General features: G+C 42.1%; 56 protein-coding genes, 5 tRNA genes and 1 pseudogene. 36 read left to right on the forward strand and 26 right to left on the reverse strand.

Annotation, left to right across the window (positions count from 1 at the left end; genetic code table 11):
- Positions 1-278: 278 nt before the first annotated feature.
- From ABKW31_RS16800 to gltX, 4 genes are all read right to left on the reverse strand, one after another.
- Positions 279-354, reverse strand: a tRNA-Glu gene (locus ABKW31_RS16800).
- A 160-nt stretch (positions 355-514) separates the two neighbouring features.
- Positions 515-590 (reverse strand) — tRNA-Glu (locus tag ABKW31_RS16805).
- Positions 591-786: 196 nt separating this feature from the next.
- A tRNA-Ala gene (locus ABKW31_RS16810) sits at positions 787-862 on the reverse strand.
- A gap of 99 nt (positions 863-961) precedes the next feature.
- Positions 962-2,371, reverse strand: a complete 1,410-nt coding sequence (gene gltX, locus ABKW31_RS16815; RefSeq protein WP_348617735.1) for a glutamate--tRNA ligase — start codon at positions 2,369-2,371, stop codon at positions 962-964.
- Positions 2,372-2,689: 318 nt separating this feature from the next.
- Between gltX and ABKW31_RS16820 the strand changes: the two genes are divergently transcribed.
- Positions 2,690-2,765: transfer RNA gene (locus tag ABKW31_RS16820), tRNA-Val, on the forward strand.
- A gap of 27 nt (positions 2,766-2,792) precedes the next feature.
- A tRNA-Val gene (locus tag ABKW31_RS16825) sits at positions 2,793-2,868 on the forward strand.
- A gap of 380 nt (positions 2,869-3,248) precedes the next feature.
- Here the strand turns inward: ABKW31_RS16825 and ABKW31_RS16830 are convergent.
- Positions 3,249-3,728, reverse strand: a complete 480-nt coding sequence (locus tag ABKW31_RS16830; RefSeq protein WP_348617736.1) for a DDE-type integrase/transposase/recombinase — start codon at positions 3,726-3,728, stop codon at positions 3,249-3,251.
- Positions 3,729-4,027: 299 nt separating this feature from the next.
- Here ABKW31_RS16830 and ABKW31_RS16835 point away from each other — a divergent pair, with 299 nt between their 5' ends.
- Genes ABKW31_RS16835 through ABKW31_RS16850 form a run of 4 tightly spaced genes read left to right on the forward strand, consistent with a single transcriptional unit; the run spans position 4,028 to position 9,464 of the window.
- The gene (locus ABKW31_RS16835) at positions 4,028-4,915 is read left to right on the forward strand and encodes an alpha/beta fold hydrolase (protein WP_348617737.1); all 888 of its coding nucleotides are present in this window, start codon (positions 4,028-4,030) and stop codon (positions 4,913-4,915) included.
- Between the two features lie 27 nt (positions 4,916-4,942).
- Positions 4,943-7,285, forward strand: coding sequence for an MMPL family transporter (locus tag ABKW31_RS16840; protein WP_348617738.1), 2,343 nt, complete (start codon positions 4,943-4,945; stop codon positions 7,283-7,285).
- Entirely contained in the window at positions 7,285-8,118 is an 834-nt protein-coding gene (locus tag ABKW31_RS16845) for an outer membrane lipoprotein-sorting protein (RefSeq protein ID WP_348617739.1), read from the forward strand. The genes ABKW31_RS16840 and ABKW31_RS16845 overlap by 1 nt, the downstream gene beginning before the upstream one ends.
- A gap of 5 nt (positions 8,119-8,123) precedes the next feature.
- Positions 8,124-9,464 carry a DUF1302 family protein gene (locus ABKW31_RS16850; RefSeq protein ID WP_348617740.1) on the forward strand — a complete coding sequence of 447 codons (1,341 nt, stop codon included), beginning with the start codon at positions 8,124-8,126 and terminating at the stop codon, positions 9,462-9,464.
- A 97-nt stretch (positions 9,465-9,561) separates the two neighbouring features.
- Here the strand turns inward: ABKW31_RS16850 and ABKW31_RS16855 are convergent.
- Positions 9,562-9,997 (reverse strand): annotated as a pseudogene (locus ABKW31_RS16855) (DDE-type integrase/transposase/recombinase).
- A gap of 117 nt (positions 9,998-10,114) precedes the next feature.
- Here ABKW31_RS16855 and ABKW31_RS16860 point away from each other — a divergent pair.
- The 4 genes from ABKW31_RS16860 (at position 10,115) to ABKW31_RS16875 (ending at position 17,904) form a co-directional block, all read left to right on the forward strand.
- Positions 10,115-10,435, forward strand: a complete 321-nt coding sequence (locus ABKW31_RS16860; RefSeq protein WP_348617741.1) for a hypothetical protein — start codon at positions 10,115-10,117, stop codon at positions 10,433-10,435.
- Positions 10,436-10,908: 473 nt separating this feature from the next.
- Positions 10,909-13,188, forward strand: a complete 2,280-nt coding sequence (locus ABKW31_RS16865; RefSeq protein ID WP_348617742.1) for a DUF1800 family protein — start codon at positions 10,909-10,911, stop codon at positions 13,186-13,188.
- 10 nt (positions 13,189-13,198) lie between these two features.
- Positions 13,199-14,587 carry a DUF1501 domain-containing protein gene (locus tag ABKW31_RS16870; protein ID WP_348617743.1) on the forward strand — a complete coding sequence of 463 codons (1,389 nt, stop codon included), beginning with the start codon at positions 13,199-13,201 and terminating at the stop codon, positions 14,585-14,587.
- A 965-nt stretch (positions 14,588-15,552) separates the two neighbouring features.
- Positions 15,553-17,904 carry a protein kinase gene (locus ABKW31_RS16875; RefSeq protein WP_348617744.1) on the forward strand — a complete coding sequence of 784 codons (2,352 nt, stop codon included), beginning with the start codon at positions 15,553-15,555 and terminating at the stop codon, positions 17,902-17,904.
- A 7-nt stretch (positions 17,905-17,911) separates the two neighbouring features.
- Here the strand turns inward: ABKW31_RS16875 and ABKW31_RS16880 are convergent, their stop codons facing one another.
- A complete protein-coding gene (locus ABKW31_RS16880; protein WP_348617745.1) occupies positions 17,912-18,481 on the reverse strand; it encodes an ECF-type sigma factor in 570 nt (189 codons plus the stop codon).
- Positions 18,482-18,640: 159 nt separating this feature from the next.
- On the opposite strand from ABKW31_RS16880, the gene ABKW31_RS16885 reads away from it, so the two are divergent.
- On the forward strand, positions 18,641-19,660 hold the full coding sequence (locus ABKW31_RS16885) for a hypothetical protein (protein ID WP_348617746.1): 1,020 nt from the start codon (positions 18,641-18,643) through the stop codon (positions 19,658-19,660).
- An 846-nt stretch (positions 19,661-20,506) separates the two neighbouring features.
- Complete coding sequence (locus ABKW31_RS16890; RefSeq protein WP_348617747.1) at positions 20,507-22,129, forward strand: response regulator; 1,623 nt, start codon at positions 20,507-20,509, stop codon at positions 22,127-22,129.
- 7 nt (positions 22,130-22,136) lie between these two features.
- Here ABKW31_RS16890 and ABKW31_RS16895 read toward each other — a convergent pair whose 3' ends face one another.
- Both ABKW31_RS16895 and ABKW31_RS16900 read right to left on the reverse strand, forming a co-directional pair.
- The gene (locus tag ABKW31_RS16895) at positions 22,137-22,709 is read right to left on the reverse strand and encodes a hypothetical protein (protein ID WP_348617748.1); all 573 of its coding nucleotides are present in this window, start codon (positions 22,707-22,709) and stop codon (positions 22,137-22,139) included.
- 23 nt (positions 22,710-22,732) lie between these two features.
- Positions 22,733-24,346, reverse strand: coding sequence for an LruC domain-containing protein (locus ABKW31_RS16900; protein ID WP_348617749.1), 1,614 nt, complete (start codon positions 24,344-24,346; stop codon positions 22,733-22,735).
- A 274-nt stretch (positions 24,347-24,620) separates the two neighbouring features.
- Between ABKW31_RS16900 and ABKW31_RS16905 the strand changes: the two genes are divergently transcribed.
- From ABKW31_RS16905 to ABKW31_RS16945, 9 genes are all read left to right on the forward strand, one after another.
- A complete protein-coding gene (locus ABKW31_RS16905) occupies positions 24,621-25,346 on the forward strand; it encodes a hypothetical protein (protein WP_348617750.1) in 726 nt (241 codons plus the stop codon).
- Between the two features lie 308 nt (positions 25,347-25,654).
- On the forward strand, positions 25,655-26,941 hold the full coding sequence (locus ABKW31_RS16910) for a WecB/TagA/CpsF family glycosyltransferase (RefSeq protein WP_348617751.1): 1,287 nt from the start codon (positions 25,655-25,657) through the stop codon (positions 26,939-26,941).
- Positions 26,941-27,606, forward strand: coding sequence for a sugar transferase (locus tag ABKW31_RS16915; RefSeq protein WP_348617752.1), 666 nt, complete (start codon positions 26,941-26,943; stop codon positions 27,604-27,606). The genes ABKW31_RS16910 and ABKW31_RS16915 overlap by 1 nt, the downstream gene beginning before the upstream one ends.
- Positions 27,607-27,927: 321 nt before the next feature.
- Positions 27,928-29,202 carry a polysaccharide biosynthesis/export family protein gene (locus tag ABKW31_RS16920; RefSeq protein ID WP_348617753.1) on the forward strand — a complete coding sequence of 425 codons (1,275 nt, stop codon included), beginning with the start codon at positions 27,928-27,930 and terminating at the stop codon, positions 29,200-29,202.
- A gap of 7 nt (positions 29,203-29,209) precedes the next feature.
- Entirely contained in the window at positions 29,210-30,601 is a 1,392-nt protein-coding gene (locus ABKW31_RS16925; protein WP_348617754.1) for a hypothetical protein, read from the forward strand.
- The gene (locus ABKW31_RS16930; RefSeq protein WP_348617755.1) at positions 30,556-31,833 is read left to right on the forward strand and encodes an O-antigen ligase family protein; all 1,278 of its coding nucleotides are present in this window, start codon (positions 30,556-30,558) and stop codon (positions 31,831-31,833) included. Before ABKW31_RS16925 ends, ABKW31_RS16930 begins: the two co-directional genes overlap by 46 nt.
- Positions 31,834-32,316: 483 nt before the next feature.
- Positions 32,317-33,438: a polysaccharide pyruvyl transferase family protein gene (locus tag ABKW31_RS16935; RefSeq protein ID WP_348617756.1), complete on the forward strand. Its 1,122-nt coding sequence runs from the start codon at positions 32,317-32,319 to the stop codon at positions 33,436-33,438.
- Entirely contained in the window at positions 33,416-34,402 is a 987-nt protein-coding gene (locus tag ABKW31_RS16940; protein WP_348617757.1) for a glycosyltransferase family 2 protein, read from the forward strand. Before ABKW31_RS16935 ends, ABKW31_RS16940 begins: the two co-directional genes overlap by 23 nt.
- A 12-nt stretch (positions 34,403-34,414) precedes the next feature.
- Positions 34,415-35,260 (forward strand): glycosyltransferase family 2 protein, encoded by an 846-nt coding sequence (locus ABKW31_RS16945; RefSeq protein WP_348617758.1) that lies wholly within the window; start codon positions 34,415-34,417, stop codon positions 35,258-35,260.
- 583 nt (positions 35,261-35,843) lie between these two features.
- Here the strand turns inward: ABKW31_RS16945 and ABKW31_RS16950 are convergent.
- From ABKW31_RS16950 to ABKW31_RS16960, 3 genes are all read right to left on the reverse strand, one after another.
- Positions 35,844-36,854: a glycosyltransferase gene (locus ABKW31_RS16950; protein ID WP_348617759.1), complete on the reverse strand. Its 1,011-nt coding sequence runs from the start codon at positions 36,852-36,854 to the stop codon at positions 35,844-35,846.
- Entirely contained in the window at positions 36,844-38,133 is a 1,290-nt protein-coding gene (locus ABKW31_RS16955) for an oligosaccharide flippase family protein (protein WP_348617760.1), read from the reverse strand. The genes ABKW31_RS16950 and ABKW31_RS16955 overlap by 11 nt, the downstream gene beginning before the upstream one ends.
- A gap of 182 nt (positions 38,134-38,315) precedes the next feature.
- Positions 38,316-39,776 (reverse strand): sigma-54 dependent transcriptional regulator, encoded by a 1,461-nt coding sequence (locus ABKW31_RS16960; RefSeq protein ID WP_348617761.1) that lies wholly within the window; start codon positions 39,774-39,776, stop codon positions 38,316-38,318.
- A 232-nt stretch (positions 39,777-40,008) separates the two neighbouring features.
- Between ABKW31_RS16960 and ABKW31_RS16965 the strand changes: the two genes are divergently transcribed.
- The 4 genes from ABKW31_RS16965 to ABKW31_RS16980 all read left to right on the forward strand — a co-directional run bounded on the left by ABKW31_RS16965 (position 40,009) and on the right by ABKW31_RS16980 (position 43,462).
- Positions 40,009-40,575, forward strand: a complete 567-nt coding sequence (locus ABKW31_RS16965) for a response regulator (RefSeq protein ID WP_348617762.1) — start codon at positions 40,009-40,011, stop codon at positions 40,573-40,575.
- 92 nt (positions 40,576-40,667) lie between these two features.
- Positions 40,668-41,969: a response regulator gene (locus ABKW31_RS16970; protein WP_348617763.1), complete on the forward strand. Its 1,302-nt coding sequence runs from the start codon at positions 40,668-40,670 to the stop codon at positions 41,967-41,969.
- Positions 41,970-41,987: 18 nt separating this feature from the next.
- On the forward strand, positions 41,988-42,533 hold the full coding sequence (locus tag ABKW31_RS16975; protein ID WP_348617764.1) for a heme NO-binding domain-containing protein: 546 nt from the start codon (positions 41,988-41,990) through the stop codon (positions 42,531-42,533).
- Between the two features lie 2 nt (positions 42,534-42,535).
- On the forward strand, positions 42,536-43,462 hold the full coding sequence (locus ABKW31_RS16980; protein WP_348617765.1) for an ATP-binding protein: 927 nt from the start codon (positions 42,536-42,538) through the stop codon (positions 43,460-43,462).
- Positions 43,463-43,541: 79 nt separating this feature from the next.
- Here ABKW31_RS16980 and rluB read toward each other — a convergent pair whose 3' ends face one another.
- The 5 genes from rluB to ABKW31_RS17005 are packed head-to-tail and all read right to left on the reverse strand — an operon-like array spanning position 43,542 to position 47,626.
- On the reverse strand, positions 43,542-44,579 hold the full coding sequence (gene rluB, locus ABKW31_RS16985) for a 23S rRNA pseudouridine(2605) synthase RluB (protein ID WP_348617766.1): 1,038 nt from the start codon (positions 44,577-44,579) through the stop codon (positions 43,542-43,544).
- Entirely contained in the window at positions 44,579-45,250 is a 672-nt protein-coding gene (gene scpB, locus ABKW31_RS16990; RefSeq protein WP_348617767.1) for an SMC-Scp complex subunit ScpB, read from the reverse strand. The genes rluB and scpB overlap by 1 nt, the downstream gene beginning before the upstream one ends.
- A complete protein-coding gene (locus ABKW31_RS16995) occupies positions 45,250-46,089 on the reverse strand; it encodes a ScpA family protein (protein ID WP_348617768.1) in 840 nt (279 codons plus the stop codon). The genes scpB and ABKW31_RS16995 overlap by 1 nt, the downstream gene beginning before the upstream one ends.
- 15 nt (positions 46,090-46,104) lie before the next feature.
- Positions 46,105-46,725 (reverse strand): L-threonylcarbamoyladenylate synthase, encoded by a 621-nt coding sequence (locus ABKW31_RS17000; protein WP_348617769.1) that lies wholly within the window; start codon positions 46,723-46,725, stop codon positions 46,105-46,107.
- A 55-nt stretch (positions 46,726-46,780) separates the two neighbouring features.
- A complete protein-coding gene (locus tag ABKW31_RS17005; protein ID WP_348617770.1) occupies positions 46,781-47,626 on the reverse strand; it encodes a PHP domain-containing protein in 846 nt (281 codons plus the stop codon).
- A 446-nt stretch (positions 47,627-48,072) separates the two neighbouring features.
- On the opposite strand from ABKW31_RS17005, the gene ABKW31_RS17010 reads away from it, so the two are divergent.
- Genes ABKW31_RS17010 through arfB form a run of 8 tightly spaced genes read left to right on the forward strand, consistent with a single transcriptional unit; the run spans position 48,073 to position 55,536 of the window.
- Positions 48,073-49,689 (forward strand): anthranilate synthase component 1, encoded by a 1,617-nt coding sequence (locus tag ABKW31_RS17010; RefSeq protein WP_348617771.1) that lies wholly within the window; start codon positions 48,073-48,075, stop codon positions 49,687-49,689.
- Positions 49,686-50,336, forward strand: a complete 651-nt coding sequence (locus ABKW31_RS17015; RefSeq protein ID WP_348617772.1) for an aminodeoxychorismate/anthranilate synthase component II — start codon at positions 49,686-49,688, stop codon at positions 50,334-50,336. Before ABKW31_RS17010 ends, ABKW31_RS17015 begins: the two co-directional genes overlap by 4 nt.
- A 5-nt stretch (positions 50,337-50,341) precedes the next feature.
- The gene (gene trpD, locus ABKW31_RS17020) at positions 50,342-51,352 is read left to right on the forward strand and encodes an anthranilate phosphoribosyltransferase (protein WP_348617790.1); all 1,011 of its coding nucleotides are present in this window, start codon (positions 50,342-50,344) and stop codon (positions 51,350-51,352) included.
- 24 nt (positions 51,353-51,376) lie between these two features.
- On the forward strand, positions 51,377-52,762 hold the full coding sequence (gene trpCF, locus ABKW31_RS17025; RefSeq protein ID WP_348617773.1) for a bifunctional indole-3-glycerol-phosphate synthase TrpC/phosphoribosylanthranilate isomerase TrpF: 1,386 nt from the start codon (positions 51,377-51,379) through the stop codon (positions 52,760-52,762).
- 36 nt (positions 52,763-52,798) lie between these two features.
- Positions 52,799-53,986: a tryptophan synthase subunit beta gene (gene trpB / locus ABKW31_RS17030; protein ID WP_348617774.1), complete on the forward strand. Its 1,188-nt coding sequence runs from the start codon at positions 52,799-52,801 to the stop codon at positions 53,984-53,986.
- Positions 53,979-54,794, forward strand: a complete 816-nt coding sequence (gene trpA, locus ABKW31_RS17035) for a tryptophan synthase subunit alpha (protein ID WP_348617775.1) — start codon at positions 53,979-53,981, stop codon at positions 54,792-54,794. The genes trpB and trpA overlap by 8 nt, the downstream gene beginning before the upstream one ends.
- A 12-nt stretch (positions 54,795-54,806) precedes the next feature.
- A complete protein-coding gene (locus tag ABKW31_RS17040; protein ID WP_348617776.1) occupies positions 54,807-55,106 on the forward strand; it encodes a YciI family protein in 300 nt (99 codons plus the stop codon).
- A 19-nt stretch (positions 55,107-55,125) separates the two neighbouring features.
- Positions 55,126-55,536 (forward strand): alternative ribosome rescue aminoacyl-tRNA hydrolase ArfB, encoded by a 411-nt coding sequence (arfB, locus tag ABKW31_RS17045; RefSeq protein WP_348617777.1) that lies wholly within the window; start codon positions 55,126-55,128, stop codon positions 55,534-55,536.
- 20 nt (positions 55,537-55,556) lie between these two features.
- Here arfB and ABKW31_RS17050 read toward each other — a convergent pair whose 3' ends face one another.
- On the reverse strand, positions 55,557-56,054 hold the full coding sequence (locus ABKW31_RS17050) for a hypothetical protein (RefSeq protein WP_348617778.1): 498 nt from the start codon (positions 56,052-56,054) through the stop codon (positions 55,557-55,559).
- A gap of 597 nt (positions 56,055-56,651) precedes the next feature.
- On the opposite strand from ABKW31_RS17050, the gene ABKW31_RS17055 reads away from it, so the two are divergent.
- Positions 56,652-57,620: a hypothetical protein gene (locus ABKW31_RS17055; protein ID WP_348617779.1), complete on the forward strand. Its 969-nt coding sequence runs from the start codon at positions 56,652-56,654 to the stop codon at positions 57,618-57,620.
- Between the two features lie 139 nt (positions 57,621-57,759).
- Here ABKW31_RS17055 and ABKW31_RS17060 read toward each other — a convergent pair whose 3' ends face one another.
- Both ABKW31_RS17060 and ABKW31_RS17065 read right to left on the reverse strand, forming a co-directional pair.
- The gene (locus ABKW31_RS17060) at positions 57,760-64,686 is read right to left on the reverse strand and encodes a Vps62-related protein (RefSeq protein ID WP_348617780.1); all 6,927 of its coding nucleotides are present in this window, start codon (positions 64,684-64,686) and stop codon (positions 57,760-57,762) included.
- Between the two features lie 203 nt (positions 64,687-64,889).
- The gene (locus ABKW31_RS17065) at positions 64,890-73,115 is read right to left on the reverse strand and encodes a choice-of-anchor Q domain-containing protein (RefSeq protein WP_348617781.1); all 8,226 of its coding nucleotides are present in this window, start codon (positions 73,113-73,115) and stop codon (positions 64,890-64,892) included.
- A gap of 428 nt (positions 73,116-73,543) precedes the next feature.
- On the opposite strand from ABKW31_RS17065, the gene ABKW31_RS17070 reads away from it, so the two are divergent.
- On the forward strand, positions 73,544-74,758 hold the full coding sequence (locus ABKW31_RS17070; protein WP_348617782.1) for a hypothetical protein: 1,215 nt from the start codon (positions 73,544-73,546) through the stop codon (positions 74,756-74,758).
- A 123-nt stretch (positions 74,759-74,881) separates the two neighbouring features.
- Here ABKW31_RS17070 and ABKW31_RS17075 read toward each other — a convergent pair whose 3' ends face one another.
- From ABKW31_RS17075 to ABKW31_RS17095, 5 genes are all read right to left on the reverse strand, one after another.
- Positions 74,882-78,109 (reverse strand): VCBS repeat-containing protein, encoded by a 3,228-nt coding sequence (locus ABKW31_RS17075; protein WP_348617783.1) that lies wholly within the window; start codon positions 78,107-78,109, stop codon positions 74,882-74,884.
- A gap of 10 nt (positions 78,110-78,119) precedes the next feature.
- A complete protein-coding gene (locus ABKW31_RS17080; protein WP_348617784.1) occupies positions 78,120-87,305 on the reverse strand; it encodes a hypothetical protein in 9,186 nt (3,061 codons plus the stop codon).
- Between the two features lie 10 nt (positions 87,306-87,315).
- On the reverse strand, positions 87,316-89,130 hold the full coding sequence (locus ABKW31_RS17085; protein WP_348617785.1) for a hypothetical protein: 1,815 nt from the start codon (positions 89,128-89,130) through the stop codon (positions 87,316-87,318).
- 44 nt (positions 89,131-89,174) lie between these two features.
- Entirely contained in the window at positions 89,175-90,149 is a 975-nt protein-coding gene (locus ABKW31_RS17090; RefSeq protein ID WP_348617786.1) for a peptidylprolyl isomerase, read from the reverse strand.
- 1,113 nt (positions 90,150-91,262) lie between these two features.
- The gene (locus ABKW31_RS17095; RefSeq protein ID WP_348617787.1) at positions 91,263-91,523 is read right to left on the reverse strand and encodes a hypothetical protein; all 261 of its coding nucleotides are present in this window, start codon (positions 91,521-91,523) and stop codon (positions 91,263-91,265) included.
- Between the two features lie 470 nt (positions 91,524-91,993).
- On the opposite strand from ABKW31_RS17095, the gene ABKW31_RS17100 reads away from it, so the two are divergent.
- Complete coding sequence (locus tag ABKW31_RS17100) at positions 91,994-95,959, forward strand: ATP-binding protein (protein WP_348617788.1); 3,966 nt, start codon at positions 91,994-91,996, stop codon at positions 95,957-95,959.
- 37 nt (positions 95,960-95,996) lie between these two features.
- On the opposite strand, the gene ABKW31_RS17105 is transcribed toward ABKW31_RS17100, so the two are convergent.
- The coding region (locus tag ABKW31_RS17105; RefSeq protein WP_348617789.1) for an FG-GAP-like repeat-containing protein at positions 95,997-96,383 on the reverse strand (387 nt) is incomplete at its 5' end.

The raw sequence follows: 96,383 nt of genomic DNA on the forward strand, positions 1-96,383 counted from the left end.
TCCTGTTGGTAAAAGTTTGCTTACTTATTACGCTATCCCCCTAGGGGGAGGGAGTCCATACATCTCTGTGGTGAGATCTCTTTAGCTTTCTTTTACCACAAGAGTTCTAGTTTTTTGACAGTTTGCACCGCAAGATTCACAAAGTGAGCACTCGTAGAATATCCTAACATCTATTCGCTTTTCTCTGTGGGCGCAGCCTCTGTGTTCTCTGTGGTAAGATCTCTTTAGTTTTTTTAGACATAAAAAAACCGCATAATTGCTTATGCGGTTTTGATATTTGGCGTCCCCAAGGGGATTCGAACCCCTGTTACCGCCGTGAAAGGGCGGTGTCCTAGGCCTCTAGACGATGGGGACAAAAAACCTTAATTCAAAAGCGTGCTTTTGAGATTCTTTGCGCGATTTAGTTTTACCCAAACCCCGTCTAAACTATTTATCTCACAATCTAGGCACCGTGAGACTTTCCTTGTTAACCTTTTACAAGGTTGTTGAAGTTAATCCGTAAACTCCAATAATGTGGCGTCCCCAAGGGGATTCGAACCCCTGTTACCGCCGTGAAAGGGCGGTGTCCTAGGCCTCTAGACGATGGGGACAGAAAACTTGTTTATCAAAGCGTAGCTTTGATAGTTTTCTGTAAGGAGAGGTGAGCCAGCGAGCCGAGCGACCTAATCCTACACTATCAAAACAATACCTAAATAATATTCCTGCAAAGCTCGATAATATATCAAACCCCGTCTAATTTTTTCTTATTCGCTTTAACTAGGTTTAAAACGAACATTCCCTGATATTTGGTGGAGCCAGGCGGGATCGAACCGCCGACCTCTTGCATGCCATGCAAGCGCTCTCCCAGCTGAGCTATGGCCCCAAACATTTTTCAAAACAATGTTTCAAAATTTGTTCGCGCGTCGTTCCTTGACAGCGGGGCGCATTCTAGGCATCTGCTCTTTTCCTGTCAACGATTTTTTCAGGAATTTTCTCTGATTGCTATATATTCGAGCGCTTTGCTTATACGTTGTTCAATTTGCTCAGGTTTTAACAAGTTTAAAGTCTGATCAAGTGCAGGTGAATTACCCCCGCCCGTTACCGCCACACGCAAGGGCATACCAACCTTCCCCATACCGACACCTAATTCATCAGCCGCTTGATTAATTGCATCATGAATGGTGTTGGTATTCCAATCAATAATAGCAGCAAGTTTGCTTTGTACTAACAGCAGAGCTTCTTTGGCCACAGGTCTTAAATGTTTTTTAGCCGCTGACTCGTCAAATGCTTCATAATCTTCATAAAAATAGCGACTAATCTGTGCCATTTCTTTAAGATTTTTAACCCGCTCTGCTTGCACAGCAATAACATCTTCGAGTTTAGGGCCTTGGCTTAAATCAATGCCCTGCTGTTCAAAATGCCAACGAGCATAGTCTGCGACTACTTCAGGCGGTAAAGCTCGCATGTAGTGCTGATTTAACCAAATCAGTTTATCGGTATTAAAAGCAGAAGCAGATTGCCCTATGGCATCCAAGCTAAATAGTTCAATCATTTCATCTAAAGAGAAAATCTCTTGGTCGCCATGTGACCAACCTAAACGCACTAGATAATTCAACAGGGCTTGTGGCAGATATCCATCATCACGATATTGCATGACACTGACCGCACCATGGCGTTTAGATAATTTCTTGCCATCATCGCCCAAAATCATTGAAACGTGAGCATATTCTGGAATAGGTGCACTTAAAGCCTGCAAAATATTAATTTGTCTTGGCGTATTATTAATATGGTCCTCACCTCGAACGACATGGGTAATGCCCATATCCCAATCATCAACTACCACACAAAAATTATAAGTCGGTACGCCATCGGTGCGTCTGATGATCAAGTCATCTAACTCTGCATTAGCAATCTCAATATTGCCCCTAATGTGGTCTTTAACGACCACCGAGCCGGTTTGCGGCGTTTTAAAACGTATCGCAAACGGTTGATCTTGTGGATGATCCGTTCTGTCTCGCCAAGTACCAGGATAGCGAGGTTTTTCACCTTTACTCATCTGCTCTTCACGAATGGCATCGAGCTCTGCCGCTGGTAAAAAGCATTTGTAGGCTTTTCCTTCAGCAAGTAATTGCTCAATCACTTCATTGTAGCGCTCAAAACGTTGAGTCTGATAATAAGGGCCATCGTCCCATACTAAACCCAACCACTCCATCCCTTCTAAAATGGCATCAATAGCTTCTTGGGTAGAACGTTCAATATCAGTATCTTCTATACGTAAGATAAACTTTCCACCTTGGCTTTTTGCATATAACCAAGAATAAAGTGCAGTACGCGCACCACCAACGTGAAGAAAGCCGGTAGGGCTTGGAGCAAATCGAGTCACCACTGTCATGGGATGTTAGTTTCCTTATAAAATAATTGGCGCTATTTTATCAGTCTATGGCCTTTAATAAAAAGCCTAAGTTAGCTTCTTATATAAATCTCCCTGTCAGTTGTTGATTAATTAAACTATACGGACATATACGTAGAGTTTTTGACCACTTAAACATTATTTTTAACTTTTTTGTTGACACTAAAAAGTGCCTCCCTATAATAGCGCTCCACTTACCCCAGAGCAGAATTATTCAAATAATTAGGTTTGGGGCAAGGTAGATTTGAACATTAAAGGTTCATTGGTTAAAGCCCAGTAAAAAGCTTTGAAAGAAAATTTGGACGCTTAGCTCAGTTGGGAGAGCATCGCCCTTACAAGGCGGGGGTCACTGGTTCAAGCCCAGTAGCGTCCACCAAATTTTCTTCTTAAAAATCAACATCCCGGACGCTTAGCTCAGTTGGGAGAGCATCGCCCTTACAAGGCGGGGGTCACTGGTTCAAGCCCAGTAGCGTCCACCATCTCTTATCTCTCTGATTATAAACAACTTTATCATATACAACCTGATAAGATTCGAGCGAATCCAGATTAGGTGTCATAATACGTGGCGAATCCGTGCCGAATCTGTGCCTAAAACGTGGCAAATCCGAACTGTAGCCGTCCTCTAGCTCATTGTTTGCGGTACCTTTAGGCATGTATGAATTGCACGGCACAAAACTCTCGAAATCGATTCGGTGAAGTAATTTCAATTAATCAACTTCATATTTTTCGAAGAATTTTGTTCAAAGCAAACTTCGTGTCTACGAAATCTGGGGAAGGCAAAAGTTAAAAAGTGTTTTGAATAAGAAATTAATACAACTAACAATTGAAGGTAATTAAGTAGCAACGGGGAATTTTCATCTTATACTTTTTGTTGTATTTCACTTCTATACTTTATAGGTGTCACCGCAAACTGTTTTTTAAATTGGGAGATAAAGTGTGAGGGGCTGGAGAAGTTAAGTTCATAACTTATCTCCGTCATGGATTTATCCCTTTGGCTAATCAATCTTGCTGCACTATACAATTTAGCAGTCAAGTTGACAGTACCCTGCTGGCCCTTCAATAATTTTCTAAAGAACTTCATGGCGGCCTTTTTGTTTCTGCGTTTTAAAACGAGAATGTCCAGTTCGTCGCCATCTTGATCGACTGCCCGCCAAAGGTAGTGCAGAACACAGTTGATCTTGATAAAGACTTCATCAAGATACCAAGTATCACCTAATCGTCCACGGTTCTTCCTGATTTTACTGCAGTACCTTTGCCCGAATTTATCACACAAAATGCTGACTGTTTCAACACTGACAGTAATGCCCCTTTCTGCCAGTAACTCTTCGATGTCACACAAGCTAAGTGTAAGTCTATGATAATGCCACACAGCGTGACTGATTATTTGGGAGGGCTAGCGATATCCGGCATAAATATTGGTCTTTTTCATGCTCTGATAATCGCACGTCTCTGAGTCCGTTCGTTGACTTGACAGTACCATTGATTTAAAAAAATTTTAAAAAAATGTCCGCATTTCTGTCTGCTTTTCGTTTCTTTCTAATAGCGATGAAAAAACAAGTGCGCAAGCAGACTAAGCAAAGAGGTGCGAAGGCCCTACCTAAGTGTGTTTAACACTCAATGTTATTAAAGGGAAAGACAATGGCAAGTGCTCAGGAATATGCAAGTACAAGGGAGGATAAAACATTTTCATTAAACGCAGCACAAAAAATTCAGCGTTTTGCACTGAAAATTTGTTGCACTGCACTCCCCTCCTTAGGGCTAAAAGTTGCACTTTATCACTTTACCAACACCCGTAAACGCCGCCCGTACACACTAATGGAGTTTCCTGATCAATCGCAGTCTAGGAGGTTGACTTACGGTAAAGGCTATATTGTCGCCCACAGTTGGGGAGACGGCGATAAGATCATCTATCTTGTGCATGGCTGGGAAAGTAGCTCAAGTATGATGAAAGGGTTTATTGCACCTCTTATTCAGCATGGCTACAAAGTAGTCGCCTTTGATATGCCAGCTCATGGTCACTCCAGCAAACAAGCGACTCATTTAAGGGACTTTTCGGTTGCTTTAGAATATGTCATATCAATTTACGGCGAAGCATTTGGTATTGTGGCGCACTCTTTTGGCGGCACCGCAACAATCTTGCTAATGGGTGAGAAGCAACATTTGCTGCCTAAAAAACTTTGTTTAATCTCGCCAATGCGGTCTCTGTATAGCCACCTAACGGTGTTCAATAAAATAACCGGCTTGTCTGAATCAATGATGACCAAACTTCTAGTGACCTTAAGGCAACATTACGCCCTCGAAGCACAACAAACAGACATTACGTCCTTCGTTCAGGATTTGTCCATACCAGGCTTGTTAATTCATGATGCCCATGATCGTCTGATACCTGTTGAGGTAGGTGACCATTTGGCAGATTCATGGAGTAGCGCTCGTTATATCAGAACTCAAGGACTCGGCCATCGAAAAATTCTAACAGACCCATTGGTTATTCAACATGTTACTGACTACATGTTGGAGCGTTTATGAACCGAAAAGACAATATTAGGGAAGAAAATGATGAATAAGATAATAACTACTCCCGCTTTTAGAACCCGCTACTTCACTTGGATTATAGCGCGGCCCAAACACGTTATTTTACTCTCGTTCATATTGATGTTAGGCATGGGCTTTGGCTTAACAAAGGTACACAAAGAGTCTTCGGTAGATGCATTTGTCCCGCAAGATCATCCCTCGGCAATTGCTAGAGATAGGGCTTCAGAAATTTTCGGTTTAGAGGATCCTATTGTCATTGGTTTAGTCGCAGCTAAAAACACCTCGGCATTTACGCCAACAAATATCGAGACCTTACGCCGTATTGAACAGAAAGTTAGCCTGCTACCCAATGTTAAGAAACAGAATTTAATTAGTATTTTGAGTGAAAGCGCTATTCGCGGCAATAATGGCGACTTAATAGTTGAGCGCATCGTTCCTGATGGCCCAGTTTCAATACAAGCAGCAAAGCAAGCATTTGTGCGCCTTAGCAGTATGAGCATGATGGCCGGTTTATTAGCCTCACAAAACGGTGATACCTTAACACTCATTGTTCCTGTTTATGATGCCAATCACGCTACCGAAACCTACCAAGAAGTGCTGGCCATCGCTGATGCGGAATCGACGCCATCTTTAACTACCCACGTAACAGGCGTCGCGTCAATGAACGGGCGATTAGCCCAAATGGTGAACGAAGATACACGTAAGTTCATTCCTATGGCTGTGCTTACTGCCCTTTTAATTGTGTGGGTGGCACTAAGAAATCTAAGAGGTCTTATTGGTCCGCTTTATGTTATTGCTGGTTCAGCTGCAATCACCATTGGCATGATGGGATGGTTGGGGGCCGAATACTATTTAATCACCACAGCATTACCGGTAATTATAATGGCTATTTCAATAGCAGATAGCCTGCATATCTCGACAATATTTTTGCACAAGTGTCGCACTCGCCCCACTAAAACTCGCCAACAAAATTTACTCGATGCGCTTAACCACACCTACCTACCCGTTACCTTGACCACTATCACCACCGTCGCAGGCTTCTCTGGGTTAGCGCTAGGCTCAACCATGCAACCTATTTCTGAATTTGGTTGGTTTGCCGCCGCTGGTGCGCTAGTGGCTTGGTTGCTCAGTGTAAGCGCTTTGCCTGCCATTATTGTGCTAACTAAGTTAGACGCAAAGCCGAATCAAGTTGCCGCGCAATTTAGCTTTATCGATAAACCCATTCAGGCTCTTACTAAACAAGCATTAAACAAACCCATCATCACCAGTAGCGTCGCGGCTCTATTAATGACAGTAATGGGTTATTTTGCACTGCAGGCTAATTTTGATTATCAGCGCCAGAGTTATTTTCAGACTGACGAACAAGTTCGCATTGCTGACATCACCTTAAATGATCGCTTGTCAGGCTTAAACTTTTTAGACGTAGTGGTCGCAGGCAAACAAAAAGACGAACTAATGCGCCCTGATATAATCGAAGCGATTGCACGTTTGCAGCAAGAACTTAGTGAACAAGCGTTTGTTGCTAAAACCACGTCAATTGCCGACTACATGACACTGATGCATAAGGTACTTACCGATTCCCCAATTGGTAGCTTTCCAACAGCAAAAAATGCGCCTGCCCAATATATGTTTTTATATGAATCTTCTGGAGACCCAGGTGACTTTAGCGAAGAAATTGATTTTAATTATCAGCATGCGCTCATTCGCACTCAACTCACAACCGATCGTTTTAGTAATGTTAAAGATACCGTAGGTTCTTTTTATGAAATCACTAACAAATGGTCACAAGAAACTGGCTTACAAGCCAGTGTGAGCGGCAGAGTCGCCGTTAACGTTGGATGGATGACACTTTTATCTGAATCACATTTTAGAGGTCTTGGGCTTGCCATATTTTTTGTGTTTACGGCCTCTTTATTGGTGTTTAGATCAATCTACAAAGCACTATTAAGCTTAGTGCCTATTGCCACTGGGGTTTTATTTACCTATGCAGCAATGGGAGCGCTGGATATTGATATTGCCCCTGCCACCTCAATGACTGCGGCTATTTCTACAGGCTTAGGCGTCGATTTTGCCATCCATCTTATTTGGGGAATTAGTCAAGCTAAAAAACGCGGAGCGAGCACACAACAGGCATTCTCTGGCAATTATTTAATCGTCGCTAGAGCATGTGTATTTTCTGCCTTAGCCCTTGCTATTGCGCTGTGCATAGTCTGCTTAAGTTCTGCGCCGCCACTTCAATGGTTTGGCGCCTTAGTGGCTGCCGCCGCTTTGGGCAGTTTAGCCGGCGCCGTCTTTATTATACCTGCACTTTATTCTTTATTTAACACGCCGCCACTATTGCAAGATGTCAAGGAGACCTACTAATGCGACACTTTTACTTGATCATACTTACTATGTTATTGAGCCTGCAGTTGTCGGTCATACCGAAAACACATGCCACAACGATGCTAAGCGCTGCACAAGTTGCCGAAAATATTGCAAACCGCTCAACCAACAAAGCTAGGGTCGGATTTATGCATTTTACCATGCGTAATAGTGCAGGCTCTGAGCGCAAACGTTCGGCGTTATTAATTCACTCTCAAACACCTAAACAAACAAAAATTGGGATTTACTTTACCGAACCCGCTGGACTGCGAGATACCAGTTTCTTGAGTCATGATAATAGTGACAGCACTGATCAAAACTGGCTCTATTTGCCCGCGACTGAGAGGGTGCGCAAATTACCCTCTTCTAGCCGAGGAGATTACTTTATGGGCACCGATTTGAGTTATGGAGATATTAAAGACAACTTTAAGTTTGCCCTAGAAGATTGGGATTTTAGCTTAGGTGAGCAGAAACTAGAAAATGGTAAGACCTTTTACATGCTAAAGGGAATACCTAAAAACAATATCATTAAAGAAGAGCTCGGTTATGCTAGTTTCATCGCAAAAATCGATCCCCAAACGTGGTTTCCGGTGAATATTCAATACACCGATACCGATAATACACCGCTCAAAGAAGTGTCAATTTTAGCACTCGAGATGATCGACGGAACGTGGACTGCCAGTCATTTCTTAGTGTTCAATTTACAACTGGCGCATCAAACCGAAATTGTTATCAGTGATATGCAGGCGGCACCAGACCTCCCACTCGATTTGCTAAAAGCAGATGAGTTGCCATACGGAGCGCCGCTTTCGCTTCTTAAGAAAAGGGGCTAGCAGTAATGATGGCAGTAAATGGGGTCAATTTAAGTCAATACACAAGCAAAGCTTTAATTGCCTTCCTTTTACTGTACTTGAGCGATATAAATTTTACCGATGCCACAACAACTTCTACTGTTTTTACAATAGACTATCGATTAGGCACTAATTTAGACGATGGTGACATCGAACTATCTCGTTTTAGCGTAAGCACACAAACACGCTTTCAACTAAATAGAGATTGGACCGCTCAACTAGATGCTAGAGCCGAATTCGCCGAAGATGATGTAGGTTTAGGGTCAATAAATGCATACTCATCAGCAAACCGCCCGTTAATAGACAACAACAGTACACGTGTAGAATTTGAAAGAGCATTTATTCAATGGCGAAAGCGCGCACACAGCGTTACGCTTGGCAAACAAGTGACACCATGGGGAGTGCTCGATGGCGTACAAATTACCGATCGTTTTGATCCGGTTCGTCGTCGAGACTTCGTGTTTACGGATGTTAGGCCAGACCGCATCGCAAGATGGGGCGGACGTTGGCGTAATCAAGTAGGCAAATTTAAACTAGATGCTTCGCTTGCTTTAGACGGCACAGTATCTCAGCAAGCTGAGTTAGGCGCTTTATTTTTTAATACATCAACTCGATTTACCGGTGGGGTAAATGTCGCAAATATACCTATTGAAATAAACACACAAAACCGCACTAGCGGGCTTGACCAATCGACCTTTGGTGTACGTGTAACTTATCCCCTAGGCCAAGGTGATTTGTCTCTGCTGAGCTTTAGAGGCCCCGACACCGATCCTATCCTTGCAATAGAAAATAAGCCATCGATTAACCAGCCCATTGTTGTTGAGCTTAGGTTTAAGCGCAGAACACTCTTGGGAGCAAGCTATGATGTCACTTTAGGCGAAACGGTGGTGCGCGGGGAAGTTGCTTACATTCCCGATCAACACGTTAATATTATTGGCAATACACTTTTGCAATCAGGCGATGTACGACGGCTATTAGTCGGTTTTGGTATTGACTGGAATGCTCCAGCGCAATGGTTTGTGAACGCGCAACTTGCGATCGACTACATAGATGACTTGGGATCAACGTTAGTTCGCCCCACTACCGACACCATAGTGACCTTGCGCGCTCAACGTTTATTCTCAAATGGTCGTCTATTGTTTAAAGGCGAACTATTAGGCACGCTTAACGAACAAGACGGTGTTTTGCGCCCAGAACTCGCCTATGAATATACCGACAGGCTAAAACTTCGAACAGGTATAGATTGGTTATTTGGTGATGAAAATGGTCAGTTTGGTCAGTTCAAAGATAACTCGCGGATTTGGTTTGCCGCGTCGTACACGTTTTAAATTAAAGAAATTGTGAAGTCATGATTGGCTTTTTGGACTTAACTTGCAGCGGAGGGTACTGTCAAGTTAACGAGCGGACTCAGAGACGTGCCATAACTCATTCCTTAATGGGGACACAACTAACCCATTCCTTAAATGCTCGAGCACGCAACGTCCTATAATTTGCGGCCTTCAACAAATGGCGCCCAAGCCTGAACAGGTTATTAACAGTGCCATGACACAAGAGAAATCGTTGAGCCTGACCTTGGGATTTAAATTTCCTCATCTGCCTTTCCTGTTGTCGACTAGGCTGATGAGACAATTCACAGAGGCTGTTTTCATATTGCTGGGTAAAATAATCAAAGCTGGCCGTCATTTTCCGTTTCGCAGCCGAATAACTTCGCAATTTATCGGTAACTATCTTTAATGGCGCTGTCTGCTGGCAATTCTTCGATGTCACACAAGCTAAGTGTAAATCTATGATAAAGCCACACAGCGTGACCGATTATTTGGGTGGGATAGCGATATCCGGCATAAATATTGGTATTTTTTATGCCCTGATTAACGGACGTCTCCGAGTTCGCTTGTTAACTTGACAGTACCCCTAGAAGTAGTGATATTAATCACGCTAAACTCAACTAGTTTCATTTGATTATATATTGGGGGTTGGAATGTCAGAGTTGCATTTTGGTATAAGTTTATTTCTAATAGTCATGTTTGGTTCATTGTTTTATGGCTTTTCTTTTTTTTGTAGAAAACAGTTTATATTGCTTAATAAAAAGCTTGATTTCATCATTAGTGAAAATGAGATGATTTATCCCAATGAATCATGCCTTTCTGCAAAAGCAAATATGTACATTATTGAAGGAAAGATAGACAAAGCGATACTAGTAGTTATTGATGAAACTGGCTGCTCTATTGATGCGGCTAAGGGGTATATTGAAAGACAAAAAATTTCACTTACGAAATTTGCTCTATCGGAGAAAGAATAGAATTAAAGGTTTCTTTCAATTGTGAAATTCTAACAGCCGAAAAACGCATATGTTTTAGCATTTATTATCTAAGCCAAATTATACGGACGTTATACTTCGCTGATGGGCAGTGCACCTCAAGCCGCTAGAACCATCTCTAATACGCTGATTGCGCTTTTTCTTCTTAAGTTAGCTATCGTTATTCAAGCCTACGTTGTATGTGTCTAGTGTTGAATTGCATGAGAAATTGAGCCAGCATTGCATTGAAAAAGTGATCCATTTTTCAGTTGGTTCTAGCCATAATTCACGCCAGGTCAAGTTGTTAATGATGGTTCAATATTTGACGCAAATACCATCTGAAAATGGATTAATTTCTGATGCATTTCAACACAATGCAGTAACACCAAGCTAATCAATCAACTTGTTAAAAATATATAGCAACCATGTTAATATCTAGATTTAATATCTAGATGATACTAATACCTGAGAGTCTTATGCGGATTGTTTTACTATTTTGGTGCTCGACTCTGCTCGTGGCCTGCGGCGGCGGTGGGAGCGATACTGGTTCGTCAAATACAGTTCCACCAATCATCGTTGATAGCATAGCGCCATCCGCTCCGGTGCAAAGGGTCATCGACAATGAAGATGGCACAATACAGGTATGGGGTACTGCGGAAGCTGGCAGTCGTGTTGACATCACCTTCCCTGACGGCAAATCTCAAGTACTTACTGCTTCACAAAGCGGTGACTATGGACCGATAAATAGTGATACACCACAGCCTAATGGCATGGTATCGGCGACAGCCACAGACAGTGCAGGAAATCGTTCTAGCATTACCAAAACTAATTATACAGATACTATAGCGCCATTAAGACCAATCCCCAATATCGCAGTTAATGACAATAAAACCATAAGTGTAAGTGGAAAATCCGAGGCCCAAAGCCTTATTACGGTAATCTATGAAGATGGCTCAACCGCTACAAACATCACCTTAGCCGATGGTACATTTAGTCCGATTACAAGTGCTGAAGCGCAATTTTCGGGAGACATTGTCGTTACGGCTACTGATGCCGCAGGGAATGTATCGAGTGAAGCTAAGCTTGCATACGAAATCCCAGCAGCGCATGCATTATGGGAGTTAGCTCAAGATGAGCAAGCCAAAGATATTGTAAGATTTTTAACTCAAGCGACTTTTGGTCCTACTGAACGTGATATTCAAAACTTAGTGGCTAGAGGCGCCAAATATGAAGCATGGATAAACGCACAAATTGCAATTCAACCAAGCTCATTATTAACTAAGTATGAACAACGGCTACAAGATGCTGGTTTTCCAGTAACAAGCCGCGAAAACTTGGACTTTTCTTATCCTAAGCAATTAGCGGCTAGTGATATGCTTTGGGACTTATTTGCTTATGGCGACGATCAACTTCGGCAAAGAGTTGCATTTGCCCTTAGTCAGATTTTTGTTGTCTCAGAAACATCAGATACTTTATTTAACAACGCAAGAGGTATCGTCGCTTATCATGACCTCCTAGCCAACAATGCGCTTGGCAACTATCGGGAGTTAATCGAAGCAGTCACCCTAAATCCGATTATGGGTGAATACTTAAGCATGATACGTAACGAAAAAGCGAATAGTGAAGAGAATATTCGCCCAGACGAAAACTACGCCCGAGAGTTGATGCAACTTTTTAGTATTGGACTGGTAATGTTGAACCAAGACGGTAGCATACAAATTGACGAAAATGGGCAGCCTATACCTACCTACAATCAAGATACCATTAAGGCTTTTGCGCGAGTTTTTACTGGCTGGACTTATAAGAATGCAACATCTTGGGATTTTGATGGTTGGCTGTTTGGCGATACTATCAACCCTATGATTGCTTTTGAAAATTTTCATGATACCGATGAAAAAATACTGCTTAATGGCGAGATAGTACCTGCTGGACAAAGTGCGTCCCAAAATTTAAAAAGTGCACTGGATAATCTATTTAATCATTCAAATGTTCCTCCTTTTATCGGTAAACAGTTGATTCAACGGCTAGTGACTAGCAATCCAAGCCCCGAATATGTGAGCCGAATAAGTGCGGTTTTTCGCGATAATGGCAGTGGCGTAAGAGGTGACTTAGGGGCGGTAGTCAAAGCGATTTTACTCGACACCGAAGCCCGCACAGGTCAACGCGATAGGCCAAGCACCTTTGGCAAGTTAAAAGAGCCAATACTTAAGTTTACCGCACTGATACGAGCCTTTGACGTGACCGGTTTGCATCCCATTAATGAAGAGGGATTACAGCGTCAAACCCTGCGTTTTTTCTACCCCGCTGCAGCCTCCGGACAACGCCCTTACGCAGCCCCGTCGGTATTTAACTTCTTTCGTCCTGATCACAGTCCTGCAGGCCCAATTCGCGATTCAGACCTAGTTGCACCTGAACTACAAATACTAAATGAAAGCTTTATTACTAATGCAACTAACTATGGCTCGGCACCTATTTTTAATTCGTATGACTTTCTCTTAAATGATTGTCAGCCACGCCTTAACTTTTTAGATGGCTTTGGATGCCCATATCCCGATTTTAGTGATGAATTGGCCCTCACAAATGACATCAGTCAATTATTATCAAGACTTAGCTTATTAATGCTAGCCGGCGATATGAGCGATATTACTAAAGATGCATTGAGCGTTTTAGCCCAGCAACAAACTGAACCGCGTTTTGTAGTCGCTGAAGTCGTTCATCTTATTTATCTGTCACCCGAATTTGCAGTGCAACGTTAGCGAGAAATGCATGAATCACTTCAACAAGAAAAATAACAGTCTATCTCGCCGAGATTTCCTAAAAAAAGCGGCATTGACAACCCTCGGGAGTTCAAGTCTTTTTTCGCTGATTAGTCAATTTAATCTAGCGCAAGCACAAACCAGCACTTTTAATGACTACAGAGCGTTAGTTTGTGTGTTTTTGTACGGCGGTAATGATGCTTACAGTATGCTGATCCCTCATTCGCTAAATGAATATAACAGCTACAAGAATACGCGTCGAAATTTAGCGATACTGCGCGGTAATATCATTCCTATTGCACCCAGTAATAGTCAACCTGCCGATTATGGACTGCATCCTGAATTAAGCGATGTGGCAAATTTGTTTGCTAACAACAAGCTCACTTTTGTGAACAATATTGGAACCTTAGTCGAACCTACCAGCAAAGCCGACTATCTAAACAATCGAGTTGCCTTACCACCACAGTTGTTTTCACATAATGACCAGCAAAACTATATGATGAGCTTGCAGGCAACAAAGCCGCAACAGGGATGGGCAAGCCGGATGGCAGAGCTTATGCTGGATGCCAATGGCAGCAACCAGTTGTCTATGAATATTTCACTGTCGGGGGCGAATACTTTTCAAATGGGTGGCGCACAAGCACCTTACACAGTCTCTGCCGCAGGCGTCAGCGATTACTGGAGTATTCGTCCACAAAGTAGTGAAATATGGGACATTAATCGTGTAGAGGCATATCGTAAAATTCTTGGACAAAGCCAATCTCACTTATTTGCTCAAGCCTTTGCTGATACGCAAAATCGTTCGCTATCGCTGGGTCAGCAAGTGTCTGCGGCACTCAGTACCATTTCACCAATAAGTACGGAGTTTGTGCAAGGTAGTCACTTGTCTGCAAGTTTGCGTATGGTGGCCAACTTAATTGCTGCTCGCTCTCAGCTCAACATGAAACGACAAATATTTTTTATTGGTATAGGTGACTACGATACCCATGGCGATCAAGCGAACCGTTATCCATTACTTATGCGTGAACTCAACCATTCTTTGAACTCCTTTTACAACGCTACAGTCGAGCTAGGTGTGTCCGATAAAGTCACTACATTTACGGCAAGTGATTTTGGTCGAACCCTCACTAGCAACGGTGACGGCACTGACCATGGCTGGGGAAGTCATCAAATGGTAATGGGCGACGCCATAGACGGTGGTAAGTTTATTGGCACAATGCCAGAGTTAGTCATTGGCAGCAATGACGACATCGGAGAGGGAAGAATCATCCCTACTACCTCGGTCGACCAATATGCAGCGAGTTTGGCAGGATGGTACGGTTTATCTGGCTCACAGCTAAGCGAAACATTTCCTAATTTAGCTAATTTTAACGAGCAATCACTCGCCCTTTTTTCCTAAACATCAACTCCTTTCTTATTTTCATAAGGAGCAGGTGACTGTCGATAAATCATTATACTGTTTGCGAAAACACACATCACAGATATGAGCTCTTTTATTGCCGATTTGTCTTAATGACATCGGCGGTTTAATACAATAAAGGTGGTTTTTAAGATTATTGGATGTAATAAACTGGTGCCTATTGCTATCATTTTAATGCCTTTGTTGGAGGGACGCGAAGCATTAGAGCGGCAACCACTATCCAAGTTAGCAGCTTTTTAATAGAAGTCCCCTTTTGAATCTAATGAAAGATATGGTGTGTACATCAAAAGTTTTTCAACAAATTCGGTTCAGTAGCATCAACGAAAGTTCTCTTGGGCGAAGCTTAAGTTCGCTTATAGAATTAGTCAGGTGCGAACCACTTTTTCCTGATAACTTAAGGCAACCCCAAGGCTTTAAGTGTCGTTAGGACAGTCGTTTATTTCGTTGCTTTTTGCCACACGGCACTTTCAAGTTACTCAAATTGGATGAATAAAGTGCCAATATCCTCATACTTACTTAGCTTTCTAAATCAAAAATGGCTTTATATTTAAGGGAAGATCATTATTTTCCCCATAGTAATCGGCACAGAATGAAAAGTACCCGTGTTGAAATTAATATTGCCAGAAAAAACTAAAGGATCCTGTCGGGGGTCCCCCTGACTTTAACGAGAATTTTGTCGCTTCATTTTAAAAATCACCTGCCTTATATTTTCTATAGTCAAATTAATAACCTATTGTTTTAATTCAACATTCCAACGACTCCATCCCTGTAAATCCTTTTATTTGACAGAGTCTAGTCTTACTCTTACTTCGTAATTTTTTAAACAAAAATACCATTAACATCCGTGATTGCTGAGTTCGTTTGCCGATAAGTTGCTTTTTAAACAAGGCTAGATTAAGTTTAAAAGCAATAATGTTTTAATGATTAGTCAAGGGAATTTGCTCGTGCTGGATTGGTCAAAAATAACCGCTGAGGTAGAGCATGCCCTGACATTAAATCACAACGCCCTAACATCGTTTGTCGAATCATTGCCGGTCACTCAAGAGGCAAGCGAAATATCACGCTTACTAAAACATTTACGACCAGACACAGGTTTTTTAGCAACATCTGCTAGCGATGAGTTACGCAAGGAAGGCATTCTGCCAGATGGAACATTAATAGGTGCATGGCAAATAGATCAACATATTGGCCATGGTGGTATGGGAGACGTCTACCGGGCTCATCGTGCTGACGGTTTGTATCAACAGACGGTAGCTTTAAAACTAATTCAAAGCCTCTCTATAAGCCACTCAGAATTATTCGAAATTGAACGACAGCGCTTGGCTCTAATGGATCACCATAGCATTGCGCGTATTATTGATGGCGGCAATTGCGCAGATGGTCGACCTTATATGGTAATGGAATATATCGACGGCGAGCCCATTGTTCAGCATGTGAACAGTTACAAACTCAACCTTAAGCAACGGCTGAAGCTCTTCATCGCGGTTTGTGAAGCAGTTGCTCATGCGCATAGCAAACTGATTCTGCATCGTGATATTAAATCACAAAACGTATTGATTGCTAGTGATGGTTCACCGCGGTTAATTGATTTTGGTATTGCGAGCAATATTAGCGTTGTGCAAGGAATTACTGTAGCGCTTACGCTCGCTTCGGCCGCACCAGAACAATTGAAAGGTGAATCAGTATCAGTGCAAACCGACATCTTTGCGATGGGGGCGTTATTGCATGAAATACTCACTGGCACACGCCCTCGCAGGTTGAGTAATGGTGGAATGCTAGCGGATGAATCCGCAATTTCTGAAATAGACTTACGCGCGATAATTACTTGCGCGCTAGCATTTGAGCCTGCGCAGCGATACTCATCTTGTATTTCAATGCTAGAAGATGTCAGTGCATTTCTAGAAAAACGACCGGTAACGGCAAGGAATGGTCGTTGGGCTTATAGGGCAAAACGATTTGTGCAACGATATCCCATTGCAAACACACTTGCCGTGATTGCTATCATTGCCTTACTTGGCGGAATGGCCACAAGTCTTAAGTTTGCGAATGACGCAAATCAACAAACAAGACTTGCAGAACTTGCACTTCAAAAGGCGAATTGGCAATTCGAAAGAACCGAAGCGACACTGGCTGCTCAACAAGCATACTCCGATGTATTACAACGGGCATTTGGTGGCGAAGAGGACGTTGAAAGATTGAGTCAACTGTTAAAAACGCGTTGGCAAGAGGCATTTTCGAGAAGGCAACAAGACCCTAAAACCGCGGCCGCGTTAAGCTATGCAATTGGGCGTAATTTTTATTTTCGTGGCGATACCGCCTCAGCGCTTGAAATTTTTGACCTGTGGATGGCACAAAAAATTGGCTCAAACTCACTCCTTGCGCTTGGAGAAGAGGTCTATGCCATGATGTTATCAGATGCAGGACGCTATGATGAGTCAACCAACATTTTAAGACGACTGGTTACATTTTTCGGTGACGGCAGTCAAACAAGTGAGGGAGACGCGTCAAATTATGCCAATCGATTAGCTAGAGCCACCCGCGCACCTGAAGATATTGAGCAATCGGTAAAATTATTAGAAAAACGCTTGCAGAGTTTAGACTCTCCGTTTGAACGTCTGTTTAGTTTTAGCCAACTCGCTGGCATGCGAACCTTGCAAGGCAGTTTCGACGATGCGTTAGTAGCTTACGAACAAACCTTACGTATATTTGAAGAAAATCCGGGATTTGCAGCCTACGGTCGCGATATTGCCCGCTTTAATCTTGCTAGCATCCTATTAGCGTGGGAAGGCGATACTCAGCGCGCTAATGAACTTGTCAATGCCATATTAAATGAAGACGTACCATTGAAAGGTGAAAGCCTTCAACAAGCCAAGGCGATCATGCTTAAAGCTATCATTGAGGTGCAGCAAGGTAATCAACAAAATGCACTAACTTTGATTGCCGAGTCGGTAGAGTTATTCAAACGCTTTTCCGGCGAAGGCAGTGCTTCGCACCTGTTGGCAGAAGGAATGCAGGCCTATGTGTTATTACACGCTGAACAGGCTGAACGCGCCGAGTTAAAAATGAATGAAACGCTCAGCCAAGCTATAAAATTTGAGGTTAATGATCGCACTCACAAGCAATTAAGATTAATTAAAATTTACTTGAATTCGTTAAGGCAAAATCTAGAACAGGACGATCTCAATTGGCTAAAAGAGTCGGCTGTTCATACCGAGGTAAGTAGTCAATTGACCATGCTCTATTTGTATAAGCAGCTAGTTGATAAACAATTGGCTCCAGCGTTCTGGCGCCTGTAACAATCGCTTAGCTGGCTTTTGTCATTTTGTTGGCAAGCCACGTTTTAGCTAACTGCCAATCTCTTCTTACGGTGCGTTCAGATAATCCAAGGGCTGAGGCAGTTTCGGTTTCTGACATTGCTGCGAAGTAACGTGCATTTACAACCATTGAAAGTCTCGGTTGTTTTTGTTCCAAGCGAGCAAGTAAATCATTTAGAACAAGTATTTGCTCAGGGGTTTCATTATATTCCGGCAACACCCCGTCACCTTCTTGATACACTTCATCGACTTGCGATCCCCCGCGTTTTTGAGCAATTTTATGCCTTGCGTGATCAACAATAACCTGACGTATGGCAAGACTCGCGGTTCTAAAGTATTGCTCCTGGGACTGCCAGACAGTTTTTCCACTAAGCTTTAAGTAGGCTTCATGCAGTATATCGTCTGTCATCATCGTATCGTGAAAACGAGAGCGACGACGACGATCACGCGCTACAGACAACAGCGCCTGATACGAATGTTTTGCCATCTCGCAGGCAATGGCCTTTTCATCTTCCGTATAGCCTTGGTCTTTTAAACAGTCGAGTTTGTAATGTTCCATAGCTTTATAAATTCATTTTTTAAAAATAAATGTCCGCATTTCTGCCTTTTTTCCGTTTATTCAGTATAGGGATCAAACGTAAAGACAACTATCAATTTTTTGTTTGCTAGTTTTTTGGTCCAGGATCTTAAAAATTCACGCTTTAAAAAGGATTTAAAAATGAAAAACATGATCAAAAAAACGACTTATCTAACTTTGTTATTCTGCAGTTTAGTATCGGAGTCGCACGCATCTTTGCTGATAACAGCAAATCAAAGTGTGAACGTAAGTGGTAAATATCTTCCAGCACAACCGGCAAACATACCAGACCCACGCATCGATATTTCAGCATCATCATACAATGGTAATAGCAGTGGCGGCATTAGCCAATTTGATTTTGAACTCGGTGCCCAAGGCATTGAAGAAGGATTAGTAAGTTGGGATATAGGTATTGAAAATGCGAGATTACGCAGCAACACAGATCTTAAAATTAAACATGACTTTAACAGTGGCCCGTCATTTACCGACTTAAAGGTCGATGTTAGCAACAAGATTTCCTATGGTGACACCATTACCGTGCGCGATTTAAGCCCAGGCCAAAATCCTGTGCCTACTAATCTGTATGTTCGTTTTCAAGTCGATTTAACTGGTGATCTTTTGAACAATGTTAATTATGACAACCCAAGCGATGGAGGCGCATCATTGGCTGATTATTATACTAATGCGACATTTTTTTCTCGAATTGCTAATTCAGGGGGGGATGCCAATGAAGATTGGCAGGTAGAGGAAACGTCTAGCACACATTCAAACGGACGTTTTGGCACTAATGTGAACGAAACGGCTACTATGAATTCAAGCGTTATTTTTGAAGATTTATTATGGCGCGGACAGGCGATATTTTTTGATTGGGCTTTCAGTGAAATGTTTAACATCGATATAGATAATATTGATGTGGGTTCAATTGACATACATCTGCAAAATGATCTAAGCCATACCATCATCACTCGAGCAAGTGTATTTGACGCTAACGGTAACTGGTTGCCCAACTATGTTATTGAGTCATCTGATGGTTTCGATTATGCGCAAATTTCTTCTGTCAATCCAACCAACCCTGTTAATGCACCCTCTTTAGCAGGATTATTATTGTGTTCTTTTATAGGGATGGTACTAAAAAACGGTCGACGAACTTATAAGAAGTGAGTTGTCTATTGATTAAGAGCGTTCATATAAAATAAGCAAAATAAACTGCTCATATACCATGAGCGAGATGTATGCCCGCTTCTGCTGTTCGCATCACCTTCCCTTTGTGATGAGTGGAAAGAGAAGCTGTTTGGCGCACCCACTCATCAGGGATATATTCAGAAAACGTCGTCAATTGAGCAACACAACATTAAAGGGGGCTTCTTCTAAGAAGTCCAAAAGTGCTTTTTCAATAGAAATTTATTGAATTTGAAGTATCCAAGTCTAAAAAGGGCATTAACAATCAATTTAAAATGCTCTAATAACAAAACCCGCGTTAAAAGCGGGTTTTATATTTGATAGCAACTTACAAAAAACTAAACGCCTCAGCAGTCCCAAACTTAATTACGATACGCTTGATATGACCGTAAACTACTTTTGGTAGGCTGTTGGAATAGATTGCTTCTGCAAAAATATTTACCAATTCTAAATAATGCCTACTTTTGTAGTGCCATTTGTCTTTAAAAAACTCAATTGGGTGTGACATATTTACCAATCAAACGTTTTCATTAGCTTCGGCAAATTTTACCTGAGCTTTCCAAACCGCTTCTATGAAAGGCAACACATGTTCAGCCTTTTTTGACCAGAATTTTTAATCCGCCCGAGTACAATTGGTAATTTCTCACTGATAGCTTTATTTTCTTGCTTTTACACAGCATATTTTTCAGACAGATTAGCTGCTAAACTTGGCGTGACCAGAGGAACAGACTGAATTTACATCATTATTTTCAATTATTTGCACTTAAGTCCTTATTTTTTCTGTTTGTAATACGATAACCTAATGGACTAAAGGAAAATCGGCTATTAATGAATTCACAACTCGCTAAAGATACTAAAGTACTGATTGTTGACGACCAAGTACTTGCTAAAGGCTATATGAAGTACTCCCTAGAAGAATTAGGTTTTGGGGATATTACTTATGTTGATAAAATTAGCTTGGCGCTGACAACTATCCGTAATCAGCGTTACGATCTTATTATTTGCTCTTACAATCTCAAACGAGAGCAAGACGGCTATTATTTCTATGATGAAATAAAAACCAATGGTGAGTTGCCTTCCAGTACCGCCTTTGTTTTTATTAGTGCCGATACCAACTCTGATTTAGTGCAGAGTATTATTGAGCTGCAACCAGACGATTTTTTAGCTAAGCCTTTTACGGTTAAAGAATTAGATCGGCGTTTAAGTCGTGTTTTGGCTCGAAAAAAAGCCTTGCACGCAGTGTATATCTGCATTGAAAAGAGCCTCTTTCAACGCGCTCTATCTGAAGTTGAATTATTTCTAGGCAATCCAAAAAACTCAGAGTTTTTCCCTCTTGCTTTAAAAATTAAAGGGGAAATGTTGTGTGCTTGCGGGCATTTTGCCCAAGCAAAAGACTTTTATTTAGCAATTTTAAAAGTACAAAATTTTACCTGGGCGCAGTTGGGACTCATTAACGCCTATCTTCGCTTAGATGAGGATGAGTCAGCAGAAAAGTTAGTTTTAAGACTGGCGTTTAAACCCGAGTCCCAACTGGCTGCTTATGATCTGCTCACTGCCCTGCAAATAAAACAAAATGATTTTGAGACTGCTCTAGAATGCGTATTGATGGCCAGCGAAATTTCGCCTCGTAACATTCGTAGGCACAAAACAGCCTTGGATTTATCCCGAATTACTCATGACTATGAAACACAATTCGAAGCGGCAAAAAAAATAGTACGCTTTGCTAAGAACTCCATTCACGATAAACCTGAAAACTACTTAAACGTTGCCAGAGCCGGTATTGACTATGCCATGACGGCCGATGAGGGCGACACTGATAAATTGATAAAACAAGCCAATGAGTACGTTCGTCAGCTTAAAGTCGCCTTTCCCAAAGCTGAATTACAAGAACAAATGAAGGTGATTAACGTTCGATTGTTGTACTTGGAAAATGAAAAGGAAAAAGCTCGGGCATTAGTTGAGCAATTAGACGAAGAAAATTGGGAAAATGAAGGGGTTGATGCCCTACTCGACAAAGCTAAAGCCTTCCATGAAGTAGGTCTAAATGAACGTGCTCAAGCCATTCTGGAGCAGTTAGAATTTCGCTGCAAAAGCCACTCTGATCAAGGTGAGATCTTTCTGCATTATATTCATCAAGAGATACAAGAAAAATCGACCATTAAGTGCAGCTCTCGCGAACTAAATAACACAGCCGTTAATTACTATCGTAAAGGCGATATTGAAAATGCTTTAACAAGCTTTACCCAAGCATTCACCATCATGCCAAAAAATGCGTCTATTGCCCTTAATCTATTGCAACTTATTGCCGCTAAATCCACCAGCCTCGGTGCGACTAAAATGAGTAATCAACTGGTTAAAAAGTGCATAAAAACAGTCGAAAACAGCGTACTGAGCGAAGAACAGCAAAAACGCTATCACAAAGTGCGTAGCGTTTTAGATGGCATGGCATAGTTAGCTATTACTCTTCTAGCTGTGGCTTAAAATGGTGGATAACGGGTTCACCATCAGTTAGAGCAAACATCACCTTATTTTCAAGTCCAATCTCTTTCAATTCTAACAGCACTTTTTGCGCTGAAATGGGCATTTCAATAGACAAATAGACTCTGCCTGTATTATCTGTTTTAACAATGGCGATAATCGATTTATCTTGTAAACGTTGGTCTGCAAAATCCATTATGCCATTATCAATTAATGAAATGGCCAAAAGACGGTTGCTCAAAGGTGAATCATTAAAATCTGCTGCACTGACATCAAAAGTAACCACCTTAGTACTATTAAAATCAAAGTCAGGTTCAACATATAAGTCCGACGATCTTTCAGCGCTATGACTCAGTTTATCCGCGTCAGGTTGGTAGTCTAAGGCTTGCGAAACACTCGGGGCTTCAACAGGGATTACGACTGGAGGCGGCAAGGCCTGACTTGACGTTGAATTAGTGCCGCCCCCACCACCACAACCGGCTAAAACAAAAAACCCAACAGCATATACCGTTATTTGTGTAATATTTAAAAATCGCTTTGTAATCATTTTCATAATGTTTATCCTCATTTATCAGCTTAATAAATATGATGTGGTCTTTCGGAACTTTGATACCAATCTTGAGCTTGCTGCCCAGCACTTTCTACCCATATTTCATAGTTTGGATATGCCCACAACACATCTATATATTCCCTAGGATAGCGCCAATCACTATTAATTTTTAATGCCCATGGTAGGTTATGCTCGTTTCTAAAATAGCGACCAGACTGCGGTTCTGATGTATCGTCAAGGCGACCAAAGCGACCAAAATTAAAAAGATCTGTAGGAGGGTAATCGGCGAAGTGAATTTCTAGACTGCGGTCATCACTGCGAAAGATAAAAAAGTCCAAACTGGAATGGGGTAATGCAGTAAGCGCAGATACAAAACTAACATCTAACTCAAATGGGATGGGGGCAAACTGCTCACACGTTATTACGGTGTTAAAATGCGCACACTTATCTTGTCCATTGGTTTGAGTAAATTCGTGACTATCTTGCCATAAAATTAATACGGTATCCGACTGATAGTTTTCTGCCCTTTTAGCAAAACTTTGACCACCAACTACAATATTAGCTTGGCTGACAATGTCGTTGTCGGTATTTAACAAGCGAAGACCAAAACCATTGTGGTTTGCTGCACCACGAGCATCAATATAGCCACTGAGTTTAAACCCACTGATCTTGCCATTAGCGTTATAGATAACTTGCAGCCTCTCTCTGATCACTAAATCATTAAGGTCATAATCACCTTGATTTGGCCAATTATCTTCAAAGGCAAGGGTCACCCACTCTTTTTGCGATGGGTAATAACTGCTAAACGCGCGCTGGTAGTCATCCGGAAACTCATCTTCAGCATCTATCACGCCGTCTGCGTCTTTGTCGTTAACTTGAGGGACTACCTTCAATTGGTTTGTCGCTAAAGCGCTTTCTGGCGTCACTTTCACGGCAAATACTGCATCATTAAAGTCATTATCGCCCCAAGTACGCGGTAAATCTTCAAAAGCCAGTACCACCTCAGACACCTCTTCGTCCAACAAAAGTACCGCGTGTTGACGTAAGCTCGGATCCTGTTCTGGATTAAGGTGCTGTAGCGAGTAGTAGTAGGGTACAGGCTTAGGTCTTACGCCTGTGTCATACCAATAACCATTTGCAGCAATAAAAAAACCTATATGAGTACCAGCAGGAAACGTACCTAAACTTAAACGATGTCCATTGGTAAGGTGTGGGTAAGACAAATTAGGGAACACCACTATTTCTCTCACGTCCGAGGGAGTTTGTGGAGGATTTTGTGGGTCAAAAATGAAATAACCAAATGAATTTCGATACCCAGCTCCCTCATGTACAAAGGTAATAAATACTTCCCCCTCTTCTACTAAACTAATAGTAGAACCAGCATCATCAGTTAAAAAAGCCTTGTTAATAGCACGCTCTGGCAGCGCATTGTTGATCCTCGCAAAAAAGTCAGCTGGATAGTCATTAAAATTCCAAGTTAAATTATTTGGTTTACCAATATCTTGCTGATATCCCACTGGCCATGGCTCTCCGTTCAGAAACGTCCATACATACTCACCATTTTGGGTTTCAGTAGAATGGACTGACAACGACAGTGCACTAACTAACCCGCTAATTATCAAACTCAATATTTTATTCATTTACTCCTCCTATTTTATTCATGCAATTGGCATATTTTTGATTCAGTTGAAGTGTTAGCCAGAAGTGTGCCAATGGCTACAGAGCCTATATTTAAAGGGGTTAGCTTAATAAGCCAGGAGCATTCACGATCTTTTTTGCAATATGCAAAGCAAACTGAATAAATCTATTGGGAATTTTGCAAACTAGATGGGCCGAGTCTGGTTTTGTCGACTCAAGCAATGTGGAGCGAATTTTGCTTTACATCAACATGATGTGACAACCAGCGGGTCAATTATGAAAAATAACTCTACCTTGATTTTTAGTATTGCCTTAAATGGTTATCAGTGGCTTTACCATAAAGAATTAGACTCTCACCATCAATATGCCAGTAAACAAGGTTACGATTATCAAGCCGTGACGCGCCCTTACTTTTCAAAATTAGGTGTCGAGTGCTGCTGGTTAAAACTAACTTTAATGCAACAAGCATTTAACGCAGGATATGAGGTTGTGGTGTTTTTAGATGCTGACGCCTTTGTACAAGCATCGTGTCCGCCTATTGAAACCGTATTTAAGCCGCATAAATATTTTTTTATGGCAAAAGGCTATACTCAACGATTTAACTCTGGAGTTTTGATCGCAAAAAATGAGAGCAAAGTGAGAGAATGGTTAAACCTTCTGATCAACCATCGTAATCACCAAGTAGCTGAGCAATGTAATGTAGGCTGGGGTGAAAATGGCCACATTATTGAGTTCAGTCAAAACTGTTCATTTATTCAAGAGTTGAACAATAAATGGAATAACACCTTTGACAGTGAGTTAGATGATTATATTCGTCATGAAAACTTTGGTCCTCTACGCACTAATTTTCTGTATAACCTCATTCATAAACTCATATCTCGAACATCAAGACTATTACAAAAAATTAATAAACCCATCAGCAAAACAGCCTTACAACTTGAGTTAGAAACCCAAAAAATTGTCAAGTACTACGCTATTTTTCGGCCTGTTAGTCAAGCGTAAGCTCGCTTATCTACTTGTTTTTTTCTCGTCTCAAAAATGTATCTAATTTTGAATATCCCCAACTGATATTCAGACTATTTAGAGCTCCTAATTTAGCCTCGTACGTTTTTAAATTCGTTTATTTTTGAGGTATTTTTTATTTGCAGAATGATTAGCAAAATAGAAAATATTTTTATTCTGCAACATGTAAACCCCTCAATAAAAACTAACATAAACCGTTTTAAATCAATTAGATACAAAAAATAACCAACTTGGCACATCTATAGCAATAGTCACTTTAGTTAAACTAATATTGCAGGAAGTGCCTTATGCTAAAGCAACCTATTCCCTATACCAATTTATCCCACGTCGAGGGGCAAACCAGTCGTAAAAATTATCGAGGTGAAAAACTCGATAAGCCTTTGGCCTTGATACTGATGACGGTTTTATTACCACTATTTTTAATCAATAGCGGACTGGCGATTTTAAGTCGTCAAACAATCCTTAAATCCATGTACAAAACGGATGCCTTTGGCAGAACGGTCATTTTGCATTCCTTTAACTGCGGTTGGCTGCCCAAAACTGCTTATTTATTTGATCTGCTAAAAGGCACACTGGGTTTTTGTGGTATATCCATGAAACACAGTTTTTCACCTTACACCCAGTTAAATTATAGTAATCAATATAACTGTCGAAGTGGGTTATTTAGTCTCTACTCATTACATCATATGACCGGATTGGTTATCGAAAATGAGCAACAGCTATTAGAAAAGCAACTTAACGGAAGCTACCTTGATTATCTCTTATTAATAACAAAAAGCGTTTTGTGCTTAATTCTGTATGGAAAGGGTAAAGAGCAAACACGTCACGAGGCAAAAATAAGGATATTTAATCACTCTCTAGCCAACGTGACCATGCAACAAGCGGTTAACTGGGTGACATCTGAAAGCCCAAACGAAACACCACAGCTTGGTTTTTTTATTAACGCACACTCAATCAATTTGAGTCTGAGTAATCCGGCTTTTCACCGCACGTTAAACCAGGCCGATACCTTATTTGCCGACGGTTCAGGTATTCGCATGGCTGCTAAAACAGCAGGATACAGTGTTAAGGAAAACACTAATGGCACTGACATGTTGCCACATTTATGCCAGGCCTGTGAGCAACAAGGCAAGTCAATATACCTACTTGGGGCTAAGCCAGGCACCGCAGAAAAAGCGGCAGCCAACTTACAAGCAACTTACCCCAATCTAAAAATAGCCGGCGTGCAACACGGTTATATGCCTAAAGACCAGATAGAGGACCAAATTGCCCGGATTAATGCCAGCGGTTGTCATGTTCTTTTAGTGGCAATGGGCTCACCTATTCAAGAAAGCTGGTTAGTTGAAAATCAAGCTAAGTTACGCTGTCAAACAGCATTAGCAGTAGGCGGATTGTTCGACTTTTATTCTGGACAGATAAAACGTTCTCCAGTTTGGATAAGAGAACTAGGACTAGAGTGGGTATGGCGATTGGTGCAAGAGCCGTTTAAAAAGTTTAAGCGCTACGTCATTGGCACCCCCTTATTTTTATTTCATGTTTTTATCTTAAATGCCGCATCTAAAGGAGCAAAATAATGAATACTCAAGCAATACCCAATATGTACCCAGAGCGCACTGTTGATAGTTCATCTAACTTTGCTCATCAAGGCATCCCACTGCCATTGCAACAACTAGCGGCCTTGGCAATATTGTTAATACTTAGCCCGTTTATCGCAATCGTGATGTTATTAATAAGTTTAGAAAGCCCAGGAGGCATCATATTCAAGCAAGTTCGTATTGGTGAATATGGTCGGCATTTTACTATGTACAAGTTCCGCTCAATGTTTTTAAAAACCGATAGCCGTTATCAAGAACCTCAGCCGACTGCTAGTGATCGCCAAGGGGTATGCAAAAAATATATCAATGATCCTCGTGTGACCAACATGGGGAAATTTATTCGTAAGTTCTCTGTGGATGAATTACCACAGCTTATAAATGTCATTAAAGGGGATATGTGTTTAATCGGTCCACGCCCCGCCTTAGCGATTGAAACCTATCAATATCGCCTATCTGATATGGCAAGACTGGTGGGTAAACCCGGACTGACTGGACTCTGGCAGGTTTCTGGTCGAGCAAACACCAATTTCGAGCAACAAATGGCTTTGGATACCCATTACCTCAACACACAAAGTATCATTAACGACTTTACTATTTTACTCAAAACTATTCCTGCGGTGCTCGGCGCTAAAGGCGCATATTAATTTAGATAGCTTTTATTTTATTGGTAACAGGGCTTAACTTTAATTGTGGCAACACAGTTTATTGTTAAGCCTTTTCAATATCATTAAAGCCAGAATTATTGGGCTTATGTGTAGCCCGTTTGCAGTTTAACTCATGTTTTTATCGTTATTTGTAGGCTAAATGCAATTTTCATTATGCAATTCGCAATTTGCAATTCGCGAAAAGAACAGCTCCCTCTCATTGCCTTATAAATATTAATCAATAAATTCAATAACTTAAAAAATAATATTTATTGGTATGGTTTCTGCAAAGTCTATATAAATGATGCAGGAGTGAACGACATGACAAACACTGAAAAAAACCCAACAGCCTTGGTATTAAGATATTTGGCTATCGGGTTAAGCCTTACACTCTTATGCGCTTGTGCTCAAACTAGCACTCAGGAAACCCTTTCTAAAGAACGATTTCACGGCACACCTGGTGGGCAAGGAGAACTATTTTTAAATGAAGCCGCACCCAAACGGACTTTTGCAATGGGTTTAGATTGCGCAAAAGTTCAAGACTTTGCTGCTCCATTAAATTATCGCATTGATCAGCCTCTACATCTGCCCTACCCCACTTCTGCCAGCAACAACAATATCGCTTTTGTTGACCAAGGTTTATTGCTCAGTCCAGGCGATTTGCTCAATGTGTTAATTGAAAATGGCGAAGGGTTCAGTGGGCGCTATGTTATTGATCATGACGGCGGGATTAATTTACCGATCATTGGCACCATCAGTGCCGCGGGCACCACCACTAACGATCTACAAAACCGCATCGAATTAGCCTTAGTTAGAGCCGACATTTTTCAAGCTTCTAGTCTCAATGTTGCTGTACAAGTATTAAATTGGGCTGCAATTGAGGTGTCAGTTGCGGGTGCGGTATTTCAACCGGGTCGCGTACTAATCAACAACAAAAATCCTAATGCGGTTATGGACGAAAGAACAAATGCATCGGGTGACTATTCAAATACTCGCTTATTATCTGAAGCGATTCGCGCCGCCTCTGGAGTTAGGCCAGATGCTAAAATTGACCAAATTATTTTGATCCGCCAAGGCTGGCAAGTACAGGTTGACTTGAGTGGAATACTCAGTGGTGAGCTTGTTCGCGATTATCCCCTAGTCGCTGGCGATAGAGTGATTGTACCCAGCACAGGTTGTTTTCAACCCCATTTAGTGCGCCCCAGCCAAATTACGCCCAAAGGCTTTCGGGTATTTATGTCTAATTTGATTGATTCTGCTGGCAGTAACTCATCAGCAGGTGTTGATAGTTACGCAACTAACATTCCTTATGGTACACGCCTACTCCAAGCTGCAGTATCGGCAAACTGCGTGGGAGGCAAAGAGTGGACTAATGCCCCTCGAACCGTCGTATTATCGAGCAAAAATCCAATTACCGGTGAAACTCAGGTAATAGAGCGCTCAGTTGAGCAATTAATGAAAATGCCACATTTAGAGCTAATCAATCCTTATTTGATGCCAAATGATGCGGTCGCTTGTTATGACTCAGGTATAACCAATTTGCGTGATGTAGCGGCGACCATTGTCGATATTATCACCCCATTTAAATTGTTCTAGGCTGACCATGAATTATCCACTTGTTCCCTTAACTAACTATGGCCGTTTCAGAGCGTTTATTTACCGCACGCTCAGAAAGCCCTATTTAGTCATTGCCCTTATCGCTTACTGCTTTGTTGGCTTACTGATACTGGCCTATTTAGCCAGTCCACCTCAATATGCTAGTGATATGGAATTAGTCTTGCCTGGCACAGGTAATAGTAGTTCCGTTAGTCTGGATGATGTGGGCCAGGTTGTTTCACAAACCAGCGCTCCCTTCGCTTCTGGTGGTTTCAATCCACGAGTAAACTACAAAGAAATGTTATCGAGTCGTGGGGTGCGCCAAAGAGCGGCGAAAAGCCTGGAATTAAGTCCAGAAGAATTTGGTCAAGCAAAAATAAAGTTAACCGAGCAAACCTCAATATTATTGGTCTCTATCAATGCTGGTAGTGAAGACTTAGCCAATAAAAAAGCCTGGGCTTTATACGAATCGCTGCAAACTGAATTAGACAAACTAAGGGAAGACGAAGTAAAAAGACGGGATAAAAGTATTCAAAAAGTTCTTGACCAATACCGCGCAAGAATGAACGAAAAACGTTTGGCTATTGTGGAGTTCCAACAGCGTTCAGTATTAGTGTCTGTTGAGCAACTCACTCAATTGATTACGACCCTGTCAGGTATGAATGAACGCCAACTTTACGTGCGCTCAGAAGTCTCGCGCTTGGATACCTACATCAATCAACTGAGCAAAAATCTAGGCGTATCACCCGGCACAGCCGGACAAGCCTTTATCTTGCAGTCAGACGTGGAGTTTAGAGCCTATTTAACCGAGCTAAATGTTACCACTACTCATCTTACTGAATTTGGTGCAGTATGGGGTGAAAATCATCCACAAGTTCTCGCTCAACAAAAGCGTTTGAGTAATACCAAAGCAGCAATACGTCAGCGCAGTGAGGAAATATTGGGTTTTAACAGTAATCAACTTTTTGACGGTTTAAACTTAGAACTTAACCCTAAACGAGCGCAATTATTCGCGGATTTAATTGATGCTTTTGCAAATAAAGAAGGTCAAGTTTCATTGCGTTCTGAATTAGAACGGGCCATTGCTCAAGTCTCTGACCAAGTAAAAGTTTTTTCTCGTGAAAGCATCGAATTAGAGCGTATACAACGCGAGTTTAATATGGCGGAAGCAGTATTTACCTCTGCTGCCGCAAATTTGGAGGCAAGTAAAGCCGATGTTTTTGCCTCCTATCCCGTGCTACAAATGTTAACGATTCCTTCCTATCCTACTGTTCAAAGTAGCCCTAAGCCTCTGATCGCGGCCGTTGTGGCGTTTGTAGGGTTTTTCATGATCACTTTTGGACTCGTCGTATTATGGCAACGCAACAACATTATCCAAATTCTGCTGAAGAAAGACTAGTTTGGTATGGAATAACAGCGAGCTACCCGCTGTTTCTTATCGGAGCCTTGTATATTTCAGGCTCTCTATTAGGCTGGATAATAATCGCAATGGCTACCCTGCGTTGGTATGTGCAAGGTAGCGAATCAAAAGCGATGATTTCAGCTTTGGTATGGATGTGGATTGCTAGCGGATTGGTCATGTTGCTCGCCTTAATAGTAGGCCATATTGATTGGGCTCTCGGTTTCGGGCAAACCATAAAGTCGACTATTGGTTGGGTAAAAGGTTGGGCACTTATCCCGCTGTTTTTAGTGATTGGTTCGGTGATTAATATTAAGCCTGAAATGCTCATTAGAGCCATTTGCATACTAGCGTTTCATTCTTTTATTTTTGCTTCCATTACTTTACTCGTCAGCTTTGTAGGAGCTCCCGGTGACTTATTTATCTCCCCCTTGAAATTTGTAGGGGGCCCTGGTGATGGTTTTTTTACTGTCAGTTTATATGGCTTAAATCCTGAAAGCGGTGGTTTACGTTGGCGTTTTTTTGCACCATGGGCACCAGCTGCAGGTTTTATTTCCTGTCTATTCCTTATTTTTTGCTTACAAGAAAAAAATCGTTTTTGGCGCAACTGGGGAGTGATTGGTTGTGTAGCGATGTGTTTATTTTCTCAATCACGGGCTGGCTGGGCCATCTTTATCATTCTGTTTCCCGCCCTACTTTTAGCCCATAAATTTAAGAATCCTTGGTGGTTTATAGCATTAGGCGTAGTTATTCCAATGGTTGTGATACTAGGTCAACCCTTATTTGAATCACTCATGAACGCCTATGAAGATGTTAAGGCCTCTCGTCCTGGTTCAACTCGCGTTCGCGCCACTTTGGCGAAACTAGCCATTGAACGTTGGCAAGCTGAGGCACCTATTTGGGGTCATGGCATTGTTGAACCGGGTCCTAAAATTGTTGAAGGCATGCCTATTGGATCGCATCATAGTTGGTATGGTTTGTTATATGTGAAAGGTATTGTCGGTTTTTTAGCCCTTGCCGTACCTTTATTTTTTACCACAGTGTATTTGTTGTTACAAAGTCACAATAACTCACTGTGTCGCAGCGCTTTTTTTATGTTACTTGTCATATTCTGCTACTCATTTTTCGAAAATTTAGAAATTTTATCTTATCTCTATTGGCCAGTGCTGATATGGATAGGGATGGCGCTCAACCCAAAAAAATCCGCCGCATTTCATGCTCTAAAGCGATGATGATTATCTCGTGAGTTAAAATAACATATCCCACAGTGTCGATGTCACATTGCAGCGAGTCAGTACCAAAGCACACTTAGCCTTTACGATATCCAACCCTCAGTTTTAAAAGACAGTGAAAGATCGGGCTTAAAGTCTTTATTTTACTATTCAATACTGTTTTCAAAATGCAATTTCGCAATTTGCAATTTGCTAAAAATCAAGTTAAGTCATTTAAAAAATATATTTTCTTCATCTATTTCAATAACTTAAACAGACAAATTTGTTGGTACGGTTTCTGCAAAGACTAAGTAAATGATGTAGGGGTGAACACGGCAATAACACATGCAAAGCCCAGCATCTGACTCATTTGTAGAGTTTTTACTGTTTTTCGTCATTTCCAGTTGGTCATTTTTCGAAAATTGAAAACTTTTTATTAGTTTTATTGGCTGGCAATTATTTAGATTGGCATGGCCCTTAACCCTCTTAAACCAGGAGCCTTAAATGTTACAAAGAAATGATGCTTATCTTGTTGGATATTATGGCATGCGCAATAGCGGCGATGACGCACTGATGTTAGCCAGCGCATGGGGCATCAAACACATACTCGGCAGTAACACCACTAAGATAAGTTTAGCTGGGTCAGTGCAACACCCGCTGTTCGGCGCTCAAGCGGCTAATTTAAAACCGAACCAGCGTTTTAGTGGAGAAAATCGTTTAGCACATTATCGCTCAGCCTTTACCAGTAAACGAGTGGTCTTCGGAGGAGGCTCTGTTTTACACAGTGAAACTGACATTAATTTAAAACGCCATCTCATGGGTTTAACACGGTCAAATGCGAATTTAGCGCTTGGCGTTAGCGTCGGCCCCTTTGCCACTAGTGGCGCTGAGAAAGCTTGTACTAAGTTTCTCAATGAATGCAGTTTTGTTGGCGTCAGAGACAGCGAAAGTTTGGATATTGCCACGAGTATCGCGCCTAATGCCAACGTACAAAAAACCTTTGATTTAGCCCCTTTATTACTCTGTTCTGAACACTATCAACCGCTTAAATCAGCACGTTTGGGAATTGCCCTTGCACTTTGTCCTGTCGCAATCGATGCCATGGGAAATATTGATAAAGAAGCAGAGACAAGACGGGTAATTCAATTGGCTCAGCTCATTACTCGTCTTCATTTAACCACTGGCGAGCCTATTACCTTACTCGAGTTTAATGGTCATGCACTTTTAGGCGATTGGCAAATTAACCACCCCATTATGCGCAAACTTAAAAGCACTGTTCCTTTGTATATAAAGCCCTACAACCCTGATCCCATTGCAGTAATAAGCGATTTAGGTCAATACAAATGTGTTATCAGCATGCGTTTACATGGGGCAATTATGGCTTACCTCGCAGACACTCCGGTGATATCACTTAACTATCATCGTAAATGTCGCGGCTGGTGTGAGCAAATCCAAATGGCCAAAAATTATCAGTTTGAACTTAATGAATTAGACTTTGCACAGGTCGCTTGGCAGGTTGAAAAAGGACTTAGCGATGGGTTTATTGAACCCAAACTGCCAAAAAAATCAGCTCTTACTCAAGCCCTTTCTAACTGGAGAGTCAATGATGAATTTACCCCAATTTAGTGTTGTTATCCCGCTTTATAATAAAGAGCAGCACATATTACGCACATTAAAAAGTATCCAAAAGCAACGATACTCTGTGGCTGAAATCATCGTGGTAGATGATGGCTCAAGTGACAATGGCGCAGCCCTTGTTGAGCAACTTAATTGGCCTAATTTGACCCTCATACGTCAAAAAAACCAAGGCGTATCAGCCGCACGCAATACCGGTGTCGCGGCAGCCATGCACTCTTATATCGCATTTTTAGATGCAGATGACGAATGGCTACCTTTGTATTTAGAAGAAATGGTCGCCTTGATCCATCAATTTCCACAGGCCGGTTTGTACGCATCTCGTTATCAAATAGTGGCGTCAGATGAGCGCTATGTTGACGCTAATATTTATCTGCCAAAGGTGAACCCCAACGGCATGCTGTTGCACAATTATTTTCATATTGCATCACAAGGTAATTTACCTTTTATGACCTCTAGTACGACGGTAAGACGTGAGATATTCGAGAGCCTTGGTGGTTTCCCAGTAGGCGAGTCGATGGGCGAAGATCAAACTTTATTTTGCAATATGGCCCTTAAAAGCACTATAGCTTATTCACCCAACATCCATTTACTTTATCACTGCGACGCACAAAACCAAGCTACTCAGCATCATATACCTGGCACAGAGTGCGCATTTAGTCAGCGTATTCAGGCCTTAGCTGAGCAAGCACAATATGCTGACTTAAAACCGGATATGTTGCGTTATTGCGCTGCGCATTTGTGTCACATTGCCAAACTCAATATCCAACAAAGGCGTTATGACATTGCTCGTCAATTATTGTCAGATCCACGCACTAAACTAAAAACCAAACATCGTCTTGCCCTGTTTAGTTGGTCTTGGCTGAAACAATCAGAAATGACGTTTAGGTACTTACTAGGCAAAGGGCTTAATACTTTTTACAAAGTAAAAAAATCAAATTCAATTAGTTTTTAAGAGGGACAAAACATGAAAATCAACGCAATTTGTATGGTTAAAAATGAAGCCGATGTTTTAATAGAAACCCTGCAACACGCTTTAGCTTTCTGTGACAACATTTATGTGTTCGACAACGGTTCAAACGATGGCACATGGGAAAAACTACAAGCCTTTGTTAAGCAAGAGCCCCGTGTCATTATCGCCGCTCGAAGCGATGAAGTATTCAAAGAGCAACTGAGAAACCGTGTTTATAATCAATATCATCACCTCTTTTCAGCTAAAGACTGGTGGTATATTCTTGATGCCGATGAGATGTTAGCTCAAGATCCTCGCCCCATGCTTAAAAAGGCAATGCAGGCTGGAAAACAGCAAATGCGCATGTGGCAAGCGCAATTCTATTTCACCGACAAGGATGCCGAACACTATGCAACTGAAGACCATTCGAAGGCTGTAGCAGAAAGGCGCCGATATTACCGAATTAATTGGCGTGAACCGCGTTTCTTTTTAAATTCACCTGAGCAACAGTGGCCTGAAACCGTCAGTGGTCGCGTTCCGCCATTTTGTAAAAAGCTATATCGCCCTTCACCGATTTGTTGTCACTATGCGAACCGTACCCCAGAACAGATCCAGCAACGTCGTAAAATTCGCATTAATAACCCTGTCATTTTTATTCATGTACAAAGGCAAAATGCTAACGATTGGATGAAAAAATCCGCTGACTTATTTTACTTCGAACCTACCCAAGGCTTCCGCTTTCCCCTGCTTGATCAACTTAATTATTATCGTCGTGAATGTGGTTTTTGGTGTTCATGGCGGGTTAAAAGCGTTCTCAACTTAGTTAATAAGTACCGCACCACCAAACTATTGAGCCAGTAAATTGCCAAGCAAAACACCAAAGTAATATAGCTATACTTATAAATAAGGTCTTTCAGGGACGAAGGACATTGGCTATTAACTTTGTCAATCCCATCTTACGACACTGCCAGCCTTAATTTTATCAAACAGCAATAACGTGATGGTGGCAAAACATCCATGCACACCACGCTATTAATGCATTCTGCTAACTCAGTAAAAGTAGCTACAGCAATCTTAAATATTACCCATTCAGGGTAAATCCAGCGATTTACTGCAAATAGTGACAAGGCCCAAGCTTAGGCCGGACAAACTCTTGGCGTTTGCCGCAACTATTTAAGTGTTAACAAGCCTGATTATGGCCCTTTTAGGCCTCATTATTCGAACGTCTAAATGCAGTGACATTGCCCTTAAGGCCTCAGTTTTATCTAAGCGTTCTTTACCGGTGTCATGCAATAAGCAGCTTAACATGATCCCTAATTAAACACCGAACAAGGTAGATGGCTGAAAGCTTTTAGCCAAAGATTACTGTTCGTTTGTGTTTAGTAGTCAAAAAAAAGCCCCGCATAGCGGGGCCAAAAAAGTAAACACCGAGGTGTTTACGCTGCTAACTGATCATACGACGTCCCAAACGACTCATGGCAATGTGTTCTATGCGTTTATACAAACCATTGGGCAGTAACTTTAACCAGGCGCTGCAAAGGGTTATTAAGGTTCGCATTGGCTCTTGCAATAAAATACGGTAGTCACATAACAAGGCTTTATGCACTAAACTGAGTCCTTGCAAGGCATTATTGGTTTGAATGGCTCTGCGGGCCAAATAACGCAATTGATAGGCTTTGGCCAAATTGTAATATTCTTTAAAAAACTGAGGAGCATTGGCTTGATTGAGACTTACCGCCTGTTGCCAACTGCTAAATTGCCGCGTTAAATTGGCAGATAACCCCCCATCATTAACGCGATAATAAGTCAGAGCAGCAGCAATACCTTCAAACTGCCACTGTGTGTTTAAGGCAATACGTGTCCAAAGCTCAATATCTTCTGACTGTTTTAATGTTTCGTTAAAATACATTCTACGCTGACGATCACTGCCCTTTCCGTAAGTAGCAATATCTGCCAATACAGAGCGTCGAATAACAGCTGCAGAGCCGTTTCCTACTGGATTGCGACAAAATACATGTTGCGCCGTAATTGCACGTAATTTAGGGTATTGGCCGATACCCAATAATTGCCCGTTATCATCCACAAACAAAGAGGGACAATAGCTCACGCCTACTTTGGGGTTCCTATTTAAATGGGCAATGTGTGCTGACAATTTTTCCGCTTTCCAATAGTCATCTGCATCTAATAAAGCAATATAAAGCCCACGGGCGGCGTCTATGCCAGTATTACGTGCGCCTGAAAGACCTCGATTTTGTTGCCTAATCAAGCGTATTCTAGAGTCAGAAAACTGGCTGACCAACTGTAATGTTTTATCACTGCAGCCATCGTCCACTAGGATCAGTTCAAAATTTTGAAAATGTTGTGCGAGCACTGACTCGATACATTGCTCGATATATTTTTCAACGTTGTACATCGGCACTACTACGGACACCATCGGTGCACTATTAATATTCATGAGATTTTTTTCCTAATAAGACAAGCAAAAAAGGTTTAGCTTTATTGAAAACAGTAGCGCTCGTGAACACGGCTATACACCATAAGACGGCACTAAATAATAAAACAATGGCAAAGTCCAAGGGTTCAGTAGGACGCGCCACCAGCAGGCATAAAAGCGTAATAAATAAACAACAAAAACGGATCAGTGTTTCGGCCCGATAGTTGCCGGCCGTGCGCTGAAAACTGCAGTGGGTATCGACAATAAGGGCTGGTATGGCCGTTAGACACAAGACAGAGACCGTTGGGATCGTCACTAACCAGGCACTGTCGAAAATGATGGGCACGTAAATAGGTACAAATAGGGCTTGTAGTACAAATAACAGCGACACGCCTAAGGCTATTCGATAGACCAACCAAGATTGTTTCTCGAGTCCTCCTTGGCGTTGTAATTTGCATAAGTAAGGGAATAAAGCCCCGTTAAACGCATTGCAAACTGATTGACTGAGTCCGATACCTGCACTTTTTGCAAATGAATAAATGCCGAATATTTCAGGTGGCATCAGTTTAGCTGCGATAAATGTATCGCTGTGCATACGCAGCGCACTTAGAAACTCACTGCCAAACAGTTGTAGCGACGAGCGCGTAAGGTGTGTGAAGGTTTTACGGTCAAAACCAATACCAAATCCCTTAGCTGGCGCAAACCAAAAAAGCGCTAACCACAATAAGGAAAAAACCAGTTTGCCCAAGGCAACAGCCATAATGTCGGCACCCATCAGCGCAAATATAGCGATGGATAAATTTTCAGACACGATGCAAATGCCATTGCGCAAACTGAACCAACGAAGACGATTATCTCTTTGCAAAAGAAAAACTTTGATACTTACAATGGGATAAAACACGTAACTCAAGGCCATCCATTTAAGTAACTCAGCCAACTGAGGATTGGCATAGATAGTGGCCACAATTTCTGCTATCGAAAATTGTACCAAAGCTAAGGTAAGACAAATGAGCCACTGTATTGTGGCGCCATTTTTTGCGAATCGGGGAAGTTGAGTCGCATCACAACGAATGATTTGTGAGCCGGCACCAGAACGTAATAACAAGCGCAGCACATCATGAAAGGCTAGCGCAAGCATTGCGGTACCATAAGAAACAGGGGTTAAGGCACCTGCCAGTACGACAATTGTGACAATGCGAGATATTTTGGCGGTGATTTCTGTGCTTAACAACCAAGCAGAGTTACTAAAAAGAACAATTGCGGGTTGCAAAATGAGTTTTATTTTTTGGAACAATTGCATAGTTTACCTGTAGCACATTAATAGTGATTAACAGGTGTATTACAAGTTCTGTTCCAACTTGCTATAAAAAATAAGCGATTGAATTATATGAATATTTTTAAATGAAAGCCATAAAGGAGTCTTAGGCTTTTGCAATTCGCAAGAGGCTCCGTTGCATTTTGCGAATTGCGAATTGCTGTTTGTTACAGGCGGTTGGGTGCAACCTGCCACTGTTGAATTTTTCGATACAAGGTAGAGGGACTTACCCCCAACTCACTCGCCGCTTTAACAATGTTATCTTGGCAAATATCGATAGCATGCTCTATTGCTTGACGTTCTACCTGCGCCAAAGTAAGAATGGTGTTATCACCAGAAATACCTTGTTCATCATGAGATGCAGATGACAGGTTTACCTCATTTATTCTGCTGATACGCGGCGCAGCACTGAGCGCTTGTCCTGCTTGACCTAATTGCATTTGCAATATTTTTTCATTCACTAATGGCCCTTCAGACATCACGACGGCGCTGTGCACTATATTCTGTAATTGCCGCACATTGCCGGGCCAAGAGTACTGGCTAATAAGGTCCTCAGCTTCACTGGTAAATCCAACAAACACTTTGTCTTCTAACTCACTAAAGTGACTTAAAAACTGTCGAGCTAATTGCAAACAATCATTACCTCGGTCAACAAGAGGTGGCATTAATAAGGAGATAACATTCAAACGATAGTACAAGTCTTCACGTAACTTTTTGTCTTTTATTGCTTCATGGGGATCCCGATTAGTGGCACACACAAAACGTATATCGACTTTCTCTAATTTTGAGCCACCTACTTTTTGAAAGGTTCCGGTTTGAATAAAGCGCAATAATTTTGCCTGTAAGCTCATATCCATTTCACCGATTTCATCAAGAAACAAGGTCCCTCCATCAGCTAAGGTTGCAGCCCCATCGCGATTAGCCACCGCGCCGGAGAAAGCGCCTTTGACATGACCAAAAATTTCTGACTCCATTAATTCAGTGGGAATGGCAGCACAATTTAAGGCGATAAAAGCGCCGTTTTTACGTTTACTCAAGCGATGTATTGCCTGCGCAGCAACCTCTTTACCTGAGCCACTTGGTCCGGTAATAAAAACGGATGCCTGACTCGGGGCACATTGTTCAATGCATGAATAAACAAACTGCATGGCAACCGAGTCACCAATAAAGCCTTCAAACTCTTTTTTACGATATTGTTCATACTGGGCAATCGTTAAGCGCATTAGCGTACGTTCAGCTAAAATTTGTTGCAACTGCAGAGCCTGCTTCAATTTTACTATGAATTCGTAGTTGTCCCAGGGTTTCTGCAGGTAGCCCCATATATGCCCGTCATTAATCGACTTGAGCACCATGTCCATATCAGCAAAACCAGTTAGTACAATTCTTACCGTTTCAGGAGCCAGCTTAGCGACTTTCTGCAGCAGTTCGTTACCGTCCATATGTGGCATTTTCATGTCGGAGACAATGATATCAACAGGTTTATCTTTAATAATGTCGAGCGCTTGTTGTCCACTTTGAGCGGTTAGTACCTCACAATCTAGTTTGCTCACCATACGCTTTAAAGCACTTAATATAGAAGGCTCATCATCCACAAACAAAATTCTTGATTTACTTAAAGATTCCATCATCTTTTCCTTGCTTGATTAATGTGAACAATGGCTCAGAGTGTAACAAAAACATCTATTCACTAAACTAAATTACCTGTAATTCGACAAAACGTAACTAAAATTAATGAAAACAGATGATTACAGACGTAGAGTAACATAAATACAAGCAATGTCGCAAATGTCATTAATGTCACAATTGCAACTACAATAAAAATACTGTAATCTTGCTTTCTATTACAATATAGGGATAGCCATGCAAGAGTCATTTAGCACAGGAGAGATAGCCAAATTTTGCCAAGTCAATCTGCGCACGGTCATAAGATGGATCGAAGCGGGCAAAATTAAAGGTTATAAACTGCCTGGTCGCGGAAATAATCGGGTGAGCCGCGAGGAGCTGCTCAGATTCATGCAAGAGTATGATATGCCAATACCGGATGTCTTAAGTCAGCCAGCTATTTCTGACACGATCTTGATCATTGATGACGAGGCACCTTTTGCTAATGCGATTCAACGGGCTTTAAGAAAAGCTAAGTATGCCACTGTTATAGCCAATGGCGGTTTTCAAGCGGGAGTGATGTTAAAGTCATTTAAACCGACCTTAATAACCCTTGATTTAAGTATGCCAGGCTTAAGTGGTTACGATGTGATTGCTTTTATTCGAAGTCAAGAGGACTTAGCAAACACCAAAATACTGGTGATCTCAGCTTTGCCAAGCCACAAGCTTAAAGAGGCCTTAGAAGCGGGTGCAAATGATGTTCTTAGTAAGCCTTTTGACAATAAAACATTATTAAATAAGGTGGCAAATTTAATCACCGGTTAAGCTGCCAATCATGTTTAAACTGTGAGCTGCTATCCCTTATTTATGGCTTTACACATTAATTTTATCGTTTAGATCTGTAGTAGGAGAGTATTGTGACGCTATCCATTGAAAAATCTGTATCAACACCATCGCTGGCGGTACTGTTCATCGACGATGAAATCAGTATATTAAGGTCTTTACAGCGCGTATTTCAGCGCAAAAACTATCAGGTTTTATTTGCTGAAAATGCCACCCAAGCTTTAACTATAATGGCTCAGCAGTTTATTCATGTGGTGGTCTCTGATATGCGCATGCCGCAAATGAGTGGTGCCCGATTACTGCAAAAGATCGCACAGATTTATCCTCATACCTATAGAATAGTACTGACCGGTTATGCCGATATTGAATCAACCATTAATGCGGTTAACCTAGGTCAAATTAACCGGTTTATTAATAAACCATGGAATAATGCAGAACTTATCGTATCGGTTGAAGAAGGATTGCAGCAGGTTAAGTTACTTGCCCAAAATACATCTTTGCAGCAAAAGATTCACGAGCAAAATAAACAATTAAAAGTGGCGAATGATGAACTAGAAAACACCATCAACTTGCGCACCAAACAATTGCAAATAGCCTTAATACGCAGTCAAAACAAGCATAAGTCGCTAGAAAAAATGTTGTTTAATTTTTTAGCCATCACCCCATCCATTGATGCTGAAATGTTGAAAAAGATTGGAAAACTAGCGGGTAATATTGCCCTCAAACTAAATTTATCTAAACAAGAAATTCATGATGTACGAGTGGCTGGCTTGCTATGTCAGTTGGGACTTTTGGGTTTGCCAAAAAACTTGTACCAAACACCCTATATTCAACTGAGCCATGCACAGAAAAATGCTTTCCTAAATCAAGTCACCAATGTGCAATTAATTTTGTCTCCTGCTCCCCATTTACAGCAAATTAGCAGTCTAATTAGCCAGCAATTCAAATCTCTAGAACAGGCCTCAGACCTCGGTATAAGCCATCAGATTTTAGCCATAGCCCGAGATTATTGGCGCTACGCCAATGGCCTCATACTGCCAAAGAAGCTAAGTTATGCAGAGATTTTAATTGAGTTCAATAAACAACAAGGTCTGCGTTATGATGCAAGATTACTGCAACTGCTTAGAGATAATCCAGAACTGGTATTGGAGAAAGTCAATTTACTAGGCATTTCAAGCAAGGAACTGCAAGAAGGCATGATTTTAAATGAAAGCATTTTTTCTGAAAATCATTTGCTCGTATTGGCTGAAGGTCATGAATTTACCAAGCTTTCTATCCAAAAACTTAAACAATATGAACAAAATCAGAAAATACAACTTAACATCGCGGTGCAGCAACAAGACGACAAACTGCCTACTAAAACCACGAGCCAATAAGCAACGAGGATAACTTTTATGCAAGGATTAGTTTTTACCGCTCTATCTGACATGGTGATAGACAAAATGGGTTTGGGCATGTGGAATGATGTGCTTAATTCGGTTAATCCCGTCTCTGGTGGGGTATACACAAAAGGGATGCAATACGATGACGACGAGTTGATGGCTATTGTTGCTGACATATCTGAGCGCACTCAAATCCCAGTAACTGATTTGGTTAGAACCTTTGGCCAATATATTTTCAAATATTTATTTGCAAGTAGCCCTGCTGATTTATCTAAGGTTGATAACGTTAGAGATTTTCTGCTGCTCATTGATGGAGTTATTCACAAAGAAGTAAAACGGCTTTATCCACAAGCCTACTTGCCCAAGTTTGACTACGATACGTCCACTGATGGCGTCTTAGTCATGTATTACCAGTCCAAGCGGAAACTGTGTCATCTATCGGAAGGTTTAATCTTCAGTGCAGCGGCTCAGTTTAATCAAACGGTGACCATCGATCACCCTGAATGTATGCATAATGGTGCTGAAAAATGTAAATTAATTATTTCGATTTTGGATTAGTTATGACTGAACTCGACTCTTATAAACAAGCCTATGCGCGTGAGAAAAAAGCCCGTGAATTAGCCGAGAATTTGCTTGATGAAAAAACCCGAGAATTATATGACAACTTCGAACAATTAGAACTTATTGTTGAACAACTAGTTCATACTGAAAAAATGGCATCACTCGGACAATTATCAGCGGGTATTGCTCATGAGATTAATAACCCTGTTGGTTATTCTTATAGCAATATAGAAACGCTTAGTGAGTACGTGGCCGATTTGTGTCAACTCGACTCTTTTATCATAGACATAAGTACTCAGCCAACAATTCCTTCCAGTCAGGTTCTACTTTCTCAGTACGTGAGTTTGCGTAAGAACCTTAATATCGATTTTATTAAACAAGATATTACACCTTTATTGACTGACGCTTTGGAAGGTTTAGAAAGAGTTAAAAATATTGTCAATAATCTAAAAAAGATGGCCTACAAGGAAAGCGATGAGTTTGTAGCCGTCAATATTAACGGCTGTATTAATGATTGTCTTAAGGTGGTTGGCAAAGAGCTTAAATATAAAATGGAGGTGGTATTAGCGTTAACGGAGTGTGACGAGATTCAAGGGCAAGCTTCCGATCTATCACAAGTGCTAATCAATTTATTTATGAACTCAGTACAAGCTTGTGGCAATAGCACAGGAGTCTTAACCATCAGCTCTTATCAAACGCCTGAATCAGTCATTATCGACGTGCAAGATAATGGCAAGGGCATTGAAAAAGACAAGCTCAACAAAATATTTGACCCCTTTTTTACCACTAAAGCAGTAGGCGAAGGAACGGGTTTAGGTTTGTCGATCTCAGCGACCATCATCAAAAAACACCAAGGTCAGCTATCGGTAAAAAGTGAGATGGGTAAGGGTACCTGCTTTACTATCACCCTTCCCCGCCCAGCTTAAATCACACCAATAAGATAAAAAGAAACCACGGATGAGCTGTCTTTTTATCTTAGGTAACTCGCCTATTTTTTGCTTGCTGCTATTGACCCTGTCTTGAACGAATTTGTTGTTTACCCGCTGGACGTTTATCGCCGCGTTTTTTATTACTTGGCTTTTTGTTGCCCTTAGAGGCATCAGTTCGACTTGCTTCGTCAGAACGCTTAATCTGAGGTTTTTGATTACGCGGCTTTTCAGCTGCAGCTTTTTCAGTAGGCGTATTGCCAGAACGCGTTTTGTTGGCCTGATTTACTCTGTGTTTTTTCACCGAGCGACGCATGCGACTCAATTTCACATGATCTAACTTACCGGGGTCAAGTTTAATTAAGGTCTCATTTTCATCTGGCAATTGCACACTAGCACGCAGGGCGTTCACATCAGGCAACATTAACTCTATCCAGCCTCCTTGAGGCAAACGTTTTTGCAATTCAAGCGTACCGTAGCGTACCCGAATTAAACGACTCACCTGTAAACCTTGTGACTCCCACATTCTGCGCACTTCACGATTTCGACCTTCAGCTAGTGTCACGTGGTACCAGCTATTTTGACTATCTTCGTCAGTGGGTAATTTGCGTATCGATGTAAATTTTGCCACGCCATCTTCTAACTTGACGCCCTTTTGCAAACGTTTCAAATGATCGGCTTCTACTTCACCAAACACGCGTACTGCATATTCACGTTCAACTTCATGTTTAGGATGCATCAGTCGATTAGCTAATTCACCATCATTAGTAAACAACAGCAGACCACTGGTATTTAAATCAAGGCGACCTACGGCTATCCAGCGCCCATTTTTGATGCCTGGTAAACGGTCAAATACAGTAGGACGGCCCTCTGGATCTTTGCGGCTACATAACTCACCTTCTGGTTTGTTATACATTAGCACACGGCAAATCACTGACTCTTGTTCATGGCTGATTAAATTGCCATCTACCCGCACTTTATCTTCGCTTTCGACTCGGTCACCCAAGGTAGCGAGCTTGCCATTCACAGATACTCTAGCCTGCTCTATCCACGTTTCCATTTCTCGGCGCGAGCCGAGGCCGGCGTTGGCTAATACTTTTTGTAATTTATCACTCATTAATGTAATTGCTCAGGTTCATCTGTTTGAGAGGTCGCTACGGCCCCTGACTCATCAGATTGGACTAAAGGGGTATCATCTGTGCTGTTATTGGCAGATGCACTAGAAAACAGGTGTTGTGCTTGAGATTGGCTTTGCATATTAACAAAGGTCTCAGCACTGGGTAATTCACTTAGACTTTTTAACGAAAAGTAGTCTAAAAATCCTTTGCTTGTTGCATATAACGAGGGACGTCCTGGTACTTCTTTATGGCCTACCACTTTTATCCAGCCTCGTTCACTTAAAGATTTAATAATGTGACTACTGACCGATACACCGCGTACATCCTCTATTTCACCGCGGGTGATGGGCTGACGATAGGCAATCAAGGACAATATTTCTAACATCGCGCGCGAATAGCGGGGCGCTTGTTCTTGCCATAATTTACTTAACCAAGGACTTAGACTGTCGACTGATTGAAAACGAAAGCCTGACGCCACTTCTATCAATTGAATGCCCCGTGCTTGATAGTCTAAAGTCAATTCCTTCAATACCTCATTAAGCGCATTTTTACTTACGTTGAGGCCATCCAGAACGCTGGTTTGCAATTGTTCGGTATTAAGTGGGCTGTCGGCTACAAAGATTGCCGCTTCAACTAATTGTTTTAGTTGTATCTTCGAAATTTTAGCCATTATTCTGCACCACTTAATTTAATATGAATATTAGCAAAGGGCGCGTTTTGCACCAAATCAATCAAACTTTCTTTGGCCAATTCAAGTACCGCTAAAAAGGTCACTACCACGCCCGCACGACCCTCGCTGGCATGAAACAACTGATCGAAGCCGGTATAATGAGTGGCATTAATTTTCTCGAGGATCAGGCTCATTCTTTCCCGCGTTGACAGTACTTCTTTGGCAATGTGATGATGCTCAAAAGCTTGGGCGCGCTGCATGGCAGACTGAAAACCCAAAACTAATTCTTGCAGGCTCACCTGTGGCAAAATGCGAATGGGCGTCACAGATTCTGCGGTTTGTGCGCTTGCTGGAAATACATCTCGCTCAAGGCGTGGTATGCCATCTAATTCTTGTGCGGCATATTTAATCAACTCATATTCTTTTAAACGCCTTATCAATTCAGCCCGAGGGTCATCTTCATCGTCCTCAGCATCGGGACGCTTGGGCAGTAATAAGCGCGATTTCACCTCGGCTAAAATGGCGGCCATCAGCAAGTATTCCGCGGCCAATTCAAGCTTAAGATCCTTCATCAAATCAACGTATTCCATATATTGCAAGGTGACCTGATAAACAGGCAAGTTAACAATATCGAACTTTTGCCGGCGAATAAGATAGAGCAGCAAATCTAATGGCCCTTCAAAGGCTTCAAGGATGAGCTCCAAAGCATCGGGTGGAATATACAAATCTTCTGGTTTTTCAATTAAAGCTTCGCCATTCACAAAGGCCAGTGGCAAAGGTTGTTGCACCGGATCATGTTGTGAGAAACGCGATAATTTAATGTCAGAGGAATTTGTCAAATTGAGGCCTTCATCCTAAACAAAAGGACTAATATCACCGCTACCTTGACGAATAATAGTGATCTCACCTTCAGATAAGTCGATAACGGTCGTAGGTTGCTCGCCAATGGAACCGCCATGAATAATCAAACCGACTTGGCGCTCAAGTTTATCGCGAATATCATCAGGGTTGGATTCAGCTACAATTTCACCGGGTAAAATCAAGGTAGTTGACATCAAAGGTTCGCCCAGCTCTTCTAACAAGGCCAAGGCAATTTTGTTATTCGGAACCCGAATACCGATAGTCTTGCGTTTGGGATTTTGTAAGCGTTTGGGTACTTCTTTGGTCGCCTTTAAAATAAAGGTATAAGGGCCTGGCGTATTGTTTTTGATCATACGAAACGCGACATTGTCTACCCGCGCATACTCAGACAGTTCGGACATATCGCGGCACATCAAGGTGAAGTTATGGTCTTTGCCAATTTGACGAATACGGCAGATTTGTTCAAGAGCTTCTTTGTCATTCATATGACAGCCAATGGAATAGCCCGAATCTGTGGGATACACCACCACAGCACCTTTATGAATAAATTCGCAAGCTTGTTTGATTAGTCGCGTTTGCGGATTTTCAGGGTGAATATAAAAAAACTGACTCATGGTCTTTACGATCCTTTATTACTGTCACAGCAAGTGTAAGGTTAATTAATGTTTGTTATATATTAACGCTAAGTTTCCAGTCGCGCCATATTGGTTCAAGTTGAGTAGGCAAGGTAAGGTTTTTGCCAAGCTCAGTCCAACGATTTGGATAATGAAAATCAGAACCACTGGACGCAAGTAAATCGTGTTCTGTGGCTAAATCAACCAATAACTTCTTTTTCTCGGGGCTCAGATGTGAATGAATAACTTCCATGCCATCACCGCCGATTTGAGCAAATTCAGCCACCAGCCTTTTAAGCCACTTAGTACTTAAATCATAATGTCCAGGATGGGCTAAGACAGCTTTGCCACCGGCGTCTTGGATCCAATGAATGGCTTCTTGCATGCTAATCCACTGGGGTTTGACATGGGCTTTTTTGCCTTTGCCTAGATATTTTTTAAAGGCAGATTCCATATCGTTAACGAGCTGGCGACTGACTAATACACGGGCAAAATGTGCACGGGTGATTTGACCCACACCAGCTAGGGCTTTAGCTTGCTCAAACACGCCATCGATACCCACTTTGACTAATTTATCTGAAATTTCTAGAGCGCGCCTGTCACGCTCAGCACTTTGCTCAGCCAAGCGGGATAAAAATAAGACATCTTTGTGATCAACATGTAAGCCTAAGATATGAATATCAAAATTATGCCACGAAGTGGAGATTTCTACTCCCGGCATAATTTGCATTTCGCGCTTCTGAGTGGCTTGATAATCAAGCGCTTCGTTAATGCCATTTACCGTGTCATGATCAGTGATTGCCAGTACGTCCACCTGCATATTGTGCGCACGATCAATTAATTCTTTTGGCGATAACTGACCGTCAGAATAATAAGTGTGGCTGTGCAAATCTATTTTCATTGGATGGACTTCATTCGGTAGAGCAAGCAAATAACGCGTATATTTAAACTTACTAGGACTTTTTTATTTAACATATAACAAATTTCAGTGTTGACAGCGCAGCGATTTTGTTTTCTTCTATACGCCTCGTTTGGGCTATTATACTCAAACTATTATGAATATCAGATAATTCATTGATTTTAAGCGAAATGAATGAATTCGGGCAGTGAAAACTGCAAAATGACAAGGTTAAATAGCGTATGTTGGTATCAAACACTTTTTCTAACACAACTTGGTGGTGGCACAACCTGAACTAACGGGCTGTGAGTGTTTGTATTGCTGCAAATAAATTTCCAAAAAAGCCCGTAACTAGCGGGCTTTTTTTTGTGTTTTTTTAGGCTGACTAAAAAATAAAATAAAAAACCCACGGTCAGCGGAATTATTAGTTTTATTAACGAGAAAATATCATGAGCTTAGCGCAGTTAACTGAAAAAGTAGGCAAGGTCGAAACACTGGTAGTCCAAGCCAGCTATGTTGCAGATCCACTGCATGCCTATCAATATTTATGTCAGGGCCGCAGCAATAATTTGTTACTTGAGTCGGCAGAAATTGACAGTAAAGATAACCTGAAAAGTTTGTTACTGGTGGATGCAGCGCTTAAGTTAGAGTGTCTTGGTCATCAAGTAACATGTCAGGCTCTAAGTGATAACGGACATGCCGTATTACCCCTGTTTATTGACCATTGTCCGCCGGGTGTTGAACATGAGTTTGATGCAAGTTTGGGCCGAGTTTCTTTGTATTTCCCCAAGCCAGACGATGCCTTAGATGAAGATAGTCGTTTAAAAGCGCCAGCGGTATTTGATGCTTTGCGCTTGATTTTGCAAAAAGTAACGGCAATTAGACCGCACCCTCATGCAGTATTTTTAGGCGGCGCCTTTGCTTATGACTTGCTCGCCAGCTTTGAAAAATTACCTGAGGTAAAAAATAGTGCTAACACCTGCCCCGATTTTGTTTTTTATCTGGCCGAAACCTTAGTACTGATTGACCATCAAGCACGGCAGACTGAAATCATAGGTAGCGTATTCAGTGGCGTAAATGTGGGTAATAACTATTTTGCCATTAGCCAACGCTTAGAGCAGGTTAAACATAAACTGGCGACCATCAAACCCCTGCCTCAATTACATGTTCCGCAGATTACGCAAAATGATTTGGTGGTAAACAAAGACGATGAGACCTTCAAACAAGATGTGATTAATCTAAAAGAACATATTTTAGCAGGCGATATTTTTCAGGTAGTGCCTTCGCGTATTTTCAGTCTACCCTGCCCCAACCCGCATCATGCTTATCGCACCTTAAAACAGCATAATCCCAGCCCTTATATGTTTTTTTTACAAGATGACGATTTTTGCATGTTTGGCGCCTCTCCCGAGTCAGCATTAAAGTACACCAAACAAAGTAATCAGGTAGAGATTTATCCTATTGCAGGCACACGCCCCAGAGGTAAACGTGCCGATGGCAGTATTGATTTAGATCTCGACAGCCGCCTTGAACTTAATTTACAGGAAGATCAAAAAGAACGATCTGAGCATATTATGTTGGTCGACTTGGCCCGCAATGATGTGGCTAAGGTATCGAAACCGGGCACCCGTTATGTGACAGATTTACTTAAAGTTGACCGCTATTCACACGTGATGCATTTAGTGTCTCGCGTTGTGGGGCAATTACGTGATGACTTAGATGCCTTGCATGCTTATCAAGCCTGCATGAACATGGGCACCTTAGTGGGGGCACCTAAAGTGAGTGCGGCGAGTTTGATACGTGAAGTAGAACAAGAGCGACGTGGCAGTTATGGCGGTGCCGTTGGCTATATTAATGGTCATGGTGATATGGATACTTGCATTGTTATTCGTTCGGCTTTTGTGAAAGAGGATATCGCCCATATTCAAGCGGGAGCTGGTGTTGTTTATGACTCAAAACCGCAAGCTGAAGCCGACGAAACAAGAGGCAAAGCCCAAGCCGTGATCCACGCCATTATCAGCAGTTCACAATCGAATACAGCCAGCCAAACAGGAACTCGAGTATGAAGCAGATAACCAATGCAAACGTATGTGTGTTTCTACTCGATAACTTTGATTCGTTTACCTACAACTTAGTCGATGAACTCCGCAGCCTCGGTTTAGAGCTTTTTGTATATCGAAATTCGGTTCCGGCAGAATTTATATTACAAAAGATGCATGAGCAAGCCAGCCAACTGACGCCAGAAGGACAGCCAAAACACGTTATGCTCATGCTTTCTCCTGGTCCAGGAAACCCCTCTCAAGCGGGTTGCATGTTAAACTTACTTAGTTTGGTCAAAGGCCAATTTGCTGTTTTAGGCATTTGTCTTGGACATCAAGCCATTGTTGAGTCGTATGGGGGTGACATTGTTAGAGCCAATCAGGTAATGCATGGTAAATCATCCTTAATCAAACATGATGGCCAAGATATGTTTGCCAACTTACCTCAGCCTTTACCGGTTGCTCGTTATCATTCCTTAATGGCGGATAATATGCCGGCTGAACTGAGTGTATTAGCAGATTTCAATGGTATTCCAATGGCGGTTGCTCATCGCCAAGACCGTATGCTCGGCTTCCAATTTCATCCCGAGTCAATCTTAACCAGCCATGGTAGTCAGCTGTTGTTACAAAGTATCGCTTATTTAAACCAAGCAGCCCCAAGCCGAGGAGTATAATTATGTTGATCCATGACATTCTTGAACAGCTGTACCAGCAAAAAGATTTACAACAAGAACAAGTGACTGATATTTTTTCGCTGGTGGTAAAGGGTGAGATGTCAGACATTGAATTAAGCTCTCTGCTGACCGCATTGAAAATAAAAGGTGAGCAACCGCAAGAAATTGCTGGCGCCGCCCAAGCTCTGATTCAAAATGCGGCAGACTTCCCACATCCCGATTATGACTTTGCTGACATAGTCGGCACCGGCGGTGATGGACACGACACCATTAATATTTCATCTGCGGCGGCCATCGTTGCAGCCAGTTGTGGACTTAAAGTGGCCAAACATGGCAATCGCAGTGTATCCAGCCAATCTGGCTCTGCAGATTTATTTAAGGCCTTTGGACTTAATTTAACTATGGAAGCACACACCGCACGTCGATGTTTAGACGAATCGAACTTGTGTTTTTTGTTTGCACCTAATTACCATGCAGGCATTAAACATGCTATGCCGGTGCGCACCACGTTAAAAACTCGCACTATTTTTAATTTGCTCGGTCCCTTGGTTAATCCCGCACGTCCCAGTCATATTATTATCGGCGTGTACAGTCCTGAACTATTGTTGCCTTTTGCACGTACTCTGCAGCTATTAGGTTATCAACATGCCATGGTGGTGCACGGTAGTGGATTAGATGAGTTTGCCTTACACGGTGATACTCAAGTGATTGAAATTAGTCCGCAAGGTTTGTCTGAATATTCGGTATCACCTAGTGATTTTGGGCTTAAATCTTATCCTTTAGCAGCCATAAAAGGCGGACAACCTGAAGAGAATAAACAACTCATTGAACAAGTATTAAGTGGCCAAGGGCAGGAAGCACATCAAGCAGCAGTTGCAATGAACGCAGGGGCCTTATTGAAGTTATGTGCCAAGGCAGACAGTTTTGCACAAGGCGCGCAACTCGCTCTTGGCGCGATGTCAGATAAACGCCCACTGGCCACCATTAAATTATCGGCTGAGCTAAGCCAACAATAGAACAACTAAGGAGTTTGCCGAGCCATGGCTAATGTTCTCGAAAAAATTGTATTAGATAAAACACAAGAAATTGCGCAGCGCAAAATTGACCTGCCACTTGAACAATTTATTGATGGGCTACAAGTTTCAGATCGCAGTTTTTATGCGGCTTTAGCGCAGCCCAATGCGAGTTTTGTCTTAGAGTGCAAAAAAGCATCACCATCAAAAGGTTTAATTCGCGCCGAATTTAATCTGGATGAAATTATTCAGGCCTACGCCCCTTATGCAGCATGCATTTCTGTATTAACCGACGAAAAGTATTTTCAAGGTAAGTTTGAATATTTGCAATATGTGCGTAACAAAGTCACGCAACCTGTTATCAATAAAGATTTTTTTATCGAGGCTTATCAGGTTCATCTGGCTCGCTATTATGATGCGGATGCTATTTTGTTAATGCTTTCCGTATTAGATGACAAGACCTATATCGAGTTAGCTACCCTAGCAGAACAATACCAACTTGATGTATTGACAGAGGTGAGTAACGACGAAGAAGCTCATCGAGCCATCGCCTTAAAAGCTAAAATTATCGGCATCAACAATCGTAATCTGCGTGATTTAAGCACTGACTTAGCCACCACGGAACATTTAGTGCCCTTGATTAGGCAGCATGCCACACATGAATATGTACTTATTTCAGAATCCGGCATCTATACTCCCGAGGATATTAAACGCTTGTCACCACTGGTTGATGGTTTTTTAGTGGGCAGTGCCTTAATGGCGCAAACTGATGTAGCATTAGCCACCAAGCAGTTGATTTATGGTAAAGTAAAAATATGTGGCACAACGTCTGTGGAAGGTGCCGACTTAGTCAAAAGTTCAGCGGCCAGTTACGCCGGACTTATCTTTGCCGAACAGTCAAAGCGCAAAATTAGTCTTGAAAAAGCCCAGCAAATCATTGAAGCCGTGCCCTTTAATTATGTGGGTGTATTTGTTGATGCGCCTATTGCACAGGTAGTCGAGGCGGCAAATAAGCTAAATTTATCTGCAGTGCAATTACACGGTAGTGAACAACAAGATTACATTAGCCAACTTAGAGCAGAATTACCTGCTCATTGTCAAATTTGGTTAGCTAAAGGCGTAAACAGCCAGTTGCCTTCACTAGAGGAAACTGGTGTTGATTACTTCTTGCTCGATTGCCAAGTTGGCCAGCAAAGTGGTGGTACCGGCCAAACATTTGATTGGCGATTGTTAGATGAGTTAGAAGACAAAACCAAGGTGATATTAGCCGGCGGACTGAACGCAGAAAATATCCAAGCCGCAGCTCAGTGCCAAGTTGCCATGCTCGATTTAAACTCAGGACTCGAGTCAGCCCCTGGGATCAAAGAGCCACAAAAAATAACCCAAATCTTTAGCTTGCTACGTCAGTACTAAGCTTGAAGCGCACAAGTTGAAAATAGAGAGACAATAATGAATAAATTAAACAGTAAATTTGGTCAATTCGGCGGCATGTATGTACCCGAGTTACTGATACCGGCGCTTGACCAATTAGAGCAAGCCTTTATCGATGCACAACAAGATCCAGAATTTCAAGCCGAGTTTATGGGTTTATTGAAAGACTATGCTGGTCGTCCTACAGCCATGACCTTAACGCGTAATTTAGTGTCTAACCCGTTGGTTAAACTGTATCTAAAACGTGAAGATTTATTGCATGGTGGGGCGCATAAAACCAATCAAGTATTGGGCCAAGCCCTATTAACCAAACGCATGGGTAAAACCGAAGTGATTGCTGAAACAGGTGCTGGCCAACACGGTGTTGCCACCGCTCTTGCTTGTGCGCTAATGGGTTTAAAAGCACGTATTTATATGGGTGCAAAGGATATAGAACGCCAAGCACCAAACGTCTTTAGAATGCGTTTAATGGGCGCTGAAGTCATCCCGGTGAATTCAGGCTCTGGCACCTTAAAAGACGCCGTTAACGAGGCTATGCGTGATTGGTCTGGCAGTTACGAAAAAGCTCACTATTTGCTTGGTACTGCAGCTGGTCCTCACCCCTTCCCCACCATTGTGCGCGAGTTCCACCGCATGATTGGCGAAGAAACCAAAGCACAAATCCTTGAAAAAGAAGGTCGTTTGCCCGATGCCGTTGTGGCGTGTGTTGGTGGTGGCTCAAATGCCATTGGTATGTTTGCCGACTTTATCGATGAACCTAGCGTTAAGCTCATTGGTGTTGAGCCTGCTGGTAAAGGTTTACATACCCATGAACATGGTGCGGCCATTGGTAAAGGCACAACAGGCATACTGCATGGCGCTTTTAGCTACATAATGCAAGATGCAGATGGTCAAATTGAAGAGTCTTACTCTGTGTCAGCGGGTCTAGATTATCCGGCAGTCGGTCCACAACATGCTTATCTGCATGATATTGGGCGTGCGCAGTATGTGGCAGTAACCGATGATGAAGCCCTCAATGCTTTTCAGCTATTGTCTAGAAAAGAAGGAATTATTCCAGCACTTGAATCTGCCCATGCCCTAGCACATGCTTTGAACATGGCCGATGAAGCAGAAAAAGAAACCATCATTGTGGTCAACTTATCCGGCCGCGGTGATAAAGACTTAGCCCACGTCCATAGCATTTTGGGAGATCAGAAAAATGGTTAATCTAGACCGATATAAAGACATGTTTGACGGCCTTAATGCCAAGAATCAAGGTGCGTTTGTGCCCTTCGTTATGGTCGGTGATCCTGATATTCAAACCTCAGTTAACATTATTAAAGCCTTAGTTGAAGGCGGTGCTGATGCCCTAGAGTTAGGTTTTCCGTATTCTGACCCTATCGCTGACGGACCGACTATTCAAAAGGCCAGTCTGCGTGCCTTGTCACACAAAATAAAAACTACTGATTGTTTTGCTATTATTCGTCAAGTTCGCGATGCGTATCCAGCGATCCCAATCGGATTGTTGTTATACAGTAATTTAGTGCTTAAACGCGGTATTGAAACCTTTTATCAAGATGCCGCAAAAGCCGGTGTCGACTCCATTTTGATTGCAGATGTGCCCCTACGAGAAGCTGAGCGTTTTATTACAGTGGCCAATTCTGTGGGTATTAAACAAATTTTAATTGCTCCACCTAATGCCAGTGAAGAAACCCTCGCCCATATCGGCCAGCAATCGCAGGGTTACACTTATTTGCTAGGTAGAGCTGGGGTAACGGGTGCAGAAACGGCTGCGGCAACGCCTACCCATGAGCTTATTGAAAAATTGACTCGCCACAAAGTAGCGCCTCCTTTATTAGGTTTTGGTATTTCAAAACCAGAGCAAGTCAGTGAAGCGATTAGTGCTGGTGCCGCTGGCGCAATATCAGGCTCGGCGACGGTTAACATCATTGCCAAGTATCTTGAACAGCCAGCTGAAATGCTTAAACAGCTAAAAGCCTTTGTCGGTGAAATGAAAGCGGCAACGGTAAAATAATAAGGAAGTCTTATGTGGTATGTTATTTATAGTGATGATGTTGAAAACAGTTTGCCCCTGCGCAAAACAACTCGGCCAGCCCATTTAGCCCGTATTCAACAGCTTGTGGATCAAGGCAGAGTATTGGTTGCGGGTCCGTGTCCGGCTATTGACAGTGAAGACCCCGGCGAAGCAGGGTTTTCTGGCTCTGTGGTTATTGCAGAATTTGATAGTTTAGCAGAAGCCCAAACGTGGGCTGACACTGACCCTTATATGTTAGCAGGCGTTTACGCCCGTGTAACAGTCAAGCCGTTTAAAAAGGTATTACCTTAAAGGATTAGCCACTCTCACTATGAGTTATATTCCCAATATAGAAAGCTTAATGCCCGCTATCGACTTGAGCGCAATGCGCGCTCAAGGCGCGGGCGGTCAAAACGTAAATAAAGTCTCTAGTGCCATACACTTACGCTTTGATATTGCTAATGCGGCTATGCCTGAATATGTCAAACAACGCCTCTTAACGGGCAAAGATAAACGCGTGACCACTGACGGCATATTAATCATCAAAGCTCAAAGTCATCGAACTCAAGAAATGAATAAACAAGATGCCTTAGACCGCCTGAGTGAAATACTCACCGAAATGGGCAAACTGCAAAAAGCCCGCCGCGCCACAAAACCTAGCCGTAGTTCTCAAATTAAGCGGGTAGAAACCAAAAAGAAATCAGGCCAAGTCAAAGTACTGCGCAAAAAAGTGGACTTTTAAGTTTTGTTTATGAAAGTAAATTAATTTACTTTCCCTGGGTTATTCAAAAGTTCACTTTCATCAGTTTCAGTAAAAGGTCGACCTAGTTGTTCTGATTTACCATTAATTAATTCTGATGGATGCTCTAAGAAGACATTTTCATCAGTTTGTTCCATTACTGGAAAATCTGCATCTAAGTTTTGAATAGTCTCGTTTTCTGGCGACATATAGGATAGATCACCAGGAGGAGCTTCCGAAAATTGCATTTCTTTTTCTATTTCCTTAATTAAACGTTCATCCTGTATCATTGATGTGGTGATACTTCCTTGATCTTTCTGTATATTTAATTCTGCGCTAGGGTTCTTAGTTGTGGTGTTTATTACTGCATTTACAGTTTTGTCTAACTCTTCTGCATCCTTAACGACGGGTGTTTCCTTATTAATTTTTTCGTCAGCGACTTTTTCAGTTGAGAATACCCAAAATAACAATGATAAAATTATTACAGCCAGTAGAACTATACTTATTTTATTACGAAACATAATTTATCCTTAATTACACAATCTTTAATGTGTTTCCAAATTTACAATTTATTTAAAAACAATGGTTATAACTTCACGATATTGCAAAACAAACGAGAGACCATCAAAGTATTTTTCCTTATTCTTAACACCACTATGACTTTAATCGTAAGCACCTCACTATGGTGAGCGACATTCTATCTTGTACTTAAATTGCACCATAATATTTCGGTTTTGCCAGCTTTATCTTACCCACCAACAACCATTCCCCCTAGCTAACGTCATACATATATTTTTGAATTCAATGTAAAATAAATTCTGCAAGTGACTCAAATATACCTTCTGAAATTGAAGATACAAAATGATACTCTTTAGCAAATACATTTACAGAGATATCGAAGCAAAGCCAATAAAAAATAACATTAATAATTTTTTATACCGACTATTATGTTTGAAAAATACTCTTGCTTTTATGGTCTTATATTACGTTTTAATTTTTAATATTAAAATTAACAACACGAAAAACTTAGCCCAATGGTAGATAAACTTCATTAAGACTAATAACATTAAGTCGCGAGTGGCACGAAAATCAAGCATACAATGAAGGTTAACGTAAATATGCGTCGAAAATTATTTATACATCTCGGTCCGAGTAAAACAGGAACGAGTGCTATCCAAGGATTCTTTAGAGATTGTTGTTCGAAATCTATTCTGTATCCAGAAACCGGAAGATGGTCAGATGCTTCTCATCACAAACTCGTGTTTGCTCATGAAGGTAAACATAAACATGGTCTTATTGATATTCCATTGTGGGCAGACTTGTCTGAGCAACTAGATAAAGAGATTTCACACTCGACTCAAGATATTCTAATCAGCTCAGAATTATCGACATTGGGTTTTGTAAAAGGATTGATAACTTCATTAAAAAAGTACCAATTCGAAATATTCTTAATTCTAGTGGTGCGAAACCCTCTTGAAAGAGCAGCCTCAGCCTATAATCAGCATGTTAAAGATGAAGTTGTTGGTTTGACTGATAACCCAGATGAATTCCTATTAAATAAAAAAACGGATTTTACCTTCAAGAATCTGTATGAAAAATGGCAATCTCTAAACCTTCCGATTATTGCAATACCATATAAAGACGAGTTACCACTTATTGTTCGATTTTGTAAATCGATAGACGCTAAAGTCGATACATTCGACAATGAAAAGTACCCAAACAAATCAATGGGAGGCACTGCTCTACTTACAATTTTGATTGCTAATAAATTATTGAGAACTGAAACGCAAAGAAGAACCTTTTTCACTCAACTTCGACAAGATGAATCCTTTAAAATTTGGAAAGGTAACTCATTTCCCTTTAGTAAAAGTGCGAGTGATATTTTTTTTAACGCTGTTAAATCCGACATTGATTGGGTAGTCGATAAATTTGGTCTTGCTGACCACAGTTTAAATGCGACGAAGCAATGTGCTTTTTCATTATCTGAATCGGATATCCAAGACATTTATAGAGTACTTGATAATGCAAATTTGACTGACGGTAATTCAAACCTTATATCAAAAACGCTTGAGCCTTTTTATTCTTAGTAATTACCATATCTAATCTGGTTTCATACAAAACCCATTTGTTCTGAGATTGGTAATCTAACCCTTGCTCATTTTTACAAAAGAAGCGGAAATGTATACTACATTTCCGCTTCAAATTTTGTTTTAACTTACTTTCTAGTTACTTTGCTATCTGCCAAGTACTGTCAGTCGGTCTAAGCACGCCTTTTGCTTTAACCGTTATGCCGTCCATCAGATGCACCAGATTGCGTGCAGCAGGTACGTTGCGCCACAGTAGGTCAGTTTTACCATCACCGTCATAATCACCCATGTTGGCGATTTGCCAGTTGGTATCCGCCACCGTATTCATCAGTTGGCTGGTCTTGATTTGACCATTGTCCATCAAATAAGCCCAGTTACGACCGTCTACCTGATTTCTTAAGATGATGTCATCTGTGCCATCTCCATCTAAGTCACCTGCGCCAGCAATCGTCCATTCCGAATTAATCGCGTTTAAGGTATAACGGTTATCTATCTGGCCATTTTTCATTATCCAGATGTAGTTGATACCGGTGACTTGATTACGCCATATCACATCATCGGTACCATCACCATTAATGTCCCCTATCGCCGCTATCTTGTAGTTCAAATCTGTAACCCATAACGACGGTTGATTCGTCCCTATACGCAAGCCGTCCATCATATAGAACCAAGTATCGCCTCTATCCACTCGACGCCACAACACATCGCCTTTGCCATCACCATTAAAGTCACCACTGCCACGCAGCTCCCATTGTGATGCAGTGACATAGTTCAGTACTTTACGGGCTTTGATATTCAAGCCTTCCATCAAGTAGATAAAGTTTTGCCCGGTTATAGTATTCCGCCAGAAAATATCCGATTTACCGTCTGCATCATAATCGCCCTGACCCGCCATCAACCAACCATCGTCTTGCACCACATTGATAGGACGTGCCTCTTTAGTCTGCACACCATTCATCGCCCACAAGAAGTTCCAGCCTCTGGCTTCACTTCGCCACAACAAATCAGATTTACCGTCACCATCTACGTCGTTTTTAGCGATATAATTCACTTCACTAGAACGACTAGCGTCAAGAGGATATGCATCATCAACATCTAAAACACCATCCCCATCATCGTCGGTATCAGCATTATTGCCTATTCCGTCATTATCGGTATCAACACTTTCTTCCGAATTAAGTGGGAATGCATCGGAAACATCAGCTACACCATCACCGTCATCATCACTATCAGCGTTGTTGCCTATGCCATCAAAGTCCGTGTCGACAGTTTCTGCCGGATCATCTGGGAATGCATCCAAATAATCAGCTACACCGTCGTTATCCGAATCAATCGCATCAACAAACACATTGATTTTGTATTCACTAATCGCTGATGCATCAGCCGCTGTGACGCGCACATAAATAATGTTGTCACCATAGTCCAAGCCGACCAGTCCACTTCCAAGGATTGTTTGGCTGTCGCTGTAGGTATCACTATTGACACTGTATTGCACTTTTGCCAAATCATCTTCAGCAATCGGAACCACATAACTAAGCTGTTCAAAGTCATCCAACCGAGTCACTGAATACTCTTTAACATCGGGATCAAATGCCGGTGTTAAGGTGGCTTCAAACATCTCAAGCGACGCTAATTTGCTGGTTGAACCCAATATCGCAAAACCTTGCACGTCCACATCGACTAAGTTGGTAATTGTATAACTACCCAGCACTTTAGAGCTGTGATTGTCGCCCCGCTTATAGGGTTTTACACCGTTTTGCAATGCTGTATCAGCAGCTTCTTCTGATTTGACGAACGAGAAGCCCTCGTCATAATAAACTTCAACTATTCCGGTTTCACCGTCTTGCAACACCCCAGCATGCACTGCTGCAGTTGCCAACGATGAGTCATGGGCATAGCGACCTGTTGAGGCTTGATACCAAATGGCTTGCTCACTTTCTGGATAAGAAGGATCTTTAGGTGCACTGCCGCGTACTAAGAAGCGCAACGTGTTTTTCACTTCGTTATAGTAACACCGTAAATCAGCGGGTGGCGCACCAGCAGGTATTCCGTACTCAGCACGCAACTCTGCATAAGGGTCACCAGAGAATGCACTAATGGTAAAGGCCGTTTCTGGATCAGGATTTTCAGTAAAGCTACTACCTCGTGAGGTCACTCCATTTGCGGTAGTAGAAATATATTGATTCAGTGCTGGGACAATCGTTAATGAAATAACACCTTCCTCGCCAGGCGCTAAAATCCCTGCATGCACCGCGGTTTCGGCAAGATTGGAGTCGAGACGATAGGTTCCGTCACCCCAAATATTAGCACCAAACTCACCGCCTAATGCACCTGTTACTCTAAAGTGAACCACTTGACCCATTAAGGTGATGTTTTCATAGACCACTTTGCTGCCTACTTTCAAATCACTCAACGTTGTGGGTGCTTGACCAAACTGGCTAGAGATATCCGCATCGTCATCTTGATTAACCATGATCGTGTAGACTTTACTCGTACCATTTTCAGCCGTCACTTTGACTTCAATGGTATTGTCACCGGCGACCAATGGCACGTTAGGAGTCCCCTGATTGGTGCCGGTTAATCCATTTGGTATATCGGTAATAGCACCTGAAGTACCCCAATTTTGTAACTTACCATTGCCTTGCAAGACCGTTCTAATTCCGACACCTGTATCAATATCGGTGACATCAATTAAGCGATCAACATATGCGACTTGTTCGCAACTATTGGTACTGCCCCAAGAAATCACTGTGCCATCGCCTTTTAATGCGAAACTCACGTCATCGCCTGCTGCAATATCAACCACGCCGTTCAACGTGCTAGGCACATCAGACAGATTGTTATTCAACTCATTGCCCCAGCGCACGACTGTGCCGTCAGCTTTGAGCGCCAAACTATGGGCACTGCCTGCGGATATTGCGACCACACTAGTCAAACCATCAGGCACAGATGATTGACCATAAAAATCACTGCCCCATGCGACCACAGTACCGTCTGATTTGAGCGCTAAACTATGACTTCCGCCAGCGGCAACCGCTAATACGTTAGTTAAACCTGCTGGCACATTTGTCTGTCCAAATGAATTGTCACCCCATGCGACAACAATACCGTCACGGGTGAGCGCAAGGTTATGCTCATAAGCTGAGACAGCGGTAACACGATTCAATGTATTTGGCACTGCAATCTGATTAACATCGTTTGCCCCCCAAGCTTGCACTGTGGCATCGCGTTTAAGGGCTAAACTGTGGGATAAACCAGCTGCTACAGCAGTTACACCGCCACTATTGGCAAAAGCTAAGCCGTTAGACTGACCGTCATAATTGCTACCAGTTCCCACCACGCTGCCTTCTTCAGTGAGCACCAATGTATGATTGGCACCCGCAGAAACAGGGGCAAGACTAGGAATTTCACTAAATTCACCCTCATTAACTCGTACTTCCACTTTGCCTGCATGATGAGCTTTTTTCAGCCAAAGTCGGAGTGAGAGATCACGTGTTACGCCCGCATCATAGGTTGTGTCAGCTGCACTAAACACGCTATCAAATTCCATCTGACTGGTAGCAAGCCAAGCTAAATCAGCATTGTCACTAGGTGGTTTTCTGGTCACATCAACGGTATAAATTAAATCAAATAAACCGTAAAAATCGATTTTAAGCTCAACGTTATTCACCCCTTGAATTAAATCGATTGACTCAATCGAAGTCGAATAATCGCCACCATTTACCCGTGCTGAAATACTGGTTTGAGCCAGCGGCGCTGTAGTGTTGAAGGACAAATTATCAATATCATAGGCCAGTTCCATGCTATAGGCTGTTTGGCCAGCAGCGAAACTAGGACTCAAGTTTCCATGATTGATCGACAAATATGGCAAATAGAGGTCAGGCGCTTCAACTGCACCAATATCCGGTGTCGCTGAACGGGTATTGCTATGTTGATCTTGGGTATAGCCACTGTCCACTGCGTTGTTGTTTGCAGAAGAATTCGGCAGGGGTAAACGGGTTTGTGTTAGGCCATCGTAATCGCCCAGAGGCGCAAGTCTCAATGGCGACTCAATTGTCAAGGCTTGTCCAGTGACAGTGCCAGAATCATGACTTTGCACCACATTCGGCCCGGTTGCATTAATGTTGCCGACAATAGAAGAGACAATCGAGTTGTTCAAAGTAACGCTGGCAGAAGCAGTTATACCATCGGTCAGCGTCGAATAATCAATCTGCAGAGCAGTGGTTGCCGAGCTAATTATGCCTCGTCCTCCAGATGTTGATGTATTGCTGTCAAAGGTAGAGTTAACAATCTGCGTAAACGATCCGGTTAATGACATCGCTCCAGCATCAACTGCTGTATTACCACTTACTGTGGATTGATTGATCACAACATCGCTACTAGCCGAAGTTGAAACAAAGATACCGCCGCCCGTTTCTCTGGCTATATTATCTCGGATAATAGAGCCTTTAATCGTTAGATTTCCGTTGCCAATTGCGATTCCACCACCATTTTTAGCACTACTTTGGGTGATTTTACTGTTGATCAGTTCTAAGGTGCCGGTGCTCAAAATTGCTCCACCTAAGGAGGTCGTATTGCCCTTGGTTAGAGTCAGGTTAATCAATTTAAGTTTTGCGCCTTGCTCAACAAAGAAAATGCGAGAAGAATTATCGCCTGACAATGTAAAGCCGTCAGGCAGGGCTGAAGCATCAATGGTGATGTCTTTATTTATTGAAAGTTCATTTCCTAGCAGGGTTAGCGTATGGCCGTTAAGCTCAGAGCCTATGGTCAATATATCTCCTGAAACCGCATTACCGATACCTAATCCTAGGGAGCCAAGGCCTGTGGCATTGGTGTTAGTCACCGTGTAACTGGCTCGTGTCGCAATAATGTTGTAGGTTTTAGTGACAGGTTCTTCGCCATTGGTTGTCACTTTGATATTGATAGAGTTAGTACCCACACCTAAGGTAAGCGGGTCACTCTTTTTACCCACCAATTTACCAGAGGGTAACTCAATAAACTCGTCGTCATTGACCTGCACCTCAACTGTGGCCTTATGATCAACAGCAATGGGAATTACGCTAAGCGCATTAACCGCATTTTCAACATTCAAACTGTATTGGGTTACATGCTGTGAAAATGCGGGAGTCAGTATGCCAGCATCTGTTTTCACAGCCCCTAAGTTGGCATTATTCGGGTTGTCGACTCTATACTCATTACGTTTTAATAGGCCCGGTTTTCCTGTTTCGATGGCAAATTTTTCTTCTATGGTGTTGCCATAAATAACGATTTCACCGTAGGTAGCAGGGATGAATCCCCCCCATTGGCCAACAAAGTAATACCAATCAGGTGCATTGGTTGCCACTTCAGGCCAAGCAGATGACACCAGCTTATGCTTGTCCCATTTATAGGTGAGTAATCTGTCTCCCAGTTCAGTGGTGTAGACTTCATCACCACCAATCTTAGCGGTGCCCGTTGATATATTTCCGGTGCTACGAATACCCCCCACAATTTTGGCATCTGCAAAATCCATTAAATCAAGAGATACAGTTCCTACAAGATATTTCAGCTCTTTTTTACGGTCGTAGTAATGCACACCCGGATACAAATAGTGCGCATGGGATCCTAACGCAGAAAACACCACCGGATGATTATCGCTATTCCAGCTAACACGCTTGTCTAAAAATGCGACTTCTTCTTCTGTACTGTGTCTGGATACCACCATGTTGACCGGCACATTAGCACCTAAATTCCATACATCTTTGTTGGAAACTCTTACACGAACATTTTCCCAATCAGAATAATGTAGCCCTAAACCTGCATGATCTTCGAATAAATCGATCCCATCACCGGCAGAAAAGCGAAATTTACCATCACCGTTAAACGGGTAAAAAATCCAATATTGTAATTCTGTATACAGCCCATTGAGAGGCTGCACCCGCACATACGCTTTAGCGCGAGACGTATCGCCACCTTTTAAATCGTCGGGATAATCAAGTATGCTAACAAAATTTCCTTCTGCCGCTTTGCCATTAGCCAAGGCTGCTTGCATATCATTAATAATCGTATCGTTGGAAACAGATGTTGAGCCTAAATAGTTAACTTTGAAATTGTTATAACCGGTTTCATTATCGGTATAGTTCTCAGTTGTTCCCCAATTTAACCGTGTTCTTGCATCACTTAAAATAACGCCAGGATCGTCAGGTAAAAATTCCTCTTCAGGATGCATGCGAATTTCAGGACCAAACTGCGCCATCATGTCTCTGATTTTAGCTGAGGAAGGGACTTCAATCTGTTTAACCGCGCTGCTTTTCAGCACATACACTGGCCCCGTTACCGCTGCGGTAACAGGATCATCGTCGGTAGAAAATGGTCCGCCTTCGTAGTCACGATCATCATAAAAGCCTCTTGTGGCAAGAAATGCACCTCGCAACTCAATCCCATCAGTGTCCCCTACCGGGGTAATTCGGTAGGCAGAAAAAGCATCCGTAAAGGTAAACGCATTTCTGCCAGCATCTCGTGAGTTCCAGATAAAATTTCCTTTACCTGCGTACCCCTCTGTTACCAAGTCCTCTCTAACACAGGCAATGGCATCTAGTGGAGGCTCGTTCTCATAACCTTGCGCTGGTATGTCACCCAAACATTTGTATCCTGCAGGAGGAATTGGGCGATAAACTGTAATATCGCGATGAGCCCCAGAGTCCCAATCATCCCAGATATACTGATATCCAACCGGATTAGCCAAGGCACCAGAACCAGGGTTAATTTCTTTAACAACAACCATGCCCGTTGGTGTGTCATAACCCGGTTTAGCAAATCTGACTAATTCACGATAACCCAGACCCTGCGGATAAACGGCTTTGTAAAAACGCGCAGTAAATTTAATCCCAGACTTTGGTGGCGCTAAATACCGTCCACTTCCATCGGGGGTATAGATGGTTTCGTACAAGTTGGTAGAAAATAATTCAAGTTCAGGCTCAGCGAAGCTAGGGAAACTAGAAAAAGCGAGTAATAACACCGCAGCAAAAGAATAAAAAATACGATAGGAACGGTGTGATGGATTGAACAATGGAAATGCAAGCGCCATAGAATGACTTCCTTTTAATTAGTCTCTGAGAAGGGTATATCAACATAGGCTAATATGCTTGTTTTTTGTCCAAAATTATCTGTATTTTATCCGCAATGGATTTTATTTGTCATACTCCAATCTACATTTTACAAGGCTGAATTCTCGCCTACAGGACTATCTCTTTTTGTAGACGAAAATTCATTCTTACTTTTGTAGGCTAGTTACTTAGCCAATGACCAACTACTATCAGTCGGTCTAAGTACCCCTCTGTCTTTGATTGTCAGGCCATCCATAAGGTGAACGATATTGCGCGCGTCTAACTCATTGCGCCACAAAATATCGGTCTTGCCATCGCCATCGTAATCACCCATGTTGGCTATCTGCCAGTTGATATCGCCGACCGTATTCATTAGCTCACTTGTCTTTATTAGACCGTCTTCCATCAAATACACCCAGTTGCGGCCATCAACCTGGTTACGCAGTATAATGTCGTCAGTACCATCGCCGTCCAAGTCCCCTGCCCCGGCTATCGTCCAATCACCATTAATAGTATTAAGTACATAACGGCTAGCTATCTGGCCATTTGCCATTATCCAGATGTAGTTCACACCCGTCAGTTGATTGCGCCAAATCACATCATCTGTGCCATCACCGTTAATATCCCCTATCGCCATTATCTTGTAGTTCAAGTCGGTGACCAGCAATAACGGCTGATTAGTTCCAATATTCACGCCATCCATCAGGTACACGTGAGTACGCCCCCTATCAACATCACGCCACAGTACATCCCCTTTACCATCGCCATTAAAGTCACCACTGCCACGCAACTCCCACTGCGGTGAATCGACAAAGTTAAGCACCTTGCGGGTTTTAATCGTCAAACCATCCATCAGGTAGATAAAGTTCATACCAGTGAGCGTATTACGCCAGAATATATCCGAATGACCATCAGCGTCATAATCTCCCTGTCCTGCCATCAACCAACCTTCATCTTGTACCACATTAATGGGTTTGGCTTGTTTTGTTTTTACACCATCCATCGACCATAAAAAGTTCCAACCAAGGGCACTGCTGCGCCATAACAAGTCAGATTTACCATCGCCATCCAAGTCGTTTTTGACTTTTCTCTGAGTTGAGTTTTGCGATTTTGTAGGATCAAGAGGAAATGCATCATCTACATCCAACACACCGTCATTGTCATCGTCAGTGTCAGCTGCCATGCCAAGGGATATACAAGCTGGATCACACTCATCCGGTGCACCGTCGTTGTCGGTATCAGTATAATCACCAATGGCTATCAGTGAGAACGCATCATCTACATCGGCAATACCGTCGTTATCATCGTCATCATCAGCAGTCATACCTGACAAGGCGAGGCAAAGTTCATCACACTCGTCCGGTGCGCCGTCGTTGTCGGTATCTAACGAGTTCTCAATAAAATAGAGAGGGAAAGCATCGTTAACATCTAAAACGCCGTCACCATCATCGTCATCATCAGCGGTCATGCCCAGGGTTATGCAAGCGGCATCACATTTATTCGGTGCGCCGTCATTGTCGGTATCTAACAAGGTCCCAATAGCAAGGAGTGGGAAAGCATCGTCAAGATCTAATATGCCGTCACCATCATCGTCTTCATCAGCCGACATGCCTAAGAAGCTTGAACAAGCACCACTGCAATCATCAGGCGCACCATCACCGTCAGTGTCAAGGAAGTTCCCAATAGGGCTATTTGGAAAAGCGTCTAGCGCGTCGGGGATACCATCACCATCGGCATCTGCTGTTGCATCAATAATCTCGAACGTACCTTGGCTAACCATCCAGTTGCCCGAATCAGAAACCAATAACATTTTATATGCATTGCCAAGTCCGTTCAGAATATCTGTGGCAAAGCCGATATCTCCTGAGTTAGTTTGTAAGGTGGCAAATTTAAACCAGTTTCTACTTTGCAGTACCTCCAGATTAACACCGCTTACTGTGTCGATATTTGAAGCGTCGTCGTGCAAAACATACATATCGACCGCTGCGCCAGCAATGCTTGCTGAATCCCATACAACATCAAAGGTTCGCCCTATAACTAACACGCTATCTTCTTGCGGCGATACTACCGCCCCACGATAATTTCCAAGCTGTAACGAGGCAACATCAACAATGTCTGGAATTTGTAACTCTACTGCACCAATATCTAGTGAACCTCCTGATACGCGCGGATTAGCCTCTTGGTCAGTGTCAGGAGTGCTGTCTAATAGCTCACCTGCATTAAATGCAGGGCTACCTGCTAATGGGCGCATAACGTCGGTTGTACCGCCATAATTTGCGAGCTCTGCAAGCCGAGGGTTAATACGCTCAACATCTGTGCCTATTAAGACTCCGTCAGGTTCAAGTCCAGTATGGGTGGCCGTACCGATTAGATTATTTCCGATGGCCGTTAGCGTACTATTTCCGTCAGGATAATTATAGATGTCGCTAGCTGGTTGGTTGGAGGTAAAAGGTACAATTTTTGGGTTATCTGCGATGATCGAGTTCTCTATCGTAAGTGAACCCTGCACACGAGAATTGGAAAATCTATTATAAATTCCTACCCCGTCGTCTATAGCGTTATTTTTTACGATTGTACTATTAACTATATTGGCAGAACCCCCGTTATATAGTCCACCGCCAAGCCTTGCTTCATTTTCTGTAATAGTGCTATTTACTATCTCCATAACGTTAAAATTGACAATTCCTCCGCCATTACCTAGAGAACCTCGACCGTTGGTGGCAGAATTTTTATATATAGTAGATCCAATTATTGTCAACTGCCCAATATTGTCTATCCCACCGGCAAGGAAAAAACCTTGGTTCTCAGATACCTTGGAATTCACTAGTGTCAATTTCCCGTTATTACTGATGCCTCCTCCAGCTGCAGCTTGATTGTTAGATACCGTTGAATCCTCTAGTGTCAATGTCCCATTATTTAGAATGCCTCCGCCATATGCGATGTTTGCACCTTGTTCAGTGCCTAAGGGTTTACCATCGACAATATTAATACTTTTAAGCGTTACTACCACATTGGGTGAAATTTCCATAACTCGGCCAAAACCTAGTGCTGACAAAGAAATACCAGAGGGTAAATTAGACGCGTCAATAGTCAGGTTTTTACTAATTATAAACTTAGTCGTAGCTTCGGCAATCGCAGAAAAAACGCTACCGTCTAAACTGCTATCAAAGGTAATCTTTGCTCCATCAGGAGCTTGTGCAATACTTTGTAGTAACGAGCCTGGGCCATCAGCATCAATATTAGACACGGATGGGTAGTCAATAACTGAAATGACAAAGGTTGCGGTCGAGGTCTCGCTCAATTCTCCAACTTGAGTCGTGGCACTAATTTCAACATTATAATCTCCGAGACTAGTCGTTATACCGCTTATAATACCGCTCTGTGAATCAAAGATTAAGCCTGGTGGCAGCCCGGTCGCGCCGAAACTCGTGAAACTCGTGTGTTCACTTGCCAGTCTGATTTGATAGTCAAAGTCAAACCCGTTTAGCGCAGAGACCTGACCGTCTAAAACAAGTTCAGGGCTTGAGACGGTAAATTCTACTGCCCCCAAATCAGGCACTGAACCCAATGGACGCGGAATACCACGTTGATCCACAAGCGGCGTAGTGTCTAACCTAATTCCATTTGCTAAGGCTAAACTAGTTAACTTCGGCGGCATCGTTTGGGTTCTGCCACCGTAATATCCTAATACTTCAAGCTGTGGGTCAATATCTGTCCGGCTGTCGATGGGGCCTATCAAAATACCGTCTGATACAAGTCCAGAGTCGCTGCTAACAGTACTTATTAAGTTATTACCATTGGTATTGACCGGAGAAGTACTACGAATGTCGTTGGCAAACGATGCGATATTAGACGCTATGATCGAATTCTCTAAGGTAAGTATTGAATTGGTGCCGGACTGACCATTTCGAATTCCACCACCACCACCACCAATTGCTTCATTTTCTACAATCGTACTGTTTATAATATTAACAATGCCACCATCATTGAATAATCCACCGCCACCAAACCCGCGCTCTATTTTATTTTTCGCAACAGTCGTATTAACCATTGTCAGTGTACCCGTATTTCCGATGGCGCCGCCATTATTACGAGCAATGTTGTTTGACAGTGTTGAAGTCAACACTGTTAACGTACCGGTATTACTGTTGTAAATTGCGCCACCGTTTTCTCCGGAAGTATTGCTATCAATGGTTGAATCCATCACTGTAAGGGTACCGTTATTTAGAATGCCTGCACCGTTTTCAGGAAATTGAGTCTTACCATTGGTAATAGTAATCCCTTTAAGCGTGACCACGGTGTTGGGTGAAATCTGTAGTACTCTGTTCAAGTTTTCCCCCGATAAAATAATACCAGCGGGTAAATCGGATGCATCGATAGTAATATCTTTAGTGATTATCAGCGGACCCTGATCTAGGCGAATAGTCTCTCCATCTAAGATTTCAGCAAACAGTAAGGTAGTTCCTGCAGGGGCTTCAGCAACTTTAGATCGAAGTGTTCCTAAGCCATTGTCAGCTGCCGAGCTAACAGGCGATTTCTTGGAAATTAGCAGTGTGAAAGACTGACTAAACACACTACTTTGCGCTTGTGCGCGCAAGGTCACGATGTGATCACCCGAGAACGATGTTGGCCCAGATATAAGACCCGTTGCTGAATCAAGGCTTAAGCCAGATGGAAGTCCTGTTGCTTCGTAAAACGTGGCTTGGTTTCTATTTGTTAATATTTGATACTCAAAACCTACACTCTCGAAAGCAGAGGCTTCATTGGCAGAATAAATTATCGGCGCAGCAACCTCGTACACCGCTACCAAGCGATAATCATCATTTTTTGTAATTGTTGCCACTGGATTAGTCGGATCTGCGCCATAATCACTGCCATTCTCAGTCCATTTGGAAAAAGCATAACCATCGACGTCTCGTTTGGCGGTTATCGTTGAATTAGTCGAGCTATTATTGAATATACGCAGGATATCTCCTTTACCATCCTGTCGATCATTTCTATCTGGTTCGCTTAAAGTAAACTCTGCTGGTAGCTTCTCCAAGGTGTTACTGCGCGCCGAGATATAGACTTCTTTGGTACTTGAGGAGCGGTCGATGTAGTCATAAGTAACAGATAATCTCACTTCTTTTAATAATAGTGGAGGTTGCTCATCGCCTAATTTAAAACTGACACTACCAACTACACCTTCTCTACTTAGAATCAAATCTGCCCAAGCAGAAGGCCTTGAAAATGCCAGTTGCTGACTGGTATCAATAGTAGGAAGTAATGCTCGGATTAGTGATTCAGTGCTTGCAGGCGGCTGTGTAGCTTTATTTTCTGATGGATTCGCTTTATCGTAATAAAGTTTCCAGTTGATAGGAGTACGTGTTTCATTATTGTAATGCCGGAACTGGTATACCTTGCCATCTTTATTAAGATCTGAAATTCCAGAATGGTCAATATTAATAGTAATATTATCAGTACCAGTTGCTACTGCACCATTTGCAAAATCGGCGGTCAATTCATTATTTACGAGTCTAATTTCACGTATTCTTATATCGTCTCGATCGGCTGGAAATAAATCATTCTCTACCTCAAACAAATTTAAATTCACTATATTACCTGTGTTCAAGGTATCTAGCTGATCTTGACTCAATGATAAGCTAACCGAGTTTGCTACGATTTTTTCACCGGAGTTGATGTTGCTGAGAATTTCTGTTGCGATATTCGCAATCGAACCTTGATATGCTGACTTTAGCAGCGCACGTTGGCCTGCATCCAGTCTTCCATTGGTGCTTGCTTCAGCGATATTTAGAATACTCTCGAACAGAGGCTGAAGATTTAATGTTTCTGTATATTCATTCAGTGTTCTGTATTCGTATGCTTTCGCCATGAAGTAATGAAACTTAAGTAGACGCTCAAACGCGCGACGTTCTAAATCTTTCAAGTATGAGTTAACACTTGGGCTAATCAGGTTAGTTTGTTCAACCGATTGAATATCCAATGCGTCAATAGCGAGGATGTTGCGCGTGATTAAATCTGACAACCGAGCAATATTTGTTATCACTGCTGCCATGTTATCAGCGAATATCCGTCTATCATTAACCAATTGACTAATTTCGTCGGCGAGGGCTTTAAATTCCTCGTCACCCTGACGCAACTTTGCAAGTTCTCTATCAATTTCTGACTGAGGGGCTTTAGATCTCTCTAGCGTTGCACTGATGCCCGTTATCGCTTTTGAGATCGACTGTGAGCCTGCACTTAACTGTTCCAAACTCTTGATTCTATCTGCATTAGTACCGGTCGCTACGCCATCTTTTTCGGCTTTTTGCGCAGCGGCAGCTTGCTTAATACCCGACGCGGCATAACTTTCACCGACCCCAGCTAATCCTTTAACGGTATCCCATGGCTCATCAGGATCAAAATCGGCGCTAACAATAAGTGCTCCGCCTGCCGCGCCAAGTGCTGGTTGGTATACCGGCACCATCTCAGCTATGCTTCCAGCCACTTTTAGCGATACTCGAAGACCCACTTCCCAGTCTGAGGGTTGCACGTTTTGAGCGGCTTGAGCTCTTAATCTGTTGTCTTTAGCCTCTAATCGATTCTGAAGATTCTGTACACGCAAAGTCATCTCGTTTGACTCAATGGTGAAATTATCTAGGGCTTCTAACGCGTCATCATATTCGTTTTTAGCACTGTCAATTTCAGCACTCAAACTTTCACGAGCAGTTTGCAAACCCTCTTTCTGTTTTGTGGCATTGTCCTTTACTGATGAAATCCATTTCGCCAAAAATATCATATCTAAACTACGATCAATTTCCTTCTCATATGCCGCTAAAGATACTTCAAAACTAAGCATAGGCACATAACCATTTGGATTACCGAAATAGTCTTGACCGTTAGCAATTTGAGTGCGAAGTACTTGCATCTCGTTGTACATTTGCTCCAATTCGAATCTGTAGGCAGAGGCAACATTAGGCGTCGTGGTTTCGCCACTGACAAGATAAGCTTCTATTTCACTGGAATATTCAATTAGCGTTGCTTCAGCAACACTCAGCCGATTCTGCAGGTAGTCGTCTTTGATCCCATTAAGAATATGTCGAACGAGTTGTGGATGAAGCCAAGAATAACGACTAACAACACTTCTCTGTGAACCAGCACTGCCCCTTTCGCCAAATTTGACAAGCCCACCGGCTAAACCTGGCGAGCTAGTATGTCTGGCATCGTTTGGATCATCCAATTCTTTAAAAGTATCATCATACGTGACAAGTCGGATGGAGTTTTGAGGAAACCCAGCACGGCCACCTGCAACAACACTGTTATCTGCTCTTTCCGCATCAAAGACAGGAAAGCCGGCTGCACCCGCAAAACCTGGCCGAGTGTTTGGTAGTGCAACGCTCGGGAATCCTCGACTTGGACCATATCTGTTATAATTCCCACCATTACCGCCATTGCCTGGAATACCTGGCATAACAGCATCAGTTCCATTACCTGGTTTGGTGCCTGAACCTATAATATATGTATACGGTAAATCTGTACCCGGTCTGGCATAAATGCCAGTAACACGCCAACTCCCTGCTGTACGCCATAGGTCTATTTGTTCCTGCACTTGAGCGCTGTCTTCTTTGTTATAATTGCATGACGTTATTCCAGGCAAAGCGTAGGAGCCTCCGATCCTGTTGTCGAAACATCCAAAGTTATTGCCATTAACTTGTGTAAAGCCTTGAACGGAACTTCCGTCTGTTCCATGAGCCCCTTTCGATGCAGGCTGGCCTTTAGAGCCGAAAAGTTCAAACTTAGTTTCAGAATTATCCGATGAAGTAATTTTACTATGCGTTGCAACAGAGCCAGCTGGGTAACCATTTCTGCTTATAAGATCCTTTTCGACAAAATCGAAAGCGCTTTCGTCATTAACATTAACAGTTTGAGGCGCATCATCGGGCGTGGTAATTATTTTGCCTTCACCTGTAAGGGCCAACTCTCTTGCATAGATGCTTATTTTCGTGCCTTTTAAACGAAATGGACTGCGAATAGTAAGGGTCTCAGCCATGATTTCCATGGAGGCGACATCACTGAAACCATGGTACTTTTCATATATACCGTTAGGATGATTTTCCTCTATCACCAACTCGCCAGTGGCAACAAGGCTAACGGAACGGGTCACTTGAGATTTACCGTTAAAGGATACTTCACCAATACTGGTTTGAACATGTTCGAGGATATTATTAGAGAAACTATTTAACGTTGCAGAGCGGTCTTCACTACCAAAAACCGTGACTTCGTCAGGTCGAGGCGCAGTCGTTTCCTGTGCACAAAGTCCAACACTAAAGGTCATTACTGCGCTGGCAAACATCAGCCCAACAAAACGTCTAAACTTACCTGATGATAAATTAGTAACCTGCCTGTTATTGCCCAAATGCATGTCAACCATGATGTTTGCTGCTCCAATCTGTTTAGTAGTAATTTTCTTCTTAAACCTTAAAAATAAATTTTAAACATTGAAAGGGTTGGGTCGGATTATAAGAACCTCCAGATGCACCCCACATGTATATGTAAAGTACGTTACCTGTTTTACCCGATTAATGTTTGCACTATACCCACAAGTGTTTGTACTTTTCGGTCAATCACATCATTCAGACATGCTTTGTGTTCAGTTTTTAATAAGCTCACCCTCATTCTCAATTGATGATAATGTCGGTAAAATTAAGTCTTTATTACTGAAATAACCAGCTTGGGAAACTAGGGGCGATTGCCAATTTGAGTTGCTTTTTACCTGCAGGTCTCGTTCACTATTTAAAGCATGTAGCTTAAAAATTGACATTAATTAAGGCTTTACTTCTAACACATTAGGAAAATAATATGCCCAGGCTTTACCTCATTTTGCTGACATTTAGTTTGCTTCTACAGACAGATGTAAAGGCCTTCGAGACATTCGATAAAGTTAAAATTGCCTCTGCAAAAAACGCGGCTATCAGTTCCTCTCCTGATTTTATGCGAGAGCCTGTTAAAGGAGTGAGTTTATTCTATTTGAATGGCCGTGATCAGGAAGACCTACCTCAGCTCATTGAAAAACTTTATCACGGTGAAAAAGCTTGCAAAGGCACCACAGTTGACATTGAGCAGCGCTTAATTAATACCTTACAAGAACTTAAAGGATCAGGGGTCAATTGGGTTCGCTTACTGATTGGGAAAGGTTTTTATGAGATTTACCAAAATCGCTGCAATTTTGATATGCAAGAGGTTTATCCGCAACTAGCCAAACCGCATGTAGAGGCGATTAATCATTTTTTGGCTTTCCTTACCCGCCCCGAATTTAATTTTAATATTGAAATTGTACTGGGCGGGTCAAAAGACTTTGCTGATGCAGATAATGATATTGTGTTTTTTGAAAGCATTTTAAGCCAAATTAATAAAACTAATATAAACATGGTTATGCTGGGCGGCGATGTTCAGCCAAGCCGAGTTGTTAATCATGCTAGGTGGATAAAACGTGTCTTCCATTATTTCGACAACCATCCCCACCCTGATTTGAAAAAACTAAACTATTCATTTGATACTGTGACCTACCGCAGTGCTGAAGATATTCAAACCTATTTACAATGGGTAAAACAAAACCTACCAACACTCTCGGTGGTGACACTCAATCTTTATGTGCATTTACCAGAGCTTGTTAACCAGACTACTGACTCTTATTATCACCAAGTCATAAGCGATGCGCTGCAAATATACCGCGAATCAGGCATAAACAAACCTCTGTGGATAGATGAGTTTGGTTTTAAACTTGAAACTGAGCAAAGCCCTGTGACTCAATCGTACCAACAACAAAAAGAGTATTATGAACGTTACTTTTTAAGCACACTGTGCGCCAAAAATATAAGCTCACAGGACTCAGTGCCTGGCTTTTTGTGGGTAGTTGGCAATGATCGTTATCTGGCTGATCCAAGCAGAGATGGTCCTAGGACACCTTTTGGTCTGTTTGCCGATTTTAGTCAAAACCAACCCATTACTCAGCCAGCTTGGGATATAGTTCAGCACTACTATAGACGCTCTGACTGCGAAAAGGACACCGATTAAAATCGATTTTATTGAAGTAAATTCAAGCTGGAGATTAATCAAAATATGTGCAAATAGTCAGCATAAAAAATCCCGCCAAATGCCGGGATTTTGCTTATTTTATAAAGAGGATTAGCTAAGTAATTAATGTGCCACTTGCCAAGTGTCATTAACTGGAGTTAACACCCCTTTAGCTTTGATGAAAAGGCCATCCATTAGGTGTATGATATTACGACCTGCTGACTCATTGCGCCATAACAGGTCCACCTTGCCATCACCGTCATAATCACCCATGTTAGCTATTTGCCAATTGGTGTCTGCCACTGTGTTGATTAGCGCACTAGTCTTGATTTGACCCTTCTCCATCAAATACACCCAGTTACGGCCATCGACTTGGTTTCTTAGAATTATGTCGTCAGTGCCATCACCATCTAGATCTCCTGCTCCCGCAATTGTCCAATCCGAGTTAATCGAATTCAGTTCATATCGTTGTGTAATTTGCCCCTTTACCATTACCCAAATATAGTTGATACCCGTTAATTGATTGCGCCAAATTACGTCATCCGTGCCATCACCGTCAATATCCCCAATGGCGACTACCTTGTAGTTCAAGTCTATGACCCATAACGATGGCTGACTGCTATCAATACTGAGACCATTCATCATGTAGAACCAAGTATCACCTCTATCGACACGACGCCACAAGACATCCCCTTTACCATCACCATTAAAATCACCACTGCCTCGTAACTCCCACTGAGGTGCGCTAACATAGTTGAGGACTTTACGAGCTTTAATATTAAAGCCTTCCATTAGGTAGATATAGTTTTGACCAGTCCGAATATTGCGCCAAAAAATATCCGATTTGCCATCGGCATCGTAATCGCCCTGTCCGGCCATCAACCAACCATCATCTTGTACTACATTGATAGGACGCGCCTCTTTAGTGTGCTCTCCATCCATGGCCCACAAAAAGTTCCATCCTTTAGCAAGGCTACGCCACAATAAATCAGACTTACCATCACCATCAACATCATTTTTAGCAACATAAGTCACATCACTTGAACGACTTGGGTCTAATGGGTAGGCATCATCACTATCTAATACACCATCATTGTCATCGTCACTATCAGTCACGTTTGAAATCAAATCACCATCCGTGTCCAGTGGCAGGCTTGTCGGACTGAGCGGATCTGTTCCGGCGGCGACTTCATCTAGGTCTGAATAACCATCACCGTCGTCGTCCAGATCCAGCTCATCAGGGATGCCATCTTCATCATTGTCGGCTACTGGCGGAGGAGCAACAAGCTTTTGCACCCCACCAATATGAGCGAACTGCTGATTCACTTCACCATCAGAGTCGTTTAATCCTCCATCAACCACGCGTAACATCACACACCAACTGCCCGCAACTAAACCAATTTCGTATGAGCTGTCATCAGGTGCAGGACAATAACCCTCTGCCCCTGGCGCGGAATATAGTTTATTTTGGCTGTCGATAAAAAAAGGCGACCAGCTTAATTCTGTCAGATTTAGCTGACTATAAAGTGATTGCTCTGGAATGGGCAAAAACTGAGGAATAACAATGCTAATTGAACCCGTTGTCGTTAGTTGGCTTACTCGAACGTCTACCAAACCGCTGCTAAACGTATCGTAAGGTTGCTCTAGACCTGAATACATTGACTTAACATCGGCGATGTTAACAAACCCACTCCCAGCATTTAACTGACGAGCGACCTTCCCCAAGGATAAGTGTAAACCGGGGTAAGTCTCGATCAAGAATTGATTGCTGATAGTGCGTTTACCGGGTAAGACATAAGGCTTATCTATGGCGTCCAGATATTGCGCGATACCGTCTCCATCTGCATCGAGGTAACCATCAATGTCATCGCTTACACCATCACCATCGCTGTCAACATCAGATAATACTGGTGCTTGTTGCAATACTTTTAACAAGCTACTGCGATAAACTATATTCCCTGCCGAATCACTAACCTTTAATACAACCTGATACACGCCAGCCACTAGAGTATCTGAATCGATTGCCATCGTTGCATTCGTATTATCACCATCAGTATCCACCAATGTATTGTCACTAAGAGACCAATCAAAACTATGGGTATCAGCAAGATTTGGCTCGTTGACCACAGCAGTGAGTGTTATATCTCCTTGATTTTTTACTATGATCGTTGTTGGTCCTGCACCTTGCTCGCTAACAATGTGAAGCTGTGGTGCAAGATTTTTTTCAGTTATCTGGGCAACAAAAACGTGCTGTTGACCTGCAACGGCATTGATTGGCGTACCCATGGTAATGATAACCGATTCAAGATCTTCACCGCTTACTCCATCATCAACCACAGAAAATTCAATACTACCTATCAATCCCGCTGAAATAACAACTTCGCCGTCGACCAAAGTATGATCGATGTTGTTACCCTGTGCTTGTCCGCTCACGGTAAAAGGCACTATCACTGGATAGCTCGCAGCAAAACCATTTAATTCAAGGGTAACGCTAACATCACTTCCTTCAGCTACCAATTGATCGGGATAGAAATTGACTAAGGGATTAACTTTAAGTATTTGAATGTCAGTGGCTTGATTGCCAGCTGCATCTGTCGCTGTCCATAGGACCTCATAGCTACCCGGTGCATAAAAACCATTGCTATCTGACGTTGGGATCAGTAATCCGTCTTTTTGGTCATAGGCCATCGCGCCAACTTGGCTAAGTTGGGTAAACAAACCACTGGCTTGTATTGTGGTCATTGCTGACGCGGTAATTAAGGGGGCTTGTTGGTCTAGTTGAATATCCGTGCCCGCAAGGTATTCGGTTAAATTGCTGAAGCCGTCGTCATCGTAGTCAAGTGACGCATCCGCAGAGTCAAAAGGGTTAAGTCCATTAGCCATTTCAATTCTGTCGGGGATACCGTCACCGTCTGTATCTGTTTCAGACGGCGTTGTTTCAGTGCTTAACGCGTCAATCGACAATACTAAATTTAACTCTTTGGTTGTGCCTCGACTTGCTATAACAAATTCAGCCACAGCGAACATCTGTTCATCAAGGACAAAAAATACCTCTAAAATATCACCCTGTGTAAATGTCGTTTCGTTTAGGGCATCGATACTGACTTTGAGTAAATAGCGATCTCCTGCACTCGGGTCATCGCCAAGCATATAACGAGCTACCTCAGCACTTTTATACTTGAGCACGACACCTTGGTTAGAATCGATTGAGGTCAGTAATTCAGTATCTAGCGTTATTGTTCCATAAAGCACATTATCTGGCTCTGGGATGGAAGCCTCAACCATATTGATTTGCAGCATAAGCCAAACAAATAGAAACTGAGAAAGTTTTAACATGTTATTGCGTTTCATTTTCATCGCCTCAATTACCGGAAAAACCGTAGGTTTGGAAGTGCAACAGAATATCGGTAATACCCTGACCATTGCGGGTGGCACCATCAAGATTTAATTGGCCATGAATAAAGCGATCTAATCCTTCATCAGGGTCATATCGTAAGGTTCCACCGGGTATAATTAACATCCACTCGGTATTCCATACTGAGCGGCCAACCAAACGTGAATCACTAATTGATTGACTGGGTAAATAGGCCCCACTGTCATGATAAGCGCGGAAACTCGACATTCTGCGAATATCACCATAGGTATCACTTAACGAGTCATTAATTGGGATCCAATCAGGATTGGTTAAATCTGAGGCGCCAATTGGGAATGGTGCAGGAAGTTTTTGGTCGACGACTCGCCATTCGCGCGTTTTAAAATCATCACCAGAGGGTGAACGCAATACATCCATACCCACTGGCACTAAGTAAACTCGGGGTGTATTGGACAACGCCGCCCCATCATAACCTTTAAACCAAGTGCCAACTGCGCGTACTTTAGTGGCAAAGTTAGTGGGGTCATAAGCACTATCACCGCCGCCCAGTTCATGCCCAAAGAAGTTAAGTCCAAAGGTCACGGTAGTGGAGAATCGAATCACTAAGCCCGGTTGCGCCCCGGCACTTTCAACTGTGAAGGGTCGCGCATATCGGCGAAATTCTGGCACGTCCCACAAATTTTCAACTCGCGCATCTTCCAATGTCTTGCGCCACGCTTCATCGTTGCCCGCTTGGCGGAACAGCTCTTTACGCAATGAAAAGCGATTTTCTTCAACTTGCGGATTGTTAAATCCGAGTTGACCACGATAGACATCAAAATTTTGTGTTAAACGCGCTAATACATCAGCCAACCCCGGAGTTCCGGCAATAGGTTTACCATCAATCACTTGACCTAAGCTACGTTGACGCACAATGTCAGCTAAAAACTCCCTTCCGGCACCTGATTCATTACCCAATAAATTCGTTTCATAGTCATAAGCCGCGGCAGCCAAATAAACATAGCGCGCGGCTAAGTCAAACTGCGCCCGATATTTGGCTAATGCGTCATTACGGAAAATTCGGAAAGTTAAATCGGTGTAACGACTACGCTGGGTATCGGCTGCAGCTGCAATCCGAAATGCACGGCGCTCTTCGAGCAAACGTTGTCCCTCCGCCAGAATAGTAAAATAGTTACCCTGATTTTGATTAACAACTTCACTTTGAGTGAATAACTCAATGCGCAATACTGCCTCTTCACGCCAAAGTTGCTCTAGCTCTTTAATGCGTTGTAATAACGCAACGTTAGTTGTTTTGGCTACTAGGTTGATATCTGCTTGCAGTTCAGCTGATTCTTTGCTCAACTCTAATTTCAACTCTGCAATCTCTGAACTGTCGGCAACAGCAAAACCGATAACGTTTGCAGCAACACCCAATCCAGCCAATGCTGTACATCGCAGAGATGACGTGGCGTCAACAGAAAACCCAACAGATTTAGGGAAACACTCTTTGACTGATTCACCAATTTCTTCACCTACTTTTGCCAGCGTTCTTCCACTAAGTTGTCCTGCCCTTGCAAGTCCAATTGCACTTTTTAAATCATCTGATGCATTTTTCTTATTTTGCAGAACAGTGATGGTTTCTTCGGTTGTATTGAATTCTGCTTTAACTAAATCGGCAGCGGCTTCTATAGTTATTAGCAAATTCTCGTGTTGAGTTAACGACCGCTGCAATTGAGCTTGAGATTGCAACAGATCTGAAACGGCGACTTGCAAACGTCCAGGTGCACGTCTTTTGCCCCAAGCACTGGGCGCCACATACTGCCAATCAGCTCCTTGTGCATTAGGAAAGTCAACTTCCAGTACTTCGCTCGCGTTGACATTTTTATAGGCTTTACTCAATGAATCAGAATCAAAAATAAACCCACTTTCACTACCAAACTGCATCGCAGAATAAAAACCGGTAAATGAGCCATCAGGTTGAGGTAAATCTCCGGTCAAATCACTATTGACATACATATAGTGGTAATAATCTGGACCATCATAGTCGGAAGGATAGGTTTTGCCTCCCCCGATATCCCCAGCATAAGGGTAACCAAATATCTCTATCAGCTGATGCTTGAAATCTCGCTCTTGACCTTTGACCAAACCAGAAAGTTGATCAACATCGTCCTGCACCTTTCGCAGTGATTGTGTTTGTTGGCTGGCGTGGTCAAATACTCGAATCGCATTATCCAAGGCTTTTTGTGCTCGGCTAGCAATTTGATCAAAATGGTTCTGACCTTGCACTGCGGAACTCACTTGTAAAAAGCTCGGGTCAATATCAAAAGGCACGACACCTTTGGCCAAGCCAAGAGGGTTAAGCCCTGCATCAGCTTTGTCCAACTGCGCTTGAATATCATTAAAACCTGCAACAATTTGGTCCAATTCAATTACGGTTGTACGGTCAATTTTTTCGATTCCGGTGTGCTCGGGATTAGGATCGGTAGCCGGTAAAATAGCATTGGCAGTGAGCCAATCAAAATAAGCGCCTTGGCCAGAACGTCTCCCCCAACCGTCAAGTCCCCATGCTCTATCACGGTCAGTATCTTTGTAGCCCTGCCATTGACCTGCTGGTGCTTCAACATATTTTTCGCGATAAGTTAAGTTAACAATCTCAGCACCGGCACGGGCTTTAGCAGCCGCTGCTGCGGCAAACTTTCGCTCATCAAGATAATCTACTTCAATCGGCACACCTGCCACTAAGACTGATTCAGCGCGAGGCACCCACGTATAGTTGGGCTCTTGCAGTAAACTATAACGGGTCTTTACCGACGTTAAATAATGCCCCCACGCATCGCCATGTCCTTGCGGATAAAGGATACGCGCATCGGTTTCATTGATAAAACCATCGGCATTTTGATCGGTAATGCGATAGCTTTGCGCATAAGCTACTTCACCATTACCTTGAGTGAAGTTCCAAAACAGACGATTGTTTACCGGATGTCCGGCAACCCCTGCACGACTGTCATCACGACCTCTGAGCAATACCAATTCTTCTTCTAAGGGTGATACCAATTGGTTTTGGAAAGTGAATATCGAAGACGCTAAAGTGCCTATGGCACTTTTTGTATCAAAGCCAATAGTAGGATCTTGCGCATCAGCATAGGCTTCGTTACCTAACAACATATACAAATCCGCAATGCGAGATGCCGCATTCAATAGCTGAGTATTTGCTGCAATGTCATTAAAACCTGCGCGAATGCTTAAGTCTTGGCCACGATCTAATACCGTTTGATATGCTTCTATAATACCAACCCCATTGATTACATCAGGATCGGGGTTAAAGGGGATGGGTCCAGTAAAGGGCTCTCCTGCCTGCGCAATCATGCTGGTCAACGTACTGATGGTATCGGTATGGAAATTTTGCACACGTTGGTCAAAGGGATTTAGGCCTGCAATGACCCGTTTTATCCACCCGGTGGCTAACATCGCCTTGGGTGCATTTGCAGGTTGTGACGGATCGCCGGCCCAAGGGCTGGGGGTGTTATCATTGTCACCTACTGCTAATCCGCTATATTGTCCTTTACCACCGTAGCGGGTAATAAACCAATTATCACTGAGTGTTAAAAGACCCGGACCTTCAATAGTCACATCTAAGGCACCTGGCCCCGAATCTTGATGAATTAACCAAGGCGACGTCGGCGTATCGTCTGGCGCGGCAGGTTGACCGTTAGTATCAGGCTGATAGTACCATTGAAAATTAATGTTATCAGGGTCGCCAGCAAAATCACCAGTGTGGCGCAGAGTTAATGACTCTTCAAACACATTATCAGAAGGAACAATCCAAATACTCCCCTGATACACCCCCTGACTTGAATCCAATTTAATAACTTGCAAGCTCACGGGCAAACTACTTAAGCTAGGATGGTTATTGAAGGCGACGGTCAAATAGCCCTCTCCGGAAGGCCGTCCAGCACTGAGGGCCATGGGCGTGCCAAGCAGTGCTTGTGTTTCTGCTACCGTGAAATCTAATGCACTCGCTAAAAACTGTCCTGCAGGTAAACTAAAACTGCCGTTATCTAAGCGGTCATCTTTTTTATTATTATTTTTATCTTCAAAATTATCCGCTTTGCCATCGCCGTCTTCATCAATGCCTAGTCCTAAGTATTTGGGCTGTAAACCAATTAAATAGTCGCTATCCGGCAGATCATCTGGTTCAGCATATAAATCAAGATCTAGACTATTGGGGTTACGAGTGAGGCTATATAGCGCGACAACTGCATTTTTAAACGCGTCATTTGCACCATCTAAATCTAGGATCCGTTGTTGCTCTCTGGCTGTCATAATGTTTGGCAATAAGTGAGGATCACCAATTTGACTGTCATCAAAAGTACCTTTGAAACTCAAGGTTTTATTTATTTCGTCGTAACTCAAACGTGAACGCAATACAAAGGGAAGATTAGAAAAGTATTTTTTACCTTGCTGCGAAAATGTCGCAATAGCTCCATTTAACTCGGCGAGATGTACACTACGAGCGCTGATCGGATCGATTAACTTGGCCAAGGCATCTATGGGTTCACTGAGCCCTGCTTGAATCGTCTGATCAAATATAATCTGCGCCGCAGCCTGACCATTAATTGTTGGCAAATAACAAGCTTTGAATGCATTTGAACCATTCGAACAAGGCACTTCTTTTGAAGAAAATACGGTTTCACCGGGTTTCAACAAAGGCACGGATTCAGGCCAAACAAAACTGTAATTAATGTTGATCGGTGAACCTATCGGTGTACTTTCTGGTTTGTCCGCCACTCTATCTAACCAAGGAATACACGATCCCGCGGGCGCATCTGGTATACCGTCGGTATTGAGATCGAAATCAAAATCTTCTTGCAGGGGATAATAATATTGCAAAGTAACGTTGCCCTGCGCTCTTGCCCACGTAAAGCCTTTGTAATCTTCCCAAGCGGCAGTGCTAGGATCAAACGTAATTTGATTTTGTTCACATACCCCCATGCGCGTCAGTGGCTGCGGTAATTGCAACAAAGAACCCGCCACTTGACGATAGCGTTGATTACCTTCTTTTGGCCCAAACGGTTCATCAATCGTGCTGGCTTCAATCGCCAATACTTCAAACGCCCATTTTTTCGAATTATAGGAATCTTGATATTTCACTAATACATAAGGTTCAGAGGCCAGTGCAGGACTTCTGTTTTTGATCAAACTATTCAGATCATTACGCAAGGCAAACACGGTATTGTCTTGTATTAAAGCATGCTCTTCATTTGGGTTGTAACCCGCAATATTGGGATTTGCCTGTCGATATATACTGGGATTCGACATGTTGCTAGGCAACTCGTATCCTTGCTGATTAGCAATGACAATATTTTTATCCGGATTTTGTGGCCAAGTACAATTATACTTTACGGGGGTATCAGCCCAAAATTGTCCCAACGAATTGGCAGTAAACCACACGACGCCTAGATAATCTTCAACTGCATCTGTTGCCCGTTGATTAACCGCGAAAATAGGCCCTGTTCCTGCGTTGTATATCGTATTGTCATAGCGAGATAAACTATTGACCACATGGCCATTGCGGCCGCTTAGTTTATCATGCCTATCATCAGTGATGGCTTGGCCTATTAGGCAACTTTTTTGCTCTGCTAACTCTAGCCAATTTTTGGTATACACCACTTGAAACACTGACCCTTGAAGCTGTGGATTAGAGACTTCATTTTCAGGTGTCACTGTGAATTGCAAGACCACATAAGGTGATTGACTCGCCGTGACAACACTTCGATTAAACATCTTACCTTGGCTGTCAGAAGTAACCAGATTGTTTGAGTTAGCGGGATACACGACCCGACTAAAAACCAATCTTTTATCGGTATTATCAATAGCATGCGCTGGCTCAAGGGCGACTGAAGTGCCAGCGATATGCGTCTGCACCAGTTCACTCGTTTGTACAGGAGAGCCAATAGTAGTAACCCGCGTTTCATCCTGCGTATCTGAACTCGTTTTCCATTCAATGGTAACAATACCCGGCGCTTCACCTATTGCATACAACTTGCCTTCTGAAGGACTCCAATACAAATAGCTTGAAGAGTCTGTTGCTAGTTGACCATCAATTTTAATATCGGGTCGCAGATCTGATGCCCCCACAGGTAAGGCGATGGCTTGGCCAATCTCCCAACTTTGTGGAATTAACCACGCGCCCGAAACCGCATCCAATAAAGAAATATAGCCATCGCGAGGCTCTGCAGTAAGATTTAGCAACTGGCTTGGCAATTGTGCGGATGTCATGCCAGTCAGAACGATATCCATCAGTGAACCAGAAGGGGCTATATTAGGAATGACCGTATCGGTTAACGGTGTATTAAACTCCCAGCCACCCTCAATAACGGTTTTATTATTTTTAATAACACCAGGGGAAACATTAGGATCAACCAGTTCTAAGGGTTCCAATGCATAAATTTGCGCAATGATACTAATATCATCAACAAAACCTTTGAAGGGATTCAGTTGTGTATACCCCGCAAATGTAAAGGTCGACGTAGTTTGACCAAATGACAATGCTTGCCTTAAAAATGCGTTTATTTCATTCTGTTGACCATGATATAAATGGGATTCAGCTTGGTCTTGTTCAAATATTTGAATGCCATCGAGCCATACTGGAAGCCGCAGGCTATAGTCATTAACACTATGGACTTCAACCAAGCGGGCGAGTTTTAAGGTGTGCCACTTGCCCTTTTCAAGGGGTTTAGCCAATTGCAGCTCTACTGGCGCTTGACTATTTTCTATTCTGCTTAAAACGGTTGGCGATTTCATAATGACATGGAATCTATCCGAATCACTCATCAGTACTTGGGGATATACCGCATCAGACGTCAGCCAGAATTTAACGCTTATTTCGTAGGTGGGTATTTGAGTATTCGTCGCATGAGGAATGGGAATTGAAAGCACATTATCGACACCATCAAAACGTAAGGCAAAATTGTCATCTGGGATCGACACAAGTAAAGGTCGTTGAGCGGCATCAAAATCAGCCAACTGAATGTTATTACTGGCCAAGGTGTCCTGTATTATCTCATCAACTGTGGTTGAGGGATTAAATGTCCATTGGCTTTCGGTGACAGTCGGATTAAAAAAAGTGGGGGTAGAGTCACAAAAAGAGCCATAAAAGTAGCACTTAGTGCCATCTCGCTCGTTGACTCCTTTTGTGTAAGAGGTGAGTTTAATTTTGAGGTCATCTATTAGCCCTTTGAAATTGTTCGCATCAGAGAAGCCCCCACCAAATTCGTGAGTCACAGGAAACAGTAAAGATTTTTCCACTAGATTAACGGATTGACTGCTTAACGCAGTGCCATTGACAGATAAGGAAAAATTAGCCGGGGGCGCAAACATGGTGTCGTAGGTTTTAGGCCGCGTGCGAGTAAGATTTAATTTATGCCAAACGTCATTATTAAGGGCGAGACCAAGGCTGAAACTCAAGGTAATAACCGTTGTGGTGCCGGAAACAAAATTATTCGTTACCGTCTCATGCACTTCTAAGGTGCTCGCGTCAGGCATCAACAGTTGATAAGCATTTCCATCCCCTAGTGGACTATTTAACAAGGTCAATGGAAATTTAGCATCCTCAGGTATTTTTACTTTAAAAGATAATTGATAATCGACTAACTGTTTATTTGCGATATTGTGCGGGACATCAAACTTAAGGCTGTTATCTATGCCGTCAAAACTTAGGGCTCCCCCCACTTCTGCCAGTGTTGCTCGAATAACGCTGTCGTTAAAACGCTCATAACCTGATGTTGAGCCTGCGACAAATACAGTATTGCCACTACTACTGAGGTCAATGCGAGCGTTCTTTTGCGCAATATTAGCAATATCGCCATCGCCAACACTCGTGGATGTTGCCCATTTCCATTCGACACCCGCAGCGCTGCGCTCATTAGCAGAAAGCTTAGCGACAAAAAGTGTCGGTGTATTGACCGTTCTCAACTGTGCAGCCTCTGCTAATCCAGCAAATATTGGTGCGCCAACATAGACACCGGATATATACACATTTTGTTCATCATCTACTGCTAAACCACCGCGGTCGGTGCTCACATGAACCATATTATAATCAGAATAATCCGTCGGCTTTAAAATCAACGAGCGATCAGATACTTTACCTAATATACTCACATCACCATTTGTACGATTAAGCCTTTTGATCAATCCGGCAGCGCTGTAATAAACATCACCTGAGTTGTCGGTGACGATGTCACCACGATAGTCAATTTCATCGACTTTTTTTAACCAACTACAGGTCCACCCTTCAGCGGTTTTCTCGTACTTAGAGATAAATTGCCATCTGTACCAAGGGTAGGCCGGTCCACCACTTTCTATTATTGTTCCACAAAATTTTGCTCTATCGTCAATGACACTCGTATCATAAATACCGCCGATTGAGCCTAAAACATACGCTTCTGTGGCTGAAGATGCTGCAATTCTAGCGGCTTCCTGTCTATGGTAACCCTTATCATCGAGAAACTTTTTAAGGTCGCTAACACCATTGGTTTGAATCGTATTGATGTAGCCTTTCCAAGACCTAACCGAGTCCGTATAGCTGGCCATCAAACCACTATTGAATTCTTGTTGTTGCTGAGCATTGGTGGTGACTGTTGTGTACAGAGCTAAATCTGTATCATTGTCACGAGTGCCATAATCACTGACAGGTTTAGCCCATACTTTATTACCACTGGCATAAAACTTAGCTTTAAACCCTCGGTTAGCGCTACTCGCTGTGATTTCACGATCTAAGCCGAAGATGGCATCACCCGTGCCAATATTACCACTGAGGTAAATGGAGTTTTCATGGTCAATCACCACAGCAGTGACAATGTCATTACCTGTTCCACCGATATTCCTGACCCAATTTATATCGCCACCGCTGTTGTAGGACACGATAAAGATGTCTTTACCCCCCATTGATACCAACTCTTTTGGCAAACCACTTTGTCCTACTGGAAAAATATTTTTACCTGCAAACATACCCACAACTATGATATTTCCGGACTTATCAACCGCCATATCAATTATTTCTTCATCTCCAATTCCACCAAACTGAACTGGCCAAGCTGCACTTGCATTTTGCTGTAATGCTAAACCTAAAAATAAAATCAAGGCTAAGATTACGCACCGACTTTTTGCTTTGTTCTGCATTATGTTGATGTTCATTTTTTAGACCTTATTGATTTAATGTATCGATTTGTGCAGCGTGCTTCAGGGTGAAACGCCCAGCAGCCAGTACGGGTAACTTATGCAGACCGTCGACTATCTCTAAGTAAGTGCCACTTTTGAAATCATATCCAGCCCCCAAACCCTCCTCGACAACGTCAAAGGTAAATGCCATTTTTCGAGAAACAATGTAAGCAGGCTTTCCATGTTGAGCATGGTATTTGTGACGAAAAGGATTTGTTGCTCCATCTGCAGCCAATTCCAGTTCAAAACTGACTTGAGAATCAAATGAACCACCGGCTAGCATGTCCATACTTGTGATTTCGACACCTTGTTGATCTAGACCAAAATCATATGCCATGGTACTTATTCGGCGGCCTACCGATTCTCCATCGCGTAAAGTGACACCGCTGTAGTTAGCAATAAGCGAGTCGTCGGTTAGTAATACATAGTCTCCCACTGTCCCATCTGAATTGGCTTTACGCATTTGAATTACATCTTTAAGCAAACGGATTTTAGAGCCTTCACGGTGCATAATGACCCTAAATGAAAAGTCAGCCGCAACGGGCGCTAATGCATTGCCAGAGTCCGCGGCAATCGGCAGCCCATTATCATTAACACATAAGGCATAACGTTGCGCTGGAATGGCGGTTTGAACTTCTGTTGGTACACCGTCAACTAATATTGATGAGGTTTTTATGTAAGGGGCAATTTCACAGTCATGTTTGTAATTTTGTACTTGTGATACTTGGTCAATGGTCACCGTCCCCACCCACAATGAATTTAGTTTCGGTGCTGAAGCGGTAACAGGGATCAACCAGCGACTGCCTGTAGCACTAATGACTTCAAGAGTTTCTGAAAAGTTGTCTGGCGTGAAATCCGCTCGCCGGACCCCTAGGGCTAGTCTGATTGTGCCGTTGGCTGGCACCAACTGTTCAAGGCTGTCCGGCAAAGGCAACCAACTTTTGGCCGCGCTAAGGTCTTGATTAGGATAAAACATACCAGGTGTATTACCGATGATATCTAAAGTGACAATCTGCGCTGCGTTAAGACCATTTTTAAGTTTAGCTGTCAAACTTTCTAAGTTTGTACTGTATTCAAGTCTATTTATTTGCGGTAATTCAACTTCTAGCGGGCCGGTAAAGTCACTGCTTCCTTGGCTAAAGACCCAGTAGGCAACATCAGGCTGAATGACGGTATTTAACGGATTAATTTTTTTCCATGCATCATTTTCCAGTCGATAAATGGCTTGACTGAGGTGAGCTGGTGCATGGCTAAAAAAATCAGAGAAGGTAGGTAAATTAGAGGGATCGACATGAAAACCAACTAAATTAAATGAATCAGATTCCCACTGTGAACTAGGCATTACTGGTTTACCCACAATAGTCAGGGTCACAGCTGTATCACTGTCTAAATTAACTAAATAGGCGCGATTAGCTTGGATTAGAAACAAGTTATTCATAAACGCTTGTGGAGCTTGCGCTGGAAAAAATCGTAACCACCCCGCCGCACTTAATAAGCTATCTGGATCAGGATCCTGGATAAAATCAATTTTTGCTCGATGGGATAACCAAGTCCAAACGCTGCTTATTTGTGGTCCTTCGCCATCAACATAGTCAGCAAAAACAAGCTCAGTACCACCAACATCGGGGGCAACTTGCACGTAAATCGAATTCCATCCTGGCGATAACTCAATGGACTGGGTACATCTTTGTTCGCTTACACAGCTAACATTTGCCTGTAAGTGTGTGCTGTAGCTCAAACAACTTAATATCAAGCCTAATGGTGCTAATAAGCGAGAAAATCTATAGACAAAGTTAACCATTGTGTCTCTCCGGAATATTGGTTTTATCAGTTAATTTAAAAAAATTATTTATTGGGTAACTTAGGCGGTAAAGACTGTGCTGGCTGAGATTGCAGGTTCGCCGGTATTTGGATGCCAGCCAACACCGCTTGATTAACTTCTACTGGCTCAATGTTTTTGCGTAATGAGAGTAACCAGTCAGCTTCAACACTTTTGCGCTTTTCTCGCTCCAATATGCGCTGAATATTACTGCCCACCTGTTCAAGGCTCTGCTGCTTTAACGCTCGGCTGTCCAATAACTTGACCAAGTAATAGCCATCGGCACCCTTGACCAAAGGAGCCATTTTATCTGTTTCATTCAGGTTAGTCATAGCTGCAAGAACAGCATCGTCAATCTGCTTATTACTGTTATCGTTTTGTATCCAGCCTAGATCTCCACCAGCATAACGAGTTGCTTGATGATCAGAGTATTTGGCTGCCAGAGAGCCAAAACCATGGACAGAATAAGGTAATTTTAATGCTAACGCGTATGCTTGCTCAGCTCGAGCCTTGACCTCAGCTTGTTTATCTGAGTTTGCTTGAGAGGATAATGAAAGACGAATAATCGCCAAGCGAGTCATCGCTGGGGTGGTATATTTTTGCAGATTCTGCTGAAAATAGTTTTCAACGTCAGCTTGTGAAATAGCGATGTCAGCAAGTAGTTTGTCTAACTGCTCAGAGCGTAATTTGTTAATCAACAAATTTTCTACAGCGGCAACAATAGTAAGCTCGGTCTCATAACCTGCCAAACGGGCAGCTGCAATTTGCACTTCACGCTCAATCATACCGTTCAGTACGTAAAGTTTTTGCTGTTCAGTTAGATTTGCAGCGTTTAAACCATTGCTTCTATCAGAGAGTCTTGCAATTAATTGAGCAGTAAGAATGGCCTTTTCGCCCACAAGCGCGACTTCTGAGTTGTCTTGTTCTTTTAGATCACTGCACCCAGTTAATATCGCTAAAATATATATTGAGGCTATTACATACCTAGATAAACCGCTCATTTTGTACTCGTCCTTGCAGTTAATATTTAGTTGCTCCGCCCAATCTCTGCTAAAAATGGGGATTATCCAACTCGTAGTCTACGTTGAATCAAAGTAGGCTTATATACACCAAAGGTCTGGCCTCAATACCGACTTTAGTCTGGGTTTATAACAACACCAGTGACGGCCAAATAGCTCTGTGATACCTTCAGATAAAGGCGGAGACTCATTTTCATATATGCCGTCCGGATGATTTATCTCTATCACCAACTCTCCAGTAGCAACGAGGCTAACTGCACGTATAATTTGATTTGCACCGTTGAAGGAGACAGGGTTGACGCTCGTTTGCACGTGTTCGAGGATGCCATCAGAGAAGCTATTCAAGGTTCAGACCGATCTAAACCACCAAAAACCGTGACTTCGTCAGGCCGAGGCAAAGTAGTTTCCTGTGCACAAAGTCCAACACTAAAGGTCATTGCCACGCTGGCAAAATCAGCCCAACAAAACGTTTAAACTTGCCTGATGATAAATTATTAACCTGTCTGAACTTGCCCAAATGCATGTCAACCATAATATTTGCTGCTCCAATCTGTTTCTTAGTAATTTATGTCTTAAATCTTAAAAACAGAGTTTAAACATTAAAGGTTTAGGGTCGGATTATAAGAACCTCCAGATACACCCCACATGTATCCTTTAGGACACCATATCGGTTTTACCCGATTGATGTTTGTTCTATACCCACAAATGTTTGCTCTATACCCACAAATGTTTGAACTGTGCGGTCAATCACATCATTCAGACTTGCTTTTGTTCAGCTTTTAATAAGCTCACCCTCATTCTTCATTGATGATAATGTTGGTAAAATTAAGTCCTTACTCTTGAAATAACTAGCTTGGAAAACTAGGGGCGATTCCTAATTTGAGTTGCTCTATGTCAAAATTTGTAGACTGAATTTGTTGATATTAGCCATGCGCAAAATTCGCGGCTGCTAAGGAAATTTTACAACTAAAAACTTGCGTATATTGGATAGGTAATGAATTAGATAAAAATCAGACCAGCTTGAAATTACCCAACGATTACGCTTGTTAATACAAGTGGAGTATATTTTGACTAGGTCGTTACAGAGGAAGCTGTTTACTCAAAGACCAGATTAAACTCATCAAACAGTGCAATAGGATTACCTGTTAGCAGCAGTTCTGTCATGCCTAGCATGGCATTGAATGTTTTTTCACTTAGGTATTTAACACCAAGAACGATTAAGTCACCAAAACTTTCGAAGAAATCTCCGATACCATCAAATTCAGAAGTAGGTATGGGGATGGCAAATTTACCACTTCGCTTGATATATGCTTCCGCTGAAGCAGAACTCACACTTGAGATTAGGCGTGAGGTCAAAACATCAGGTTATTTTTTCTCTGATACAGGATTGAACTTCTATTTCTTGATTAGTCAATCAATAATCATTCGCAAGGTACTTTTTATTTAAAACGTCAAATTAATTGTTCAAACTAATAAAACGAACGAATACAATTTCAACCGCCACTATCAATATGAATATAGTAAAAACGACAAGTTCATTGATTGACAATCTTCTTCACAAATCTCAAGAATGTTAGCAACAGAATCCGCAATTTTTTGTCCTATAGACACAAATGTTTGCATTTATCCGTCAACTTTTTACAGTAATAAATATTTAGATTACAAGATTTTACTAGAGCTTAAATTGGCCTTTTAAAAAAATTGGACGTTTTGGTTTTGCCATAATAAATCAATAGTTCGAAAAAAACCTTTATCCATAGTAAGTTACGAGACGATATGAGACCTTACTCGCACTTAAATGGAATATTGCGGCATCCATAGAAATCATGAAGAATCATTTTTCTCGTAGTCATATTATTTTTGTCTTAACAATTGTTATATTTGCATGCTCGAATGCAAACTCATCAATAAACGAGTATCAATATGTTGGTGATCCCATAGCAACTGTATTTTCTATAGAAGAACATCAAAGCGGAAATCAAATTTGGAGGATAAACCAATATATCGATGGTCGAATGTTATTTGCCACTGCCAATGGCTTATCAATTTGGAATGGCGAAACTTGGCAACAAACGAGTACCCCAAATAATACACGAATTCGCGACATTACCATTTGGCACGATGCCAACATTTATGCTGGTGCGGTTGGAGAATTGGGATATTTCAGCCCAACGGATACTGGCAAATTTAGATTCACTGTAATACCCACTGAGCATCTTATTGACGATTTTGGTCAGACTAGAGGCATCAACAGCAATAAGGAAATTGTTGTATACAGCACTGATCAAGCTGTTTTAGTTTGGGATGGCAAACAAATTAACAAAATTAATCAGTTTAATGCCAAAGGCTCTCGTGTTTTTAAAATTAACGAATGGCTCTTGGTAGAAGATGGACAGAAACTGTATTCCATAGAGCTCGTAAATAATGAACCTCTTGCAAAGCCCCTAAAATGGAAGTTCCCAGCCGACATGCAGATCAAATCAGTATTTTTGAATCAGCAAAATCAGGTTGTTATGGTGACGAATATGCAGGGCGTCTATAAACTCGAAAATGACACGTTTATTAATGTCATTTCACCAGACATGTTACCAGAAAATCACCTCAACGGTGGCATACAAGGCCAAGACGGATTCTATTATTTAAATTCTACTATTGACGGACTTGTAATTTTTAATGAGTCCTTTGAACTCTTACGGCATTATAAACCAAATGACGGACTAGGTTTGTCCACAATTTATAATATATTCCAAGATCAGCAACAGAATATATGGTTAGCGGGTTTACCCAACATTAGTGTATTCCAACCTCCCCACCTGCGCAGCCATTACTCTAGTAATACTGGCACCTTGGATTTTGAAAACATATACAATTTTGGGGATGACTTGTTCTTTTCAGGCACTGGGTTTTATCAACTTACCTTTCCAAAAGGTAAAAACCGCAGCCCAATCTTTACACAAACGCCTGATTTTAATCTAGTCGTGCTCGATATGTTGGCATTTAAAGATGAGCTATTCGTTGGCACAGAAGCTGGCGTTTATCTGTTTAAACGGACTAAGGTTGGTACAGAGACTTTAATTTCAGATCCAACACTCATTTCGACAAGTGATTGGGTTTCTGAACTTGTATTTTCTCCAGACCACACCACTTTTTATGCCACTATTGGCAATCATTTATCACAATTTCAAAAAATAAAGGGACGGTGGCAAGAAACGCCTTTAATAGAAGATAAAAGCGGCACAGAATACTTAGCAATTCAGCCAATAGACCAACAACAATATAATATTTGGTTTACGACTGAACAACAGGAGTTATACCGTCTAGAGAGCATTAATGGCGTGATTGAAAAAGAATCATCACTCAAATTTGACAAGCAATCGGCACCACTTGGAAATGACCATTTACGTCCATTTTTTTATGAGCAAAGGATGTTTATTGGAACGCAAAATGGTGCAATTGAATACCAAGAAAATAGTAAACATGAATTCAAATTAGCTGATGATTTTGCCGTGTCATTAAGAACACCAAGCAAAGACATATTCAGGATTGAAGTAGATAAAAAACAACGTGTCTGGTATCACGCAGGTTCTGACACAGGTGTGATGTATAAAGATAGTTCTGGAACTTATATTGAACAAGAAGCCTTATTTAAGCCTTACAATACTTCAGGAACCAGAGGATTAGCCTATTTTGATAACGCAATATGGTTTGGCGTAGCAAACGGAAATATCTATCGAATGTCAGAGAAATCGATTTACAACCTGCCTCAAATGGCACCGCTTTCAATTCAATATGTAAATAGTATTAATCGCAACGCCCGTTTATCGTTAGATCCAAACAAAGGCCCCTTTTCAATTGAAGATAAGTCTATTCGCATTGGTTATGCTTTATATGACTATTCAAGCCCATCTAAAACACAATACCGTACTTTGTTTACTGGACCGGAAGAACTGCATTGGACACCGTGGTCGAGCGAAACAAGTAAAGATTTCACCATGCTATCAGGCGGCAACTACACGCTAAAGGTGGAAGCCTTGGATGTGTGGGGAAGAACCTCGGCTACACAATACCATTTTGCTATTGAATTTCCTTGGTTTGCATCAATTTGGGCAAAATTGCTATACCTAATGTTGCTGCTAATTGTCATTGCAATGAGCATCAAGTTAGGTCAAAGACTCCGTAATAAAGGTCTTGAGCAACAAAACATTACCTTGGAACTTGGGATCCAACAACGTACCAAAGAAATCAAACACAAAGTAGATGAACTCAAAGAACAGCAAATATTAAAAGACCGATTTTTCTCCAATGTTTCTCATGAGTTTAGAACACCATTAACACTGACCATTGGACCACTAGAAACCATATTAAAAGAATGCATTAGCAACATAGATACGAAAACAAAAAACTTAACGGTAACTGCGTTAAATAATGCAAGGACCATGCTGGCGTTGGTAGGACAAGTACTCGATATAAATCGACTTGAACTAGGGAAACTGTCACTACGAGTCGCTAGCCACGATATTGCAGCGTTACTTAGAGCAAATCACCAACGATTTTTACCCTGGGCGCAACAAAATCAACAACAACTAATAATAATAAATTGTGAGAATCCCTATGAGGTATACTGCGATGTTGACCAAATTGATAAGTGCGTCTCTAATTTACTCTCAAATGCGATTAAATACAGCGGCAAAGAAACGATAATCCGCATTGAACTTATACATCATCCGCAAACTCTTGGTATTAAAATTACTGACAATGGATATGGCATTCCATCAATGCACAAAGACCAAGTTTTTGATCGTTACTATCAAGAAGAATCATCTCAAAGTAAATCAACACCGGGCACAGGTATAGGGCTGGCACTGGTAAAAGAGTTAATTGAATTGCATCATGGCTCGATTAACTTGGAGACAGAAATCGACCAAGGGTGTGAGTTTACTTTGTGGTTACATTTAGGTAAATCTCACTTTACTCTGAACGAATTGATAGAGCCGATTGTTATCCAAGATGCAAACCTAAATGACGAACTTTTTAACGATACACTTGAAAAAGATCTCGTGAAAATTTTGGTGGTTGATGACAATGTCGAGCTTAGGCAGTTTATCTGCCAAAGGTTAGCTTTCAATTTTACGGTACTCGAAGCTGAAAATGGACACGCTGGTTTTGAATCTGCAATAAAGGATCTTCCGGATATCATTATCTCTGATATAACCATGCCAGTAATGAGTGGTTTGGAATTGACTCAAAAACTGAAAGCCCACCCAGAAACAAAACACATTCCTATATTATTGCTATCAGCACAAACTTCTAAAAGGGACATTGTAGACGGTTTCGCTTGTGGAGCAGATGACTTCGTTATCAAGCCTTTTGACACTTCTGAGTTAGTCATGCGAATCAAAACATTGATTGATAGTAGAAAAAACTTTGCCCGTCAGAAAATACAACTTTTTTCAGAATTACCCCTGTCAAAAAACGGTGATCATTTTGAACAAAGCATTCAAAAATTCATCTTCACTCATCTACATCAAAGCGATTTTAATATTGATAGTTTGTCGCAGTTAATGTTCATGAGTAAAGAAACAATGCGGAGAAAATGTAACATAAGCTTTGGTATGTCACCATCGGCATATATTCAAGAAAGACGCTTGCAACAAGCAAAAATACTATTGGAGCAAAAAAACATGAATGTCAGTGAAGTTGCTTATGCTGTTGGCTTTGATAGCTTGGCATATTTCTCGAAATCATTTAAAAAGTACTATAATGTTTCGCCTTCCGCATTAACTCAAGTTTAAAAAAATCCTGCTTAAAGCAGGATTTGATTTGGTTTTTCTACTTAGCGAGTGTCCAAGTATTGTCAGTCGGTCTAAGTACCCCTTTATCTTTAATGGTCAAGCCATCCATTAAGTGCACTAGATTGCGTGCAGCAGGTATATTGCGCCACAATATGTCTGTCTTACCATCGCCGTCATAATCACCCATGTTGGCGATTTGCCAGTTGGTGTCTGCCACTGTATTCATCAGTTGGCTGGTCTTGATTTGTCCATTCTCCATCAAATAAGCCCAGTTGCGACCGTCTACTTGATTTCTTAAGATGATGTCATCTGTGCCATCTCCATCTAAGTCACCTGCGCCAGCAATCGTCCAATCTGAATTAATCGAATTTAATGTGTAACGGTTATCTATCTGACCATTTTTCATTATCCAGATGTAGTTGAT

Source organism: Paraglaciecola sp. 25GB23A (genome assembly GCF_040012495.1).
Lineage (GTDB): Bacteria > Pseudomonadota > Gammaproteobacteria > Enterobacterales > Alteromonadaceae > Paraglaciecola.

Coding starts and splice junctions, on each gene's coding strand:
- gltX (WP_348617735.1), bottom strand. CDS start 2,371: ATGACAGTGGTGACTCGATTTGCTCCAAGCCCTACCGGCTTTCTTCAC.
- ABKW31_RS16860 (WP_348617741.1), top strand. CDS start 10,115: ATGTCAGAGTTGCATTTTGGTATAAGTTTATTTCTAATAGTCATGTTT.
- ABKW31_RS17055 (WP_348617779.1), top strand. CDS start 56,652: ATGCGTCGAAAATTATTTATACATCTCGGTCCGAGTAAAACAGGAACG.
- ABKW31_RS17080 (WP_348617784.1), bottom strand. CDS start 87,305: ATGAACATCAACATAATGCAGAACAAAGCAAAAAGTCGGTGCGTAATC.
- ABKW31_RS16865 (WP_348617742.1), top strand. CDS start 10,909: ATGCGGATTGTTTTACTATTTTGGTGCTCGACTCTGCTCGTGGCCTGC.
- ABKW31_RS16945 (WP_348617758.1), top strand. CDS start 34,415: ATGAAAATCAACGCAATTTGTATGGTTAAAAATGAAGCCGATGTTTTA.
- ABKW31_RS17090 (WP_348617786.1), bottom strand. CDS start 90,149: ATGAGCGGTTTATCTAGGTATGTAATAGCCTCAATATATATTTTAGCG.
- ABKW31_RS16850 (WP_348617740.1), top strand. CDS start 8,124: ATGATGGCAGTAAATGGGGTCAATTTAAGTCAATACACAAGCAAAGCT.
- ABKW31_RS17085 (WP_348617785.1), bottom strand. CDS start 89,130: ATGGTTAACTTTGTCTATAGATTTTCTCGCTTATTAGCACCATTAGGC.
- ABKW31_RS16845 (WP_348617739.1), top strand. CDS start 7,285: ATGCGACACTTTTACTTGATCATACTTACTATGTTATTGAGCCTGCAG.
- ABKW31_RS16955 (WP_348617760.1), bottom strand. CDS start 38,133: ATGCAATTGTTCCAAAAAATAAAACTCATTTTGCAACCCGCAATTGTT.
- ABKW31_RS17065 (WP_348617781.1), bottom strand. CDS start 73,115: ATGGTTGACATGCATTTGGGCAATAACAGGCAGGTTACTAATTTATCA.
- ABKW31_RS16870 (WP_348617743.1), top strand. CDS start 13,199: ATGAATCACTTCAACAAGAAAAATAACAGTCTATCTCGCCGAGATTTC.
- ABKW31_RS17015 (WP_348617772.1), top strand. CDS start 49,686: ATGAAGCAGATAACCAATGCAAACGTATGTGTGTTTCTACTCGATAAC.
- ABKW31_RS16905 (WP_348617750.1), top strand. CDS start 24,621: ATGAAAAATAACTCTACCTTGATTTTTAGTATTGCCTTAAATGGTTAT.
- ABKW31_RS16965 (WP_348617762.1), top strand. CDS start 40,009: ATGCAAGAGTCATTTAGCACAGGAGAGATAGCCAAATTTTGCCAAGTC.
- trpCF (WP_348617773.1), top strand. CDS start 51,377: ATGGCTAATGTTCTCGAAAAAATTGTATTAGATAAAACACAAGAAATT.
- ABKW31_RS16940 (WP_348617757.1), top strand. CDS start 33,416: ATGATGAATTTACCCCAATTTAGTGTTGTTATCCCGCTTTATAATAAA.
- ABKW31_RS17050 (WP_348617778.1), bottom strand. CDS start 56,054: ATGTTTCGTAATAAAATAAGTATAGTTCTACTGGCTGTAATAATTTTA.
- ABKW31_RS16895 (WP_348617748.1), bottom strand. CDS start 22,709: ATGAAAATGATTACAAAGCGATTTTTAAATATTACACAAATAACGGTA.
- ABKW31_RS17070 (WP_348617782.1), top strand. CDS start 73,544: ATGCCCAGGCTTTACCTCATTTTGCTGACATTTAGTTTGCTTCTACAG.
- ABKW31_RS17010 (WP_348617771.1), top strand. CDS start 48,073: ATGAGCTTAGCGCAGTTAACTGAAAAAGTAGGCAAGGTCGAAACACTG.
- ABKW31_RS16890 (WP_348617747.1), top strand. CDS start 20,507: ATGAATTCACAACTCGCTAAAGATACTAAAGTACTGATTGTTGACGAC.
- ABKW31_RS16915 (WP_348617752.1), top strand. CDS start 26,941: ATGAATACTCAAGCAATACCCAATATGTACCCAGAGCGCACTGTTGAT.
- ABKW31_RS17000 (WP_348617769.1), bottom strand. CDS start 46,725: ATGAGTCAGTTTTTTTATATTCACCCTGAAAATCCGCAAACGCGACTA.
- ABKW31_RS16935 (WP_348617756.1), top strand. CDS start 32,317: ATGTTACAAAGAAATGATGCTTATCTTGTTGGATATTATGGCATGCGC.
- ABKW31_RS16960 (WP_348617761.1), bottom strand. CDS start 39,776: ATGATGGAATCTTTAAGTAAATCAAGAATTTTGTTTGTGGATGATGAG.
- scpB (WP_348617767.1), bottom strand. CDS start 45,250: ATGGCTAAAATTTCGAAGATACAACTAAAACAATTAGTTGAAGCGGCA.
- ABKW31_RS17040 (WP_348617776.1), top strand. CDS start 54,807: ATGTGGTATGTTATTTATAGTGATGATGTTGAAAACAGTTTGCCCCTG.
- ABKW31_RS16930 (WP_348617755.1), top strand. CDS start 30,556: ATGGCAACGCAACAACATTATCCAAATTCTGCTGAAGAAAGACTAGTT.
- ABKW31_RS17075 (WP_348617783.1), bottom strand. CDS start 78,109: ATGAAACGCAATAACATGTTAAAACTTTCTCAGTTTCTATTTGTTTGG.
- ABKW31_RS16925 (WP_348617754.1), top strand. CDS start 29,210: ATGAATTATCCACTTGTTCCCTTAACTAACTATGGCCGTTTCAGAGCG.
- ABKW31_RS17100 (WP_348617788.1), top strand. CDS start 91,994: ATGAAGAATCATTTTTCTCGTAGTCATATTATTTTTGTCTTAACAATT.
- ABKW31_RS16910 (WP_348617751.1), top strand. CDS start 25,655: ATGCTAAAGCAACCTATTCCCTATACCAATTTATCCCACGTCGAGGGG.
- trpA (WP_348617775.1), top strand. CDS start 53,979: ATGGTTAATCTAGACCGATATAAAGACATGTTTGACGGCCTTAATGCC.
- trpB (WP_348617774.1), top strand. CDS start 52,799: ATGAATAAATTAAACAGTAAATTTGGTCAATTCGGCGGCATGTATGTA.
- ABKW31_RS16975 (WP_348617764.1), top strand. CDS start 41,988: ATGCAAGGATTAGTTTTTACCGCTCTATCTGACATGGTGATAGACAAA.
- ABKW31_RS16950 (WP_348617759.1), bottom strand. CDS start 36,854: ATGAATATTAATAGTGCACCGATGGTGTCCGTAGTAGTGCCGATGTAC.
- rluB (WP_348617766.1), bottom strand. CDS start 44,579: ATGAGTGATAAATTACAAAAAGTATTAGCCAACGCCGGCCTCGGCTCG.
- ABKW31_RS16920 (WP_348617753.1), top strand. CDS start 27,928: ATGACAAACACTGAAAAAAACCCAACAGCCTTGGTATTAAGATATTTG.
- arfB (WP_348617777.1), top strand. CDS start 55,126: ATGAGTTATATTCCCAATATAGAAAGCTTAATGCCCGCTATCGACTTG.
- ABKW31_RS16980 (WP_348617765.1), top strand. CDS start 42,536: ATGACTGAACTCGACTCTTATAAACAAGCCTATGCGCGTGAGAAAAAA.
- ABKW31_RS16900 (WP_348617749.1), bottom strand. CDS start 24,346: ATGAATAAAATATTGAGTTTGATAATTAGCGGGTTAGTTAGTGCACTG.
- ABKW31_RS16880 (WP_348617745.1), bottom strand. CDS start 18,481: ATGGAACATTACAAACTCGACTGTTTAAAAGACCAAGGCTATACGGAA.
- ABKW31_RS16885 (WP_348617746.1), top strand. CDS start 18,641: ATGAAAAACATGATCAAAAAAACGACTTATCTAACTTTGTTATTCTGC.
- ABKW31_RS16835 (WP_348617737.1), top strand. CDS start 4,028: ATGGCAAGTGCTCAGGAATATGCAAGTACAAGGGAGGATAAAACATTT.
- ABKW31_RS17005 (WP_348617770.1), bottom strand. CDS start 47,626: ATGAAAATAGATTTGCACAGCCACACTTATTATTCTGACGGTCAGTTA.
- ABKW31_RS16840 (WP_348617738.1), top strand. CDS start 4,943: ATGATGAATAAGATAATAACTACTCCCGCTTTTAGAACCCGCTACTTC.
- ABKW31_RS17060 (WP_348617780.1), bottom strand. CDS start 64,686: ATGGCGCTTGCATTTCCATTGTTCAATCCATCACACCGTTCCTATCGT.